Source organism: Paenibacillus sp. TCA20 (assembly GCF_000732325.1).
Taxonomy (GTDB): domain Bacteria; phylum Bacillota; class Bacilli; order Paenibacillales; family Paenibacillaceae; genus Paenibacillus; species Paenibacillus urinalis.
Genome location: NZ_BBIW01000011.1, coordinates 1 through 115,343 on the forward strand (window position 1 = coordinate 1; position 115,343 = coordinate 115,343).

The 115,343-nt window shown below is 46.8% G+C and carries 98 protein-coding genes, 2 pseudogenes and 2 riboswitches (1 of these 102 running past the window's edge); of the genes and pseudogenes, 43 read left to right on the top strand and 57 right to left on the bottom strand.

The genetic code is table 11. The features are described 5' to 3' along the window. Nucleotides 1–172 precede the first annotated feature (172 nt). The gene (sigK, locus tag TCA2_RS18950; RefSeq protein WP_047913196.1) at nt 173–874 is read right to left on the bottom strand and encodes an RNA polymerase sporulation sigma factor SigK; all 702 of its coding nucleotides are present in this window, start codon (nt 872–874) and stop codon (nt 173–175) included. A 257-nt stretch (nt 875–1,131) separates the two neighbouring features. Here sigK and TCA2_RS18955 point away from each other — a divergent pair, with 257 nt between their 5' ends. Beyond that, nucleotides 1,132–2,442, top strand: coding sequence for a Gfo/Idh/MocA family oxidoreductase (locus tag TCA2_RS18955; RefSeq protein WP_047913197.1), 1,311 nt, complete (start codon nt 1,132–1,134; stop codon nt 2,440–2,442). A 309-nt stretch (nt 2,443–2,751) separates the two neighbouring features. Here the strand turns inward: TCA2_RS18955 and TCA2_RS18960 are convergent, their stop codons facing one another. From TCA2_RS18960 to TCA2_RS18970, 3 genes are read right to left on the bottom strand one after another with little or no spacing between them, the layout of a single operon-like run. Continuing rightward, on the bottom strand, nt 2,752–4,110 hold the full coding sequence (locus tag TCA2_RS18960) for an ABC transporter substrate-binding protein (RefSeq protein ID WP_047913198.1): 1,359 nt from the start codon (nt 4,108–4,110) through the stop codon (nt 2,752–2,754). A 43-nt stretch (nt 4,111–4,153) separates the two neighbouring features. Beyond that, entirely contained in the window at nt 4,154–6,394 is a 2,241-nt protein-coding gene (locus TCA2_RS18965) for an Ig-like domain-containing protein (RefSeq protein ID WP_152557806.1), read from the bottom strand. 3 nt (nt 6,395–6,397) lie between these two features. Next, nucleotides 6,398–8,830, bottom strand: coding sequence for a glycoside hydrolase N-terminal domain-containing protein (locus TCA2_RS18970; RefSeq protein WP_238546457.1), 2,433 nt, complete (start codon nt 8,828–8,830; stop codon nt 6,398–6,400). Between the two features lie 294 nt (nt 8,831–9,124). Between TCA2_RS18970 and TCA2_RS18975 the strand changes: the two genes are divergently transcribed. After that, on the top strand, nt 9,125–9,967 hold the full coding sequence (locus TCA2_RS18975) for a helix-turn-helix domain-containing protein (protein ID WP_047913199.1): 843 nt from the start codon (nt 9,125–9,127) through the stop codon (nt 9,965–9,967). Between the two features lie 14 nt (nt 9,968–9,981). Here the strand turns inward: TCA2_RS18975 and TCA2_RS18980 are convergent, their stop codons facing one another. The 19 genes from TCA2_RS18980 to TCA2_RS27310 form a co-directional block, all read right to left on the bottom strand. Further along, nucleotides 9,982–12,336, bottom strand: coding sequence for an AraC family transcriptional regulator (locus TCA2_RS18980; protein WP_047913200.1), 2,355 nt, complete (start codon nt 12,334–12,336; stop codon nt 9,982–9,984). Between the two features lie 206 nt (nt 12,337–12,542). After that, complete coding sequence (locus TCA2_RS18985) at nt 12,543–15,053, bottom strand: glycosylhydrolase-like jelly roll fold domain-containing protein (protein WP_238546455.1); 2,511 nt, start codon at nt 15,051–15,053, stop codon at nt 12,543–12,545. A 48-nt stretch (nt 15,054–15,101) separates the two neighbouring features. Then, nucleotides 15,102–16,061 carry a carbohydrate ABC transporter permease gene (locus tag TCA2_RS18990; protein WP_047913201.1) on the bottom strand — a complete coding sequence of 320 codons (960 nt, stop codon included), beginning with the start codon at nt 16,059–16,061 and terminating at the stop codon, nt 15,102–15,104. A 12-nt stretch (nt 16,062–16,073) separates the two neighbouring features. Then, the gene (locus TCA2_RS18995; protein ID WP_047913202.1) at nt 16,074–16,943 is read right to left on the bottom strand and encodes a carbohydrate ABC transporter permease; all 870 of its coding nucleotides are present in this window, start codon (nt 16,941–16,943) and stop codon (nt 16,074–16,076) included. Further along, nucleotides 16,944–19,190 carry a DUF5696 domain-containing protein gene (locus tag TCA2_RS19000; protein ID WP_047913203.1) on the bottom strand — a complete coding sequence of 749 codons (2,247 nt, stop codon included), beginning with the start codon at nt 19,188–19,190 and terminating at the stop codon, nt 16,944–16,946. After that, nucleotides 19,187–21,352, bottom strand: a complete 2,166-nt coding sequence (locus TCA2_RS19005) for a YIP1 family protein (RefSeq protein WP_047913204.1) — start codon at nt 21,350–21,352, stop codon at nt 19,187–19,189. Before TCA2_RS19005 ends, TCA2_RS19000 begins: the two co-directional genes overlap by 4 nt. Nucleotides 21,353–21,372: 20 nt before the next feature. Then, nucleotides 21,373–22,287, bottom strand: a complete 915-nt coding sequence (locus tag TCA2_RS19010; protein WP_047913205.1) for a carbohydrate ABC transporter permease — start codon at nt 22,285–22,287, stop codon at nt 21,373–21,375. 2 nt (nt 22,288–22,289) lie between these two features. Continuing rightward, on the bottom strand, nt 22,290–23,270 hold the full coding sequence (locus TCA2_RS19015; protein ID WP_047913206.1) for a carbohydrate ABC transporter permease: 981 nt from the start codon (nt 23,268–23,270) through the stop codon (nt 22,290–22,292). Then, a complete protein-coding gene (locus tag TCA2_RS19020) occupies nt 23,257–26,250 on the bottom strand; it encodes an extracellular solute-binding protein (protein ID WP_047913207.1) in 2,994 nt (997 codons plus the stop codon). Before TCA2_RS19020 ends, TCA2_RS19015 begins: the two co-directional genes overlap by 14 nt. A 24-nt stretch (nt 26,251–26,274) precedes the next feature. Further along, nucleotides 26,275–27,390 (bottom strand): ABC transporter ATP-binding protein, encoded by a 1,116-nt coding sequence (locus tag TCA2_RS19025; RefSeq protein WP_047913208.1) that lies wholly within the window; start codon nt 27,388–27,390, stop codon nt 26,275–26,277. 237 nt (nt 27,391–27,627) lie between these two features. Next, complete coding sequence (locus tag TCA2_RS19030) at nt 27,628–28,308, bottom strand: DUF4166 domain-containing protein (RefSeq protein ID WP_047913209.1); 681 nt, start codon at nt 28,306–28,308, stop codon at nt 27,628–27,630. Between the two features lie 16 nt (nt 28,309–28,324). Then, nucleotides 28,325–29,233, bottom strand: coding sequence for a DoxX-like family protein (locus TCA2_RS19035; RefSeq protein ID WP_081872662.1), 909 nt, complete (start codon nt 29,231–29,233; stop codon nt 28,325–28,327). Nucleotides 29,234–29,529: 296 nt separating this feature from the next. Beyond that, nucleotides 29,530–33,402: an S-layer homology domain-containing protein gene (locus tag TCA2_RS26350; protein ID WP_052512220.1), complete on the bottom strand. Its 3,873-nt coding sequence runs from the start codon at nt 33,400–33,402 to the stop codon at nt 29,530–29,532. A 136-nt stretch (nt 33,403–33,538) separates the two neighbouring features. After that, the gene (locus TCA2_RS26355; RefSeq protein ID WP_052512222.1) at nt 33,539–33,793 is read right to left on the bottom strand and encodes a bacterial transcriptional activator domain-containing protein; all 255 of its coding nucleotides are present in this window, start codon (nt 33,791–33,793) and stop codon (nt 33,539–33,541) included. Between the two features lie 16 nt (nt 33,794–33,809). Continuing rightward, nucleotides 33,810–34,673 (bottom strand): response regulator, encoded by an 864-nt coding sequence (locus tag TCA2_RS19050; protein ID WP_052512224.1) that lies wholly within the window; start codon nt 34,671–34,673, stop codon nt 33,810–33,812. Nucleotides 34,674–34,676: 3 nt separating this feature from the next. Beyond that, nucleotides 34,677–37,184, bottom strand: coding sequence for an ATP-binding protein (locus tag TCA2_RS19055; protein ID WP_047913210.1), 2,508 nt, complete (start codon nt 37,182–37,184; stop codon nt 34,677–34,679). Between the two features lie 188 nt (nt 37,185–37,372). Further along, on the bottom strand, nt 37,373–37,783 hold the full coding sequence (locus TCA2_RS19060; RefSeq protein WP_047913211.1) for a hypothetical protein: 411 nt from the start codon (nt 37,781–37,783) through the stop codon (nt 37,373–37,375). Between the two features lie 155 nt (nt 37,784–37,938). Then, nucleotides 37,939–38,229: a DUF6509 family protein gene (locus TCA2_RS19065; RefSeq protein ID WP_047913212.1), complete on the bottom strand. Its 291-nt coding sequence runs from the start codon at nt 38,227–38,229 to the stop codon at nt 37,939–37,941. Between the two features lie 78 nt (nt 38,230–38,307). Next, a complete protein-coding gene (locus TCA2_RS27310; protein ID WP_193746091.1) occupies nt 38,308–38,484 on the bottom strand; it encodes a hypothetical protein in 177 nt (58 codons plus the stop codon). A gap of 192 nt (nt 38,485–38,676) precedes the next feature. Here TCA2_RS27310 and TCA2_RS19070 point away from each other — a divergent pair, with 192 nt between their 5' ends. The 5 genes from TCA2_RS19070 to TCA2_RS19090 all read left to right on the top strand — a co-directional run bounded on the left by TCA2_RS19070 (nt 38,677) and on the right by TCA2_RS19090 (nt 43,596). Next, complete coding sequence (locus tag TCA2_RS19070) at nt 38,677–39,210, top strand: GNAT family N-acetyltransferase (RefSeq protein ID WP_047913213.1); 534 nt, start codon at nt 38,677–38,679, stop codon at nt 39,208–39,210. Beyond that, entirely contained in the window at nt 39,200–40,252 is a 1,053-nt protein-coding gene (locus tag TCA2_RS19075) for a hypothetical protein (RefSeq protein WP_052512226.1), read from the top strand. Before TCA2_RS19070 ends, TCA2_RS19075 begins: the two co-directional genes overlap by 11 nt. Before the next feature lie 129 nt (nt 40,253–40,381). Then, nucleotides 40,382–41,464 (top strand): Gfo/Idh/MocA family protein, encoded by a 1,083-nt coding sequence (locus tag TCA2_RS19080; RefSeq protein WP_047913214.1) that lies wholly within the window; start codon nt 40,382–40,384, stop codon nt 41,462–41,464. Between the two features lie 49 nt (nt 41,465–41,513). Continuing rightward, the gene (locus tag TCA2_RS19085) at nt 41,514–42,521 is read left to right on the top strand and encodes a Gfo/Idh/MocA family protein (protein ID WP_047913343.1); all 1,008 of its coding nucleotides are present in this window, start codon (nt 41,514–41,516) and stop codon (nt 42,519–42,521) included. 25 nt (nt 42,522–42,546) lie between these two features. Further along, nucleotides 42,547–43,596, top strand: a complete 1,050-nt coding sequence (locus tag TCA2_RS19090) for a helix-turn-helix domain-containing protein (protein WP_047913215.1) — start codon at nt 42,547–42,549, stop codon at nt 43,594–43,596. Between the two features lie 141 nt (nt 43,597–43,737). Here the strand turns inward: TCA2_RS19090 and TCA2_RS19095 are convergent, their stop codons facing one another. From TCA2_RS19095 to TCA2_RS19115, 5 genes are all read right to left on the bottom strand, one after another. Next, entirely contained in the window at nt 43,738–44,349 is a 612-nt protein-coding gene (locus TCA2_RS19095) for a flavin reductase family protein (protein WP_047913216.1), read from the bottom strand. 33 nt (nt 44,350–44,382) lie between these two features. After that, the gene (locus TCA2_RS19100) at nt 44,383–44,562 is read right to left on the bottom strand and encodes a hypothetical protein (RefSeq protein WP_047913217.1); all 180 of its coding nucleotides are present in this window, start codon (nt 44,560–44,562) and stop codon (nt 44,383–44,385) included. 135 nt (nt 44,563–44,697) lie between these two features. Further along, the gene (locus tag TCA2_RS19105; protein ID WP_047913218.1) at nt 44,698–44,958 is read right to left on the bottom strand and encodes a hypothetical protein; all 261 of its coding nucleotides are present in this window, start codon (nt 44,956–44,958) and stop codon (nt 44,698–44,700) included. A gap of 56 nt (nt 44,959–45,014) precedes the next feature. Beyond that, complete coding sequence (locus TCA2_RS19110) at nt 45,015–45,575, bottom strand: AAA family ATPase (RefSeq protein ID WP_047913219.1); 561 nt, start codon at nt 45,573–45,575, stop codon at nt 45,015–45,017. 189 nt (nt 45,576–45,764) lie between these two features. After that, nucleotides 45,765–46,205 carry a hypothetical protein gene (locus TCA2_RS19115; protein WP_047913220.1) on the bottom strand — a complete coding sequence of 147 codons (441 nt, stop codon included), beginning with the start codon at nt 46,203–46,205 and terminating at the stop codon, nt 45,765–45,767. 190 nt (nt 46,206–46,395) lie between these two features. Here TCA2_RS19115 and TCA2_RS19120 point away from each other — a divergent pair, with 190 nt between their 5' ends. Both TCA2_RS19120 and TCA2_RS19125 read left to right on the top strand, forming a co-directional pair. Next, complete coding sequence (locus TCA2_RS19120; RefSeq protein WP_047913221.1) at nt 46,396–47,337, top strand: DMT family transporter; 942 nt, start codon at nt 46,396–46,398, stop codon at nt 47,335–47,337. A 191-nt stretch (nt 47,338–47,528) separates the two neighbouring features. After that, a complete protein-coding gene (locus TCA2_RS19125) occupies nt 47,529–48,641 on the top strand; it encodes a VanZ family protein (protein WP_047913222.1) in 1,113 nt (370 codons plus the stop codon). 84 nt (nt 48,642–48,725) lie between these two features. On the opposite strand, the gene TCA2_RS19130 is transcribed toward TCA2_RS19125, so the two are convergent. Both TCA2_RS19130 and TCA2_RS19135 read right to left on the bottom strand, forming a co-directional pair. Beyond that, nucleotides 48,726–49,379, bottom strand: coding sequence for a DUF2625 family protein (locus TCA2_RS19130; RefSeq protein WP_047913223.1), 654 nt, complete (start codon nt 49,377–49,379; stop codon nt 48,726–48,728). Between the two features lie 44 nt (nt 49,380–49,423). Further along, a pseudogene (locus TCA2_RS19135) lies at nt 49,424–50,343 on the bottom strand (suppressor of fused domain protein). Nucleotides 50,344–50,864: 521 nt separating this feature from the next. Between TCA2_RS19135 and TCA2_RS19140 the strand changes: the two are divergent. Together TCA2_RS19140 and TCA2_RS27315 are read left to right on the top strand one after the other, a co-directional pair. Then, nucleotides 50,865–51,728, top strand: coding sequence for a sulfurtransferase (locus tag TCA2_RS19140; RefSeq protein WP_047913224.1), 864 nt, complete (start codon nt 50,865–50,867; stop codon nt 51,726–51,728). A gap of 58 nt (nt 51,729–51,786) precedes the next feature. Then, nucleotides 51,787–51,969, top strand: coding sequence for a putative holin-like toxin (locus TCA2_RS27315; protein ID WP_047913225.1), 183 nt, complete (start codon nt 51,787–51,789; stop codon nt 51,967–51,969). A 212-nt stretch (nt 51,970–52,181) separates the two neighbouring features. Here the strand turns inward: TCA2_RS27315 and TCA2_RS19150 are convergent, their stop codons facing one another. Continuing rightward, entirely contained in the window at nt 52,182–53,798 is a 1,617-nt protein-coding gene (locus tag TCA2_RS19150) for a hypothetical protein (RefSeq protein ID WP_047913226.1), read from the bottom strand. After that, a complete protein-coding gene (locus TCA2_RS19155) occupies nt 53,782–54,516 on the bottom strand; it encodes an ATP-binding cassette domain-containing protein (protein ID WP_047913227.1) in 735 nt (244 codons plus the stop codon). Before TCA2_RS19155 ends, TCA2_RS19150 begins: the two co-directional genes overlap by 17 nt. 176 nt (nt 54,517–54,692) lie before the next feature. On the opposite strand from TCA2_RS19155, the gene TCA2_RS19160 reads away from it, so the two are divergent. Further along, nucleotides 54,693–55,604: an aminoglycoside phosphotransferase family protein gene (locus TCA2_RS19160; RefSeq protein WP_047913228.1), complete on the top strand. Its 912-nt coding sequence runs from the start codon at nt 54,693–54,695 to the stop codon at nt 55,602–55,604. A 40-nt stretch (nt 55,605–55,644) separates the two neighbouring features. Further along, nucleotides 55,645–55,938, top strand: coding sequence for an RNA polymerase alpha subunit C-terminal domain-containing protein (locus TCA2_RS19165; protein WP_047913229.1), 294 nt, complete (start codon nt 55,645–55,647; stop codon nt 55,936–55,938). A 67-nt stretch (nt 55,939–56,005) separates the two neighbouring features. On the opposite strand, the gene TCA2_RS19170 is transcribed toward TCA2_RS19165, so the two are convergent. Then, on the bottom strand, nt 56,006–57,238 hold the full coding sequence (locus TCA2_RS19170) for a molybdopterin-dependent oxidoreductase (RefSeq protein ID WP_047913230.1): 1,233 nt from the start codon (nt 57,236–57,238) through the stop codon (nt 56,006–56,008). A gap of 44 nt (nt 57,239–57,282) precedes the next feature. Further along, nucleotides 57,283–58,185 carry a LysR family transcriptional regulator gene (locus tag TCA2_RS19175; protein WP_047913231.1) on the bottom strand — a complete coding sequence of 301 codons (903 nt, stop codon included), beginning with the start codon at nt 58,183–58,185 and terminating at the stop codon, nt 57,283–57,285. A 107-nt stretch (nt 58,186–58,292) separates the two neighbouring features. Between TCA2_RS19175 and TCA2_RS19180 the strand changes: the two genes are divergently transcribed. After that, nucleotides 58,293–59,576, top strand: a complete 1,284-nt coding sequence (locus TCA2_RS19180; protein WP_047913232.1) for an adenylosuccinate synthase — start codon at nt 58,293–58,295, stop codon at nt 59,574–59,576. A 74-nt stretch (nt 59,577–59,650) separates the two neighbouring features. Here TCA2_RS19180 and dapA read toward each other — a convergent pair whose 3' ends face one another. Beyond that, entirely contained in the window at nt 59,651–60,529 is an 879-nt protein-coding gene (gene dapA, locus TCA2_RS19185; RefSeq protein WP_047913233.1) for a 4-hydroxy-tetrahydrodipicolinate synthase, read from the bottom strand. A gap of 112 nt (nt 60,530–60,641) precedes the next feature. Between dapA and TCA2_RS19190 the strand changes: the two genes are divergently transcribed. The 6 genes from TCA2_RS19190 (at nt 60,642) to TCA2_RS19210 (ending at nt 66,392) form a co-directional block, all read left to right on the top strand. After that, nucleotides 60,642–61,424, top strand: a complete 783-nt coding sequence (locus tag TCA2_RS19190) for a LysR family transcriptional regulator (RefSeq protein ID WP_052512228.1) — start codon at nt 60,642–60,644, stop codon at nt 61,422–61,424. Between the two features lie 150 nt (nt 61,425–61,574). Next, a complete protein-coding gene (locus TCA2_RS27910) occupies nt 61,575–61,706 on the top strand; it encodes a hypothetical protein (protein ID WP_274338430.1) in 132 nt (43 codons plus the stop codon). Further along, nucleotides 61,699–63,690 carry an acyltransferase family protein gene (locus tag TCA2_RS19195; protein ID WP_047913234.1) on the top strand — a complete coding sequence of 664 codons (1,992 nt, stop codon included), beginning with the start codon at nt 61,699–61,701 and terminating at the stop codon, nt 63,688–63,690. The genes TCA2_RS27910 and TCA2_RS19195 overlap by 8 nt, the downstream gene beginning before the upstream one ends. A 260-nt stretch (nt 63,691–63,950) precedes the next feature. Continuing rightward, entirely contained in the window at nt 63,951–64,787 is an 837-nt protein-coding gene (locus tag TCA2_RS19200; RefSeq protein WP_047913235.1) for a YitT family protein, read from the top strand. Between the two features lie 227 nt (nt 64,788–65,014). Further along, nucleotides 65,015–65,359, top strand: coding sequence for a PadR family transcriptional regulator (locus TCA2_RS19205; RefSeq protein WP_047913236.1), 345 nt, complete (start codon nt 65,015–65,017; stop codon nt 65,357–65,359). Nucleotides 65,360–65,363: 4 nt separating this feature from the next. Continuing rightward, nucleotides 65,364–66,392, top strand: a complete 1,029-nt coding sequence (locus TCA2_RS19210; RefSeq protein ID WP_047913237.1) for a hypothetical protein — start codon at nt 65,364–65,366, stop codon at nt 66,390–66,392. A 30-nt stretch (nt 66,393–66,422) separates the two neighbouring features. Here the strand turns inward: TCA2_RS19210 and TCA2_RS19215 are convergent, their stop codons facing one another. Further along, complete coding sequence (locus tag TCA2_RS19215; protein ID WP_047913238.1) at nt 66,423–67,325, bottom strand: LysR family transcriptional regulator; 903 nt, start codon at nt 67,323–67,325, stop codon at nt 66,423–66,425. Between the two features lie 127 nt (nt 67,326–67,452). Between TCA2_RS19215 and TCA2_RS19220 the strand changes: the two genes are divergently transcribed. Continuing rightward, complete coding sequence (locus tag TCA2_RS19220) at nt 67,453–68,121, top strand: O-methyltransferase (RefSeq protein ID WP_047913239.1); 669 nt, start codon at nt 67,453–67,455, stop codon at nt 68,119–68,121. A 121-nt stretch (nt 68,122–68,242) separates the two neighbouring features. After that, the gene (locus tag TCA2_RS26360; protein ID WP_052512230.1) at nt 68,243–69,052 is read left to right on the top strand and encodes a VOC family protein; all 810 of its coding nucleotides are present in this window, start codon (nt 68,243–68,245) and stop codon (nt 69,050–69,052) included. 79 nt (nt 69,053–69,131) lie between these two features. Here the strand turns inward: TCA2_RS26360 and TCA2_RS19230 are convergent, their stop codons facing one another. Further along, nucleotides 69,132–69,899 (bottom strand): SDR family NAD(P)-dependent oxidoreductase, encoded by a 768-nt coding sequence (locus TCA2_RS19230; RefSeq protein WP_047913240.1) that lies wholly within the window; start codon nt 69,897–69,899, stop codon nt 69,132–69,134. Between the two features lie 373 nt (nt 69,900–70,272). On the opposite strand from TCA2_RS19230, the gene TCA2_RS26365 reads away from it, so the two are divergent. The 8 genes from TCA2_RS26365 (at nt 70,273) to TCA2_RS19270 (ending at nt 78,174) form a co-directional block, all read left to right on the top strand. Next, nucleotides 70,273–70,542 (top strand): TetR/AcrR family transcriptional regulator, encoded by a 270-nt coding sequence (locus TCA2_RS26365; protein WP_052512232.1) that lies wholly within the window; start codon nt 70,273–70,275, stop codon nt 70,540–70,542. Then, nucleotides 70,542–70,868 carry a TetR-like C-terminal domain-containing protein gene (locus tag TCA2_RS19240; protein ID WP_274520944.1) on the top strand — a complete coding sequence of 109 codons (327 nt, stop codon included), beginning with the start codon at nt 70,542–70,544 and terminating at the stop codon, nt 70,866–70,868. The genes TCA2_RS26365 and TCA2_RS19240 overlap by 1 nt, the downstream gene beginning before the upstream one ends. Before the next feature lie 104 nt (nt 70,869–70,972). Beyond that, on the top strand, nt 70,973–72,175 hold the full coding sequence (gene fabV / locus TCA2_RS19245) for an enoyl-ACP reductase FabV (protein WP_047913242.1): 1,203 nt from the start codon (nt 70,973–70,975) through the stop codon (nt 72,173–72,175). 319 nt (nt 72,176–72,494) lie between these two features. After that, nucleotides 72,495–73,343, top strand: a complete 849-nt coding sequence (locus tag TCA2_RS19250; protein ID WP_047913243.1) for an ABC transporter permease — start codon at nt 72,495–72,497, stop codon at nt 73,341–73,343. A gap of 20 nt (nt 73,344–73,363) precedes the next feature. Continuing rightward, complete coding sequence (locus TCA2_RS19255) at nt 73,364–74,428, top strand: aliphatic sulfonate ABC transporter substrate-binding protein (RefSeq protein WP_047913244.1); 1,065 nt, start codon at nt 73,364–73,366, stop codon at nt 74,426–74,428. A 128-nt stretch (nt 74,429–74,556) separates the two neighbouring features. Beyond that, entirely contained in the window at nt 74,557–75,441 is an 885-nt protein-coding gene (locus tag TCA2_RS19260; protein WP_047913245.1) for an AraC family transcriptional regulator, read from the top strand. Between the two features lie 132 nt (nt 75,442–75,573). After that, nucleotides 75,574–76,860 carry a glycoside hydrolase family 27 protein gene (locus TCA2_RS19265; protein WP_047913246.1) on the top strand — a complete coding sequence of 429 codons (1,287 nt, stop codon included), beginning with the start codon at nt 75,574–75,576 and terminating at the stop codon, nt 76,858–76,860. Between the two features lie 195 nt (nt 76,861–77,055). After that, nucleotides 77,056–78,174 carry a glycosyltransferase family 4 protein gene (locus tag TCA2_RS19270; protein ID WP_047913247.1) on the top strand — a complete coding sequence of 373 codons (1,119 nt, stop codon included), beginning with the start codon at nt 77,056–77,058 and terminating at the stop codon, nt 78,172–78,174. A gap of 11 nt (nt 78,175–78,185) precedes the next feature. Here the strand turns inward: TCA2_RS19270 and TCA2_RS19275 are convergent, their stop codons facing one another. Further along, nucleotides 78,186–78,548, bottom strand: coding sequence for an HIRAN domain-containing protein (locus TCA2_RS19275; RefSeq protein ID WP_081872670.1), 363 nt, complete (start codon nt 78,546–78,548; stop codon nt 78,186–78,188). Between the two features lie 312 nt (nt 78,549–78,860). Here TCA2_RS19275 and TCA2_RS26740 point away from each other — a divergent pair, with 312 nt between their 5' ends. The 3 genes from TCA2_RS26740 to TCA2_RS19285 are packed head-to-tail and all read left to right on the top strand — an operon-like array spanning nt 78,861 to nt 79,998. Beyond that, entirely contained in the window at nt 78,861–79,079 is a 219-nt protein-coding gene (locus TCA2_RS26740) for a spore coat associated protein CotJA (protein WP_081872672.1), read from the top strand. A 59-nt stretch (nt 79,080–79,138) separates the two neighbouring features. After that, entirely contained in the window at nt 79,139–79,405 is a 267-nt protein-coding gene (locus TCA2_RS19280; RefSeq protein WP_047913248.1) for a spore coat protein CotJB, read from the top strand. A gap of 23 nt (nt 79,406–79,428) precedes the next feature. Continuing rightward, nucleotides 79,429–79,998 (top strand): manganese catalase family protein, encoded by a 570-nt coding sequence (locus tag TCA2_RS19285; RefSeq protein WP_047913249.1) that lies wholly within the window; start codon nt 79,429–79,431, stop codon nt 79,996–79,998. A gap of 174 nt (nt 79,999–80,172) precedes the next feature. On the opposite strand, the gene TCA2_RS19290 is transcribed toward TCA2_RS19285, so the two are convergent. Further along, nucleotides 80,173–81,021, bottom strand: a complete 849-nt coding sequence (locus TCA2_RS19290) for a helix-turn-helix domain-containing protein (protein ID WP_047913250.1) — start codon at nt 81,019–81,021, stop codon at nt 80,173–80,175. A gap of 113 nt (nt 81,022–81,134) precedes the next feature. Between TCA2_RS19290 and TCA2_RS19295 the strand changes: the two genes are divergently transcribed. From TCA2_RS19295 to TCA2_RS19300, 3 genes and pseudogenes are all read left to right on the top strand, one after another. Next, on the top strand, nt 81,135–82,124 hold the full coding sequence (locus tag TCA2_RS19295; RefSeq protein ID WP_047913251.1) for a nitronate monooxygenase family protein: 990 nt from the start codon (nt 81,135–81,137) through the stop codon (nt 82,122–82,124). A gap of 2 nt (nt 82,125–82,126) precedes the next feature. Further along, nucleotides 82,127–82,285: pseudogene (locus tag TCA2_RS27690) on the top strand (NADPH dehydrogenase); the annotation flags it as partial. Between the two features lie 151 nt (nt 82,286–82,436). Further along, nucleotides 82,437–83,345: an arginase family protein gene (locus TCA2_RS19300; protein WP_047913252.1), complete on the top strand. Its 909-nt coding sequence runs from the start codon at nt 82,437–82,439 to the stop codon at nt 83,343–83,345. Nucleotides 83,346–83,447: 102 nt separating this feature from the next. Here the strand turns inward: TCA2_RS19300 and TCA2_RS19305 are convergent, their stop codons facing one another. From TCA2_RS19305 to thiM, 12 genes are all read right to left on the bottom strand, one after another. Continuing rightward, on the bottom strand, nt 83,448–84,074 hold the full coding sequence (locus tag TCA2_RS19305) for a 50S ribosomal protein L25 (RefSeq protein WP_047913253.1): 627 nt from the start codon (nt 84,072–84,074) through the stop codon (nt 83,448–83,450). A 246-nt stretch (nt 84,075–84,320) separates the two neighbouring features. Further along, nucleotides 84,321–87,212 carry a type I pullulanase gene (gene pulA, locus TCA2_RS19310; protein ID WP_047913254.1) on the bottom strand — a complete coding sequence of 964 codons (2,892 nt, stop codon included), beginning with the start codon at nt 87,210–87,212 and terminating at the stop codon, nt 84,321–84,323. A gap of 411 nt (nt 87,213–87,623) precedes the next feature. After that, nucleotides 87,624–88,907: an amidohydrolase family protein gene (locus TCA2_RS19315; protein ID WP_047913255.1), complete on the bottom strand. Its 1,284-nt coding sequence runs from the start codon at nt 88,905–88,907 to the stop codon at nt 87,624–87,626. Next, the gene (locus tag TCA2_RS19320) at nt 88,898–90,280 is read right to left on the bottom strand and encodes an amidohydrolase family protein (protein WP_047913256.1); all 1,383 of its coding nucleotides are present in this window, start codon (nt 90,278–90,280) and stop codon (nt 88,898–88,900) included. Before TCA2_RS19320 ends, TCA2_RS19315 begins: the two co-directional genes overlap by 10 nt. Nucleotides 90,281–90,416: 136 nt before the next feature. Beyond that, nucleotides 90,417–91,454: an ABC transporter substrate-binding protein gene (locus TCA2_RS19325; RefSeq protein WP_047913257.1), complete on the bottom strand. Its 1,038-nt coding sequence runs from the start codon at nt 91,452–91,454 to the stop codon at nt 90,417–90,419. A 42-nt stretch (nt 91,455–91,496) separates the two neighbouring features. After that, complete coding sequence (locus tag TCA2_RS19330) at nt 91,497–92,270, bottom strand: ABC transporter permease (protein WP_370510370.1); 774 nt, start codon at nt 92,268–92,270, stop codon at nt 91,497–91,499. 150 nt (nt 92,271–92,420) lie between these two features. Continuing rightward, the gene (locus tag TCA2_RS19335; RefSeq protein ID WP_370510369.1) at nt 92,421–93,743 is read right to left on the bottom strand and encodes an FAD-binding oxidoreductase; all 1,323 of its coding nucleotides are present in this window, start codon (nt 93,741–93,743) and stop codon (nt 92,421–92,423) included. 37 nt (nt 93,744–93,780) lie between these two features. Continuing rightward, a complete protein-coding gene (locus tag TCA2_RS19340) occupies nt 93,781–94,587 on the bottom strand; it encodes an ABC transporter ATP-binding protein (RefSeq protein WP_047913259.1) in 807 nt (268 codons plus the stop codon). A 16-nt stretch (nt 94,588–94,603) separates the two neighbouring features. Beyond that, on the bottom strand, nt 94,604–95,419 hold the full coding sequence (locus TCA2_RS19345) for a creatininase family protein (RefSeq protein WP_047913260.1): 816 nt from the start codon (nt 95,417–95,419) through the stop codon (nt 94,604–94,606). A 351-nt stretch (nt 95,420–95,770) separates the two neighbouring features. Beyond that, complete coding sequence (thiE, locus tag TCA2_RS19350) at nt 95,771–96,424, bottom strand: thiamine phosphate synthase (RefSeq protein WP_047913261.1); 654 nt, start codon at nt 96,422–96,424, stop codon at nt 95,771–95,773. After that, on the bottom strand, nt 96,421–97,233 hold the full coding sequence (thiD, locus tag TCA2_RS19355) for a bifunctional hydroxymethylpyrimidine kinase/phosphomethylpyrimidine kinase (protein WP_047913262.1): 813 nt from the start codon (nt 97,231–97,233) through the stop codon (nt 96,421–96,423). Before thiD ends, thiE begins: the two co-directional genes overlap by 4 nt. 3 nt (nt 97,234–97,236) lie before the next feature. Next, on the bottom strand, nt 97,237–98,079 hold the full coding sequence (gene thiM / locus TCA2_RS19360; RefSeq protein ID WP_047913263.1) for a hydroxyethylthiazole kinase: 843 nt from the start codon (nt 98,077–98,079) through the stop codon (nt 97,237–97,239). Between the two features lie 96 nt (nt 98,080–98,175). Then, nucleotides 98,176–98,286, bottom strand: a riboswitch (TPP riboswitch). Nucleotides 98,287–98,869: 583 nt separating this feature from the next. On the opposite strand from thiM, the gene TCA2_RS19365 reads away from it, so the two are divergent. From TCA2_RS19365 to TCA2_RS19375, 4 genes are all read left to right on the top strand, one after another. Then, nucleotides 98,870–100,870 carry a DNA mismatch repair protein MutS gene (locus tag TCA2_RS19365; protein WP_047913264.1) on the top strand — a complete coding sequence of 667 codons (2,001 nt, stop codon included), beginning with the start codon at nt 98,870–98,872 and terminating at the stop codon, nt 100,868–100,870. 206 nt (nt 100,871–101,076) lie between these two features. After that, the gene (locus tag TCA2_RS19370; RefSeq protein WP_047913265.1) at nt 101,077–101,691 is read left to right on the top strand and encodes a hypothetical protein; all 615 of its coding nucleotides are present in this window, start codon (nt 101,077–101,079) and stop codon (nt 101,689–101,691) included. 56 nt (nt 101,692–101,747) lie between these two features. After that, on the top strand, nt 101,748–101,972 hold the full coding sequence (locus TCA2_RS26750) for a cysteine-rich CWC family protein (protein ID WP_081872678.1): 225 nt from the start codon (nt 101,748–101,750) through the stop codon (nt 101,970–101,972). Between the two features lie 107 nt (nt 101,973–102,079). Further along, nucleotides 102,080–102,592: a hypothetical protein gene (locus TCA2_RS19375; RefSeq protein ID WP_047913266.1), complete on the top strand. Its 513-nt coding sequence runs from the start codon at nt 102,080–102,082 to the stop codon at nt 102,590–102,592. A 178-nt stretch (nt 102,593–102,770) separates the two neighbouring features. Here TCA2_RS19375 and gcvH read toward each other — a convergent pair whose 3' ends face one another. Then, a complete protein-coding gene (gene gcvH, locus TCA2_RS19380) occupies nt 102,771–103,163 on the bottom strand; it encodes a glycine cleavage system protein GcvH (RefSeq protein ID WP_047913267.1) in 393 nt (130 codons plus the stop codon). Nucleotides 103,164–103,398: 235 nt separating this feature from the next. Continuing rightward, nucleotides 103,399–103,540: riboswitch (glycine riboswitch) on the top strand. A 296-nt stretch (nt 103,541–103,836) separates the two neighbouring features. Between gcvH and gcvT the strand changes: the two genes are divergently transcribed. Genes gcvT through gcvPB form a run of 3 tightly spaced genes read left to right on the top strand, consistent with a single transcriptional unit; the run spans nt 103,837 to nt 107,854 of the window. Next, the gene (gene gcvT, locus TCA2_RS19385) at nt 103,837–104,970 is read left to right on the top strand and encodes a glycine cleavage system aminomethyltransferase GcvT (protein WP_047913268.1); all 1,134 of its coding nucleotides are present in this window, start codon (nt 103,837–103,839) and stop codon (nt 104,968–104,970) included. After that, nucleotides 104,970–106,322, top strand: coding sequence for an aminomethyl-transferring glycine dehydrogenase subunit GcvPA (gene gcvPA, locus TCA2_RS19390; protein WP_047913269.1), 1,353 nt, complete (start codon nt 104,970–104,972; stop codon nt 106,320–106,322). Before gcvT ends, gcvPA begins: the two co-directional genes overlap by 1 nt. A 47-nt stretch (nt 106,323–106,369) precedes the next feature. Beyond that, nucleotides 106,370–107,854 (top strand): aminomethyl-transferring glycine dehydrogenase subunit GcvPB, encoded by a 1,485-nt coding sequence (gene gcvPB / locus TCA2_RS19395; protein ID WP_047913349.1) that lies wholly within the window; start codon nt 106,370–106,372, stop codon nt 107,852–107,854. 135 nt (nt 107,855–107,989) lie between these two features. On the opposite strand, the gene TCA2_RS19400 is transcribed toward gcvPB, so the two are convergent. The 5 genes from TCA2_RS19400 to ptsG form a co-directional block, all read right to left on the bottom strand. After that, complete coding sequence (locus tag TCA2_RS19400) at nt 107,990–110,278, bottom strand: DEAD/DEAH box helicase (RefSeq protein ID WP_047913270.1); 2,289 nt, start codon at nt 110,276–110,278, stop codon at nt 107,990–107,992. Between the two features lie 89 nt (nt 110,279–110,367). Next, the gene (locus TCA2_RS19405) at nt 110,368–110,898 is read right to left on the bottom strand and encodes a GNAT family N-acetyltransferase (protein ID WP_047913271.1); all 531 of its coding nucleotides are present in this window, start codon (nt 110,896–110,898) and stop codon (nt 110,368–110,370) included. Nucleotides 110,899–111,219: 321 nt separating this feature from the next. After that, nucleotides 111,220–112,932, bottom strand: coding sequence for a phosphoenolpyruvate--protein phosphotransferase (gene ptsP, locus TCA2_RS19410; protein ID WP_047913272.1), 1,713 nt, complete (start codon nt 112,930–112,932; stop codon nt 111,220–111,222). Next, nucleotides 112,925–113,200: an HPr family phosphocarrier protein gene (locus TCA2_RS19415; RefSeq protein ID WP_047913273.1), complete on the bottom strand. Its 276-nt coding sequence runs from the start codon at nt 113,198–113,200 to the stop codon at nt 112,925–112,927. Before TCA2_RS19415 ends, ptsP begins: the two co-directional genes overlap by 8 nt. A gap of 219 nt (nt 113,201–113,419) precedes the next feature. Continuing rightward, a protein-coding gene (ptsG, locus tag TCA2_RS19420; protein WP_047913274.1) for a glucose-specific PTS transporter subunit IIBC crosses the window boundary here: on the bottom strand, nt 113,420–115,343 show its 3' portion. 128 nt of this gene lie beyond the right edge of the window; 1,924 of the gene's 2,052 nt are visible here — the last part of the coding sequence; its start codon lies off the right edge, out of view; it ends in the stop codon at nt 113,420–113,422.

Sequence of the window (115,343 nt, forward strand, 5' to 3'; positions counted from 1 at the left end):
AATCTCATTTTCTATACAACGGGCCGCAAGGAGCGATTGTCCCTTTTCCCTGTTGAGTGTTTTCAATCGCTAACAACTGTATATTTAGATACATTTGGAGACAATTGTATCAGTTAGGTCTAGATCTATAAAAAAGACTACTCCTATGAGTAGCCTTAATGGATAAGTTCATTCACTGTTTCGCCTTGTAAAACTCATGATACAGCTTCATCAAAGCCCGCTTCTCAATCCGGGATACATAACTCCGGCTGATGCCGAGCTCCTTCGCAATCTCACGCTGTGTGCGTTCTTCTCCGCCCGCTTCCAGCCCGAAACGCCCGACCACAACTTCCTTCTCCCGTTCATCGAGAATGTCGAGGTTCTGATAGATTTTACTCTTCTCAATCTTGAGCTGGACCTTATCCATGACCTCATCGGCTTCCGTGCCGAGGATATCGATAAGCGTAATTTCGTTACCCTCCTTATCCATTCCGATCGGATCGTGGAGTGATACGTCCTTACGAGTCTTTTTTAATGACCTCAAATGCATCAGTATTTCATTTTCTATACAACGGGCCGCAAATGTTGCGAGCTTTGTCCCTTTTCCCTGCTGAAAGCTTTCGATTGCTTTAATCAGCCCGATCGTCCCGATGGAGATAAGATCCTCCAAATCCTCGCCGGTGTTATCGAACTTCTTCACAATATGGGCAACCAGCCTCAGATTATGTTCGATCAGAAGATTACGCGATCTTGCATCGCCTTCTGCCATCAGCTTCAAATGTTTGGCTTCGTCTGCCTCTGATAACGGCTGAGGAAATGCATTGTTCTTCACATAAGAGACAAGCAGTGTCAATTCCTTAATAAATAGGGCAATGGCCGTAAAAATACCAGGCACGGGTGACACCTCCTACATTCTTCAGAGTCTACATTCTTTGTCGTCTAACTAATGTATGTAGGCATGCACCCATTCGTGCCTGTACGAACGAACCGCATCCATGTTTTTAAACATCGCTTTTTCGTTTGGCAACCGGTATTAACTTCTTATCATCGTCGGACAAATTTGATCAAGAACAGGTCAATTTAGCAACAACTGTGTAGAAAGCTGCTTACCTTTTTTTGTACTATTCTGACAGTAGTTTATAGAGGAGGCTGATGATATTGGCAGTTAAAAAACGTTATGCACACGTGGGTACAGGAGGACGGGCATCCTTCTTCTATGAAGCCATCGTGGGCAGTTATCAGGACAGCGCTGAGCTGGTTGCCTTTTGCGATTCCAATCAGACCCGCATGAATTATGCGAACAACCGGCTCGCTGAGAAGTTCCCGCATTATCGCCCCATTCCTACCTACAAAGCCGCTGATTTTGATGAAATGATTCGCACGGAGAAACCGGATGTGGTCATCGTAACGACCATTGACCGTACTCATCATCATTATATTATTCGGGCAATGGAGCTCGGCTGTGACGTCATTACCGAGAAGCCGATGACCGTGGACGAGGATAAATGCCAGCAGATCATCGACACCGTTGAACGGACCGGACAGAAGGTACGCGTGACCTTTAACTACCGCTATTCCCCGCATGCAACCAAGTTAAGGGAATTGATCCGGGATGGGGTCATCGGCGATGTGCTGCACGTCAATTTTGAGTGGCTGCTGGATACGAGACACGGAGCGGACTATTTCCGGCGCTGGCACCGGGATAAACGCAACAGCGGCGGGCTGCTCGTGCACAAGTCAACCCACCACTTCGATCTGGTTAACTTCTGGTTGAACTCCGAACCGAAGACGGTCTTTGCCATGGGAGATCTATTGTTCTATGGAAAGGAAAATGCCGAAAAGAGAGGCGTAAACTCCTTCTATCAGCGTGCATACGGCAATCCGGCAGCCAAGGAGGATCCTTTTGCGCTGGACCTTGAGAAATCTCCTTCATTAAAAGGACTGTACCTGGACGCTGAGCACGAGGACGGCTACCAACGGGATCAAAGTGTATTTGGGGAGGGTATTTCGATTGAAGACACGATGAACGTGCTTGTCAGATACAAAAATAACGCTATGCTCAATTACTCCCTTCATGCTTATGCCCCATGGGAAGGCCATATGGTATCCTTCAATGGAACCAAAGGACGCATTCAGATGCGGATTGGTGAAAAATCATATGTTAATTCCGGCGGCAAACAGACCGATGAAGGAGCAACAAGGCTCAGACAGATTCTCGTTCAGCCGATGTGGGAGGATGCTTATGAGGTTCAGCTGGAAAATAAAGCCGGTGGTCATGGCGGAGCGGACCCCATTCTGCTGGAAGACTTGTTCGGCACACCACCGGAGGATCCATTCCACCGTTCCGCATCCCATCTGGACGGAGCCATGTCCATTCTCACTGGTATAGCGGGCAACGTTTCGATGAGAACCGGGCAGGCTGTTCAGATTGAGAACTTATTAAAGTTCCCTTCCAGAGCTTAATTGAAAGCGTTCCCTATTAGGTGTCGATGCGTCTGCTTCTATTCCTTTGCATAGCGTCCATAACATAGCAGCACTTGCTTTAGTTATACAAAAGTAAGAGGATAGAGCGTATTCACTAGTTAGTTCACTCCAATTTTAGATATTTCATGCTGCTAGGAGGAACGTCTTCATCCCAAGATTGAAGAAGCCTAGCACGTGTTATGCATACCCACCAATAAAGAAGCCGCATCCTTATCGGATGCGGCGTTTTGAATCAATTTCATAATACCTTTAGCTGCTTCAATCAAGGGTATACATAGTCTTTATAAACTACTCTGCCCCGGCATCTGTCATCTTCTGGTTAGATTCCTCCGCGTATTCTCTGAAGATCGTATTGAAGTCGCCTTCGAGCACCACTCTCGGTGCTGCCTTGGCATATGGTGTATTAATCGTGCGATCGTGATCCGATTTATAAGGAATTTCCGCAAATTCATTGAAGAACGCCGCACCGTAGTTCTTGCCTTGGTATACGCTGTCCGCTCCATACTGCTCGATAATGCTGTCATTATTCAGAACCGGCATTATTCCGTTTCTGGAGAGCTTCGTCTGTACTTCTTCCGAGACGAGATATTTAATGACTTCCATTGCCGCATCTTTATTCTCCGTCATCTTCGTTAAACTGAAGTAGGTAGGGTAGGCCTGTGTACCAATTCCAGGTGCATCCGCAAAAGTCGGCATCGCGACCATATCCCAGTTCATTTTTGAGAACTCGTCAGGAAATACTGATGTGATCGAAGACAGCCAGCCGAACATCGCAAGCTCCTGAGCTTCAAGGAATTCCTTACGATAAGGCAGCTTGTTCTCATGGGCCTGCATATACTCGCGGTAGCCGGGCACATCCGCTGGTTTAACGAATACGGTCTCATAGAAGTTTTTCCAACGCTCATCCTGATCGAGTGTAGACTTTTTCGTTTCCGGGTCGACATAAGGGATGGATAAATGATTCATCAGAAGAAGATGGGTCTCTGAGGAAGATAAGCCGACATAGGACTTATCCCCTTCGGTACGTGTCAGCTTCTTGGACAGCTCCGCTGCTTCGTCCCATGTCATTCCGTCAACCGGATAATCGACTCCAAATTTATCGAACAAGTCCTTGTTGTAGTACAGCACCATCGTGTTGTTAAAGACAGGTACGCCCCATATTTGATCTCCGGAGATCTGCTTAATCGCATCGACAATGGTGGGTTCAAATTGGTTCATATCGATCTCATGCTGTTCAATCAGCTCCGTCATATCGTACTGAAGATCGAAGTCCGTTAGATATGTCGAGAATCCGCCGATGGATTCCCAGTAAATATCAATACGCTGACCCGCTGTAATCAATTCCTTCAGACCAACCTCATTGGTCTTCGGAATGTATTCGATCGTATAATCCGGAAACTTCTCCTTCAGCAGATCTCCAAAGCGCTCGTTCCAGCTCTCTACAGAGTCTCCGCTGTTGGAATACACATACAATGTATCTTTTCCATCTTTGTTATCCACAACAGGAGTTGCCGCCGCTCCTCCAGGCTCTTCCCCTCCGCCTGTATTGCCTGCACTTCCGGTTCCACCCGAGCTGCAAGCACTAAGTATCCATACCAAGCTTAAGCATAGCGTCAACATCACGGAGTAAAATTTGCGACTGTTCATAATGATCCCCCTTCAAATGTTAGAATCAAGAGAAACCTAAATCTTACTGCTGTAACAGCTGCACTTCGGAAAACAGAGAAGTATTATAATTCTCTACCGGATTATTCTCATCTCCCGCGTCAACGACCATACCAATATAAAAGGTATCCAGCCCTGCCATCGTGACAGACGACACTTCCGTCCAGGCTACACCGTCAGCGGAGTGATAGCCGGTGATGGTATTCCCTTCCTTAACCAGCTTGAACCAGTAAGGAGTGCTCAGCGATGGAATCGGTGGGGTCTGTACCATCTGTCCCCCTTCGTCTTGTCTGCTGTAGAACACGGAGCAATACTGGTCGCCTCTAACCGAAAATCCGATCATCGCTTCTTTGGCTGCCGGACTTAGGCTGCTGCGGATCATTAGTCCTGAACGATTATGAGGAGCCGTCTCAGACAACTGATCCAGTCTTGCAATGAACTCTGCATCGCCTTCGAGCTGCTGATATACGTATTGAAAGGACTGATCTTCATTCGTCTTCCCGCTGTTACCGGCGAAGAGCGGATCAATATTCCCTCCTCCTTTCACTGTAAATACACCATTTCTCAAGTCAGCATGACCGGCTATGCCCGGCTCACCGATATCGGCAGAGCTCCAAGCCCCAAGCTCACCGTTAGCATTAATATGGACGACGACTGCAGCAGAGTCCGTCTTTGTACCGCTGTTATCTACCGCTCGAGCTGTAATATAGTAGCTGCCTTCCGGCAGGTCATCCCATTTCCATTGATAAGGAGCGGATGTATCTTCTCCAAGCTTAACACCGCTTGCATAAAACTCGACTTTGGCGATACTTCCATCTGGATCAGATGCCTCGGCGTTAATCATGATCTTCCCTGGCTGGCCCTTCAAGGCATTCATCTCCGGTGAAACGATCTCAACCTCCGGATTGATGGAACCGCTTCCCACTATGTTGTTCAAATAGTTCTCCAGATTGGTATATCCATCATCATTGATGTCGCCATTCCGGTCCGCAGCATCATTCGGATTGAGGCCCTGCTCAAGCTCCCACGTATCCGGCATTCCGTCCAGATCTGTATCATCAGGTGCCGCCTTGCTGGCAAGCTCAGTCCATCCACCCACTTCCTCTGGATGGTTGATTTGTCTTCCTGTCCGGTTACGCACATCATTAACAAGTCTGGCATCGATAGAATCCCGTTTCGGCAGAATTGCCCCGGCCTGATTCAGCACCAGCTCATAAGCCTCTGCTGCAGATTGCAGAGTAACCGGTGTAACTTGAAGAGGTTCATATACCAGCTCCTTGCCCGTATCCGGATTCACGGCAATCCAGTTGTCTTCAGTCGCTGCCGGATCTCCGTCAATCACATTGCCTGATACATGAAGCTTGCCATTCGCCCCGGTCTGACTGAGGATGATGCTCCGTTTGTCCAATAACGTATCCGGTCCATACTTGTAGTAGTTGTTCACTATGTTAATATCTGCTTGATCTCCGCCATAACCGCTCAGGTAATTCCAGTTTTTCACGATGTTGTTGCTGAAATCGAAATTTTGATTGTCTTCCAGCGTTCCTTTTACTCTAGGGTTACGGCTTGAGTTATGGAGCAAAATGTTATGATGATAGCTTGCATTGCCCGCTCCCCACAAACCACCGAAGCCATGTCTTCCCTTCGAATGACTGGACATATGAAGAGCTTCACCTATAATGGACCACTGCACGGTGGTGTTCTGGTTCTCGTAAGGAGACAGCACTTCGTCAACACCCCATGTGACAGAGCAGTGATCAATCATGATATTGCTATACCTTCTGGCCGACATGCCGTCGCCGGTTGATTCGGTGTGATCCCCCATTCTAAAGCGCATATAACGTATGATCACATGATCTGCCTCGATATAAGTCGAATGGTTGTTGACACTGATGCCGTCACCGGGTGCGGTCTGCCCTGCTATAGTGATGTTGTCGCCTCGGATACGAAGCGGAGAGTCAAGCGTTATATTTCCTGACACTTTGAATACAACCGTCCGGTTCCCCTGGCTGACCGCTTCTCTTAACGAACCGGGACCGCTGTCATTCAGATTCGTCACATACACGACATCGCCGCCTCGTCCTCCGGTAGTGTACATGCCTCCTCCTTCAGCTCCCGGAAAAGCCGGGAGAGCTTCGCTGTCTGCCGCTATTTGAACAGCAGACGGAGGTTCATCCTGTGCGTATGCTTGATAGGGGACTGCGATAACTGCCAGCATAGCCGTCAGCAATGTCATTGAAACTTGGCGTTTCCATAGACTAATCATCCATTAGCCCTCCTCATTTGCAATATACAGCACTTGGCCTGGCTCCATCTGAATGTCATAAGTGTGGGAATAGATCGTTGAGGCATGGATATTGAGGTCTACACCGGTTAGTCGATATTTAGATGCGATGTCTGGAAGAACAATCGTAATATCCGTGGCCCGCTCTGCCTTAAGCTCTGCTGCAAAGCTCCTTGTCCTTTTGTTCCAAGTCATTGAAATGCTTCCGGTACAACATCGAAATCCTCGAACAGAGCCAGCTTCCAGCCGGTCAGAAAGTGCCGGCAGCAGCTTCACCATCCGTGGGGATACATACAGCAGCATCTCTTGAATAGCATTCGTAATCCCGAGGCTCGCATCGAGCTGAATCGGCGCCTGAGCTTTATTCATACTGACTCCCATATCTCTCCAGTCATTATGAACCGTAAAGAGATTCGTAAGGAGACAAGAGCGGGTCAAGATATCCAGTGAGTCTATCGCCTTCTCACCGTCTCCCAGCCTGGCATAGATCGCAGACATATGTGCCAGCGACCAGCCGGTCTGTGCTCCAAGAACACGCATATGAACAGCCTGCTCCAATCCTTGAAACAGTTCCGGACTTTCCTCGCGCGCAAATTCCTGACCCGGAAATACAGGATAGATATGGGACAGATGCCGGTGATTGTATCTGTCATGAAATTCGGAATGAATCCATTCCTTCAGGGCTCCATCCTCATTCAGTTTGTAGACAGGAAGACGCTTCAGAATCTGCTCCCAGCGAACAATATCTTCCTCACTGCCTCCCGTTCTTCGGCTGCCTTCGATAAGATTCGTGAACAGCTCTTTAATGATAGCAATGTCCATGGTAGCATTGATTGCCGTCGGCATCGGATGATCCAGTGACTCTCCCGCATCAGGCATGTAATTGCCCGGCGTATTCTCAGGTGAGACCGAAGGATATATATGGAGCAGCCCTTCCTCGTCTTCTGTTAGAAAGTCCTCATAGAATAAGGCAGCCTCCGTCATGAAGGGCAGCGCCTCGTCTCTCAGGAACTGCTCATCTCCTGTGTACAGGTAATATTCATAATAATGCCTCGACAGCCACCCGGCTGCACCGGTCCAATTCAAGATGACCGGAACGATCTGGGTCGGACTTCCGATCCCCGGCGTCGTTCCTGCCGGAATGAAGATACCTCTGGCACCGTATAGCTTACGGGCATTCTCCTTAAAGATCCCGAGCAGAGAATCATAATGACGAAACAACGGCTTCATCAGAGAGGATAGACCTCCAACAGGTGCGTGCCAATTCATCATCTGCACATTCTCATTAGCCATGTAATGACACCACATCAGTCTGTAATCTCCGCCCCATAACCCATATAAAGGCATCGGCATACCATTCTCTTCAGTAGAAGAAATATAGAGATACCTCCCGTAAGCCCACAATTTCTCAAGCAGAGAGACAGAGGCCTTACCGTCATAAGCGGTTAGAAGCAATTCTTCCGTAGATCTGTTCTCGTAATTCTCAGACTCTTCTGAGCTGATCAGCTCAACGGAAGCGGAAGAAAACAGGGCTTTGTGAAGCAATACGTGCGCTTCGAGCAGTTCTGTGTAAGAGGAACTCACTTCTGCCAATTCTTTTCTCAGACGAGACCACGCCTTGCTCCTTGCTTCCTCTGTAAATACCTTCACGAAAATAAGGACCTCATGAGCATTCGTGACCCACAGCCGTCCTCCCTCTTGCCTTACTTCTCCGCCGCTGTCTGTCTGTACCCTCAGAACTGCACCGTAATCCGTTCCATTCTCATGCCTCGCGGCAAAAGATAGAAACTCCCCTTGCGCTGCCAAATCTGTCGTCTCTTTCAAAGCTTGCAGCTGCTCAGCCCTAGAGGGATTATCACTTGGATGGATGTCGAACGTAAGGGACGCATCTATACTGGAAACACTAGATTTGAGCCTGTATACGATCATGTGATCCGCACGCGACACAAACAAGCTCCTATCATATGCCACCTCCCCATCCAGCCAGGATACGGCTACTTCTCCCGTCTCCATATTCAAGCTGCGCCGATAATGCCGAAATGCCTCCTGACCTGTCATGGAAAGTCTTAGATCCGCAAGCGGAAGAGGAGCAGACAGTGTACTGTTATACCCTTTTTCCTTAAGCGCGCGGGTAAGAACCCAGCTGGCCTCTTGGAACCGTCCCTCATCCATCAGTCCTCGTGTATCCTTAAGCGTATGACTGACGTCGGGAAGAAGGCCGATCTGTCCGCCGTGCCATAGACCGAGGTGGTTGATCAGGATCGTTTCATCCTGCACACCTCCATACACGGATGCCCCGATGACCCCGTTTCCGGAAGGCAGGGCTTCCCTCCATTTGCTCTTCCACCACGAAGAAGGATATCTCGTGACCAGCATGCTTTTACTGCTTCTATTACCGTTCTTCATCTCTGCCGTCATCACGTACAAGGTCTCCTTCCTAAGGTAGTTCGCATTGAAGAATGCGTTTACATTTTGCGATTCAGACCATTCGTGTGTGGAGCTTCATCCATCAGTTCACTGTTCTTTCAATTCGTTCTTGATCTTATCTCAGTTTTACCATGGCTCGAGGTACCGTTCTAACCTTTTCTTGCCTTAAGTTTCATCACCTTGATCTTTTTTGCTCTTATTTTATGGATTTATTTCTATCTATCTCGAACAAGGAGCGCTATACTATAACCATCTTCAAAATGCTTACATCTGGAGGTGAGATACGTGAAGGATTTCGCTATTTATCCGGCCAAGCGCAAAGGAAGCTATATGATGCCAAAATATCATTATCATGACTATTACGAAGTGTATTATCTTCTGTCGGGGCATCGCTACTATTACATTGAGAACAAACGTTATTCAATTGATAAAGGAAGTCTTCTATTCATAGGCAAAAATGAAATTCATAAAACCGTTGATTCTGATCATCAGTCACCAGATCATGAACGACTGGTGCTCTATTTCAGCAGCCGGTTCTTACGCCGCTTCTCTAATGATCAGCTGGAAATTCTGCTGTCCCCGTTCGACCGGGATAACCGCAAGGTCCAATTCAGTATCAGGGACCAGAGCTATATTGAACGGCTGATGTTTCAAATGCATCACGAATTTAATCAGCAGGACTCCTTCGGTCAAGAACTGTATTTAGAATCTCTACTCGTTCAGTTCCTGCTCTTCTCCACTCGAAAAACACAAACAGACCAGCCCGCTGTTCCGGAGGATTCCATGAACGCAAGGATGGCCGAAATTATAGCGTATTGCAACAAGCATTTTCGTGAGGAGCTGGGACTTGAGCAGCTTGCAGGGCAATTTCACATCAGCACATTTTATTTGAGCCGGCTGTTTAAGCGAACAACGGGATTCACATTCAAGGAATACATCAATACACTCCGCATTCGTGAAGCCGAGAAGCTGCTGCGCGAGTCCAATCACAAAATTATATATATATCAGAGCAGGTCGGCTTCGCGAGTGTGTCGCATTTCAATCGTAAATTCAAACAAGTCACTCGAATGGCACCCAAGGAATTCAAGAAATTATTTGAAGGCGATCGGCCGTTTCGTGAGTTCTAGCGGGTTCAGCGGGCTCAGCCTGCTCTCCACTCATCCCGGTATTCACTTGGTGTCATCCCTTCATATTTCTTGAAGATGCGATTGAAGTAGCTGTGTTTATAGCCGACACCCTCTGCGATTTCATTAATTTTTAAATCTGTTGTTCGCAGCAGCTCTTTAGCCTGGACAACGCGATAATCGGTTAAATAATCAACAAAATTGACGCCAGTGACCTGCTTAAACAAACGGCTTAGGGTGTAGGGCGTGGTTCCCACGTTATGGGCACAGCTGTCCAGTGATAAATCATGCATATAATGCAGATGAACATATCGGATCGTCTCTTCGACCATGCGTTTCATCTGAATATTGGTTCGTTTCTTGAGGTGCTCCATATACGGATGAATGACGGACTCCTTCAACAACTGCGAGAGCATGCGGGGCTCCCGAATCATGGACAGCTGCTCATACATGTTCTTTCCTTTGAACAATTGGTGAGGCTGGATTCCTGTCTGCAGGATGATGTACTGCATGCTGCCATAGAGCTGAAGAACACATTGCTGTACCCAATATTCCTTCTCATGTCCTGCCGATACTTCTCCCAGAAACTCATCAACCAAGAGCTCCATCTTCTCTTGCTCACCCATACGCATCGCCTCGGTCATTTCACGGTCCAGTGCAAATGGATAATTGGTGCTCTTCCCTGATTCGGTATGTTCATCCCAATGAACATATTCCTGGTTCATGTCAATAATCTGATTCTCATCTCTGAACAGCCGTAAAGAAGCGGCCTGATTCACCTCAATGAATAGATTCGGAAGTGATCGCACAAGCGTTGTCGGTTGACTGATCGTCACAGTAACTGCAAGTCTAAGAGTTCCACTCACTGCAGCTGTCAGCGCTTCGGCAAAGGTTTGAAGGTCATTTTGCTGAACCTCCTCCACAGGCTGAATAACGAGTACACCGATCATCAGGTTATGAAAGCTTAGAATGCTATACTGAGATAATTGATTCCTAGCAGTATCTTCGATAATGTTTGCTGCAGCAAAGGCAGCCAGCCCTTCGTCACCGATATCAAATCGAGAATGGATGCCTGACTGACCGGTCAGCTGCACGATAATGAATGTGAATTTGCGGTCAGACACAATCCATCCGTAATGCTTCATCCGCTCCCGAATATCCTTCTCGGAATAGGCTTGCAAATGCCCTTGTACGAGCTGAAGCAAGAAGCTCTCCTTGATTCTGGGCAGCTCCTCCTCCAGTCGAAGCTGAAGTGCTTTGCTCTCGAGCGAAATTTCCTGCCATTCCTGCTCAAACAGCTTGAATTCATCCATATCATAAGCATGGTGCTCAAGCTGCTTATTACCTCTGAGCAGTGTGACAAATTGTTCGACAGGAGAGTATATATGGCGTGAAGCAATCCAGGAGAGAAACAGAGCTGTGAGCAGCATCAGCAGGCTGATTGTAAAAATAATGGTGGAAATGAGCTCCACTGAAGATGTAATCACTGACATTGGCGCTGCAGCAACATAGGTCCACTGCTCCCCTAGACGATCAAACGTATTATAGGACACTGAATAGGTGACGCCTCTCCACTCCTTTATACTGCTCCCACTCGGCTGTCCTGTCTTTAAAATATCCTCTCGCAGACTGCGTTCGAATACCTCTGCCTCAACTCCCTCATTGCTGGACACCATCGGCTTCATATTCTCATCCAGCAGAAATACGCTGCCCTCATTGTATGGAGTCAGTGCCATCAGTTGATCAAGCAGCTTCTCTGGTACAAGTGACACCATGAGCACGCCAAATGATGCACCGTCTGTCCCACTTATTTTGTGCGACAGCATAATGACCGGCTCCTTCTTGGCAGGCCCCTCCTGAGATGCCCCCCGAAATATGGTAGGCTGTGTGCTCCACACAAATCGCTCAGGGCGGGCTAATAAGTTCTCATATTCTTGCTGCAGTTTAGGCTCATGCAGGTATGTAAGCTGTGGATTAAACAAATAGGGCTCATTCTCTTGCTGAATATATAATTGAACTTGCGAAATTAAAGGATGTGATCCGTGGATGATATGAAGCACCTGACTTATATTCCGCAGCTCATTACTGTTTGCGGGAAGAGAAAAATCCACCTTCTTGAGATCTTCGCCAAAGCTTGATTCCAAGGTCCAATTAGCTACGCTCTGCTCCAAATATCCCAGCAGATCATCCATGCTGGCTGCCCGCTCCTCCATTTGCTTGCGGTGCAGCTCTGTCATGTCGTTCTTGATAGCCCCTACCGCAAACCCGTAAATACCGAGACTCGCGAGGAGACCGGGAATACTTGCAGCGAACAGAATGACAAGCAGCGTTTTACGATAATACTTTCCTTTGGAGCTCGGATATTTTATCATTCCCCTCCCCCTTAATTTGGAAATTAAAGCGAATACATTATTAATTTACATAGATATGCAGTAAAAGGCAACCTATTTCATATGCCCAATGAAGCCCTGCCTGGAAGCATACTTTTCAGCACAAGAAGATAAAAAACCTTAACCCATAAGGTCAAGGCCGATATGTAACCCCTCATTTTCCAGCAAGGATATTTTCGATATGGATTCTAAACTTCCAAACAGATAGTCAACGTTATTGGACCGAGCATTCCAGAAGGTAATGATACCTGATCATAACGATTTGCCAGTGTATTTGTTACCTCGACCTGCAGCACATTTTTGCCTGTCAACAAATAATCGGATAATGAACAGCGGTACGGAGACCACAGCTTCGTATCTATAAGCTGCCCGTTCAGGAACACCTTTGCCATTTCGTGGACTTCCCCTAGATCCAGAATGACATCTGTATAGGAAGCCGATGGCTTCCATTCAAGCTCTCTAGTATACGTCACCGTACCTGAGAAATGCTCTCTTCCTTCCCATTCTGTCCATGAGGTCAGCGAGTTTGCTCCTTCTGCTCCATCGACTTGCCAGCCCTCACTCAAGTCCTGAGCAACAGTCTCTTGCTTGGTGCTAACAGGGTCAATAATTGATGAGGCATCTGGGTCCAGCGCGAGTACCAGGCATTGTCTGCGATCTATGGTTAGGGCGATATCCATTCCGCCATCTCTCGCTTCAGCCTGCACAGGAGTGATGGTACCGCTCCAGGCATCCCACAACTCAGGTTTACCTTCACCGTTAATGAATACAGAACCTTGGATTGCTGTTTCGCCTTCGTTCACAAGCACATACAGATGAATATGGTCCTTTATGACATGACTGATTCTTAGGCCAGGGCTTACGGGCTTGAACTCAGCTCGGTGGGAGAGCAATTGCTCCACTCGATCTGCAACGGATTCAAGGGGGTGAAGAACCTCCCAGCCCGGTTCGGCATCGCTGGCAGGCAGTGCAGTTCCTCGATTGTGCTCCACAACGATTCCTCCATGCCGGACAAATTCCTTAAGCTTCTCCCTTGTGTTCGGTTCAAACTGCTCTACATCCTCCAGCAGAACAATACGGTAGCGCTGATTTGCTATGCTCATCATTCCGTCCTTAAGAACAGCTTCTTCCTGTAGCAGCTCCTCCTCCAAATAATTGAACTCTATTTGACCTTCATACAGCGGTCTAGCCAGCTCCCAGGACAAGTGATCCGCACGGCACAGAACGCACAGCTCCGGCTGATTGATGCTCCCCGTCATAACCCAGCTCATCCGTTTGATATACTGCGAGAAACGGCTATACTCCGGCCACCAGATGTTGTTCGGCCCTGCATCGGGAGCTCGCTCATGAAGCCGCTCTCCTTCGATCGAGTAATAGAAAGCATGTGGACATATCAGATTCACGCCCCGGACAAAGAGCCAGTCCAAATACCATTTCATATCATCTGCTGTTAGAGCCCAGCTGTTACCCTTGCCGCATACACCAAAGCACTCGTTTAAATTCCTTAATTTGTTCCGGTGCCGTGCCGAATCGGCCGAGCATTTCCCCATCGTGCTGTGCTTGCCGGTTATACCGAGATCTCCTTCTGGAGCAAGCCAGCGCCAAACGATATCTTGACCGGGAATGTGAAAATAGCGTAACAGCCCCATATCATCACTCGCCGCAGGGTGCCCCGTCAGCGCAATGCCATGCGCCTCACACCAATCATGAAGCGGCTTATAGAAGCTCTGCTCCATTCTGTGTCTTACCGCCTTGCGGTAGCGTCTCCGAATGTCAGCTGTATAGTCACCGCTCTCAAGCCATAGGAGAATAAGCTCCTCCTCCCGATTCCCGCTGCGGATGAACTCCTCCAGGAATCCTGCCGTCCAGGGCAGCATGCCTTTACGATGCTTTCTCCCGAGCAAATCCGGTTCATCCGTGAACATGGCAATGATGCTGCTGCCAAAATGGCGGCCGATCCGCCCGTAATACCGTTCATGCGTAAGCTCAATGAACATTCGCACAGCTTCCGGATTCAGCAGATCGGCTGCACGGGGTGCCCCCGGCTCTCCATCGTCCTGCCCGTAATGGATACCGCGAATCGTCCCTAAGCTTAATCGGTCGATAAAAGCGACATATGACCATTCCCCTGCATCGGGCGGAGTATAGCTCACGGTGCTGCCAAAATCCTCTGCCATTTCAATGATCTGTGTCTTACTGGCTTCAATTCCTTCCAGATCATTCCCTGTCCGGCGAATCGCCTGCACCGATACAATACGGTCGCCTTCCTCCAGCGGGATGCTCCATTCGGGTGTATTCTTCATTGGCTGTTCTATCATAATAAGCCCGCGGCTTGCGAATTCCGGATTACGACGTACAATCTCACCATTGGCACTGCCTGATGGATACATTCCTTCATCATACAGGATGACACGCATATTCATACTCGCTGCTTCATCTACCACAGCTTCGACGAGCGTCATGAATTCATCGGATAAATAACCAAGGGTATCTGGTATACCGATACGCGGGTGAAGAACAAAGCCTTCGACTCCTTTATCACGAAAATCTCGGAGCTGCCGGAGCAGCTCCTCCCGCTCCAGCCTTCCGTTCCAGAACCAGAAAGGCATGGGGGTGAATACTCCATCGGGTTGCAGAAATTGCGATCTTAAGCCTTGGATCGTTTGCAATCCCTTTATACTCTCCAGATTCTTAATCACGGTATATCGTATCCCCTTCCCCAATTGAAATGGTGAGCCTCATTCTTCTTACTCTACGAGACCTGTGCGGTCAACTCCTTCTACAAACCATCTTTGTGCAAAAATATACAGAATGAGCGGAGGCATAATCATCAGGAACGAAGCGGCCATCTTCATCGGCTCATCATAGATGGACGGCCCGATCTCCTCGGCTCGCATGTTAATCTCATTCGTTATGCTCGCTACACCGACAGATAGAGGCTGATCCTCCATACCGTGCAGGAAAATGCTCGGTGTGTAAAAATCATTCCAGTTCCAAACAAAGGAGAACAGAAAAACGACGACAATGGCAGGCCTTGCCAGCGGCAGCATCACTCGGAAGAACACTTTTAAAGGATTGGCTCCATCCATCATCGCCGCCTCTTCCAGCTCCTTCGGCTGTTTGGCGAAGAACTGCCTATAAATAATGACGAACAGCGCCCCCTTGACTCCTTGCCCAAATAACGCCGGCAGCACGAGCGGAACATAAGACTCAAGCAGCCCCAGCTGTGAAGCTGCAATTAGCTTCGGCAGTACAGTCAGCTGCGGCGGTACAATGAAGGTGAGCAGCAAACAGAAGAACCAAAAGTTCTTCAAAGGGATATCTAGCCTGGCAAACGCATAACCTGCAATTGCGCAGGAGATGGTCTGGAATACGGCAATGCCCGTAGAGAGCGATAAACTGATGGTGAGTGCTTTGGGATACTGCAGCATCTCCCATGCATCCTGAAGCATCCCGAAATAAAGCACCCGAGGCACCCAGGTCACGGCTGGATCCACTAAATCCACAGCATCCTTAATCATGCTCGTGATCATATAGATAATCGGATTCAGATAGATATAAGCCGTATCAATGAGGATGACATACAGGAAGCACTTGAAAATAAGTCCTTTGTCCGCCTCAAGTCCAATAAGCTTGGTCTTCACGAAGCGGCGGGTAATCAGCGGCAGGCTCTTCGTTCGGTTCTTGGCAAAAACCGGTTTAGCCATGGTAAACCTCCTTTAGCGGTAAGCATGGGTCCTGCGTGAAATTCTCGAGAAGAGAAAGAAAATGATACCCAAAAAAACGAGAATGATGCAGAAATAAATCCAGGCAAGAGCACTCGACAGACCATAATCTGCCGTATTGACCATGTCGATCACAGGATTCGTCGGAAAAGTAAATAAATCGACCACCGTGTAAATGGTATTTAGCAGGATGAACGGGACCATCTCTGGCAGCGTTATTTTCCAGAACGTCTCCCAAGGGGTTGCTCCATCCATCCGGGCTGCCTCATAGATCGAGTGCGAGATCGTTTGTCTCCCCGCAAGAAAGATCAAGATTTGAACGCCGGAATACCACAGCACAAGTACAAAGGATCCCAGCACCGAAATGATCGGTGCAGCCCAGCTGCCCGGGAGCAGCTCCGTCACGAAGGAAGAAATATTGTATCTGGATAAGAATTCAATATCTCCCTCGCCCTGTGCCATGAATTCTTCAATGACCTGCCCGGTCGTAAAGATGACAGGAAGAAAGAAGATTACGCGAAACGCGGTGCGCCCCGCAAATTTCTGATTAAGCATGATCGCAATCAGCAGGGCGAAGATGACAATAACCGGAATCATGAGCAGTGCTTCCCGCAAAAATGGAATCAGCCCCTCGTACAAATATCTGCCGTTCTCGAACAATATCGTCTTGTAATGTGCAAGTCCTCTGTACTCCACCTTGAGCCCGCTCGCTAGAATTTCCAAGTGATGAAAACTCATGTACAGCGAATACACAAGCGGAAATGCCATAAAGATCAAGAAACCGAAGACCCAGTTGGATATGAAGATGGAGCCCCACAGCTTTCGATGCGCTCGTGCACTAAGACGCCGCTTCTTGCGTTTCATCTACACTCCATCCCCCTTCAATACCTTGAAATCCTGCCCGGCAACCTTCTCACCGTTATATACAAATGCCGATTCCGTATAATTGACGATGATCATCGTTCCATCTTCATAGGTGGTTGCCTTTACACCTTCAGCCAGCTCGCGATGCTGGACAATAAACTGGTGCTGAACACCTGAGAGCGCGTCATTATACCTCCTATACTCCGAAGCGGCGGAATCCGCCCAGCTTGCATAATGGGAGCTCTTGAGCTGGAGACCGTGAGCTTCACTTAATCTTTCGGCCGGCACTGCTGTGAATAGAAATGAAGGAAGCGCACCGTATTCAATATCCCGCAAAAAATCATGCTTATATTGCTGCCTGTCATTCTCATATCCAGATGTGTAGGTAATCAGTCCATGCAGCGCAATTTGTGCAAAAGGAACGGCCTCTTGGGAGAACAGATCATAGGAGTAATCATCCGGGAGAGCATTGACGTGATCGGCACCGCTCAGCATATAGAAATTCGGACTTTCAATCCATACGTTCCCCAGTGTGTCCTTCACTTGCTGAAGGAGCTGCTGCTGTATAGAAATGGCTTCCGTACGGGAGGCTCCCATCCTCGTGTTGTAGTCACTGTCTAGTCGACTGCCTGTGACGAGAAGAGACAGCCCATCTGCCTCAAGCTCAGCATAGGAGCTCAGCTCCTTATGAAGAACCTTCTGAATAAAAAGGCTGCTGGCCAAATAGACCTCATCACCGCGGATTCGGGCTTCCTGCATCGTCCCTGCCATATTTCTAACCGCATGATACTGCTCACGAAATCCTCCGTTGCCGGTATTATTGAACTCATAATTGACTCCCAGCATGACCGGGATATCCAGCGAGTGGGCGTGCTGGATAAAATCCTTCATCCCCTGCTCTCCGCCCAGTGCCTGTTCGACGCCCAAATATCCGCCATACTGTGCATAACCGCCTTTCTGCCAGCCCAAATAAGTGACGGACATCGGACCCATTCCCCGCTTCCGGAGATCAGACAGAATATGTGCAGCCTGTTCTGTCGTCGTCGCCTGGATATATCGGCTGCCGAGCATCCCATCTTCCGAATCGCCGCCAAGAATTGTAAGATGAAGCGGGATATCAGCGGATGAGGATTCACTCTGTTTCTGAAGCCCTTTCTCTTCCATCAAGTACTTTCGGTATCGCTCTGCCATACCTACATAGTCAGACCTGCCATTGTTCAAGAAATAATAGCGTACAGTCCGATCCGTGCCGAAACGCTCATCCTTGTTGTAGGTCGTAAAGCTCGTTCCTTTACTCCGGTTCGTAATCTGCTCAAACGTGGCTCGATAGGTCTGCTGCGCCGTAATCCAGTTGTAGCTGCTCAGCATGCCGGAAGGTGCGGCAAAAATATCGCTGTACTCGGCTCCATCTTCAATTACTGCAAGCAGTCCCTTGCCTTCCGAATGAATCCCGAATACGGGCATCTGGGCTGGATATCGGGAACTGAAGCCAAGCCGGCTCATAAAGGAAGGATCTTTGCCGTACACACTTTCCTGATAGCCGAGATTGGTATTCAGTCTGTGATCATCATAAGCGATCAGGGTGCCCGATCCATCCGGAACGAACAGATAACCTTCCCGATCGGTGGAGTGCTCAGCAGCCATGAATGGGAACAGCCTCAGCCAGATTAAGCTATACTTGCCTTCCTTCAAGCCTTGATCCACAATCTTGGTCTCCACGTAATCATCCTGTATCCGAATTTGCACAGGCACGCTCAATTCCAGCGCGGGCATATCATAAGTCCACTGAATGCCACCGTCGATCTCCTTGATATCTTCGATCGTGCCGCCTAAGGTCCTGAAATTACTCTCGCGAGGCTGCGTATTATACACGGTGAAATCGGTGTACTGGAACATAAGAGGCGAGACCAGATGTGTCTTCCAGATCCCACCGATCGTCTCATTCTCAAAGTCTTGCGGATCCGGATAAGATCTCCAAATGCTGCCGCTGCGTTTATCCAGAACGATGAAGTGTCCTGTCGTCTCATCCAGCTTCAGAATCAGTGACTCGGTTTCGGCTGCTGCTCTAAAGTCAGCCTCTACCGGGAGTGAAGCCTCTTGCTGCTCCGCTCCTCCAGACGCCCCTTGCTGAGCTGCCGGGACCATGCGATCTCCTCTGAATTTCACTTCGAGCCTGCTGGCTCCCAAGATGATAACGAAGGCGAGAAGAATGAAGAGCACGGCTTTTCTGTATTTGGCTAGCCTCATCTTAACAGCACCTCCTGATAGACTTCGTGGATAAATATGAGCAGCTCGTTCGTAAGACCAATGACAAGAAAGATCAAGACTGCGAGTACGATGAGCGCAAATAGGCTCATTATTATATTCAGTAAGGTTTCCCCTACGGTGTAATTGTGTAAGGACTGTACCATCCAAATGAACAGAAATACGAGCCAGATGTACATTCCGAGCCGAAGATAATCGTAAATTGCACCTTCTGCGTGTGTCATGACATTGGATAAGGCAGCCAGCGGTACACCAATGAGAATAAATGGAGTTAGTGCATAGGCACTGCCGACAAACACATCCTTGAAGCGCCCTTCTCCCCTGTAAATGGAGCTGATCAGATAATTACTTACTACCCAGCCGCACCACAGCCCCAGGAACGGGAGCAGTACCGAAGTTACTGTAATCGAAGAGGGCGGAACCGGATTAAACGCAAAGCTCGTCATCTGTTCAGACAATAGGAGCGCACCGCCCGTCAGTACCAGCAGAATACACGCACTTACATACCCGCCTTTATTCTCAAACCTCAAAGCCGTAAACCCGTCGATGGGATGTCTTAGAATGACAAAAGCCTGTTTTATTTGTGAGAACAACACATACCTGTTATCCATTCGGTCTGAGAAGCCTTCGATCATCCGTGGTGTTCTTCCTCTAGCCAGTCGATTGACAAAGAATATGAGAACCGCTGCAACGACGAGCAGGGTAGCAAAGAAGGAGAATCGGGCCTGGAACCACTGCAGCCGTATCTGCCAGAAGGACTCTGAATACCCTGTGTCGTTCCCCGCAGCTTTGAACAGCCTCGCGGCCTCCTCGTAGTCCCCCTTCTTGTATGCGACCTGAGCCAGACCTAGAATGGCCGGCAAATATTGTTCATTCAAACGCAGGACTTCCTTCCAGGGCTCTTCACTATCCAGATATCTGCCCTCCTGGGTTAAGCGGTTTGCTTCATGCACCATTGCCCCGAACTCCGACAGACGATAGGCTTGCAGCATGCTTTCCTGACTGTCGAGCACATATATTTCACCTTTGGAATTCATATCAATCGCCACAGGTGTCTTAATTAAACCAAGCTGGGATGAAGCAGCGGATGAAGGTCCGCCGAAGTAAAAGAGCAGATTCCCGTTCGCATCATACTGGCTCAAATAGGTGTAATAGGAATCAACGACTGTAAAATTCCCCTCCGGATCGACTGCGACATCGACAAGCTGGGGAGGGGTCGTAATTCCGTCAACATAACGTATGTCATACCAGTTATACTCCCCGAAGCTCTGCTTCGCTGTCCCGAATTTATTGTACTGAGCAAGAATATTCTCACCCTGAAAATTCAGCTTCTTAATCTGCTCGGCTTCAACCGCAGCACCGTTCGTTACGGTATAGATGAATCCTCCGTCATCGATTGCAAGATTGTTCACAGCTGGAGGAATTTTGCTCGTTTCATTTTCATACATTTCCCGTGTGTAAAGAGCTCTTTTTAAGGAATCTATGAAAGAAAAGGGGGCTGAATTGGCTCCATAAAATCTTTGAAATTCCCCATCCGGGTTAAGCTGCACCAGCCCGTAATATCCGCCCATCGTGACAATATACATGTATCCTCGCTTGTCTGCTGCCACCTTGATAGGATCAAATTTCAGCTCCTCCGGTACATTGCCGGACTCAGGACGCTTGTATTCTTTCAGCAGCTGGCCTGAAGATGACAATCGAACCACGCGCTTATTTCCCGTATCCGCGATGAGAAGATCCCCCTGATCATCTACAAATACACCTTGAGGCGCATTCAGCGGATCCTCTGCCAGCTCATAATACCTTTGAAAATTTCCGTCTTTATCAAATTTCACAATCCGATTGTTACCCGTATCTGCCACATAAATTTCATCAGACGCACTGATATAAACATCCGAAGGCTTCTGCATCGGTGAAGCCACGTATTGTCCCGGATGGTCTGGATCGGGTGCCGCGAGATCCTTGCCTATCATTCTGAAAGGGGTGTATGCCGGCTGGGTATCCATCTGATGTCCATAGCTGTCTTTTGTAAACGTGCCGTAGGTTACATCGGCCCATGCTGTATATGGAACCTGCACCGCAGCCAGAATCAGTGCCACAGTAAGGACAGACAGCCATACACGTAATCCACAGTTAAACTTCATACCGATCCTCCTTTCCTTCGCTACTTGATGCCGGAGTGCGACATCGTGGCAATCACCTTGCGCTGGAAGAATAGAAACATAATCAGTGTAGGCAAGAACATGATGAGTGCAGCTGCTGCCGCTGCCGTCTGTCTGGCAACCGAGTTGGCAAGGTTCTGGGTAAGCGTCGACAGAAAGAACGGAAATGTCTTCATCGCATCGTCCTGCATAAATAGTGTTGATGTAGATACATCGCTCCAGATGGACTGGAAGGAGAGGATGGCGACGGTGGCACAGGCTGGTAGCGTAATCGGAATAATAATTCTCGCGAAGATGGTGAACTCTCTGGCACCGTCCATTTTACCTGCTTCAATCAGCTCATTCGGAACCTGATCCATAAACTGCTTCATCAGAAATACACCTACAGTGCTCGCAATATGAGGCAGGATGTGTGCCCAATACGTGTTCATAATACCGAGATTTGCGACAACCACATATCTGGGAATATTAATGGCCTCCTGCACAAACATCAGGGACACAACGATAATCGAGAACAACAGCTTGTGGCCCGGAAATTTGTGCTTCGAGAGCGGATAAGCGCAGAGAGCGCTTACAATAACGACGCTGCCTGTTCCGATGACACCCACAACGATGCTGTTAAACAAATATCGAGAAGCAGGAATAACGGCATCCCGGGTCATCACGAACAGCTCGGTAAAGTTACTCAAGGTCGGCTGCCGGACAAAAATATTCGGAGGGAAAATAAACAGCTCCGAGTACGGCTTCAGCGCATGGTTTATGATGTAAATGATCGGTACCAGCATCAACACAGCGAATATACCGAGCAGAAGCGTCAAGATCAGCTGCGTCCTGTCCATACGCCGAAGCCAGGATTTGCGGTTCATGGCAGGCCGTTTAGCTGACTTCTTCGATCCATCCTTTGCGGCATGGTCCATATTCATTCCCCCTTCGTACCAAACAATCTCCAGCTGAGCCTGTTGAATATACAGATTGTAATGAGCAGAACAACGGACAAGGCTGCTGCGTAGCCCATCTCAAACCGGACCAGCCCATAATCATCAATGTGATTGACGAGGGTATGCCCTGCATATTCAGGCGTCGGCTTGGTCTGGGACAGCTGTTCACCAATGGCCCCTGCCTTGAACGCAGATACAATGGCCATAACGGAAGCAAACAGCATTTGCGGCCGCATGTAAGGAATCGTAATATACCAGATTTCCTGCAATCTGCTCTTGATTCCGTCAAGCCGCCCGGCCTCATAGAGCGTCTCATCAACGTTCAGAATACCGGCCAGCATCGCAAGGAAGCCTACGCCCATACTGGACCACAAGGTGACGATAATCATGGAATTCATCAAGTAGGCCGGATCAAGCACCCATAGCTGCGGTTCATCAATGATGCCAAGTCGAAGTAAGAAGCTGTTCAAGTAGCCGATGCGATCTCCGGACAGCAGCGGCTGCCATATGATCTGCATTACCACGCCTCCGGTTAACGAGGGAGCATAGATCGCCAGCACGAACCACAGTCGAATTTTGTCTGGAATCTGAGCAATCAGCCAGGCGAGAATAAAGGATAGAATCAAGCCGCCTGGACCGACCAGCACCGCAAATTTGATCGTATTCGGAATTGCGTGCTTCAGAAATAAGGTATCCTGTGAAAAAATATATTCATAGTTATCCCAGCCGATAAACTTCGGGAATTGGATGGTGTTGAAATCCGTGAAGCTAAGCCCAAACGCAGCCAGCACAGGCAGCAGAATAAAGAGCATAAAAGCGATGACGAAGGGAGAGATAAACAGGTAAGAAAGCCGGTATTTCCATATCTCCCTAAACAGCCCTGCAATACGATTGCTGCTGGTCTTTTGCTGTTTCGCTGGCGGTGTTACTGACTTAGATAGCTCTGCCTCATGGGTTGACATACCTATCCACTCCCTTCCAAGGCTCTGTCACCTGCGGTGGATCGTAAGTATCGACTATGCTGCCTTGATCATCGATAAAATCAAACTCCCGTGCTTTACGCCAAATCTCACGATCCATGCCAAGAATGCCCTCTTCCAGCGCATCACGGTAATTTTGTCCGCTCAGCACGGTTCGGTTCCAAGCATTCATGACTTCACGCGGGATAAAATAAGAGCCTGGTATGTTCGCCATATCCTTGTACCAACGCCACTGCTCCAGCATGACGGCAAGCTCTTCCTCGTTCCATGGCAGTCCTGTAAAGGCTTCAAGATTCGCCGTATTCCAGCGGAACGCGACTCCATAGAATCCTTCCAGATCATTCCCGAATCGCTGCTGCGTCTCACTCGACAGCCACCACTGTAGAAACTGCCAGGCTTCCTCTTTAAGATCGCTGTTTGAGAAGATCGCTGCCGCGGTCTGATTTCCACCTGTCCAGCGCTCTACTTCTCCACGCTCACTCACTGTTCCCGGCAGCGGCGCCATTCCCCACCAGCCATCCAGCTCCGGTGCCGCTACACGCATCTGCAAATAAAAGTTGAAATCGGCGATCCCGATCGGCATATCTCCATCACGGAAATGCTGGTAGAAGCTTGGGACTTGCTGCTCAATCCCGTACACGGTAAACAGGTCGGTCATGAGCTTGAAGCCGGTAAACGCCTCCGGTGAATCAAGCGCTGTCTTCATTCCATCTGCCGTATAAAACTCAGCACCATACTGATATAGGAAGGTCATATAATCGTTATACGGAATGTGAAAGTTATATCCGTTCTGCTGCAAGGTTGGCAGCATCTCGATGACATCCTCCCATGTATCGGGCACGCCAAGCCCCAGCTTCTGTAGAATATCCTTGCGATAATAGAGCACCTGAAACCGCTGAGTTTCCGGGAGTGCATAATAACCGTCAGCAAAATAGTAGGGCAGTGTAGAGCCCGGTGAATACTGCTCGAATAAGTCATCAAACCCCGGATAATCCGACAAATCCTCTACTGCCCCGCGAATGGCCAATTCAATCGGCCTACCTTCCGTCATTCCCAGCGCAATATCCGGAGATTTACCGGCCGCATTCGCCATTACCAGTAGATTTTCATCTGGAAGAAGATCCACTTGAACTTCAATGCCTGTCTCCGGTGTAAAATATTGATCCGCCATCTCCTGTATCAGATTGACATAGTCACGACCATAGTTGACCCATATATTCAGCACCTCGTCCTCACTGGACGACAGCCTGTTGTCTGAACTAAAGGAATGAAAGAATGAAGAGGTATTTCTTAATGTCTTCTCTCCCCAATTCGCTTCCATTCTCGGAAACGCTGTGCCTGCCGGAGCAATATATAACTTGTCGAGTGCCATAGGTGCAGCCGTAAGGCTCGCTGTGATGGAGGCAACCCGGGAAGATATGAGGCTGAGATCCTCCAGCTTGTATGGTATGTCATTTGGATAACGAAGAATATCCTCTATATCGGTTATTGCTGTAGACAAGGATTGTGAATTTGCATCGGCTTCGCCATTCACTTCAAGCAGCATGGCCGCCATGCGCTCCAGCTTCTGTTTAATCTCCTCTGTCCTTGTAATGAGCTCCGGAAAATTCTCTTTGATCCTCCACGTTCGAGCTGTATCTTCTACTCCTCCGGTAATCGTGTTGATATTTTCAGACAAGTCCCTTATCAATGCGAGTACTTGTTCCTGTTCATTAAGCACCGGATTGTAAGGAGCATAGGTTGCAGCTAGTGTGAGGGTATGCTCCCCTTTCTCAAGGTATATTTCATAAGGCTCTTCCGCCGATGGACCGATGACCACCCCCTGCCAGCTTGTTGAATAATTGATCGGGTAAGCCAGCAGCTCTTCGAAGGGCACCTGTCCGTCAATCATGATCTTGCGATACACCTTTTTGCTCGATTGGTAGCCTTGATAGGCTCTGATCCCGAGGTTATATCGCCCACTGTCCGGTATCGTGAAGCTCCAGGTTATTGCGCCGCCGCCATTCTGCCAGCGTGTTCCGCCAATCGCATTAAAAATCAGCTTATTGTCGGCATCCGGTGACATAAGCGGGTCCTGATCTGTCATCACTTGAATGGCTACATCATTTTTGGCCTGCATATTCTCGGCCTCGATGACGATGACTTCACTTCCGCTCGTATTCCCATTGTTCTCCGGCAGGGTCATCCGGAACTCCTCATAAGGAGGTATGGTTGTCGGCGGGACAAGCTCAATCTGATCGATAACGATAGGCGCAAAGGATTGAAGACGCAGCGTGTGTTTGCCTTCGGTCAGCTTCCACTTCAGCGGCAGAGAACTGGTACCCTCCGCATCCTGAAATGACTGTCTCATCCACTGATTCTGTTCAATCGGCCTTGGTCTGATATGATTTCCCTTCTCATCCGTCTTGAAAGGGAGCTCATCCCTGAATATTCTTGCAAATTCAATCGCCCTTGCCTCATTGAACACATATTCACCGTCAAAGGATACGGCCATCGTTGTCGGCCGGTAGCTCTGATAAACAGCGTCCTCATCAATCAAGGCGTGATAAGTCAGTGCCATTTCATACATTCCCTCGGCAGGAACTTCAATGTCATACTCGATCCATTCTGTCCGGTTATTGTTCCAGATCAGCACATCCTCCTTGCCTGCGTAAGAGCCTGTAGATACACTAGCCCCTTCGGATTGACCTGAGAGTCTTGTGCCGGGTACAAGAATGGACTCACGGGCAGACGGAACTCCTGCTTCCTCCCATGTACGAGAAACGTCCATATAATAGGGTTCGAATGCGCTTTCAATTATGGGATTAACAGGAGTCTCTCCTTCTTCCTCCAAACCTTGCAAGGCATCGGTAGCAGCAGCGGAGGCAGGCCGAGTGACAGAAGAGCTTGCGTACGGAAAGGTGCCCGCAAACAGCATGACTCCAAGCAGAAGAATAAGGGAAATATAGCGGATATGCTTCATATTGCACCTCTCTTTTCCTGTATATCAGCTGAACCTTTCACCCGTCGTTTTATCGAAAAATAATGCCTTGTTCATATCCATCGCCAGCCGTATCTCTGTCAACTCTTCCACATGCTCTCTCGGGTTCACCCTGGCAATCAGATCCTTGTCAGTTCCAATATCGACATATAAGTAGCGATCGGCACCCATGAGTTCACTGAACTGATGGGTACCTTGGAAAACAGCATGGGGAAAGGTCTCGAACATGATCGGTTCTATACTTATATTTTCCGGCCTGATGCCGAGGATCACGTACTTATTGACCCGGTTTCGCTTCCTCAAGGGAACAGCAGTGCTCTCGGGAATTACGAGACGATGCCTTCGCGTCTGAAATTCGAGCTGATTGTCCGCTTCTACAATTTTTCCTTCTATAAAATTCATCTGTGGCGAACCGATAAATCCTGCAACGAACATATTCTGCGGATCATTGTATATCAGCTCCGGAGAATCCACCTGCTGTATAATGCCATCCTTCAGCACAATAATTCGGCTGCCCATCGTCATCGCTTCTGTCTGATCATGGGTTACATATATGGTTGTCACTCCGAGCTGTTTATGAAGCTTGATAATTTCTGTCCGCATATGAACTCTGAGCTTGGCATCCAGATTGGACAGCGGCTCATCCATGAGGAACACCTGCGGATTGCGTACGATTGACCGGCCAAGGGCTACACGCTGGCGCTGCCCGCCGGACAGCTCCTTCGGCTTGCGGTCAAGATACGATTCTATCTCGAGAATTCTCGCTGCCCTCTTCACTGCCAAATCAATATCATGCTTTGGCATTTTGCGAAGCCTCAGTCCAAACGCGATATTCTCATATACAGACATGTTCGGATACAGTGCATAGTTCTGGAACACCATGGAGATGTCTCTGTCTTTTGGCGGCAGCTGATTCACCATTTCGTCATCGATCCAGATCTCGCCCTCTGAGATTTCCTCCAGCCCGGCAAGCATCCGAAGCGTCGTCGATTTGCCGCATCCCGATGGTCCAACAAACACGATGAATTCTCTGTCCGCTACTTCCAGATGAAAATCCTGTACGACGGGCTGCTGATCTTTGCCATATCTTTTGTACACATGGTTAAACAGGATTCGTGCCATCACCCTTCTCCTCTCGTTTCATCCTCCATTTTCACTATGGGCTCCAGGCGAGCTTTCCTGCAATTCCATTATTTTGTATCTGTGAATAAACACTCTAATTTCGCTATTCGGTGTAGTTCGGATTGTTTCTGCTAGCCGATCAACCATTTGTATACATGACTAACCGATTCGGTATGTTTAGGTTCTCCATAAAAAAAAGAATGCGGTGAATACACGCATCCTTTGCTTGGAGATTCGCTATTCCCGCTTTTCCTCACGAACAGGCTTCACATGGGAAGGAATGCGGTCTTCGTGGATTGGGATATAGGCAGTATCGAAGCTTCCACTGTATCCGAATAAGGGACCCCAGGTATCATTTGTAACCTTCACATCAATTCGAAATTTATCCATTGAATCATCGTACCACTCCCTCACATCTGCTATTCCAGAGAACAGCATGGGAAAACGAAATCCGATGATCCCTTCATAAAAACGCTGCTCACCAGAGCGCAGTCTTAAGCCTCCTTCCGCATCGACAGTCAGGTCAATGTCCACTGCCAGATGCTGATGCGTGCCTAAGTAATCTACAATTCGATTACGCTGTCCGCTATATACCATAGTCGCATCAAATCTCCGTCGCTGCTGGCCAAAATCGTAGGTCCGGATCCAAGTCACGGTCTCTCTTCCGAATTGATCAAGATAAGCATAATTCTCAATCGTAAACGGCACATTCGTCCCCTTCTGAGGAAACATAATATTCCGCCAGGTGCCGATATATAGAAAAGGAAGAGTATACATTCGCCCGTACCATACCGAATCCATGACTCCTGTCCCGATTGAAGCGATCCCGCTTGCGCTGTTAAACCCAAATCGCTTCTGAATTCGGGGATGGAGCTTCTCAAAATCAGTTCCTAATGCTGTCCGATAGATGGAATCCATTGGTTGTTCTCCTCTCTCATGGCTGCTTGCGGATGCAGTGCCCTGCGGATGGAAGATGGGCGAGTGTCATACCGCCGATCCAGGCAAGCAAACAAACCGCCATATTTAAAGTGGCTGGATTAAACGGCGCAAGGAAGACGGTTATATCTGAGATTGCTGCGCCGATAGCGAGAAGCAGCATGGCTGCAATGTTGATTATGTAGAGCGCCTTTCGCCTGTGAAATAAGAGGCATAAGATCCCAACAGCAATTTCCAGCAGCCCCGCCACCTGCAGCAAGAGCACCGCATTCGCCTCCGAACCGATGATCCCCTTTAACAGAGCAAGCTCTTGAGCATCCTGCGAGAGCAGCTTCGGGACCAATCCATGATAAATCCAGGTAAACATCAGACCAAAGGTAACGATCGCATGAATAAGCAGCTGCCGATAAGATACTTTCGGAGGGATTCCTTTTTCAAGCCAAATCTTAAGAACATCAAAGCTGAGTGCTGTCGCCCAGCCCATCAATGGTCTGAAGATGATGCGATCAAACCATTTTCCCAGGAAATAAAATCGTGTCTTGTAATCGTATCGGGTTACAAAGCGAATCCCCTGATCCTCTTGTATATACCGCCAATATCCTCCACCAGACTGTATAAGCGAGATTGCCTGATCTGAGGAGAATTGCAGGGTCGACATACGTTCTTGGTCCTGATGCTTCCCTGGCGTAGTTACACCCTCTCCTTCTATTCGAAGCCCGAATCCGATATTTGTGACGTAGCGAAAACGCTGCTTCTCCTCTTCATCCTGTTTCGGAATGTACTCAATCTTGGAAAATCGCAGGTCCCATTCCTCATGCTTTGCCGGGTCTTGTGTGGCTCTCCAAATCGATTCCATCTCTGTATGAATGAACGTTTCAATATAAATCGTCTGATGATCATCAGACACGGTAATGCCTCCTCTTCGAACTTCGTAATATGAAGTATGAGAATTAAATCACAAGTTAATTTATATTATAGACGCTGCAATATAGTGTAAAGTTTTCTTTTTGAATCAATTTCATAATACCATTAGCTGCTTCAATCAAGAGTATATATAGATCAAAATGATATTGGTTGTCTATATATACTTTCAATTCTACCTTTTTAAGGATTTATGAAATTGATTCTTTTATACTAAAAAAAAGAGTTTCTCCGCAGCAGGTCTTACCTGCAAGCAAGAGAAACTCTTGTTCATCCACCTCGTTATATTAGTTCAGAGTTCTGCAGAAGCCGCTCTACAATCGCTGCAACTTCCGCTCTAGTCATATTTGCTTTTGGAGCAAGCTTTGTCTCACTTCTGCCATTAATTACGCCTGCTTGTACACTTTTCGCAATGCTCATACTTGCCCATTTTGACGCGTCTGGTGCATCCACGAAAGTATCAAGCAAAGAAGTATCCGCTGGCAGCGTAGAATTCAGCTCTGTCAGCTCCATTGCCTTCGCAATGATGACCATCGCCTGCTCACGAGTAATTTGTTCATTCGGACGGAAGGTGCCGTCTCCAAAACCTTGTATAAGTCCAAATTCCGCTGCTGTTATTACAGCACTGTTATACCAGTCTGACATAGCTACATCCGTAAAGGATGATGGTAGATTATCACGCCCTAGTCCTAGTCCGCGAACAACAATTGCCGCAAATTCTGCTCGGGTGATGTTCTGATCAGGATTGAACAGGCCGCTTCCTACTCCATCCACTACCATTCTTGATCCCATATTATTTACGGCAGCTTGTGCCCAGTGACCTTCTACATCACTGAATTCGATAGGATTCCAAATTACAGAATAGGAATGACCACTCGTCAAACTATTAATCAGCGCATAATACTTACTGTTAAGCTGTGTGACTTTGGTTGGTACGTGACGTACCGAGCCATCTGCATCAACGATGACGCCCGTCGTGATCTTGCTTACGTCTACTCCATCCGGAATAGCGATCATCCGAGTAACAAATTGATTAAATTCAGAAATTTCAACGTTCTGATTACCATAAGTGGCACTTACGGAAAAATCAACAGCAGGTGTAATCAAAGTGAATTTGCCGTTTACAGCTGCACTTTCGATCACCTTAAGCATTTCACGATTGGTCGCTGCAACCTTCACTTCAATTCGAATATCCTGAAGTGCGACGGCTCCAAACTGTTTCGAAATTTCATCAACTCGGATTGCATCTGCAGGCAGAATATATGCTGCATTTGCTGTCTTGATTTCGAGCTTAGTCTCCATCTTCTCCAGATTTTTGACCGTTTGCCCGGTTAGTTCACCGATCAGTACATCGGATTCCTTATTAGCGGTAATGGATAAGACTGAACTTGAATCTTCACCTGCAAGCTTATCATTTAGTTTCTGATCATCTAAAGCTACTTTGGTTACGCTTTGACCATTTTGCTCACTCGTTGATACCGTTCCAACATCCTCTGCCTTGCCGTTCACCAGGATCTCGGCTTCTTTTTGTGGTGCTGGTGCCGGTACTGGAGTTGGAGCCGGAGCTGGGATGTTTGTTTCGTCTTCGCTTGGCGGTGCAACTGGTACTAACGGTGTCACTGGCTCCGATTCAAGCGAGTGCTCACTGCTTCCTTTGCCATTAATTGCTGTCACCGTAAAGGTGTAGCTCGTCCCGTTATCCAAGCCTGTCACTGTAATAGGGCTAGTTGTTCCATACACCTTATGGTTTCCTGGCATGACGGTAACCTCATAACCCGTAATCGGGCTACCTCCATCATCCACAGGAGGAGTAAAGGTAATGATCGCCTGACGATTGCCTGATGTGGCTGTTATATTTGTCGCTACTCCAGGAACCGTCATCGGTGTTGCAGTAACCGGTAAGGATGGAGCACTATCACTGCCCGTATTCGTTGCCTTCAGTACAAAATAATAGGCTTTACCATTCGTTAATCCTGTAATGGTATGACTGTAGACTGAATCTGTTACTGTAGCTACTTCGTTATGGATCGCATCCGGCGATTCACTCATGAACACTTTATATCCCGTTGCCTCGTCTACTCCGTTCCAAGTCAAGGTCACTTCGCCATTGCCAGCTACAGGCTCAAGCAAGGTTGGTGCTCCTGGAGCAGGCGGTATTGGTGTAACACTTGCAGATGACATCGAAGATAAGGAGTCTCCGGCACGGTTGGTCGCTATTACGGTGAAGGTGTAGGCTGTCCCGTTGTCCAAGCCCGTTACTTTAATCGGACTGCCCGTACCACTCGCCGTAATACCTCCTGGCTGTGCAGTTACCGTGTAATTCGTAATCGGACTTCCTCCATTGTCCGCAGGTGCTGTAAAGTTAACTGTCGCTTCACCATCACCTGGAATGGCCGTTACATTCTCAGGTGTACCTGGCTTGTCCGCTACATTGACTGTCGCTGTATCTGTATGCCAGCCGTTCACTGTCGTTACCGTAATGACGGCTGTCCCCGGACCAACCGGAGTCACAACTCCGTCAGAATCCACAGTAGCAACACTGTGATTATCCGATGTCCACATGATATCTTTATTTGAAGCGTTCTCCGGAGATACAGAAGCCACGAGCGTCTCAGCGTCTCCTCCTACTATAAAGTCAAGACTGTCCTTGTTTAGTACGACATTCGTAACTGTAATCGTATTGTTTATAATAACGTTCAGATCATAACTTCTTTGAACCGTTCCGTCATTAACAGTTATCGTGAGCGTTGTTCTTCCATATTGGTCAGGCAATGGCGTTATGATCATCGTTCTTTCTTCTCCAGTGCCTTCGATCACCACATTTTCATTCGGAACAATGGATGGATTAGACGATGAGACTGTGACTGTAAGTGAATCACCGTCTACATCCGTTACCTTAAACGCTCTTGTAACAGAGCGATTCAGATCTGTCGTTACCGCTCCAACAAAACCCTCCGCTTGCTTGTGTGTTGCGTTCACTATTGTTCCATCTTTTCCTGGAGGCGTACTGATGGCATGAGGACTTCCTTGTTCCAGCTTGTAGTGAGCAACTAAACCCGGCTCCCATCCGGTCAATTTAGCATTCATGCCGCTAATGATTTCTTCCCTGCTCTTGGCCTTGCTCCAGAAGCTTACATCTTTCATTCCGCCATAATAATATCCATCTTGACCCCAACCACTTTTGCCTAGCCAGTGATTATGCCGAAGTCTGCCTCCGATCGAGCTTAAATCTGCAGATCCGGAAGCCTTAAGTTCACCGTCCCAATAGATATACGCTTTCTTCTCGTACTGACTGTATACTAGTGCGACATGAACCCATTGATTTTGCGGGAAAATTGCTGTCGTAGTAATATTGTTTACTGCCCCGATACCAGGCCCATTCGAACCGTTATAAGCAGAGAAGTTCATCTTTCCATTGTCAAACCCTACAAATATATTGTCACTTCCAGGACCATTGGAGGATTCGAAAAATCTCATCCAAGTATTAAACTGGTCTACCTTTAGATATCCTTCGACTGTGAAGGAATCGGCGTAAATCGAATTGATGCTGGATGGAAGCGTAACGTACTTTCCGTTACCGTTTAAATTAAGATATTCCCCTCCATCTGCCTCCGTTAGGTAAGGCTCATCGTTTACCGGAGTGACACTAATGGATGTCGAACCCTGCTCCGCACTGAATGCAGAAGTACCAGAGGTATCGATATTTTTATCGAATGAATTGTAACCTTGCGTTGTATCCCACAGCTTATAGTCAATACTCGCTTTACCATTCCAATTGGGATTTGGCTTAAAACGAATTTGATCCGAGCTCGATAGCAGAATATAAGCCATTCCACCATCTACTTTCTCAATATTGTACCAATAACCCGTATCTGTATTGTAATACTCCCATGTTCCATTAGAGCTGTCCGTACCCATTACAGCAATTCCGGTAGTTTCAGAATTATAGACCTTTCCAGACAAAAGGGATGCGATGGAAAAAGTCTGACTATTAGTATCCTCCACAATCGGGTGAAGCACCGTCTCTCTATCATCCGTACTCCAACCCATGCCTGCTACTTGGGCCAAGGCACTCCCACTGTAACCAGTCCCCGATACCGCGATACCAACAGATAGCGTCGTACTTACGGCGATTTTTACAAATTTTCGGTTCATTTGTTTCTTCCCCTCTATTACTAATTACTCAATTCGACATAATTCTCCTAAATTATACATTTATGCAATAAACAAAAAATAAACAAGTAAAAAGGACCTAGGATAATAGACTTATCACAACAGGTCCTTATTTGCATCAATACACAATGGAGCTGATTAAGTTTTTAATAGACGATACCGGTTCGGTTCCTAGTTCTGTTCTATATAAATCTTCTAGATTCTGATAAAAGCGGAGCGCTTCCTTCTCCCTCCCCAGCTCTAAGTAGACTTTTATTAATTCTCCGCCAATATCCTCACGAAAAGCGTCTATCTTGATAATTTCCTCATAAAAGTATAGAGAACGCTCGCTTTGATCTGTTTGTCTATAGTGTTTGGCGGCGTATTCAAGCATTTTTATATAGTCCTGCTCAAGCTCTAGCCCCCCAGCTGCTTGCCCACTCGTACGTTTTTCCTTTTAGAAATGGTCCGGTATACAGCTTCACGGCTGACTCTGCTTGCTCAATTTCAAAAATGCGATTATTGCTTTGCTGTTTCATTAAACGATCAAACTCATATATATCACAGGACAAATACCTTTCATCAATACGAATCTCATTTCTAGTTGCTTGGATAACGGATGCTCCCTGGTAGCAGCCATTAATGGCTTGACGAATGTAATACAAGGTGGAATTCAGATTTTTCCACGCTTTTTCAGGCTCAAAATTTTTCCACAAGGTATCTATAATTTCTTCTCGGCTGACTGTTCTTTTATGCAGCAAAAAAGCAAATAATTCTTCCGTCTTGGGGCTTCTCATCTTAACCCATTCTTTTTGATGACTACTTTGATATACTTTAAAACCGTCAAACATTTCAACCTTCAAGAATAGCTCTGAGGACTCTGCAGGCAAGGTCTTTTCTCGAACCTTAGTTGAGATGGTTCTCCGGATTTTGTTTAAAGTCACCTCTACTCGCTGTGCCGTGACTGGCTTTAACAAATAATCAAGTGCATTGATTTCGAAGGCTTGCACGGCATAATCATCGTATCCGGTTACGAAAACGACCTCTATAGATTCATGGTGATGCTTCAGATACTTGGATAGCTCCATTCCGTTTAATTCAGGCATTGATATATCCAAGAATACGATGTCCACATGATTTGCTTCTATATATTGAAGGGCATCCTTAGAATTTAAATACGTACGTGAAATCTCTATTTCATCATGATCCGTCAGCAGCCTTTTTAATCGATTAATAGAGAGCTCTTCATCATCCACAATAACAGCTTGCAGCATTAGTTAATTACTCCTTCTCATGTAATCCGGATGGGCCGGAATGTGGAACATAATTTGTGTCCCGACTCCCTCCGCGCTGATAACCTCAAAGTCAATACCGTAGATCAGTTTGATTCTCTGTCCAATATTCCACAGGCCTACACCTTTTGTCTCCGTCTGAGGAGATAGAATCTCCTTAAGCTTCTTCTCACTCATCCCACAGCCATTGTCGGATACGGAAATGAGCATTATATGATCCTCCTGCTTCCTCACCATCACATTCACAATTCCTCCACTCGAGCTCGACATCAGCCCATGTCTGATTGCATTCTCGACTAACGGCTGCAGGATGAGGGGTGGAATTTGAATAAATGGATCCGCGTCAATGTCATACTCTACTTGAATTCGATTGCCAAACCTTGCTCTTTCAATATGGACATAAGCTTCAACCAATGCTAATTCTTTCTCAAGCGTAGTGAACGAATCCAGCTGTTTAAAATCAAAGCTGTTTCTTAAGTAACTGGAAAGATGAAGCACCAAGTCTTCCGCCTGAGAAGGCTCAACGATACATAGCTCAGCAATCGAGTTCAAGGCGTTATATAAGAAGTGAGGCTTAATTTGTGAACGTAAAAAAGCAATTTCTGCTTCCTTCGCATGTTTTACAGCAGCTTTCATTTTGGTAAGGTTGTTGACCCTAGCAAGCAGTTCCTCTGTCTCAAATGGCTTCCCGACGTAATCATTCGCACCGTTATCTACAGCAATTCTCATATCTTCCGCCTTATTTCTTGCTGTTAGCATTAATACTGGCAGCTCAAAGAGCGTATATCTTTCTCGGATTTTTGTTAGTACCTCATAACCGCTCATATCAGCCATCATAATGTCCAAAATAACAAGATAGAAGCCTTGGTTTTTATCCAGCTCCTGCAGCGCCTGATGTCCATTATTGACCGCAACAATCGAATAACCCTTCAGCTTCAAAGCATTGATTATGGATTGCATATTCGCCAAGTCGTCCTCGACGACCAATACGGGTTCTTTAATTTCACCCTCCAGATATAACGGATATTGAACTTGTAGGTTTAATGACTCATGAGCCTCCACATTATGTTCCTTTGATGCTGTATTCCACTCCACTGAATCTATACCCGCCTGCGGTAGAGTAAAGGTAAAAACAAATCCTTCTCCTATCGCAGATTCCACTCGAATTCGGCCCCCGTGCAGTTCAACGAGCTTCTTAGTAATACTCAGACCGATGCCTATACCGCTTCGATCGTATTTGGAGGATGATTCAATCTGCTCGTAAGCTTGAAATACAAACCGCTCCATACCAGGAGCAATGCCAATTCCGGTATCTCTAACATGAATGACGACCGTATTTCGATGCATCTCAGCACTTATTTCAACTTCACCTACGTCTGTATACTTCATCGCATTTCCAATCAGATTGTGTAGAATTTGCAGTAACCGATCAGGATCGGCATAAATATCGGGGAAGGCTTCCGAAATGCTATTTATGAGACGGACGGGCTTGTTCCCGAGTACAAACATCTGCAATTTGATAACCGCATCTACAGAAGCTCTCAGATTCATCTTTTTCTTATGAAGTGTTATATCTCCATTCTTCATCTTGGAGTAATCCAACAAATCGTTAACCAGCATAGTTAATCTTCTACCGCTGTTCTTAACAATGGTTAGATTTTGAATCTGTTGTTCGTTAAGAGGTCCTTCAACACGCTTAATGATAGAATCCGTGATACCCACGATTGCACCGAGCGGTGTTTTTAGCTCATGAGATGTATTGATTAAGAAGTCATCCTTGATTTTATCAAGCTTAACCAGCTTGTTCTTCATCTCTTTCATTTCCTGATATGCTGTGAAAAAACGAAGCACTACAAGAAATATCATAATGATATTAAAAATAACAATGTATAATTGCCCAAGCCATAACTCTTCTTTTAGCGAGAACGCAAACAAGAGCAGGTCTAATGAATACAGATTTATAGTCAGCATCCCCAAGAACAACAACATAGAATTTATCCGCTGATTAGTCGTACTTTTAACGTATAAGGTCCCTGCCCTTACCAGCATCCATAAGAGAAGAAACTCGTAAAATACAATCACATATACTTGAACTAAAGTGTAGCTTTGGATCGGAAGAAGTACGATGAGCAGTGTAAATAGGCTAAGGACAGTGATCGCTATTTTCGCAGCTCTTCGTGAAATGATATTCTGTTGCAGCTGATTGAAGAGGGCAACAAGTACGATAAAGTAGGTCATCGAGCTGATATCCTTTATTTTGTAGATCCATTCAAAGGAAAAGCTTGAACCAAACAGTAATAAGACTCTTTCCCCTACCAGCCCCTGATAGATAGAAAATAGTAAGCATATCAAGGAAAATAGAAGTAATGAATAATCCTTTTTTCCATTCAGCCATGCAGCTATGAAGCATACGGCGTATATGACCGCAAGTGTAACCAGGATCGCAATTAAACTGAACTCACGAACGATTAGCTGCTGTTGATGCTCCATCATATGGTTCAGCTCACCAAAATAAAGGGAAGCAGGAATTCCAGCATTAATATAATCGTAATTTGCTACATGGACTATAATTTCTATATCATCACCAGTGGTTGAAAATCCGCCGATCTGTGGGATATTGCCTGCTGTATAGTCTGTACTGCGCTGAGAGGGCTTCCCATCAGACAGGAGCTTCTCTCCGTTTATATAAATATCACTTGAAAAACGAATATTCGTTTTTTTATTGCAAACACCATATCATCAGGAACATTGCTCAGCACCATCCGATAAGTCGCATACCCATACGCAGGTAGAGGTTTACCGTTAATACGGCTCTCCGTCCAATCGGAAGGTACTTTCATTATCATTCTGGAAACAGCATCTGATGCGCCATGCCTGAAGAAGGAAGGGGGAAGCAACTCCCCCCAATAAAACTCCCATTCACCATCCAATTTAATTCTGCCTTCCTGCTCCGGATCCCATCCTGCCAGGTCCATCACTCCGTTATGCACTTGTATGTCTTGCCGTGTTTCATTGGTGATAAGAATGGATATGGGAATCAAAGAAAGTAGGACAATAGCAATAATAGAAATCGTTAACCATCTTTTATACAAATAGTCCGCTCCTTCGCTGTCATGTCACCTATTTATCGGCAATTAAAGAGCTTTGAATTAATAAAAAAGAGCCCCTTTGATAACAGCACTGCTGCTTATCAAAAGAAACTCTTTATCATCATAAACCTATTCAATTACAGGCTTGCTCTTCTCGACTAGATTTCTGCCAGCTTCTCCTTACAGAACGCATCAAGGGAAGCAAGCTCATCCTCCTCCAGATCAAAATCCAAATATCGATCTGTTACGCTCTCGTACAACTCATATTTAACGATACTGGAATCCGTATCGCTGGTTCTATAGATCACTCGAATGTACACCCCATTCTCGGAGTACAGCTCATCATCTTCTTCCACGTCAAGATCAATATGGAATTCATAACGAGTCCCCGCTAGAATGCCAAACGGATCTTTAATCTCTTCAAATCTGTAGCTACTCATTTCAAGCATTGCTGCTGCTCATCCTCTCTACCTTTGTGACGCTTTATTATATCAGGACACACCTGAAATCGTAAGAGTCAATCCTTCTTATTCATTCTTTTCGCTTTCATGCGATAAATATACGGGCTTAAGTATTTTTTTGCAAGAAGTCTGCTGGTTCTTCTGTTCATCTATGTAATCTATCACTTTCTCATGATTCATTCCTAGCTGCTCCATAATCTTCTCAATATCAACACGAATGGGATAACGATCACGGTTATGCAACTGCCCTCCGCCTCCTCTATTAGATCTTCAAATATCTTCATTGTTCCAAATGATCGACTCTTCACAGTATACGAGCTCAAAGTGACAACAGTGTGTCACTATTTTCTGCTGGAAATTTGAATTAACTACAGTCTTTTTCCTCAATCTCCGATATACTTTAAATATGACAACACGCCAGCAGGAGGAAGAAAGATGTATAGAAAAGTCGGCACTCAGCAAGAACTCGATATTTTTTATCATATTAAAAAAACAAGCTGGGATGAGAAAGGGTTTGAAATGGAATATGCCGAACCCCATTCAGAACAATTTCTTTTTTATATAGATGAGGAACCCGGGGGAACCTTTCAATTTACCCCTTATGCATACTCAAGACCTTTTATTAGAAATAAATTTGACGATATTGTATTAGACGGGATGAATCTCGTGGAGGTCGATAGTTTTGCTGTATTGCCAAGCTATCGCGGCAAGCTCGGAAGAGAAATTGTCAGCTTCCTGATTCACTATGCCAAGGAACATCAGTATACTCATGCCGTTGGAATGGCAGATCCTTACGTATTTGAGTTATTTAACCAAACGTATCGGATCAGAACAACCCAGGTACAAGAAGCAGAGTGGTTTAAAGGAGCTCTTGCTATTCCCGCTCTCTTTCATTTACAGGAAGTGTATGAACAAGCTGAGCATGACTGGTATAGTCCACCCGAGGAATGGAAAGCGGGTGTTCTTTGACGTGGACGAGCATTACTTATTAAGGAAGAGAAACAACTGGGTCGTTGCTGTATTTGCAACGGTCATCACCGTCGTACAAATGCTTAATTTTGCACTCGGCATCCCACTGAGGTTTGTACTTACGGTGGAGGGGATCATATTTCTTGTGCTCGTGCCGATGACGATTATAGCCAGCTATTCTAAATTTGAAGAGCAGCTTACACCTTATATGAAGTATTTTAATATGATCATCATCGGTATATTTATGTTCATGATTAATCATATAGACCCTCATATGATCAACATCATGACGATGTATTTCTATGTCGCAATCATGGGGATTTACCAGGATCGGTTTATTAATCTGATGACGACGCTGATTACGCTAGCGATTCTATGCTACTATTTCTTCACCCAAGGTGAATTCATATTTCATTCGACAAACGTGAACGATCTCCTGTATTACATCGTTACTTTTTGCTTTGTGTCCGTTTCTAATATTATGCAGGCGAAGTTCAACAATAACTTACAGCTTGAGAACCGAAGCAAGACGCAAAAAGTGCTCGAAGCCAAGCAGGCGATGGAGGATATGCTGTCCCGATTGACAGAATCGGTTCAATCGATTCGGGAATATCAGACCAATCTGAATGCCACCGTAGACACGACCAACCAGCGTTCTGTCGAAATCGTCTCCTCCATCGAGAACATTTTATATTCGTATGAAGTGCAGAATGAGAACTCGGTCTCGCACCGTCAACAGATGATTCTTATATGTGAGAAGGTAGAAGCCATGAATGCAGAGCTCGTGAAGCTGCGCACAGCAGGAGAAGACAGTCCTCTGTTAAGCAGCTACGAGCTTCTCATGACAGAATTAAAGGATATGCTGCAGGTCGCCAAAGAAAGGGCTGAGAACACAGCCGATATCACTGAACAAAATAAAAGCAGTCTTAAAGATGTACTGGACCTCGTATCGACCCAGCAGCTGGAAATGACGAACTTATCGGAAGGCTTCAATAAGCTTGAGAAGCAAATGAGCAGGATGAATCGTAAAAATCAGATCTGATGTCGTGATTTTGCACTCTTTTATGTCATAATCTTGGAATATCCCCGCAGATGGCTGTCATGCTAAAATGTTCCCGAAACGAATCTCATATCTTCTCCATCATAGGCAGAATAAGGAGGCCATTTTCTCGTGGACAAACAGATCAGAACAGCCATCATCGGCTGCGGCGGTATTGCATTTGGGAAGCATTTACCAAGCCTAAGCAAGATCAAGGAAACAGGTATTGTCGCATTTTGTGACCTCATACCGGAACGGGCAGAAAAGGCAAGAGCAGAGTATGGATTACCGGAAGCAAAGGTTTATACCGATTACACAGAACTGCTGCAGGATGAGTCGATTGAGGTTGTACATGTATTGACGGCAAACGATACACATGCTGAAATCTCTATTGCTGCACTCAGAGCCGGAAAGCATGTCATGTGTGAGAAGCCGATGGCTAAACTCGCTGATGATGCCAAGCGAATGACGGCCGCGGCCAAGGAGTCGGGCAAGAAACTGACGATCGGCTATAATAACCGCTTCCGTTCGGATAGCTTGACCTTGAAGAAGATTGTACAGGACGGAACACTCGGCGACATTTATTACGCCAAAGCCCATGCCATTAGAAGACGCGGAGTACCTACATGGGGTGTATTTCTTGACGAAGAGAAACAAGGCGGCGGACCACTGATCGATATTGGGACTCATGCGCTTGATCTCACCCTATGGCTGATGGATAACTACGAACCGAGCGTCGTGCTCGGCAGATCCTTCCATAAGCTGTCCTCCAAGGAAAATGCCGCAAATGCGTGGGGGCCATGGGATCCAGCCAAATTCAATGTTGAAGATTCTGCTGTCGGTCTAATTGTGATGAAGAACGGTGCTACCATTTCGCTGGAGGCCAGCTGGGCACTGAATATTATGGATGTTCAGGAAGCCAAGACAACTCTATGTGGAACCGAAGGCGGTGCTGATATGGTAAATGGACTGCGGATCAATGGCGAAACCCATGGCAAGCTGTACCTGAACCAGATCTCACTGGATGCCAAAGGCGCAGACTTCTATGAAGGCCAATCCGATTCTGCACCTGATCTTGAAATGCGCAGCTGGTATGATGCCATTCTGCATGATACAGAGCCCCTGGTTACACCGGAACAAGCCTGTGTTGTATCAGAGATCCTGGAGGCCATATATGAATCGAGCAGAACCGGCAAAGCCATTTATTTTGAATAGTCTTACCTTACAATAATACAATGGAAGCGAGGACGAAACGATGAGTAAAATGCTAAGGCTTGCGATTCTCGGTTACTGGCATGTCCATGCAAACGATTATGCATCGCAGGCAGATGCCCATCCTCTGACTGAAGTTACAGCCATATGGGATGAGGATGTAGAACGCGGACGTGCAGAAGCAGCTAAACGCGGTGTTCCATTCTATGAGAACCTGGACCAACTGCTTGCAAGTCCAGATATCGACGGTGTTATTGTTGTTACGAGCACGGCTATTCATCATGATGTCATAACCCGTGCTGCGAGAGCGAAAAAGCACATATTCACTGAAAAAGTGATCGCGCTTACAACAGAAGAATGTTCGGATATCCTCCAATGTGTGCAGGAGGAGAAGGTGACTCTCACTGCTTCCCTGCCACGACTGTATGAGCCATATACGCTTAAGGCAATGGAGATTATCGAGAGCGGCAGGCTAGGCCAGCTCACTCTTGTTCGTACCCGGCTGTCTCATAACGGAGCGATACCGCAAGGTGCTAACCGTCAAGGCTGGCTGCCGGAACGTTTCTTCAGCTATAAGGAGACAGGCGGCGGTGCGATGACCGATCTCGGATGTCATCCGATGTATTTGGCCAATCTGTTTCTGGGAATGCCAGAGCAGGTTTACGCCAGCTACGGTTATGTGACCGGCAAAGAAGTCGAAGATAATGCCGTAGTCCAACTTCGCTATGCGAACGGAGCTCTTGGCGTTGTCGAAGCCGGGTTTGTCAATCGTCATTCCCCATTCTCCTTTGAGATTCATGGTACAGAAGGCAGTCTTTTCTACTCAGATCATGATCGCAAGCTGTTATACCTGGCAGCCGACGATGAGGGATGGCAAACAGCAGAACTGCCTGATGCAGACCCAAGTGCCTTTGAGCAGTGGGTAAGTCATATCGAGGCTGGCACGGTGTTTGAAGCGAATTTGGTTATGGGCTCTCAGCTGACGCAGCTGATGGAAGCCGCCAATCGTTCTGCCCGAAGCGGAGTGCCAGAGAAGCTGACCACCAAGCTTCCAATCTAAACCCTAACGCAAGGAGGCATGCAAGATGGAACGGAATGAATCCAGCCTGTCTTACCCCTATGAACTTATGAATGAACAACGCCATGCACTGGAGCAGCTGAATGTAGACTTTTGCTGGGGAAATTACGGGATCCGGGTCGTTCAGTTCCATCTGATCACCTTTCCGGCGGGTAAGATCATTGAGTTTCATAAGCATTCAAACGAGTATGAATTTCATTTTATCCCAAGAGGTAAGGGCAAGGTTATTCTCGAGGAGCAGGAATACAAGCTGTCGGAAGGAATGATGTATCTAACGGGCCCTCACGTAATGCATTATCAGGAAGCCGCTCCTGATGAGGCCATGGAGGAGCTGTGTCTTCGAATTGAAATTGTTCCGCTTCGGCCAGCTGCTACATACAAGGATTCCTCTATGGAACAAGGCTATTGGAGTACGGGAATTCAGGAAGAATACAAAGAGGCCGAAGCTTGTATAAGTCAGCTAAGCTCGCTTCCCAAGATCCCGACGACGGATCGGTTTAAAGCGATGGAATGCTTTCTTACCGCCTATACTGCTTGGTATCGGAATGAACCCGGATTATTTACGCTCATGAAGCAAGCCGTTATTAATATTATGCTTCGTACCGCCAGAGCCTATTTTCCTCAGCCTGGACGTTCACTCCCCTCCAGAGATATGGGACGCCATCGGTACCTGCTAGCCGAACAATTTATGAAGGATAACTACATGGAGCCGCTCACCGTGGAAGTCGTTGCAGATCGGATACATCTTAGCGCCCGTCAGCTGCAGCGAATATTGAAGGAATACGGTGGAGGCACCTTTACCGAGATGCTGGAATCCATTCGGTTGTCTCATATCTGCAAGCGGCTGACCACAAGCGACAGTACGATGGATGAGATTGCAGAGGAAACCGGTTATTCCAGTGCTAATTATCTCCACGCTGTATTTAAGCGAGTTTACAGTATGACACCCATGGAATACCGTAAAACCATGAGAATCAGGAAGCTGCATGCCAATACGGAGATAACTTCTGCTCCAGCAGCTTACACATATTCCGAGCGGGAAAGCTCGCTCCTATAAGTATTGAACGAAATTGAGGCCGATTGAGGCTTAGGCTTTCCAGGTGAATCTCCCCTTTTATATGACAAGACGCTGAAGAGCCTCCCTAAACTGGGGACTCTTCAGCGTTTGTGTTATGACGAAGTCAACCTTTGGATGATGTTATTCAGGCCGCTGCAATGAGAAGAACTCTCCCAATTTGCTGTAATCATTGCCTGCTAATCTTGATACCGGGCGCAAATCCTTCATCCGAATCTTACCCTCATAATAGAGCTCATCATCTACATGAAAATGTACGACTCGTCCAATCAACAGATCGCATCCGGGCAGATTCTTCTCCCCACCGAGAGATATGGAATGCTCCAGCACGCACTCCATCCGTATTCTGGACTCCGCAATGCCAGGAACTTCGATCTGAACGCTATCTGCGAGGGTCAAATTCGTCAGAGCGATCTCACTCTCATTCTCAGGCAGATTAGCCGCTGTCTTGTTAATTTCCTCGATGTATGTCTCATCTGAAATATGTACAACAAATTCTCCACGTTCATTGGCATTACGGGCCGTATCCTTCATCTGACCGTCCTTGCGCTGCACGGAGATGGATATCATGGGTGGATTGGATGTGACGATATTAAAATAGCTGTACGGAGCAGCATTCAGCACACCATCCTTGGATAATGTCGTAACAAAAGCAACCGGCCGCGGAATAATGCTGCCTGTCAGTAATTTATAATTCTCACGTTCACTCTGCTCACTAGGATTAATGGATACCATTCGCTTCCTCTCCTATCGATTTATACAAATCCTTTACACGTGATAGCTGCCGCTTGGCTGATCGATGACCCATTCCAGCATCATGATCATATCCTCCAAACGAAGTACCTGTACATTAGCCGCCACTTCTTCAGCGGACAATCGGCTCTTCATCATATCCAGTTGACGTTTCAGTTCATTTAATTTGCGTTTGACTTGGTCTTCTGATCTCATGTTGGTTTCTCCCTTTTAATAGCATTAATCTCTCCCCATTAGAGTACCATTCATAGGTGTCCATTTCCAAGAGTGCCCTTCTTACACTTCTTACAACAGAATCAGCTTCTCTTCATCCATTCTGCTGCACAGTTATCAGCTGGAAGGAGTAAAGAGCTTAATGATTTGTTTATCAAAACACTCCCAAAGAACAAGTGCGACTCCTGCTATCATCAGTGCAACTGACAAATTTCTAGGTAAAACTGCCCCTGATTCTACAAGTGCAGTGCCAAATTTACCCGGCGGAGTCGACCATCCACCTAAGCTCTCGGCATAAAACACTGTTGAAATACGAATTCCTGTATATAATACCGTTCCACTAATGAGCAGAATTCCTCCGCTGATTATTCTTTTCAAACTATCCACATCCTTCACGGTTTACCTGAGACATATTCATTTTGCATTTCGGTATTCTATAATTGAAACGCTTCTTTAATCCGCTGCGCGGTTTCCTCCGGGTTCAGCTCAGTATTGTTAATTCTTATGTAATGCTCCTTCTTGATTTCCCCTTCCAAGGAATTCAGCCGATGGCGTTCCATCGTTCGAAGCAAATCCCGTTCAGAGAATTCAATATCGCGTTTGGTCGGTTTATGCTCAAGTCGATTGGGTGTTTTGTTGCGTTCCAGCCTTTCCTCTACACCGGCTTCCAATTCTACGTAGTATACAGTTCCCCCTCTGGACTCAAAAACCTGGCTGATCTCCTCAATATAAGCCCAATCCTCCGGATGGTCAAAAGCCCACACATACGTGAACATGAGACCTGGCAGATCGCTTTTGGACACCTCTTCAAATATCTCTCTGCGAAACAGCCCCACCAGCCGCTTCCCTAAAGGGGTTCCATAGCTAAAAAAGCGGGATACCAGATCAATCGTCATATGATTATGAAACAGCTTCAGATCTGTAATCTTCTCCAGCTCCTGCCCTACCGTCATTTTACCGACAGCCTGGGGCCCAAAGATAATGACAAACTTCATACCACAGCTCACCTTCAATCCCCCGAATATTCAATCCATATTATTCCATATTACTCAAAGAGGCAAGAGTTATTTCTACATCAAAAAACGCCAGGCATAAGCCTGACGTTCTTTGATGGGTTTACTACAGGTGTATGTAAACGCATTCATAAATAAATCCTTCCCTGCACAATACACAAGCTTTTCCTCTTAGTCCACCTTCTTCTTGTCTGTCATCTCCACCTCATGAAGTACGAGCTGCCTTACATCCGGCAAATTATCGAATGTTTTAACGGTATACTTCAGCTCCATTTGTGTTCCACTGCGTAAATTCTCCAATTGCTCCATCAAGCCTTCTTCCAGCTGAAAAGCTGCAGCCTCACCATCAATTTTAAACTCAGCCGTATGGGGGTCAGCGAGACCTGTATAGATCGCCGTTTCTTCTATTATATTCTCTTCAGCTTGTTCCTTTTGTGTTTCCGCTTGCGTCTCGACGATGGTTCCGCGGACGATTGGCTCTGCAGTGCTCGTCGCTTCCAGGCTTGCCGTCGCTTCAGCCGCTGCAGTCTGTTCTGCCGAAGTAATCGCTGCAGTCAGCAGCAAGATCGTTACACTTAAGGTGGCTGTTGTTTGTCGGTTTCTTTTTTTCATCCGAGTTACCTCCAATTGAAATCGCCTTACTGTTTATTACACGAATCCCATTCTTGTTAATCAGCTGAGCATTCGGTACAGGGTCTCTTCTGCCAATGAAATGCTATTCCTAATTACCTGCTGCTCCGGTATAATGTGTATGTTTGAGTTAAGCTTAAGCAAAATACATACACCACAGGAGTATACGATCATGTCTAGCACTAAAAGTTCCTTCAGTAAGTATGAAATGCTGTATATTATCGGTATCATTGCCATCTCATTCTCTTCCATCTTTGTTCGCTGGTCGGATGCAGAAGTATCTGTTATTGCGATGTACCGTCTGTTTCTCACCAATTTGCTCATGGCCCCTCTGCTGTATAAATACCGTCATGATATCGTTCGGCTGACTAAAAAAGAATGGCTGTACCTGGCCGCATCAGGCCTGATGCTGGGTCTCCACTTTCTATTATGGATGGGCTCGCTCCGGCTCACCACTGTGGCCAGTTCAACCGTTATTCTCACACTGGAGCCGATCCTTGTAATGCTCGGGTCCATGTGGCTGTTCGGGATCCGTCCCAATAAAGTCATGCTCATGGGGATGGGTATGGCGGTCATCGGCTCTGTCGTCATTGGTGCAGGGGATTTTCGAATATCTGGTGATGCACTGTTCGGAGATTTTCTATCTTTTCTGGGAACCATTGCGGTAGCCGTACACATGCTGTTTGGACAGCATCTTAGAAAAAACATCAGTGCTTATGTATATAACTTCTGGGTATTTTTATTCGCTGGTTCTGCTCTTGCCGCCTATAATGGGGTCAATCAAATTCCCTTTACCGGGTATGATGCAAGAGAATGGGGCATATTCCTCCTGCTGGCGATCGTCCCTACCCTTTTCGGACACTATCTGTTCAACTGGCTGCTCAAGGTGATGAATGCCACAACCGTATCCATGTCTGTGCTCGGGGAGCCCGTGTTCGCGTCCATTCTTGCCTGGATGCTGCTCGGTGAGGCACTGACCGGCATCCAGCTCATTGCAGGATTTATCATTCTGCTTGGTGTTTGGATCTTCCTTAGATATGGTAAACACAACATCCACGGAGAAGATGACCTGCTGCCTCCTGTTCAGCAGAAACCAAGCACATCGGAAGTGTAATAGTTCAACTACAATGGGAATAGTTTCTTGTTTAAAAAAATGAGCCAGAGTCTCCAAGCTGAGACTCTGGCTCATTTTTTATCAGTATCCAGTGATATGAATAAAATGTAACAATTACATACCGACTTTTAGGGTAAAATATCATGATCCGTCCATTTATTATGACTTAATTTACATAGGTAGGTGTATTCATGTTTCAATCGTATCTGTTTCCGATCTCCTACGCCTTCATGACCTTTCCTATAGCCGCCTTGTTTTTTACACTTCCGTTTCTTATTGTGCAGTATCGAAAACATGGCTACATTAATAAGGTTAGGGCGATAATGCTGTATCTGTTGCTGCTTTATTTAATGACCGCTTATTTCCTTGTTCTTCTGCCGCTGCCGGCGGCGAGGCATAATGAACCCTTATCTGGTATTCCATATCAGCTCATCCCGTTTAATTTCATACATGACATCCTCAAAGAAACGAATGTTTCAGCCCAGGATGTCAGCACTTACTGGAAATTGCTTACGGAAAGAGCCTTTCTTCAGGTTGTCTTTAATATCGTTCTGACCGTACCTTTTGGCCTCTTTCTGCGTTATTATTTCCGAACACGCTGGGTCCGTGGGATCCTGTTGTGCTTCCTCCTCTCGTTATCCTTCGAGATAACACAGCTGACAGGCATATTCGGTTTCTATGATCATCCCTACCGCGTGTTCGATGTAGATGATCTGATTATGAACACGCTTGGCGGTATGATTGGATTCCTGCTTGCCGAGTGGTTCACAGGATTACTGCCTAGAATTGAGCACCTTGATAAAGAAGTCGATATTGCTGGAAAACGAGTGTCCTATACCAGACGTGCAGTAGCGCTCTTATTTGATGGGTTCATCTGCTTGATCTTGTTCAATATCGCTAGCATTCTAGATGTACCTGCTGCCTTTTGGATCGTTACCGGCTTATATTTCATGGTGTTTCCTTTTCTAAATAAGGGAAGAACCTTTGGTAAATGGCTTGTCCGCATTCATTTGACTGGAGAGGCGGGAAGGCTGAAGCTTACCGGTCTTACGATCAGATATGGGCTGCTGTACTGGATATTTTTCGGCTTAAACCTGATGATTGTAACGGCGAGTCTTCCTTCCTATGGAAGTACGCTGTTTGCTTTTGTCATCTTCGTCATGGACGGCTGGTTTGCCCTTCATGTGCTGCGCCGGTTCTTTAGCAAAAAAACGCTCCTGTTCTACGAGCAGCTCAGCGGTACGAAGCATCAGATTACTTGGCAGAGACCGACACCTGAGCTTGCACAGAAGCCTGCTGAATAATGTAAAACATATTCGAAGCCGCCATGTGGCGGCTTTTTGTTAATGAAGCAATCCAGCTTCTATGTGGATGTTTCCTCAGATCATCTAGATACCCAAAACGGTATTCCATGCTTCAATAACCGAGGTCTTCACTTTACTGCTGTCTGCTCCGCTCCCTTCCTCCGTCCAAAGGGGTGGATAATAGGTAAACACCTCACCTGGCTGAAGCCCATTCGACTCCTCCTGCCACCCTTTCCAGCGAAACGTCTCATAATACTGGGCTAGATCACCATCAGCGAGCCAGCTAACAAAACCAGAATAAGCAAGCTCCGTCGATTCCCACTCCAATGTATCCGGCGCATAGTAATAGATGTGTCCGTCATTTCCGAAACGACCGATATTCAAACTGAAAAAACCGCCCGCCGCATCGTATGCGACAAGCAGCATTCCTTCGAGAGCCGGAACGCCTTCGCGATCGAGAAGTCCATTCCAGAACGGAAGACTGCCATATATACCGTCACCGCCTGCACCGAGCAAGGTAATCCAGCCATGGTCAAACAGGATACCTGCCGTTTCGTAAGCAACTGCGCCCAGGTAGGATTTGGTGCTGACCTGCAAACGATATAGCGTGTCTGCTCCTGTGTCATGCTCTGCGGGAATGATCACACTCTTGTTTTTACCCTGGCTCAGCATATTCTCAAGCTCTTCCCAAGCGTGGTCTTCCGTGTGAAGCAATTCCCCAATCGTTAAATATCCCATCATTCTCCCCTCCTTTGAATCTATAACCATCTAAGCTCTTTTCATTAACCGATGGTTTCTACGATGCTGCCTTCACGATCCCGGATTAAAGTCTTTATAATATTTAGAACAATATTTACGGATAAAATTGGGACCGAGCCTTCTTTAGGTACAAGCTTATGTGTAAACTCAGCTGCTGCCTGCTCATTCAGAGTAATGGTGATGTTACTCTCTTCTTCTTTACAACCCGCTATATCCCCTGGCTCGAACACAACCTGAATATTTTGGCTTAACAGTCTCAGCGTCCTGCCTTTTAATATCCGGCCTTGAAGCAGCTTGCCAACGATATCAGCCTGCTTCGCTCCGATGGTTAATTTGGCCGGAGTCTTTCTAAACATCTTCCTCTCTGACGGCATCCAGTCCAGTGTATCTACGAACAGGAAGCCGGTGCTCGAGCCCCCGTTATACCTGCCATTTGAATAAACTCCACTCTTCCATTAGGCGTCTCGATGGGTGAAAGCTCCGGATCATGAGTAAACGCGAGGGCCGTGAGCAAGGTATCCGCCCCCAGGCAAATAGGTCCATTCGCATCCATATAATCTCCTGCTTTAAAAATGTTCCCGCTCCCGAACACATATCTGCCCATATTTTGCAGCAGGTTAAGCGCCCAGGCCGGCGGCTCCTCCTCTGATTCGCTCCGCGCGACTCTGAAGGTCAGCTCGAATCCAAAGCCGCTGTCCTCCATATTTTCAGATTCCTTTGTATATAGCTCGGAAAATCCATAAGTGACAATATGCCAATGCGGGCCCCCTTGCTCGGATTTATATGCACTGATCCCATCAAGCGGATCCTGACCTCCAAGAGAATATGGAAGCAAAGTTCCGTAATGCTTAGGCTCCTGGTCTCCATAAATAGGCTTTAATGCTTCATCTATAGCATCCCAGCCAGGAGCTTGATCCAGCTGTTCATTTTGCTCTTCGTTCATTTCCTCACTCATCTTATCATTGACCTCCTGTATGTTCTGCTAAAATTCAACCACTGTCTAAACATCTATTATAAATGGATTTGGACTGCCTATTGCTGTATATGGCAAATTTGAGCATTATTTACTACATGAAATACTAAGACAAAGACAACGATTGAATATGAAACTCATGTCAAACGTCAAGTAGGATTTTTTTTCATTGGAGTAAAGGTCTGATCGCATCGATATTTATCGTCCTAAGCAGGCTTCAATGATTAGGAATATCCTTAACTCAGATCCATTCAACTTTTTCATAAAATGCATGAATACGAAATACTTCTGCTTACTTCTTCCTGGTCCACCTCCTACTCATAGGCTTTTGAGGGATAAATAATATTGGCTTCGAGGCACTTATTTAAGGAGATTCTTACTCCACATTCGGATTGGCGATGAGCTCTATATAAAGTAAAATACAGCTAGACCCGATGTATTTGCATATATCATGTATTAACCAACATTCCAATAAAGAGCGGTGATGAGCTATGAAATTTATCGTATCCATGAAATGGGTGCTAGCCCGTATGTATGAACCGGACATCGCGATTGTCGATTGCCGTTTTGCTCTGGGTCAACCAGAGACGGGTAGACAAGCCTTTAATGAAAGCCATATACCAGGGGCCGTATATTTTGATCTGGAGCAGGATTTGTCTTCACCCTTGCATGAACAAGGACATGGCGGACGGCATCCACTGCCTGATGTAGATCAGCTGGTTGACCGAATTCGCAAGGCGGGCATTAGTAACGAGACCCGAATTATTGCTTACGATGATCAAGGCGGTGCAATGGCGTCAAGATTCTGGTGGCTGATGCGCTATCTCGGTCATGAGCAGGTATATATTATGGATGAGGGATTTGCGGCATGGCAGGCTGCGAGCTTTCCGGTCACTGCCGATGTACCGATTCGGATTCCGGCATCCTACACCCCGCATCTCCAGTCTCACCTACTGGCTGATCTAGAAGAAGTGCGGAAGGCTTCCACCACTGGATCTGCTATGTTAATCGACTCACGTGAATACCCGAGATACCTGGGAGAGGTAGAGCCGCTGGATAAAAAAGCAGGTCATATACCAGGCGCTGCCTCATATTTCTGGAAGGATAACCTTCAGGAAGGATCAACTAAATTCAAGTCAGCTGAGGAGTTAAGCAAACGGTTTGAAGCAGTGTCCAAAGATCAAGATGTTATTGTATATTGCGGCTCCGGCGTAACGGCTTGTCCCAATGTACTGGCGTTAACAGAAGCAGGATATGAGAATGTGAAGCTGTATGCAGGGAGCTGGAGCGACTGGATCAGCTATGAGGAGAACCCGGTGGGCATCGGGAACGGGGAGAAACCCAAACATATATAACAGTAATTAAAAATTATGAATACATTTGCAATTTGTAACTATAACTCCTAGAGGATGTGTGTCTACGCCCATCATCAACTTTGTCAGCATCCAACGGCTAAAAGTACTTACTTGGTGGATCCAACAAACTACGACTCACGTTAAGGATGCTTTGATGCTTATGATCAGTTTTGGCGCACTTATTGTTGCACTATTAACGCTGGTCGTCGCCATCATCGCTATGATTAACCACAAGAAATAGACCGCCCCATAGCAAGGTTACGGTCTAAATCTGATCTTATTTCAGAAGCCAACCGCCTTTGAAGCGGTCTACTGTGCTCGGAGTCGTGTTGGCGCACGGCTCCTTCTTTAGTTTTATTATAACGGTATCCGATTATACCTGCAATAAGGCAGTTGTCACAGCTCACAATCGGCAAGTGGTCACTGTATAGATGTATCGCATATGCCGAACATTCACTTCACCCGAAACGTACGAGGAGCATACTTGCGAACCAAGGGCAGAGCAGCCACAAGATAGAGCAGGGCTATAACAGCCGTACATATTGAAAAAACAACCGGATCTGGTCTTAAGCTGATCGATAGGACAAAGACGCCTGACACAATCCAGCTGAAGAGATAAAAGAACGGATTTTTCGTATTCAGCTCTGTCGTGTACGGCTGGAATATATAATACAAAAACAAGTGATGCACGGAGAAAAATACAGCCAGCGATAATGTGCTTACCCACAAAAATACATAGTCGATTGCTGTTGTTAACCCTCCTGCAGCGACAGCCGCCAGCGTCAGCACCAAGGCAAGTACGGCTGCGAGGAGCAGGTTCATGCCCAGAATCCTACTAAGGCGGATCCGAAAGTGCTTCGGCGCATCCTGTCGGTAGAAGCTTTGCCGCAGCAGCTTCAGATCACAATGGAAAAACAGCACTTTGCACAATTGTTCCCCGACGGTCAAATAGGCCATGATGAGGATCAGCCCCGGAAAGAATGTCCCTATGCTAGAAGCCGCGGCAGCCATCGGCTCTCGGTATAGAAATCCCGCAAGAATCAAGGCCGTCCCGAGGGCAGCAACGATGGCCAAACGCTTATACAGCGGCCGCCGGATCAAGCTTTTGTGTCTCGAGAAGAAGATGGCATTAATATAATCGTACCCCTCTTTTTTCTCGAATGTCCTCCTGCTATCGTTCGTCCCCTCTAGATCGTAATCACTGTCCTTCGCCTTGACGGCTGTTTGCTGCGCATCCGCCATCATCCGGCCCAGGTCCAGCAGCGGGTCATCCCGCTTCGTCGCCGCGTCTACCGCATCCGTATAGTCCAGTCGCCAGAAGAGAACAACACTCGCAATGCCTCCCAGTAAAATGCAAATGACGTATAAAGGCACAGCCGAAGTTAACATTGCCCCCCAAGCCAGAGCCCATTCAAACAGTAATGGCGCATATGCTGCGATGTATCCAATGAAAATGACGGTCCAAACGATGACGTTGTTCTTGATCAATATACTGCCGCTTCGCCGAAACAACCAATAATGAAAATATTCCCATACGATCCGCCACATTACAGCAGCAGCCGTGAGGAGAATGCCTTGCAGCATCGGTGCACCAAGCAGCGAGGAAAAAAGGAGCACCGCTGTCAGTAAATAAACAAATAAGGTAACGTATTTATAGCTGAGCGTCGCCCGCATATATCGTGTTGCCGGAAGCCGCAACAGCTTAACCGAGATGTATTTGCTCCGCTTCGGTTCAAGTATTCTGGCATTGGATACTCCAGCAATAATAAATGTGATAATGAAGAAAATATGCCAAAAGATGTCCAGCTGACGCTCTATAGGCAGCTCTTGGCCCAAGGTGACCACCGGAAAATAAACGACAAGGCCGACATACAGCATACTGGTCAGGAATCCCCACACAATAGACAGCAGCAGTGCAGCAATGGCCACTGCCTTCTTCACACCCACTCTGGAATAGACATTGTCACTAACCAGACCACCGATGAGCGGAAGCCGCCGAACATAATAGATTAATCGGTTTGCAATAGAGGATACTTGAAGATGAAGAATCGTATTAAGTGTTCGGAGCATCCGGTCTCTCCTCCCCATCCGCATCATCCTGCAGCAGGTCGATAACGCTCTGTTCGAAGCCAGGACTGCCAAGCAGCTCTTTCGGTACCGAAGACAATTGCCCTTTGTTCAAGATGACTAGTTCATCACACAGATCGGAGGCCAGCTGCAAAATATGCGTAGAGAAGATCAGAATATGATCCTTCTTCATCGACCGCAGTAAATTTTTCATCTCCAGTGCGACAATCACGTCAAACGAGGTCAACGGTTCGTCCAGCAGGATCACCGGCGGCTTCGTAATGAGAAATAGCAGCATCTGAATTTTATTCTTCATCCCGTGTGAATAGTTCTTAATAAGACGATGCCGATCCTCCATTGTAATTCTCATCATCTCGAAGTATTCGTCGATCTGGGTATCCGTCTGCAGCTTATCCCTGTTAATGTCCAAGAAGAACTTTACGAATTCGTATCCCGTCAGGAATTCAGGCAATATAGGCAAGGAGTAGACATATCCGATATCATCCTCTTTCAGCTCACGGCGGATACCATTATCCAGCAGCCATGCATTACCGCCATCAAGCTTGGTTTCCCCGCTCAAGCCATTAAAAAGAGTCGTTTTTCCTGCGCCATTCCGTCCGAGAAGACCGTAAATCTTGCCTTGTTCAAACGTAAATCCGGTGTTTTGCAGTACGTTCTTCTTTCCAAAGCTTTTGACAATATTCTCTAAGACTAATTCCACGTGTGAGATCTCCTCCTTATTTCCATCTATTTTTGTTAATACGAGCCTAAGAGCGTGAGGTGTCGCAATATTTTGAATTAAGCTGCTGTTTGTCGGATTGGAGAAGCTTGCTATCCTATTTCCTGCTGAACTAATATATGTAAAAGTAAGATCGAGAATAGGGGGAGCGATTCAAAATGAACTATAACTTTAAGTCAGAGGAAGCCGCAAAGATTAAAGACCACTTTGGTGAACAAGTTTATGTGAAAGTCCAACAATATCTCGGCATCTACGCAGATCAGTGGTCCCTGTCTTCATTTGAGTTCATTCCTTCCTACTCGGCCAACCTGGTGTTCAAATGCGAGTCCGCCCTCTACGGCAGCTCCATATTAAAGTTTGGCAACCCTGCTGCTACAGAAACGTTAACCGAATTCAGCACCCTTGAGCAGTATAACGGAAGGCCTTTCTGCAAGGTTTACGATATAGATCGTGAGCACTGCATTATTTTGGCGGAGCGAATTGAGCCAGGATATACGCTGAGAAAAGAGAGCTCACTTGAGCAAAGACTTACCGTCTTCTCTTCCCTGTATACAGACCTGCATGTCGAACCGGCTGACCCGGAGATCTACCCAACCTATCTTACGTGGGTGAACCGAATTACGAGTTACATGAGTCAACGGCAGGATGCTCAGGAGCTTTACTTGCATATGAAAAAAGCCCAGGAGATTTGTACCTCCCTCTCTTCGCTTTATTGTAAAGAACGTCTTCTGCATGGAGATTTTCATCATGATAATATTCTACTGGGCCCGCATGGGGAGTATACGGTGATCGATCCGAAGGGCGTCATTGGCGATCCGATTTGGGACACCCCCCGCTTTATCTTGAATGAATTTGAGGAAGAGATTACGCCTAAGCTGTACGACAAGATTAACAGTATCATCCTCACCCTGGAGAAGAAGCTTCATATTCCTGGTGAAATACTGCGGCAATGTCTCTATGTAGAAACCGCGATGGGAAACTGCTGGTGTGTACAAGACGGCTCTCCTCCGGAGGAGCTTCCGAAGCTGCTGGCGTATGTTGATTTTGCCGAAAAAATAATGAACGCGTAATTCTGATAAACAGATCATTTCATAGGAGGACATTGTATTCATGGAAACTTCCAATCAGAGCCTGAGAACCTGCAGCAAGGGTCACCAATATTATAAAAGCAGTGATTGTCCAACATGCCCCACCTGTGAGAAGGAGAGAAAACCTGACAGCGGGTTCCTGGCCCTGCTATCTGCACCGGCAAGACGGGCATTGGAGCATCATGGAATTACTACCTTGGAGCAGCTGTCCACCTACAGTGAAAAAGAGATTTTAAAATTTCACGGTATGGGGCCCGCATCACTGCCCAAGCTTAGAGCTGCTCTGGAGGAGACTGGCTTAGCTTTTAGACGATAAAAGATAAAGACTATAGATAGGTAATCGATAGATTGTTTCATGGCTTCCATAGGCTTCAGCTCATTTTTTAGCTGTTCTTCACCCAAGCATCATTCGAATAGCCCCGCTCTTCCCAGTAGCCGACATGCTCACCCTCAATTAACTCGATCCGGGTCAGCCATTTAACCGATTTATAGGCATACATCTTCGGTACAATGAGTCTGACCGGACCACCGAGGTCGCTGGGGATCGGGTTTCCGTCATGCAGGACAGCGACCATCACATCATCCAGATCTGCCTGCTCCAGTGTCAGTGTATCTGTATACACGCCGTCTCCCGAATAGAACTTTACCGTCTGGGCTGTTTGCTGCACTCCGGCCTGCTTCAGCAGATCTTTTAGCCGTATGCCCTCCCAGGTATTGTTGTAGACTGACCAGCCTGTTACGCAGTGAAAGTCACTCACCTGCACCGTACGCTTCACCTGAACAAACTCCTCCCAGCTCCAGCTTAGGCGGTTATCCACCTTACCATCAATGGTGAAGGACCAGTTCTCGTTGGTGAAGACAGGTATTTTCGTTACGGTATATACCCGGAAATTCCCCTCCGCTCCCCCACCCATGGGATGCTGAGACGCTGAGTGCGGTACTGGTGTAGGAATAAGTTTGTTCTCGTTCTGTTTAAGCAGATTTTCCATCGAATTGCTCCCGCCAAAGCTGCCAAGCCATTTTAAAAAAGATGGAGCCAGCGTTACGGTTAACCCGATGCCAATCACTCCACCGATAAAAGCTCTTCTCGTGTATATAGGCTGTGGGGCCGCAGGATGAAGCGGGTTATCCTTACGTCCCTGTTGGATCGTACGGCGCGCAGGCTCCTTGAACCATTTCAATCTAGTAATGGAGTGATAAATAATGTAGGGTAGACCAATCCATGTCAACACATCATGAACAACCAACGCTGCATTGGCTGCAGCAGGTCCTACCTGCTTGAACTGCCATAGCAGCACACCTGAGATAAACCAGCCTGTAAGAAGCACCAATACGATAACGACGTTTAACCGCTGCCAAGGCTTATGCTTCAGCTGTTTCCAGTGCTTCCCGGCAAGCAGAAGGTAATAGAGCACCGGAAGAATCGATGCCACACCGACAATAATATGGAGCGTTTTAATCCATACCCGTCCTTCTCCCAGTAAACTCCGCCAAAAACCGCCGATAAGGATCAAACCGGTCACAGCTAGTACAACTACGATCCAGCCATTCCAGGTATGTAATGAAACCAGCTTTTTGCCATAACCTTTGCGAAGCTGCTTAAGCCAAGTCCTCATTGTTTACCCCCTCTGCATGATCCTCTCATCTGTCTTGTCAATGATCATGTAATTCCATTATAACGCTGATCAGGCAGCAGGGAGAGAAAAGAACTGGAAGCAGCAGACAACGGTACACCTCGCAGTGTAGCAACACCAACATGCCTTTTGGGAATAGGAGCAGCTAACGGAATCTCCACCAGCGATCCCTCTCTAAGTTCATTCATTACATAATCCCGTATAACAAAGGCAAGACCAAAATCCCTTAGCGCGAATTGAACGAGGAGGTCAATACTGCCAAGCTCAATCTCCGGGATAATCTGCATATCGTGCGCAACCGCATAATCATCGATGTATTTTCGTGTACTCGCTCCTTTTTCCAGCATGAGAATCGGATATTGTCCCAGTTCTTCGCCAGTAAAGATGGTGTTTCCCAAATGAGAATAGCCCTTCCCGCCAACGAGACAATCTTGAATAGCGGAGCTTTCTTTCACTTCAACCTGTCTATCGGTTACGGGGAGACTAACGATGCCAAAGTCGATTCGCCCGTCCTTCAGCAGCTGGATCGTCTCGGGTGTGGTCCGATTCGTCACATGAATGCGAATGTTAGGGTACTCGGCCCTGTAACGGTCAAGGTATGGGAGCAAAAAATATTTGCATAACGTATCGCTGGCCCCGATATGGATTTCACCTTTGTCCAGATTGTGCATTTCTGCGATCGCTTTTTCACCCATGTTTACATTAATAAATGCCTGTTCGATATAGCCTAGCAGCACTTTTCCTTCGGTCGTAAGCTGAACTCCCCTTGAGGTTCTGAAGAACAGCGATCCTCCAAGCTGCTCCTCCATTTGTTTGAGGGTATGACTGACTGCCGGCTGAGTAATGTGCAGTAGCGCCGCAGCTCGGGTCAGGCTTCCTGTCTTCGCTACCTGGTAAAAAACACGATACCATTCTAAATTAACATTCATGGTATTACCTCTCTTTATATTAACTATTAGTAATATTACTTTTTCTTATATAACGAATGAAATTATAATAGTCTCTGGATGTAATTACAAATGGGGAGGCAATTCAATTGACAGTTACAGCAATCGTGGGTGCGAATTGGGGAGATGAGGGCAAAGGGAAGATGACGGATGTATTATCCGCAGCCTCTTCGTATGTCGTTCGCTTTCAAGGCGGGAGTAATGCAGGACATACTATTATTAATCACTACGGAAAATTCGCTCTGCACATGCTGCCTTCAGGGGTGTTCTACCCGAATGTAACGAATATCATCGGTCCGGGAACGGCCCTGGACACCGGCATGTTACAGAAGGAATTGCAATTGCTCGAGGATAAAGGGGTACCCGCACCCGTCCTATACGTTTCCGAACGGGCACAGGTCGTGCTGAGTATTCACCGTCTGTTCGATGAGCTGGAAGAGGAGCGTCTGGGTTCACGCGGATTCGGCTCGACGAAGAGAGGAATTGCTCCCTTCTATGCAGACAAGTATGCCAAGCTTGGCATTCAGGTCTCCGATCTGTTCGATGAAGCACGTCTTAGAGAACGGGTGGAGAGACTACTCGAGCCCAAGAACATCATGCTTCAGCATTATTATAACCGTGAACCTATCCATCCAGAGGTCCTTATGGAGCAGCTTAAAGCGGAGGCAGATTTTCTAGCTCCATACGTAAAGAACACAACTGAGGTTCTGCAAAAAGCTAACCTGAATGGAGAATCCATTTTACTGGAAGGACAGCTCGGAGCACTGCGTGATCCGGATCATGGGATATATCCATACTCCACTTCTTCTTCAACCCTGTCCGGTTATGCTCCTGTCGGTGCCGGACTTCCGGCATCCTCCATCAGCAGAGTCATTGCCGTAGTCAAGGCTTATTCCAGCTGTGTAGGTGCTGGTCCCTTCGTATCGGAGATTCAAGGTGAAGAAGCAGATGAACTGCGCGGACTTGGCGGTGACGCCGGCGAGTTTGGTGCGACGACCGGAAGACCAAGACGGATGGGCTGGTTTGATGTGGTTGCAACGAAGTACGGCTGTTCCATCCAGAATGCAACGGAGGTATGCCTCACCAATCTTGATGTACTCGGTTATCTGGACGAGATCCCAATATGCACCGCATATGAGCTGGAAGATGGCAGTACAACACAGGCCTTTCCGGTGACTAGCAAGCTGAATGGGGCAAAACCAGTCATCTCTACTCTACCAGGCTGGAAAAGCGATATTACTCAAATTCGCAAATTTGATGATTTGCCGAAGGAAGCCATTGCATATGTGGAGTTTATTGAGGCAAGTATTGGTGTAAGCATTAGGACCATTTCTGTAGGGCCAAGACGTGAACAGGTTATTGAACGAAGATAACGGCTCTTTTATTGTTCTCAAAAAAAGGGGTGCAGCCTCTCCAAGGCTGCACCCCTTTTACGCGTTTAAATGCTTTAAATATGCTTCTTGATCTTTTCCTTCAAGGGATCAGAGATCGGAAGCAGAGGCAGACGAACCGAGTCGGATTCAATCCAGCCGAGCTCAGTCAAGATCCATTTGAGCGGTGCCGGGTTCGGCTCTTCCTGGAACAACAGACGGATCAGCGGAACCAGTTCATCGAATTGCTTCTTCGATTCGGAGACCTCACCGCTAATATACCGATTATATACGTCAATAAATTTCGCCGTATTCAGGTTGGCTGATGCCAGCATCCCTCCACTTGCCCCTTGGCTCAGAGAAGCGTGGAACAGAAGATCCTCGCCGCAGAGCACCGGCTTCGAGCCATACCGAGACAGCTCTGAGACCAGCTCTACACCGCCTGAGCTGTCTTTCAATCCGATGACCTGCGGGATATCAAGGATTTCTCTTATTGTATCCACGGATAACCGGATTCCCGTTCGGCCTGGAATTTCATAAGCAATGACAGGGACGCCAGCTTCCGCTATTTTACTAAAATGTGCTACAACTCCCTTGCCGGTCGGCTTGTTGTAGTATGGAGTTACTACAAGGACTGCATCTGCGCCCAGCTCTCCTGCACGCTCTGTCCGCTTAAGCGATGAGAGTGTGTCATTGGTTCCGGTGCCAATGACAATGGGAACCGTTTTATTCAGCTGTTTCATTACAATCTTCGCTATTTCGACTTGGCTCGTGACCTCTTCCCAGCTGGTCGTTGGACACTCTCCAGTCGTTCCGTTGATGACAAGGCCATTAATATCATGGACCAAAAGGTGCTTTAAGTAGGATTCAAATGAGGCTAGATCAAGAGTATGATTAGTTTGGAATGGAGTAACGACAGGTACGTAGATGCCTTTCAAGTTTTGCTCGCTTAACATGTTACAGCTGCCTCCAATACGTTGTATTTATTTTAATTTATCATAGCGTGCAGCATCACTGTTATCTATAATAGTTGATATGTATTATCAATATTATTGATGAGGTGGGCTCATGGATTTTATATATCTCAAAACATTTCGGCAGGTCGCCCTGCGTCAAAGCTTCACCCGAGCGGCAGAAGAGCTCGGCTATGCCCAATCCAGCGTCACGACCCAGATTCAGAAGCTGGAGAAGGAATACAATGTCAAATTGTTTGAACGCCACGGCAAAACGCTTCGTCTCACTTCGTCCGGTGAAGAGCTGCTAAAGATTGCTGTCCAGATTATCGAGCTGTACGATCAGTCCAAAGAAAAGCTGGCCATGCAAGGCGGCGGGACTTTATCTATCGGTACAATTGATTCCATCGCCTCCTATTTCCTTCCACAGGTCATTCAGGCGATACGGGAGTCTTACCCCGAGATGAATATAAGGCTGCAAGCCGATCGGGAGGATTATATCCTAGATCAGGTTAAGGAAGGGGAATTCGATATCGGGCTGATTCTTGGAAATACACTGCCCGAGCCAACCCTGAATACGATTGTGATCAGAGAAGAGCCGCTTGTACTCGTCTCAAGCCCGAAGAACCCGCTCTTACAGCTGAACCAGCTTGAAATTAACGATTTAAAGCATACGGACTGGTTTATGGCGGAAGCCAGCTGCAATTATCGGATTATGCTGGAAAAGGTGCTGCGAGCACATGGCATCCCGTTCAATGTCCGCTTGGAGCTGGGTAATCCAGAAGCCATTAAACGCTGTGTCATGGCAGGTGACGGGATTGCGCTGCTGCCCGAGATGGTTGTACGGGATGAGATACAGAGACAGGAGCTGAGTGTCCTTCCTTTTGCTCCCTCTTGAAGCCAGATCAGGAGCTGATATCATTATAATTCTGGTCTCATTTTTGACTTCAACAATGTGACCTGTACTTTACCTTTTTGTCATTTCCTTATTTTGCTGCAGTGTTAGTATTAACCTATTGAAATTGTTTGTGAAAGGAAAGGTTTTCGCATGTTCCAAATGACCACTTACTTGACTCCACACACCCAGACGTTTGTGAATATGAGCTATGCGGAGATGACTCCGTTTTCAGACCAGAATCTGCAGCATGTGTGCAAGGCTGAGGTGAAATCTCATGCCTAAACCAATGAAAACAGGCTCCCGCTATATGCCGGGGCTGGATGGACTCAGAGCCTTGGCGCTGATTGGCGTTATGTGCTACCACTGGGGACTTGATGAAGCTCCCGGTGGATTTCTAGGTGTCAGCATTTTCTTTGTATTATCCGGCTATTTAATTACAAACATCCTCGCCATAGAGTGGCATCATCATGGAAGAATTGATCTGAAGCAATTCTGGTATCGAAGGTTCAGGCGACTTCTGCCCGCGATGCTGATCATGCTCCTCATGACCGTGGTGTGGATGACTTTATTTGATACTTCTCGGCTCGCTTCCTTGCGCTATGACGTTGCTGCTGCCGTTACATACATAAGCAATTGGCAATTTATTTTCCAGGATATATCCTACTTCGAATCGTTTGGTCCACCCTCGCCGCTTGGACATATGTGGTCCCTGGCCGTAGAAGAGCAGTTCTACCTCCTATGGCCGCTTCTTATGCTGATTGGACTCAAATTGTTCCCAAAACGAGGCCAGATGTTTGTATTTATTTGTACGCTGGCAGCATTATCGGCGCTTCTCATGGCTCTGCTTCATGAGCCGGGTTCGGATCCAAGCCGAGTCTATTTCGGAACAGATACCCGTGCATTCGGGCTGTTGACCGGTGCTGCCCTTGCCATTGTGTGGCCCAGCTACAAGTTATCTGGTAGAGTCCAGAGGATGGCACAGCTGGGGCTGGATGTAACAGGGATATGCGCGCTGCTGCTCGTTCTATATATGATGTGGAGCACTGACCGCTACGCGTCATGGCTGTACAACGGCGGCATGCTCCTCTTCTCGATTGCAGCAGCTGTACTAGTAGCCGTTCTGGCGCACCCGGCTTCCCTGCTTGCCAAAGTGCTTGGAGCAAGACCCCTTCGCTGGATCGGGATCCGGTCATATGGCATCTATTTGTGGCATTATCCTGTACTGATTCTGACGAGTCCCGGAGGAAATCCGGAAGGAATCGGAGCTTTTTATACCCTGCTGCAGGTCGCTGCAAGCGTCATTCTGGCTTCTCTGTCCTGGAAGTACATTGAACAACCGATACGTGAAGGCGCTCTTCGTATATGGTGGCAGGATGTACGGCATCCGAAGCGTAGAAGCTGTGTATTTACACCAAGACGTCTTGCCGTCTATTGCAGCTCACTTCTGTTCATCGGCATCTTCTGTATCGGAATGACGATAAATATATCGGATGCGAAGAAACAAGAGGCAAACGGAGTCTTCTCTGAGTTTCCTTCTCCGGGAAATGCAGGAGAGCCGCCCCCTGACCAACAACACGAGAAGGAACCTGTTCCGGATGAAGAGCAGACAGATGGAGAGCAGCCAAGTGTTGAAGAACCCAGTGGTGGAGAGCCCAGTGCAGAGGAACCGGACGCTGGAGAATCCAATGGCGAAGGTGCAACAGACTCAGATCCAGAGAAGAACTCGGACAATGATGCTGAAAAGGATACAGCCCCGGAAGACATAAAGGATACACCGGCAGATCATCAAGTGAAGCCGATGTCCGGCGCTTCCATTACGGCCATTGGTGATTCTGTAATGGTCGGAGTGACTCCCTGCCTGGAGAAGCTGCTCCCGGGTATAACTGTTGATGCAGAGATCGGAAGACAGATGAGCCATGCAGCCGATTTGCTTCCGGCACTTGAAGCGAAGGATCGTCTATCCGGAACCGTCATTATTGGACTTGGCACGAATGGTGCTTTTTCGGAGAAGAGCCTGACCTCCCTGCTGGACTCTCTTCAATCCGCCGAACAGGTCCTTCTCGTGAACACGAGAGTACCCAAGGATTGGGAGGAGAACGTAAACAAGATGCTGTCTGAGATCGGAAGCAAATATCCGAATACGACAATTATCGATTGGCACGAAGCCAGCAAGGAACATCCCGAATATTTTAGAGAGGATGGCGTTCACCTGGAGCCTGCGGGTGCTGAAGCTTATACTCGTCTAATTATGAGTGCACTACAATGAATGAAGATATCTTGAATTCATCCTTACCCTACAAATTGTGTTTACAAATCAGGGGTCTACGTCCTATAATAGGATAGTAATTGACCCACAGCACGTGAGCTGTCTGATTTATTTCTTAAAAGAGCTGCGCAATCTTACAGATTTGCATCAAGCGATTAAAGGATTTTTTCTCCTTTAATCGCTTTTTTTGTGTGATTGAATTCATTTCGAAGTGTTCTAGTGCATTATCTTGCATCATTTAGATTCATGGAGGTTTTGTTATGAAAAAAAGAATGTATGATATGGTCATGCTGCTTGCAGGAGCATTTATCTTCGCGCTAGCAGTCAATTTGTTTGTCATTCCCAATGATTTTGGAGAAGGCGGCGTTACGGGGATTTCGATCGTTCTCTATTATTTGTTTCAGTGGTCGCCTGCTCTGGTCGGCTTCGTCATCAACGGCATTCTGCTGGTTATCGGCTACAGGCTGCTCGACAAGCAGACAACCTATTACACCATTATTGTCGTCGCGTTTAATTCCTTATTTCTGCACTGGACTGAGGATTGGTCAATCCCGGCTGACGAGCCGGTACTGAATGCCATATTTGCCGGACTGCTCGCTGGCCTCGGTATCGGATTAATTATACGAGTTGGCGGGACTACGGCCGGGACAACGATCCTGGCACGTCTAGCTAACAAATATCTGGATTGGAACATTAGTTACGCCCTGCTCTTTTTCGATATTATTGTGGCCATACTCTCTATCTTTGTCATCGGTATTGAGAATTTCATGTTCACCATCCTGATTCTGTATATCGGTACAAAAGCAATGGAATTTATTATTGAAGGTCTCAATCCGAAAAAAGCCGTTACCATCGTGTCAGCCAAGCATAATGCAATTGCTTCGAAGGTGACCGATATTATGGACCGTGGTGTATCCGTGCTTCGAGGCTACGGCTACTACACCGGTCAAGAGAAGGAAATTCTGTATATCGTGATCAGCAAGCAGGAAGTATCGATGCTGAAGAAAATTGTAAAATCTGAGGATCCCTCCGCTTTTGTAACGATTCATGATGTCCGTGACGTGTTCGGAGAAGGATTTATTGATATTTCCAAATAATAATAGACAGTCTGACAGCCGCGCTGAATAAGCGCGGTTTTTTTATTTCCTATGGATACAGCATCTATACGCGGGTTATATGTCTAACTCTCCGCTTCTGACGAAACATTTTTAGAGGAAATATGATTATAAGACTAGCTATCAGCCAATAATTTAAAATAAATATCATTTTGTCATGTACAATAGTGTGCGTCATACAGTATAATGTGATCAGGAGTTGATGATATATGAATGATGTAACAGAAACGATACAGAATTTACTAAGCGAACTTAGACGAGGAAGCATCATTATCGCGGTGCTTAGTCAGTTGTCAGAACCACAGTACGGTTATTCGCTCGTCACTGTGCTTGAAGACAAAGGACTGTCCGTTGATCCCGGCACACTTTATCCCTTGCTTCGCAGACTAGAGAAACAAGAGCTTCTAATGAGCAGCTGGGACACGAATGAAGCCCGTCCCCGGAAGTACTATACCATTACTCCATTTGGTCAGGACGTCTATGATGGAGTATGCCGGGAATGGATGTCACTAACTGAAAGTATGAAGAACATTATCGGAACTAGAGGAGGATAAGGAAATGGAACTTATTGAGCGTTATGTGTACGCAGTCACACAGAGACTGCCCGAGAAACAAAGAGCGGACATATCGAAGGAGCTGCACGGTCTCATTGAAGATATGCTGGAGGAACACGCATCATCAGATGAAATTACTGACCAACAGGTAGAGAATGTGCTGAGAGAACTGGGTCATCCGGAGGTGATGGCTGCAAGATACGCGGGCGAACGCTATCTTATTGGTCCAGCGATGTATTCCAGTTACATGACCGTCATGAAAGTTGTCCTTGCTTCTTTGTTGATCGCACTCAGTATATTCACCATAGTTGAAGCCATCATGACGCCTGGCCATATTTTGGACCATTTCACCCACCTCCTCGTTGATATTTTCATCTCTATTTCTCAAGCCATCGCATGGGTTACGGTCATATTTGCACTCATTGAATACAGACAGCGGAGAAGATCGACTTCGTCAAACAATGAAAATTCGATAAAAGAATGGAATCCAAAAGATTTGCAAGCTTTGCCTGATCACGGTACAGAGATCAAAAAGTCAGAGCCGATTGCCAGTATCATTTTTATTACTTTGTTTACGGCACTGTTTGCCTTAAATGTGGAGTTACTTGCTGTGTACCGAATTAGTGATCAGGGCTCCTTCTCCATTCCGTTCATCAGCTCAGCCGGAATTGAGAAGTATATACCTTTCATCTGGCTGTTAGGAGCCGTAGGCATTTTGGGGGAAATATTTAAACTGATTCTGCGCAAAAAGACGACTTCTCTTCTCGCCTACCATATATTGTTCAGCGTGCTCTCATTTGTCCTCGCCTGGATTATGCTTCAGGATACTTCGTTCTGGAATGCATCATTCATTAGTCAACTGGAAGCCGCGGGCCTTATTATTCCTGGCGAAGAAAGCCACGAGAACGTCTCCAGCATGTGGTCAGGACTGAGTCAAAACTTGATCTATATTATTGCCATCATCAGCCTAGTCGACTTGGGAAGCGAAATCTACAAATGGAGCCGCAGTAAAAAGTTTACAGGCCGTGCATAAGCACGGTTTTTTTACGTTCTATAAGCTAGCTCAGTACCTCTCTTCATATGGATTCTGCCTGATCAATTGAATGAAATGGCTCACGGTTGCAGGCAAGATTTCATTCTTCCGAGTACAGACTGCAATCGTATTCGTGAGCTGGACTCCGGTTACCATAACGCGAGCTAATTCACCCCGCGCCACCTGTCCCTTAACGACAAGAGAGGATACAAAGTTTGCTCCATATCCAGACACCACAGCGAATATAGCCTCATGTAATCCGTTGAACGTAAGAGAGATGGAAGGAGCGGGTACATTGTACGTTCGACAGAGTGATAAGAGTCGTTCTCTCGTCGAGCTCCCCTCCTCCCTCATAACAAACGGAATCTTCGCCATCTCCTCAAGTGTAACTTCCTGATTCGCATAAGGATGACTTGGAGCAACCACAAACCAAAGCTCATCCTGAAAAAGCTCCTCCGCATAGATGGAATCCGGGTGCTCTTCTAGCAGGCCTCCATAGATGGCGAGATCCACTTCCACCCCCAAGAGTTGCTTGAGAGCCTCACTTGAATTGGTCGTATTAATCTTCACCTCTACTCTCTCATAGTGCTGCTTATATTTTGCAATCCAGGATGGAATGAGAAAATTGGCAGGTAGATATGTGGCTGCAAGCCGAAGCCTTCCCCTTCCGCCATCCCGGTATTCCGCTGCATACTGCTCAATCTGCTGCTCTACCGCGAACAATCTTGCGGCCAATACCGCCAGATGCTCACCTGCATCCGTAAGGGCAATACCTCTTCCTTCCGGCTTTAATAAAGGCAAAGACAACTCCTGCTCAAATTTCTTAATCTGCGAGGTAATTGCTGGCTGGCTGATACTCAGTATTTCAGCAGCACGTGTAACACTCCTCGTCTCGGCAACAACATAAAACAATCGCAAGGCATGCAAATTCATGAGTACCGTTCTCTCCTATTTATATATTTAATTTATGAGTAGATCAGAAAGATATATTATATTTATCATTATAATCAACTTACAATAGGATTAGATACAAAATTGATGAAAAGGGGAAGTGATACGTATGAATCAGATGAACACTTGGAGCCAGGTCGATCGTTATGTAGAGGATAAGCTTATCCCTCGTGACCCCTTGCTAGAAGCCGTTCTGACCAACAATCAGCAGTCAAATCTGCCTCCCATTGATGTTGCTCCAAATCAGGGGAAGCTGCTTCAGCTGCTTCTACAGATACAAAAAGGAAAAAGGGTGCTCGAGATTGGTACACTTGGGGCTTATAGTACGATCTGGATGGCTCGTGCACTCCCTGATGATGGCAGGCTGATCACCCTGGAGCTTGATCCTCATCATGCCGACATCGCTCATCGCAATCTGGAGCTCGCAGGTTTAGATCATTTAGTTGAGATTCGTGTCGGGGATGCTCTTTTACAGCTGGAGAAGATGAAAAACGAAGAGGAGGAGCCTTTTGATTTTATCTTTATCGATGCAGACAAACCTAATAATCCAGCGTATATAAAGTATGCTCTGGAACTCTCTCATACGGGTACCGTCATTATTGGCGATAATGTGATTAGGGAAGGCGAAATTACCAATCACCACAGCACAGATCCACGGATTCAGGGTGTTAGGCAGTTTTACGATATTCTGTCCAACGAAACACAGATTTCGGCAACCGCTATTCAAACTGTAGGAAGCAAAGGTTACGACGGATTCGTTATCGGCATTGTTAATTGATTTTTTTATCATTTCAAGTGGTTCTAGGCAGGAATTAATATCCAAAAGGCGAATGTATATTCCCTATCAGATTCTCCAAGCATACGGCATCTCCAATATTCGATAAGGAGTTGATTTCAACTTGAGCAATCATCTCACGGCACACACGCAGAATGTCATTAAACCGATAGAGAACCGAATAACCAGCCTGTTTGTTCATGTTACCGATGTACGAAGAGCAGCGGAATGGTACAGTCAATTGCTTGGCCTACCCGTCAGAGAAGAACGTCTGACCTCAGGACCTGTATATTGGTTGGATCTGCCGGACGCTCATCTTATTCTGGATTCCAACACCGAGAATCGAAAAAATCCGGAATGGCGTGAAGAGATGAAGCCCCGCTTCATGCTCGCCTGCAGCAATATCGATGCAGCTTACGAACATGCCGAGCAGCAGGCAACGACATACTCCAAGCCTTATCATCATGGCCCTATGGCTTATTTCAACTTCAGTGACTCCGATGGAAATACACTCATGGTAAGCCATAATACGGCTTCCACTGAGACAGACGCATGGAACCCCGCTGATGGTGTCAGTCCAATCCTTCCCCGAATTGGTGGTGTCTTTGTCGATGTCACCGATATGAAGTCCGCTGTCCGCTGGTATACAGCGCTGTTCAGTCTGCCTTATGACGACAAGAACACGGATGGACCCATTTACAGCGTTCCTATGACAAGCGGGCCGGTACTGCTTCTGGATCAGCATCGCTCTTTGCGCAAGAAAGATTTTACAGAGCTCTTCTACTTCGAAACAAACGACATAGAGGCCTCCTATCAATACGTCCTGGCTCAAGGCTTTCAAGTCGCAGGTGAACCGAATCACTTCGATGATTTATCTGAATTTGCTGTTATTGATCCAGATGGAAACCGCATCGTCATTGCATGTATGAAATAATGGAATAAAGTTTTTTTCGTGAACAGCAAAAAAGAGCCTGAAACCATAATGGTTCAGGCTCTTGAATGTTCTGCCCTTATTATTGACCGACCATACCGCCGTCAACAGTGTATAGAGATGCTGTAACGAAGGAAGCTTCATCAGACAGCAGGAAGTTCATAACCGCCGCCACTTCTTCCGGCTTGCCGTAACGGCCCATCGGAGTTGCAGCCTCGTTCGCTTTTTTGTACTCTTCAGCTGCACCGGAGTTTGCTTCGATCTGCTCCATCATACGTGTTGCAATCGTACCTGGAAGAACCGCATTGACACGGATTCCGAATGAAGCCAGCTCATTAGCTGCTACACGAGTAAGACCAATGACAGCATGCTTGGACATAATGTAAGGAGACATACCTGGAGCTCCCATGAGGCCTGCTAGAGATGAAGTATTCAGGATTGCGCCTGAATTTTGTTCTTTCATCACTGGAATGACATATTTCAGACCAAGGAATACCCCGCGAACATTGACGTTATATACGAGGTCAAGAGCTTGTACACTCATCTCATCAATCGTAGCTGTAGGACCCTCAATACCCGCATTGTTTGCAAAATAGTCAATTGTGCCAAACTTCTCAACGGCTTTGTTCACATAGTTTTGCACATCTTCTTCTTTGGATACGTCTGCCGCAACAGCCAGTGAATTGGAGTCGTTAAGACCCAGATCTTTAATCGTTGCGTTAATTGCTTCTTCTTTCAGGTCAACGAGGACCACGTTCACATTGCGTTCTGCCAAACGACGTACCAATTCTTTACCAATACCGCCTGCTGCTCCCGTAACAATTGCTGTTTTTGCTTGTGTTTGACTCATTGTATATTCGCTTCCTTTTCCTCGAGATAAGTATGACACCTGCAGCGATCAACTACGGATGCCATACAGTTGTAAAGCTTGAATCTTTTAGTTAGTAACTCACTTCCTGTTTATCGTACACCTCTCCAAAAAGAAGGACAATAATCAGTATTCACAAAATTGTCATCTAATCGACACATAAAATTTAATTGTTAAATTTACAATTAGAAGTTGGACACATACGTTCCACATGTTCAAATTTCGATCCCTGTAATTTGGGAACCACGAGGACTTACGATATAATAATTAGCAGCGCAATCCATCTCACACTACCTTTTAATATGTTATGAAATGGATTCAACTATGTACGAATAGGACAGGAGTCTACAGGCAAATGGAAGATACGAACGACAGAAGAAGCAAACGAACACGGCTTGCCCTCAAAGTCGCTTTTATCGAGCTGGTGCTTGAAAAAGGATATGAGGCCACCACAATTATGGACATTGCCAGCCGTGCAGACTACAATCGCGGAACATTTTATAACCACTATATAGATAAAGAGGATTTGCTTAGAGATATCAAAGGGGAGTTTTTGCAAGGGGTTTCAATCGCACTCCTCGCCCCTTATGAAGGTATGGACCGGGTTGATGCGGACAAGATCTGATCTACCCCTCTACTCTACGTCTCTTGGAGCATATTGAGCATCACAAGGATCAGTTCAAGGCTCTTCTCTCTGTCAGCAACGATCTTTCATACGATATCTACAATCTGCTGAAAGACGCGATGAGGAATGATATGCATATTGTGATGGACGATTCCGCCAGAACGATAGACTATGAGATCATGCTCAGCTACCGCATGTCCGCTTTTGTAGGTGTCATTATGTACTGGGCCGACACCGACTTTAAATACTCAGCCAGCTATATGGCAGAGCAGGTGATGATTCAAACGAATCAAAATCTGAATTACATTGAGTTCAAGAATCGATGAATATGGTTTTACTTTCTCGAAAAATTGTTACAATAGGGTGTGGCTGTATCTAGATCATGGCCATGAAATGTCTAACGAAAGTGAAAGTGAGGAATATTACAAATATGATTATAAAACCTAGAACACGCGGCTTTATATGTACAACCGCACATCCAGTCGGATGCGCGCGCCAGGTGGAGGAGCAAATTAAATACGTACAGGCTCAGCCGCAAATCAATGGCGGACCGAAGAACGTGCTAATACTTGGCGCTTCTACAGGCTACGGCCTGTCCTCCCGCATCGTTGCTGCCTTTGGTGCAGGTGCCAACACGATCGGAGTATACCGTCCAAGTGCAGGAAGTGAAAAAAGAACTGCGTCGGCGGGCTGGTATAACTCCGCTGCATTCGAGCAGGCCGCTAACGCCGCTGGACTTAAGTCTTATAGTGTGAACGGAGATGCCTTCACGGACGAAACAAAACAAAAAACAGTAGAGGTCATTCGTGAGCAGCTGGGACAGGTCGATCTTGTCGTCTATAGTGTAGCTGCGCCAAGACGTTTGGATCCTGCTACAGGAGAAATGGTGAACTCTGTACTGAAACCGATCGGAGATGCCTTCACGAACAAAACGGTTAACTTCCATACCGGTGAAGTTACCGAAGTAACGATTGAGCCCGCAACCGAGGAAGAAGTGCGCAATACCGTAACCGTAATGGGCGGTGACGATTGGAAGCTGTGGATTAAGGCGCTGAAGGACGGAGGCGTGCTGGCAGACCATGCGACGACAATTGCCTATTCCTATATCGGCTCTGAGATTACCCGTGCTATTTACCGTGAAGGATCCATCGGTCAGGCGAAGGATCATCTGGAGGCGACAGCACATCAGCTGAACGAGGAGCTGTCCAGTACGGGCGGACGTGCTTATGTTGCTGTAAGCAAAGCGCTGGTGACCCAGTCCAGCTCGGCAATTCCGATCGTTCCTCTATATGTATCTGCCTTGTACAAGGTGATGAAGGAAAAAGGATTGCATGAAGGTACCATTGAACAGATGTACCGCTTATTTGCAGATCGTCTGTATCATAACGAGCCAGCTCTGGTTGATGAAGCAGGACGTATTCGTATCGATGATTGGGAGCTGCAAGAAGATGTACAGGAAGAGGTTCTTTGCATCTGGTCTGAGGTCAACAGTGACAACATCTATGACATCTCGGACCTGAAGGGATATAACCAGGAGTTCTTCCAGCTGTTTGGATTCGAGACGGATGGTGTCGACTATGAGAGCGATGTAAATCCAGACGTCCAAATACCGGGTGCCTACAAAGTAGAATAGGCCAGCAAGCTGCTGTGCGACCCGTAATCGCCCCTCTGGATCATAATCCAGGGGGCTTTTTTTTGCATGCCGATTCAATATCTATGATAAGCAAGTGATGAATTTCATATGAAAATAAGGATTGACATGCTCCATATCCGTTGGTATGATTTACCTCAATAACATATCAATTCGATGGGAATTATAAGATTTGACATTGTTCTCACCGTCTACCGTACAAACGGAGGCATTTTCGATTCATGAAGATGCCTCTTTTTTGTACCCATTTTTCCTCACACACCGTATGTCCCATCATCCACCCCATTAAGGAGGTCAGCTTATGATTGAGCAAGGAAAATCTTTAGGCACCAAAATAAAGCCTGCAGCTACAAGTAATAAACACCGTAAGGCTAAACCTTCAAGAACAAGTCAACTCAGCTCCATTCTGTTAGGCGTTCTCGTTCCAGGCTCCATTCTGATTCTATGGCAGATCGCAGGAGGCTTCGGATGGATCTCAAGCACCATGCTCCCTACCCCGCTGCAAATTGCATTATCCTTCAGAGACCTGATCATCTCGGGCGAACTGTTTGGTCACATGCAAATCAGTATCGCTAGAGCAGCAAGCGGTTTTCTGTTGGGTGCTGGGTTAGGTCTCGTATTCGGGACCCTTGTCGGCTTCCTGCGCAGGTTCGAGCAGACCTTAGATCCCACCTTTCAAATGCTGCGTATGATCCCCCACCTGGCACTCACTCCGTTATTTATTCTGTGGTTTGGCTTTGGTGAGACCTCCAAAATATTGCTCATTGCCAAAGGCGCCTTTTTCCCGATGTATGTAAATACCTTTCTAGGTATTCGTGGTGTTGACCTTAAGCTGTTTGAGGTTGCCAAGGTGCTCGAGTTCAGTCGTTTCAAGCAGTTGATCCGGCTCGTATTACCCGCTGCACTGCCTAACATCCTGCTTGGACTTCGTTTATCTCTCGGCGTTGCCTGGCTGGGACTTGTTGTAGCTGAGCTGATGGGCTCCAGTGAGGGAATCGGGTACATGATACAGGATGCACGTCAATTCACGCAGACGTCTGTGGTGTTTGTCGGTATTATCATCTTTGCCGCAGTAGGAAAAATCACGGACTCCTTCGTCCGGTACTTAGAAAGAAGGCTGCTTCGCTGGCGGGACAGCTTCAATGGATAAATGAGAGGAGCTTGATAACGATGTCTGATCAAATAAAGAAAAAACGACACAATATCACCATTTTACTGGCAGCGCTCATGGTCCTGCTCATGTTAAGTGGTTGTGCCAATCAAGGCGGCAGCACTGCCGATGTGGCAGGAGCCGTCAGCCCCGGAGATAAGGTTGTCATCAATATTGGAGTTCAAGGAGCCACCGGCATTTTCTCCTATGCAAGAGACACGAAGGCTTTTGAAAAAGCATTTGAACAGGTGGGTGCCGAGGTGAAATGGCATGAGTTCGCGAGCGGTCCACCCCATTTTGAAGCACTCGCATCCGGCAGACTGGATTTTGGCAGTACGGGCGGTACACCCGTCATTGCAGGTCAGACCGGAGGGATCGACTTCAAAGCGATTGCTGTCACCGGTGACGGTAAGAAAGGAAATGCCATTCTCGTACCTGAGGGCAGTGATATCCAGCGCATCGAGGATTTGAAAGGAAAGAAAATTGCCGTAGCCAAAGGCAGCAGTGCCTACAATTTTCTGTTCCAGGTCATTAATACCGTGGGACTCACTGGAGATGACATCGAGCTGATCCAGCTTCAGCCGGATGAAGCGAGGCCTGCCCTCGACTCCAAAGCAGTGGACGCATGGTCTGTCTGGGAGCCTTATGTGACTACAGCTACCACGCAGACAGGCGCGCAGGTTCTTGTTGACGGTGAACAATTAAACCTATTGGCACCCGGTTTTCTCATCGCACGCACCGGCTTTATCGAGACTCATCCGGAGCTGACCGTGACTTTCCTCAAGACCTACGAACAGCTAAGGCAGTATTATGAGAGTCATGTCGAGGAGGTTGCAGCCCATTTTGGACAAACAAAAAACGTAGATGCGGACATGCTCGTGAAAATTATGAATAACAACACCTCTCTCCTGTCCCCAATTACACCTGAATTTGCAGCCGCACATCAGGAGCAGGCAGACTTCCTCTATTCCATTAATGCGATCGACAAACAGCTCGACACCTCCTTAGTCCTTGAGAACAAATATATTGAACAGGCACTTAAGGAGCTTGAAGAGGAAGGAAAGCTAGAAACAGATACAAATTAAAGAGTTAAAGAGCAATTCGCTTCAGTCCCATTTGTTTTCTTCTTCCATTCCCTTAAAATAGGATCATGTATGTTCACCCCTGCATATTAAAGACAGCAGGGGTATTTCCATGACAATGGAGGCACCTGATGAAAACAGATAAACCTTATGGCATCTATGGGTTCCGCTTCACAGAAGCTCTACAGCATCCTTTTTGCTACCTCTATGCGGTTGGCTACGACAAGATCAACCATGCCGATTACTACTGGAATGGGCTGGAGCGTACGGACGGCCCGTTATTTCTAATCCAATACACCACCGAAGGCCAAGGCGTATTCAGATCAAATGAACAAGCCTTCGAAATGACTTCTGGCAGTGCTTTTCTGGCGGAAATTCCAAGTGCTCACGAGTATTATTGGAGTGAAGGGAGTGAACCGTGGGAATTTTATTTCTTGCTCATCCGTCCTGCCCTGATTGCACCTTTCTGGGAAGAAATAAAGCAAAAGCTCGGCAGCGTCCCCTCTCTTCCTCCAGTAAGCCGTCCGGTAAAGCTGCTGCGTGAAATATATACCGAAGCAAGAGCTGGACGAATTACAGATCCTTACCATGCATCCTCAATGGTCTATCAATTTATACTAGAGCTCAGCAGGTATGCGAGTCATGAGCACAAGCATCGTGACGGCTGGCCGGACAGCATCCGGCTTACTGTAGATTATCTCGAGATCAATTACGACCAGATGATCAGCCTGGATCAGCTTGCAAGTGAGCTCCACATCTCCAAATATCACTTGCTCAGACTCTTCTCTCGTACGGTGGGTATGACTCCAAATGAATATCTAAACAAAGTCAGACTCGAAAGGGCCGTGGAACTGCTCAGAAGACCTGATTTGAGTGTTGCACAGGTCGCTGAAGCAGTCGGTTTTTCGAGCAGCAGCTATTTCATTCGAGTCTTTCATCACAAAACAGGACAAACCCCAGGATCGTTCCGTGAACGAGACCACCGGTTAAATTATGACCGCCTCTTCTTTGATTAGAGCAATATTTTACTATTAAACACGTTTTATTATTATAGATTTCTGTACTCCCTGCCTTCTACAATATTGAATAAGAGCTATTTTTTATTATTTAGATTTCAATACATGAAAGAGGCAAAGGAGAAGATCAATATGTCACATCGAGATTATGCCAAGACACCGCCTATGGGCTGGAACAGCTGGGATTGTTACGGAGCAGCAGTCACAGAAGCCGAGATCAGAGGCAATGCGGAATATATGGCCAAGCACTTAAAGCCTTATGGCTGGGAATACGTTGTTGTCGATATACAGTGGTATGAGCCGCATGCCAATTCATCCATCTACCGGAAATTTGTCCCGCTTGAAATGGATGAATATTCACGTCTGATGCCGGCCGTCAATCGCTTCCCTTCTGCACAGGGCGGGGCTGGCTTCAAACCGCTCGCAGACTATGTGCACAGCCTTGGACTCAAATTCGGAATTCATATCATGCGGGGAATTCCCAGACAAGCTGCTCACGCGGCAACGAAGATCAAGGGCTCCGAGCAGAATGCAAGAGATATCGCCCATCCGAACTCCATCTGTCCCTGGAATACGGATATGTACGGTGTCGATGCTTCACAGGAAGGAGCAGCTGCCTACTATCGCTCACTGTTTGAATTGTATGCCGAATGGGGCGTTGATTTCGTTAAAGTCGATGATATTGCGGCTTCCCGACTGTACGACCCTCACCTGCCGGAGATCCAGCTAATTCATGATGCCATTGAACATTGTGGGCGTGAAATGGTACTCAGTCTCTCCCCAGGTCCTGCCAAAGTGGAGCATGCCAATTATCTGGAACAGTACGCCAACATGTGGCGAATGACAGATGATTTCTGGGATCATTGGAGCCTGCTGCTGGATATGTTCGACCGCTGTAAGGCCTGGGAAGGACGCCCTGCTCCCGGCAACTGGCCGGATTGTGATATGCTGCCGCTTGGACACATTGGAATTCGTTCAGTGGATGGCGGAGGAAGTGATCGATGGACCCGATTTACCAAAGACGAGCAGATTACAATGATGACCTTATGGTCTATCTTCCGCTCACCGCTTATGTTCGGCGGGGAACTGCGCGACAACGATGACTGGACATTATCCCTCATTACGAATCAAGAAGTACTGCATATGCATCAGCACAGTCATGATGCCAGACAGATTAGCCGTACAGAGCAGAGCATCGTATGGTCCGCTCAGGAAGGTGACAGCACCCTATATGCTGCATTGTTTAACATCGGGGAAACCGCAAATGAAATCGTCGTTAACCTTGACGAGCTGGGTCTTCAGCGTCAGGATGTAGAGCTTGTGGATCTGTGGAATGGAAGCCGGACACGGACTGGGAATGGAGTTATAAAAGCAGAAGTTCCCGCCCATGGTGCGGTATTATACCGAATCTCCTTTTAAATGAGATAACTCAAATAAACCGTACTCTCTGTTAGCTCCTGGGGTACGGTTTTCTTATGCCATTATTAGCGCTCACTCTAATGTCTGCCCGATTTGCTAACTCCTCATTGTTCAGCAGCATATATATAACTGAAGATGATACACACTTCTCAAATGAGTGGTCTAATGGATGACAAACGGAAAGGAGCAATATACATGCATATCGTGATGGTTAGCCCTGAGCAATTCCCCCTGCCGGGTAGCGGTTCTGTAGAAATCTGCATGCTCGCCATCGCCAGGGAGCTCTCTGTACACCATCAAATTACGATTATCAGCAAATTAACACCGCAGCTTCCTCCTGAGACATCTATTAATGATCATCTCGTTATCAAAAGAGTACCTGCTCTCAGCAGAAAGGATTATGCAGTAGAAGTAATTAAGTGCATCCAAACGCTGGATCATGTGGATCTCATTCAAGTAGATAACCGTCCCCGCTGCATGGCAAAGATTAAACAGGCTTATCCGGATAAGCTCGTAGCTCTCTTTCTGCATTCCCTCACCTTTGTTCCTAAATCTACTTCAATCTCTTCCATGCTTCAAAGAGCTGATCTTATTATCGCAAACAGCCGCTCCTTAAAAAGACGGATTATAAGCCGATTCTCCCTGCCTTCCGATCGCATCATAACAATACCTTTGGGCGTCGATGTTCTTCGCTTCAGACCTCTAACTATGGAAGAAAAACAAATTCATATGGAGCGCTACGGTATATCCCGTGATCGATTTAACGTACTGTTTGTTGGCAGAGTCATCCCTCAAAAAGGAATTCCGGTTATCCTGCGGGCCCTCCATCGAATACAGCCTTCCATCAAGACCCGGCTCATCATTGCCGGCAAGAGCAAGAACGCAGCTTATCCCGCCCGGCTTAAACAGCTTGCCAAAACACTCCGAATTGAGCTCCTTTTTCTAGGTGAAATTCAGCATGAACAAATCCACCAGCTGTATTCGCTTGCGGACTGCATCGTATGCCCTTCTCAGAAGCATGAGGCATTTGGACTGGTTAATGTAGAGGCGCTAGCTTCGGGCATCCCCGTCATTGCTTCCAAAAATGGAGGGATCCGTGAAATCATCGAAGATGGTCATGACGGATTTTTAGTTACACATTATAAGAATCCGCTTGGCTTTGCTAATCGGCTTGCTAGGCTTGCTAAGCACCCTGAGCTGGCTCAGTCCATGGGAGCAAACGGGAGAGAGAAAGCACTGCTCCATTATACCTGGCAAGCAACGGCTTCGCGGCTGGAAGCCACCTACCAGCACTTAACGGGCAACGAAGGATAAGGCTTCAATCTCTAGATCCTTTCGGATGTTCGATACATAATGAAGACTTCCTTCTCTTCCGCCCCTGGCATAGAGGTCACTTCTCTAAGCTCGATAATCGCCATATCTTGAAAAATAAATTGTACTATACCCAGTGTTTGCTGCTTGAAGGTATCGTATATTCTTCCTGCGCTGCAGCAGCCTCTGGGTACGATTTCCGGACTATTTGCTATGTAACCGATTTGTCCATGAGGAGGCAGAACAACGCGAATCGCTTCAGAGTCGGACAAGTTATCTGGATCTTTAATTAGAAAAACAGGCTCTCCTACTCGTAATTTAGAGGAGTACCGATGGTTCTTCATATCTGTTATTGCGGCATAAACTTTTTTATGCACGTAAATACCTCCTTTGCTCGTAGTAGTCAATGATAAGTTTATCGGTAACCGTTTTAGGTTTTTTACAGAAAAACAAAACTTTTGAACTATTTTATAAAAATATAAATCGAAAATACGGACCTTAAGACCTGATCTTATATAAAAGATACGGAGTTTGTATTTCATATTTTATCGTATTACCATGTTAAACTTTCGCAAATACGCAAATAGTTCAATCCTTTTTATTATACGTATGTGGACAAAACTGACTGGCATATACATCTTACAGATTCCATTGCTCTCTACTTTAGAGAAAGGTGTTGATCAAGCTTCATGAATTCTTCCCACACACAGTTTAAATCGTATGAGCCCTTTGTTGGTCCGTTTGATCCGTGCCCTCCGATTCGTGTGAAATACTACAGCACACCGCCCAATCTATATCTAGGATTTCAGCCGCCTAACCTACCTCAGTTCAGTGCATTTGACGCATTGAAATACGGTACCTTGTGGAAAGCACTATATAGCCCGTATGATCCGCCAAAGAGCAAGTAACTAGAGCAACTCTTGCACTGGACCCGAGTAACAACCTGATAAGAAAGGGGCGAGTAGATTTGAACCATACGGTTGACGAGAACTATTACAAATTGCTGCACGAGCTGCAGGCGCTGGATTTTGTGCTTGTCGAGTTGACTTTGTATTTGGATACGCACCCCGATGACCCTGCTGCACTTGAGCAGTTCAATCTGTATGCCAAAACGAGAAGAGAACTGGCCGATCAGTTTGAGGCTCTGTACGGTCCCCTGCTTCAATACGGTCAAAGCGGAGCACAGCAGTCTTCCTGGCAATGGGCCAAATCCCCTTGGCCATGGCAAGTCTAACGTAAAGGAGGCAAATTCATACCATGTGGGTATACGATAAAAAACTGCAATATCCCGTTCGCGTAAGCAAATGCGATCCCATGATGGCCAAATTTCTGCTTGAGCAATACGGAGGTGCTGACGGAGAGCTGGCTGCAGCGCTGCGTTATTTGAATCAGCGGTACACCATTCCCGACAAAGTCATCGGACTGCTCACGGATATCGGAACTGAAGAATTTGCTCACCTGGAAATGATTGCCACCATGGTGTACAAACTAACGAAGGATGCGACACCAGAACAGATGAAGGCGGCGGGACTTGGAGATCACTTTGTCAATCACGATCATGCCTTGTTCTACCAGAATGCATCTGGTGTGCCATGGACGGCTACCTATATTCAGGCCAAAGGTGATCCGATTGCTGATCTGTATGAGGATATTGCTGCTGAGGAGAAGGCGCGGGCGACCTATCAGTGGCTCATTGACATGACCGATGATGTGGACCTGCAGGACGGTCTCAAGTACCTCAGAGAGCGGGAGGTCGTACATTCCCAGCGCTTCCGTGAAGCGGTCGAGATCATTAAAGATGATCGGAGTCATCGCAAGTTTTTTTAACATTAAGATATGGAGAAATTCCAGTAAATGAACACTCATCAAAAAGACAATCAATTATAAGCAAAATTAAAACAACCTGAGTCCGTGTTTCATATGGACTTAGGTTGTTTAGTTTCGAACTCAAGAAGTAGTGAACTTGTATGCTTATCTGGCTGCTAAGCAATTCCTGCTTATTTAGATCGTTAATACACGTAATTCTGTAAGAAACTGTTCTTCTCTGGAGGAGTTATAGTTGATTGGAAGTGAGACTTGATATACTTTTCCATCTGTTTGAATATCTTTATTTTTGATGTGTTCGAATAGTAAATAATAATTGTCATAAAAATTTTCTTTAGACCAATCAAATGAGATACATACATACTCTCCACTCGGAATGGTATCTAGAATAATGTCTGGTTCTGATAATACAAGTTTTTCTCCTTCACAGATCGTCGTAAAGACATTGCTGCATCTGATATGTTCAGATTCTCTATAGGGGCATAGATCATAAATGAATCCAAAGTAGTTATTGATGATGTCTCCTCTTTCTTCTAAAACATCGGCCAATCTCCTAAAATTAAAATCCGATTGCTCAAAGAGATCCATTTCACAGCTATTCACTACTTTTATAATGTTTTTTTCTTCAGTATATCGATTATATATTATCCCTTCTTCATTTCTTTCGCAGATCTCTAGCTGCTCTTTCAGCTGTTCCTTTCTTCTTAATAGTAATCGTCTCGATCGCTGAAGCTTCTCAATTTCGTGATCAATAACCTTCTCCTGTTCATCAAGGAAGGCTTGCATTACTTCAGGTGTACAAGAAGTTGAGACGATACTTTTTATATCATCCAGTGGAGTTTGAATCTGTTTAAGGTACTTTATAATGTCCAAATAAAAAAATTGCCGAATGTGATAGTAACGATACCCATTATCTGGATCGATATGATGCGGCTTAAAAATGCCTATCTTATCATAATAACGCAATGTTTGAACGGATATATTATTCAATTGAGCAGTTTCACCTACAGAATACAATTGTTTCATAATTATTTCCTCTCATATAAAATAATCCAGGTCTTGACCCTATTGTTACTATAGGGTTTATTCTTTTCAATGTAAATTATGCTTAAAAAAAGCTAAGAAGGGTGATTATTTTCATGAATAACTACAATAGAGTTACAAACATACTTGGAATCAAATATCCTATCGTACAAGCAGCCATGTCTTGGATTACAGATGCTAAAATGGTTGCGGCAGTATCCAATGCAGGAGGTTTAGGGATCTTGGGTCCTCATGCAGGTTACAACACAGCTCCTACTGGTGGTACAACCGAAGTTCGTGAACGACTTCGCAAGGAGATCCGAAAAACAAAATCATTAACGGATAAACCTTTTGGGGTAAACCTATATATGCCTAAGGTAGGTTGGGAAAAATACGCTAGAGCCACTTTCGAAGTTGCTCTTGAGGAAGGTGTTAAATATTTTGTTTCTGTCGGTGAAGTGAACAAAGAAATGATTGAGGAAATTAAGCAAAGGGAAGGAATTCTCCTATTACGGGAATTGACGCCCACTGTTGAAGGGGCAAAATTAGCAGAGGACTATGGAGCTGATATTATCATAGCTACCGGCTATGATGAAGGCGGATGGATTCCTCAAAACAAAATCGGTACGTTCTCCATCGTTCCAACCATTGCAGACGCTGTTACTATTCCAGTCATGGCCACTGGCGGTATCAATGATATTCGCGGCGTAAGAGCGTCTTTTGCTCTAGGGGCTGAAGGGGTTTATGTAGGAACACGATTCATCGTTTCCGGAGAATGTCCTGCAGCGGACAGTGCTAAGCAAGACATTATTAATTCTAAGGGATCAGATTTACTTTTAGTGTCGAATATGCAACGTTCCACCCCGCATCGATTTGCACGTGAGCTGGGGGAAAACTTTAAAAGTGCTGAAGATTCCACTATTAATGAACAGAAAATCAGTGAAATAGGTGGCCTTCTTCCCGGGATGCTCCTTGGAGACCTTGATAAAGGTATCAATTCAGTAAATACAGCCATCGACCTTATCAAGGAAGTGAAAAGCTGCAAAGAAATCATTCATGAATTAATGGCTGACTTCATCAATAAAGAACAAGAAAGTGACCATTAATCATGGCAGTCAAACTTTTTTCACCCTACACCATAAAAGGTGTAACATTAAAAAATCGAATAGTAATGACTCCGATGGGAACCAACTCAAGCTTCACAAGAGACGGCGTTGTGTCCGATTGGCATTTGATACATTACGGTAGCAGAGCAGTTGGACAAGTCCCATGTTTATTATGCCACGAAGATGAAAAGTCAGGGAGTATAAACCACAATCGATGCTCCGGCTCAATATCAAACAAACTATGGAGCTGCTTGGTTTCCAATTAAGTAAAAACAAAAATTCATTAAACTCGCAATAGAGGAGCTGAGAAACATGATTGAAGTAAATAAAAAACAAACATTACGTTTGCTTTTTCCTCAATGGCAAGGTGGAAATAATCCTCCCTATGTATTAGGTGCTAAGCTCTTAAATTGGCTTGCTCCCGTGTCGAGTGGGCCATATGAAGAAGTTCCGGTGAATCTGAATACTTCCATTGAAAAAGAAGATGGTATTGTTGCACGAACAGCTGTACTACAACAAGCCCGTTCAGCAAAGAATCTCATCCAAAAACATACACCTGAGCGCATCGTTGTTTTAGGAGGAGATTGCAGCGTAGAACTCGCTCCGTTTGCCTATTTGAATGAAAAATATGATGGGGATACGGCTTTATTATGGGTCGATCTACATCCGGATGTCTCACTTCCCGAAGATTTAGCTCATCATCACGCACATGTTCTTGCTAATCTGCTCGGTGTGGGAGATAAGGAATTTGTATCAGAAGTCCCTCTTCTATTCAATCCTGAACAGATACTCTTTGTCGGTCTAAATGACATGTTGGAGGCCCTTGATTCCGAACCCATGCGTCAGATGAAATTAGATCGTGTTACACCTGAAGAAATAGTGCACGACAGCTCTAAGGTTCTTCATTGGCTAGCTGAGCGAAAACCATCCAAAATCATTATTCACTTTGACCTTGATGTATTGGATCTGAAGGAGTTTCGATCTCAATTGGCTGCTTATCCCGGAACCTACGAAGATTATTCGAAACGGCTCGCATCTGGGTCAAGTATGGAAACAATCATTCGAATTCTACAGGATGTTGCTCGTTCTTATGATGTAGTCGGGCTAGGAATTACTGAGCATTTTCCTTGGGATGCTTATTTTCTTCAAAATATGCTAGCACGTCTACCACTGATTGGTGATATCAATAATCAAAAACGCCCGCCATTCAACACACTGTAACAAAAAGTAGTTTCTGATTTGAAATTAGATTCCAAAAAAGACCCTGCGCATTCAAATGCGCAGAGTCCTCTAGCTTACTCTATATTTTATTCAACTTATAATTTATTCCTCTTCGGATGCCGCTACCTCTTCGTCAGCGCTAGATTCCGCTGCCTCGCCTGTATCCGTATCCGCTGCACGCAATACCCCTACAGAAGCAACGAGAGTATCTTCAGGCGTAACGAGTGACACACCCTTCGGCAACTGAATTTCGGATGCAGCCAGCTTGTCCCCTACCTCCAGCTTAGAGATATCCACTTCAATGACAGCTGGAAGATCATTTGGCAATCCTTCGACTTCGAGTTCTGTCAACAGCGTCTGGAATACGCCGCCTGCCTTGGAGCCCACCGCTGTACCTTGGAAATCGATTGAGATCGAGACCTGAATCGGTTTGTTTTTGGCAATTTTTATAAAGTCAACATGAAGCAGTCGATCGTTTTGTTTCTGCATATCCTTGATCAACACCGGCACTGTTTTGCCGTCCAATTTCAGCTCGAACAGCTCGGAGCGTCCCGTATGGGATACGCGGGAGAATTCCTTCGCATCCACATGAATCGGAATGCTGTCAAATTGCTGTCCGTATACAACAGCCGGAACGCGCCCGCTCTGTCTTAGATTTCGTAAACCTGAACCTTTTTTCTGTGTCCTTTGCTCGGCAATTAGTTGGACCGTTTCTCCGTTGGATTTCATATCTAAACATCCTCCTTACAAGTCCATGGTTCGAATTTGCCCCCAATAACAAATAACAAAATAGAATCAGGGCCATATGTATAACTACCCCCTATGAACGGGATTGAATCTCGATTTGCTCATAAAAAGAAATAAAAATAGCTGCCGAGTCTCTCTCGACAGCCTGAACTTCACGTGTCATTACATAAACGCCACTATTTTTCCCACAATAACGACTTATTAAATCCAGCATTTCCAGTCCCCTCATCATGCACTGCTAAGTCCATGCAAGCGTATCTTCTGACCACCGACGGCAACGACCACTTCTCTTGTCCCGCTGTGTACATGAACCTTGATTCGTTCGTTCGCAGGAGAAGGCGGGATATCTATGAAGTAATCACGATCTCCTTCTCGCTTCTCCCACTCATTCAACCGAATGATATACCCGATCCGTTTAATGCCGGGTGCCACTCTGATCCTTGCCTTCACAGAATGACCACCCTCAGCATGTAAAGGGATTTTGCCGTCGTGGATACCCGTGCCCCATACCCAGACGTTCCAGCCTTCGTAATGTCCATCTGGCCGGGAATATTCTATTTCCACCGTGCGCACATAATACGGCTGAACTTGAAAATGATGCTCTGCCCTGACCTCACCTGCAGTTGCAGCCACCACTGCTGTGCCGGGTCGTATGGCTTTGACTTTGCCATTATCCAGCGCAATCACTCGGGGTGTCGTTGTCTCCAGCGTATAAGGAGCACCTGCCATCACTTCTTCATATTGGTTCCAGACCGTTACATGAGGACGATACGTCTGAGTGGCATAGATGGATTTATCGACAGCAAATTCAATGCGGGCAGGATATAGATCATCGACCCACATCTGTACCGTCCCGGATATTTCTCCATGAGCTGCAGTGATGAAGCAATGTCCATTCATGAGACTGCTCGCTTTGCCCGTCTGTCTTACCCGGATTACTCGATCATCCGAGGAGCGCCAGACCGCTGTCATTCCGTCCATTCGCTTGCCGTGCTGATCTCGATAAACCGCTTCGAATTGAAAATGTTCTCCTGCTGCCACCGCTCTTCTCTTGGTCATAATTTCAATGGAAGACAGCACAGGCACTTCGATCCCGCTCATTCGATCATAGAGCACCATCATGGACAGTCTAGGGACGACAACCTGCGAAGTCACTTGCGCCTGCACCTTCTCACCGGCTGCACGATCACTGACAACGATGTTCCAGGAAGTATCCTGCGGTACCGCTACAATCTCATCCTGCTCTTTCCCATTATAAATAACAATGATCCGGTTCCATGCATCGCCTGCACGATAGCCTTCCAGCATATAGGCCAGAACCCCGTTACCGCACTCAAGCACTTTCAAATACTGCTCGACCTGATCGCGATGTTCCAAACGAAAGGCAGCATGCTGTTTCCGAAGCGCAATGAGCCCCTTGTAATAATCAAATACGGCACGAAACCTCGCCTTATTACTCCACCTGAGCGCATTCACTGCATCTCCACTCCGATAGCTGTTATGGTCTCCGTATTTGGAGCGGAGCAGTTCATCCCCTGCATGAATAAAAGGAATCCCTTGTGAAGTGAGAATTACACCATTCGCAAGCAGGGAACGTCTTACCGTATCGTTGTCTAACAAGTTCATTGGATCTACATGACGATAAGGATCCGCATGCTTGACAGCCTCTGCAGCACTGATTCCGCTCGTTGGACGGCCATCCCTCCATTCAGGAAAGGCTAGCAGATCTCTGATGCCTTGGGATGTAACAATTTTGTCCCAGAGATTCAGGTTATCGTGGGCTGTCACATAATTGATCGTCTCTGCCGGTGAATACGCAAAGTCATGTATCGCTCCCTGCACTCCAGCCAGCACTGCACCTTCCACTCCCCACCAGCCTGTCGCAAATCCGCTTCCAGACCCATCGCTGTCACCCTTGACCGCTGCACGATAATGGTCGTTAAATACCGCAAATCCTTTGCCTCGCTGTGCACCCTTAAGCGTTTTGTCCGGAAGCGGTGAATCGCCTCCAGTCCAAGGCTCGCCGTATACCAGGATGGAAGAATCCAGCTCCTGTCTGAGCATCTCCGTAATTTCGGTCATCGTCTGTGTATCGATTAGCCCCATGAGATCAAAACGGAAGCCATCGATGTGATACTCCTCCGTCCAATATCGAACGGAATCCTTAATATACTTTCGAACCATCGGTCTTTCTGTTGCCAGCTCATTCCCTACACCTGAACCATTGGACAGAAATCCGTGACCATTTCTACGGTAATAATACCCCGGTACAATGCCGTCAAAAGGTCCATCGTCCACGCCATAGGTGTGGTTGTATACGACGTCCATAATGACCCGAATGCCGCAGCGATGCAGGGCACGAATCATTTCCTTGAACTCTCGAATTCTTGTATGTGGATTGGAAGGATCACTCGAATAGGAGCCCTCGGGTACATTGAAGTTCTGCGGATCATAGCCCCAGTTGTATTTGTTATCTGCTGCCTCTGCATCATGAACTGTTAATTCGTTAACCGTCTTGAAGTCAAACACCGGAAGCAGGTGGACATGGGTTACCCCAAGCTCCTTCAAATGGTCTATTCCAATACGATGTCCCTCTCGATCGGTTAAGCCCTCTTCCGAAAAAGCACTGTAAAGCCCTTTCTTCTGAAAAGGTGATTCCTCGTCCATCGAGAAATCTCGGACATGAAGCTCATAAATGATGGAATCCGTTGACTTGATCAGCGGGGGACGCACATCATCCTCCCAATCGTCCGGATCGGTCTTACTCATATCGATGATTGCTGTGCGCGCGCCTCCAGCAGCAACTGCTTTTGCATAAGGGTCTACTGCATAATGTACCTGTCCGTCTGAGAAACTGACCTTGTACATATAGAATTTCCCTTCCCAATCTCCCTGAAGTGTAAGCCCCCATGTACCTGCCTGCATCTGATTCATGACATAGGCCGTTCCGTCCTCATGATTCATAACCAAGCCGTTAGCATCATACTGACCCGCATCTTCATAGAGAACCACTTCAACCTTGCACGCTGTAGGAGCCCAAATCTTAAAAGCACTGCTCTCACGTGTATAAATCAACCCGAGATCATGTTTGTCATAATAAACGTTATTCAAATCCTGCATCAAGCTCACCGCCCGTGATTGTAATAATGTACGGACCCTGCAGTCTTACCCGTTTGTGCGTTATGACTCTTAGACTCGCCTGCTTCTCCCTGCACACGGTGATCGATTCAAAGTTGTTGAGGATTTAATAAACCAAATCCTCAAATATATAAACTACAGAGTAATGACTCTATCGTCATTACTATCATTTATGCCACTTTCATAGAGAAACTATAACCGCCCAAACGAGAAAGAAATGAGCAGAGCTGATATTGTAAAATCAGAAAACGCTTACACAATAGTATATGACACCATCCTACAAAGGTTGTCGGCTAATGATACCTGCTCTACAAAAAAAGGCTTATGCACACTACAAAAAAAGACGTCCCAGCAAATATGCATCAGGACGCCGCTTGCCATAATATCGAAGTTCTAGTAGACCTGCAAACAGGAGGGAGGGAAGGAGAATTCGGTCTCCATAGGAGGGGTATGAGCAATAACTCTGCCTTGGCGAATAACATACAGCGGCTTCGGACGAAGCCGAATGGCGTCTGCGGCCTGCTGGGCGGGAAGAACAACCAGATTAGCCGGATACCCAGGATCGATTCCGTAATGGTCCTCCAGACCGAGAACACCGGCTCCATGCTTCGTGACCATATCTAGCAGCAAGCCAGTATCATCTCTTCCGGTCATATGCTCCAAATGTGCCGCCATATGAACCGCCTGCAGCAGATTGCCGTCTCCGTAGGGATAGAAGGGTGTCAGCATGTCATCGTGGGCAATGGCAACCGGAATGCCGGCTCTCGACATATCCCGGATTCGCGCGATCCCTCTGCCTCTTGGATATGCATCGAATCGTCCCTGCATCGAGCTGTTAATCAGCGGGCAGGCAATAATATGGATGCGCGAGGCTTTGACAAGTCCGAGCAGCTTCTGGAAATACGGCTCATTATAATAAGCGGTAGCACTGCAATGACTGGCAGTTACTTTGCTATACAACTCATGCTTAATGGCAAGCGCTGCTGTGCACTCCAGGAAGCGGGACTGCTCGTCGTCTGTTTCATCACAGAAGACGTGAACGAATGCATCATACTTCTTCGCTAGCTCGAAGCAAATCTCAAGTGACTCTACCCCATCCTCCCGGGTCCGTTCTCCATGCGGGATCGCCCCTACACCGTCAGCACCGAGCCGCAGCGCCTCCTCCATCCGCTCTGCATTCCCCGGACATGCGACGATGCCGTCCTGAGGAAAAGCGATCACCTGAAGCTGAACAACAGATGCCCACTCCTCCTTCAATGCAAGAAGTGTCTTTAACGCTGTCATCCGGGGATCGGAAATATCTGCGTGGGTCCGAATAAAGAGTACTCCATGTCCGACCAGAAGACGTATGACTTCGTTCGCCCGCTGCCGCACATCTTCCGGGGTGAGCCGCTTCTTGCGTTCACCCCACAGCTGAATCCCTTCCAGCAAGGTGCCGCTTCGGTTCCAGTCCGGTTCACCTGCGGTGAGCACGGTATCCAAATGAATATGAGATTCTACAAACGCAGGGAGCAAAAGTCCCCCTTGCCCGTCAATAATATGTTCTACTTCCTGATCACTTTTCCAGGCGTCGCTGCTGTTAGATGGCTCAATGGAATGAATGCGCCCGGACGCAAGGAATACATCCACATGACGGCCTTCCTGTGTCATTACATTTTTTAATATCGTCATTTCCATACGGCTCTCCCTCCCATTCCTTCGGTTTCTAACACCGACTCCTCCCACAGCCTTTGAATTCGTTCCTCCCCAAAACGGCTTGCTGCCCTGGTCACACTGACCCATGCTCCTGATTTCGCGACCCAGCGGCCGGCCGGCAGATGTGTGAACACTTCCTCCGGATTCCTCGCATCCACAATAACGAAGTCGGCTGCTCCACCTTTATGAATACCGTAATTCTCCAAGCCGGCTATGATAGCAGGCTTCACCGTTACCATATCGAGAAGCTTCACCATGTCCTCAGGACTGCCATAATGGGCGGCATAGCCTGTAAGCTGCGCAATCTGCAGCAGATCTCCTCTCCCGAAGGGATGGAATGGATCGTGGATATTGTCCGATGCCGCGGCGAGAGCAACTCCCCCCTCCATCAGCTCACGGACCCGGGTCACTCCGCGTCTTACAGGACCCAGGTCTGCTCTGCCTTGAAGATACAGATTGGCCGCCGGAAGAGTAACCGCATGAACTCCAGCGAGTGACATCATCGCGATCAGCTCTTCAGCCTCAGCTGGGGGCATGGAAGACAGAGAGCATAAATGTCCGGCAGTGACCTTTCCATGATAATCATATTTCAGTGATTCCTGAGCTACTTTAAGTACTGTCTTCATCTCGGGATTGTCCGTCTCATCGCAGTGCAGATCAATAGGCACTCCAAGACGTAACGCCAGCTCAAATATGCCTTCTATATCTGTATCGGGGTTATGGGATAAATGCGGCGCACCGCCGATGCCGTCAAGGCCCATTCTGAGCGACTCCTCAATCAGCTCCATGCCTCTTCTTCCAAGATCGCGATAAGGAACCATGGGATACAGCTCCAGATCCACCACACCGCTCAGTAACGATCTAGCTTCCAGTGCAGCTTCCACTGTACGAATTGCAACATCTTCCCCTGCACTCACATTAAAATCGAGATGGGATCTCAGCCTGGTCGATCCATAAGAGACCGCCTGCAGAGCAGTCCTCACGATCCGTGCACGAATCGTCTCCTTCGAGAAGGATGCAGCTGCACGGCTGTAATTTTGAATGGCTTCAAGCAGTGTCCCCGTTTGATTACCTACCTGGGACAGGCTGAAGGCTTTATCTAGATGCATATGTATATCCACCAGGCCAGGAAGCATCATTCGTCCCTTCAGATCAAACACCTTCTGCTCATTGCTCATATCCCTCCCCATGGGAAGCGCAAATGACGCAATGTCCGCAGCTTGGACCCTTTCCTCGCCTGAGGTCTGCTCCTGAACAGATTCATATTTCCCATCACGAATCCGAATATCATAGAGCTTGCCCCGGCTCTTAAGATCGTGCAGTGAGGCATTGATTAAACGCAATGTTCCTGTCATACTTCGCTCCTCCTATTCAGGACAGACCTATATTTCACTCTCATCAAAAAACCCCCTGCAGCTTATGCGTCAGCTGCCCAATAGGCCGGCGTCCGATAAGCCAGGAGGCTGCAGCTCTTAATAAGCTGTCAATCCATTATTCGCTGGGACCGGGAAGAAATTCGGTCGTGAAGACATTTCCTATATCCTCTTTGGATTTCAGTAATCCAAGACTGTACATATCCTCCTGAAGCTTCGTCCAACGTTCTTCTGTCATGCTGAGCAGCCCGTTTGATTCCGTCTCGTCTGTAAAAATCAGCTCAAATTCCTGCTCCGCTCCATACTTCATCCCTTCCAGCGTGAGATCGGGATTTCTTTCCTTCAGAAACTCGTTCATCTCTTCGTAATGGTCCTTGTAATAATTCCAGCCTTTGATGGAGGCGGCAAGGAACGATTTTACAACCTCAGGATTCTTCTCAAGGAACTCTTCTGTAGTAAACAGCACATTGGAATAAGGCTGAAATCCTGCATCATACGTCAGTAAATGACGGGTCTCAATCCCTTGCTGCTCGAGTGTATAGGGCTCTGATGTGACATAGGACTGTGTGACCGCATCCTTATCCTCAATGAAGTTAACGAATTGCCCTGTATAGGTCTGATCCTTCACTTCTGTCAGATCATATTTCTTCTTGATAAAATCCCAATAGCCAGACCCTGGTGCAATATATACGTTCCGTCCGTCTAAATCCTCAAAATCCTGAATATCCGCATCTGCATGGAACAGCATCGCCTGCGGGCTCTTTTGGAAGATAGCTGCAATCGCTACAACCGGAATCCCGTTGTCTCTGGCGGTGAGCACTTCATCCGCTTGCCCCATACCGAACTGGGCTTTGCCGGAAGCAACGATCTGCATAGAGGATACCTGAGGTCCACCAGGCTCGATGGTCATATCGATACCGGCTTCCTCGTAGTAGCCTTGCGCTAGAGCGGTATACTGCCCTCCATGCTCAGGCTGTGCAAACCAATTCGTCACCTGGGTGATTTTTACCGGCTCCTTGTCGCCTTCTTCACTCGCGCTGGCGCTTCCTTCGGTTGTACTGCTGCCAGAGCCTGAGCTGCTGCATGCTGAAAATATAAGGGCGAGTGCCATCGTTACTGTGAGACCTGACATTTTCTTCTTCCATGAATTGTTCATTCTCTTGAATCCCCCTTATATTTTGATTTCAGGAATCTTATCTTAGTTCTCGGATTTCATTTCAGACTCATGCCAGGAGCTGAGTGCCCATTTGGAGAAGGCACTTACGAGCAGATAGAAGGTAATCCCAAGAATCGAGGCGCACAGTCCACAGGCGAACAAATAAGGGGTCTGGAGTCTCGAAGAAGCGACTGTAATGGCATAACCAAGACCGCCTTCGCCGCCGCCAATGCCTGCGATATATTCACCGACAATAGCTCCTACGACAGACAGGGTACAGGATATTTTCAGTCCTGCAATAATATACGGCATTGCGGCAGGCAGACGCAGTCTCCACATGATCTGCCAGCGTGAAGCATTGTAGAGCTTAAACAGGTTCTGCATGTTGCCATCGGTAGAATTAAGACCAATTAAGGTGTTGGATATCATCGGGAAGAAGCCAATCAGGAAGGCAATGATGACAATCGAATTTACGCCGGCACCAAACCAGATGACGATAATCGGGGCGATCGCGACAACCGGAATCGTTTGCAGCACGATTGCATAAGGATAGACTGCTTTCTCGATGATTTTGGAACTGGCAAGCAGTATGGCGCCGGATACCCCAATCACGATACTGAGCAAGAATCCAAACACCGATTCATACACCGTCGTCATGACCGATGTCATCAGGTTGCTCCAATTCTCTACGGCCGATAATACGATGTCCGATGGCTTAGGAAGCAAATAGGGAGCGTATCCGAGCAATCTCGTTACGATCTCCCATAGACCGACAACAACGATGAAGGCGATGGCGGGAGGAAGAAATTTTTGCATGAAATTGTTGCTCTTCGCTGCTTTCGGGGTTTGGACAGCTGAGGCAGAAGGCGCATTACTGTCCTCTTTCTGACCCTTTTTTTCATATGCAAGCTTCGGCTGATTCATTGCCATTGTCTAAGCACGTCCTTTCTATCAAGAGAGCCTATTCTAATCGATCTTGCCAGGGTTAAGCAGTCTTAACGGATCATTCTCCTGTTTCTTCTGTTTCATAAGCGGCAATATCCCTCGTCCGCCGGAGTCCAGTGAATACGTATGCGGGTTGGCCACATAAATTCCGTTAGCGTTAAAGAAATCAATGATTTCGTTCAAGCGCTCCTCGGTCGTATAACGCACGACGGGTAGTGAAGACGGAGTGACTGCGCCACGGCTTCTCATCCATTCAAAATGAAGCAATACTTCATCTCCAAATGTTTCTTTAACTAGCCTTACTTGTTCTCTGAAATGCGCTAAGGAGAATCCGGCCTGCAAATAGGTAATATTGTTCTCGCATTTAAGCGCCCATAATGTGGTGTGATTCCAGCCAAAGTCAGACAAGCCAATGCCTGATCTGTACTTCTCAGCCGGAATGTAATGGCCGACTGTTCCGCCATGCAGCTCCGCAAGACGTGCAAGGGCAGGCTGGCTTCCCTCCTCTGTCTCTAACAGAACCGCCGCTTTCTCGGGGACGACTACCTTTTTTAATGGTCTGAAATAGGAAGGTATGGGCCACTCGTGGGGAGAGATCAGTCTCTTGCGAATGGAATCATCATGAGACAGGTCATGGGAGAATTCCATAGCCTGCATAAAATCATCAAAGAATACGATAGACTGCTCCCATTCGGTCTTGGGTGCAAGTGGAATAACAAGCTCGGTCAGAATTCCGGTTGTGCCATAGTTATGAATATAGGCCGGAAGATCTTCGCCGGACACGACCAGTCTTCTCGGCTCCTCTTCCAGGGTATAGACGACGACCTCCGATACATTGCCGTCCCACAGGTCCCCCCAGGTGATGGAGCCGATCCCTCCTGAACCACCGCATACATAACCTCCGACGGTCGCCTTCATGAACGTGCTCGGATAAATTCGCAGTTCAAGCTCTCGTTCCCGGGCTGCCCGTTCCAGAGCTCCAAGTCTGACTCCACATTGCACGCGAACTGAATTCTCTCCCCATTCAAGGATTTGATCCAGCTTGCTTAGATCGAGTACAATACCGCCTTCGAGCGGGATCGCCTGACCGTAGTTTCCAGTGCCTGCCCCTCTAACCGTAACAGGAACTTTATGGTGATACGCAATCTTGAGCAATGTCTCGACCTCAGCATCCGACTCGGGTCGAACAATGCTGTCCGCAATCTTATCCTTCAGCCGTTTTTCAAGGACAGGAGAATACCAGTAGTAATCTTTCGAGAGCTTCTCCCTCGAATCAAGATCAAGCAGCACCTTATCTATTCCAAGCCCGTCAATACACACCTTCTCGATCTCAACAGCCATCATCTTCATCCTCCTTGAACACGGATTTTTTTGACTTATGCTAGTGATGCAGCACCTCTGACACTTGACCGACCAGCTTGCTGAACTCCGGCGCGGTGCGGAACGTTTCATCTCTCGGGAACGGTACAGGTACCGGGATCGTACTCGCGATTTTACCGGGTCTTGCTGTCATGACAACGATAGAGGTCGAGTGGTATACCGCTTCAAAAACGTTATGTGTAACGAATAATACCGTCATTTTCTTATCCTTCTGCCATATGCCAAGCAGCTCATCCTGAAGCGTCTGTCTGGTCATTTCATCGAGCGCTCCAAAAGGCTCATCCATGAGAAGCAGCTTCGGATCGGATGCCAGTGCTCTCGCGATCGATACCCGCATCTTCATCCCGCCTGAGAGCTGGCGCGGAAGGGCGTTCGCATAATCCTGCAGCCCAACCATCTCAAGCACATGCATTGCCTTCTCCACTCTTTCCTTCTTCGGGATCTTGCGCAGCTCCATCGGCAGCGTTACGTTGTCAATCACTTTGCACCAGGGAAGCAGTGTTGCATCCTGAAATACGAAGGAAATGTCACTCTGTTTTCTCGCTTCGGCAGGCTCCATACCCATCAGCCGCATTCTGCCGGCTGTCGGGTCTCCAAGTCCGGCGATCATACGGAATATCGTAGATTTACCGCAGCCGGATGGACCTACAAAGCTGACAAACTCGCCTTCCGGTATGCTGAGATTGACGTCCTGCAGCGCGATAGTGCCGGTCTGATAGATCTTGCTGATGCCTTCCATCTCCACTAGCGGTGTCGTTCCTGGGTTAAGATTTGCCTTATTTCCCTGTGCTGTAATCAAGCTGCTCATCGTTTCATCTCTCCCTTTAAACGGATTCCATTTTTACTTTCTTGTCGAACTGGAACTCAAGCATCAGTCTAAACAGCTCCGCTGCATTCCTGCCTGCGGATGACAGCAGTGTGCTGCCCTTCTCGGCAGCAGCCAGCTGTGCATTTCCACAAACACCGGATTCCGATAAATCCTTCATCACCCATGCAAACCGTTTGTTGCTGAATTGAAGCTTCATTTCTGGAGTAACAGGCGGGTATTCATTTGGAAGCAAATCGCGATGCACCCAATCGTTATGGAGGTGCATGATCATCGATGTTTCCGAATCACCTGCGTGAATTCCGTATATGCGCTCCTCAGGTGTGAGGAGCTCCTTGTCATTATCGAGTCCGCCTCCATCAAGCCTGAATACCATCATCCCTGTCTTCTCTCTAATATCTCTGGCAGCCAGGTTAAGCAGATCTGCATTTCCACCGTGTGTATTAAATAATACGAGTCTGTCAAAGCCGGATCTGGCAAGGCTGTCCGCGATGTCCATCAGCACAGCAAGCAGAGTTGTCGCTGATAAAGTCACCGTTCCGCTCCACCCTGCATGCTCATTACTTTTTCCATAAGGGAGATGCGGCAATAGCCATATATTATCCTCTGGAGTCAGATGCCTGAATGCCTCCGTTAACATCCCTTCTCCAATCAGCGTGTCGGTATAAACAGGAAGATGCGGCCCGTGCTGTTCCATTGCACCGATGGGCAGGATCAGCATAGCTCCCGTCTTGGCAAGTTCACCGATCTCCGGCCCGGACAGTCTGGGGAGGAACAACTCGTTGTAAGCCATTCCTTGATAACGTGCGGTCATTCATATCCACCCCTCAGTTATGTATTGTTGTTAGAAACAATGTAATGGGAGGAGGAGATGATGTAAACAAAATTTACGTCGTTTTGGTTTTTTATATAAAATGACAACTTTATTTTGTGCTTCGAGCACTTGATGATGTTACTTCAATGTTAGGTTAAAGAGAAGATATACGAAAAATCAAAAGGAAAACACTAAATATTGTTCGTTATTAAGGAGGGATTAGCAATAAAAGAGGTTTGAATTTGTTATGTAAAGTATGAATGTAATATATCTTCCATTTTCATGCTTTGTAAATAAAAAAAGAGAAGGATGACTGTTTCATGTCAGATATCCTTCTCTTTTTTTACATTATTAACCTTTAAAGTTATGTTGGAGCTGTCTCACACGGCCTGCAATATCCTCTGCATAGCTGATCGCAGAAATGACGGCTATTCCATCTGCTCCTGAAGCAAACACATCCTTGGCATTGTCGGCTGTAATTCCTCCGATGCCAACGATGGGAAGTGTAACATTCGCGTTCCGCATAACCTTAATGATCTCTGGACCTTGCACGGCCTGTGCATCATCCTTTGATTTTGTTGGATAAATCGGGCCTACTCCGATATAATCGGCCCCTTGCGCATAAGCCCTCGCCGCTTGTTGAATAGTATGAGCCGATATGCCGAGGATTCGATCTCCAATTCTTTGTCTCACCAAGCCCGCTTCCTCATCCTCCTGACCGACATGGACACCGTCCGCATCCACTTCCAGTGCCAAGTCAACATCATCGTTCACAATAAAAGGTACTTTATGCTCTCTGCACAGCTTCTGCAAACTCCGGGCGAGTTCGATCCGCTCAGCGCCTTCAAGGCAGCCGGGACCTTTCTCTCTGAACTGAAATAATGTCACCCCGCCGGTGAGTGCAGCCTCCAGTGTATCCTCCGGTGCTTGAACACAATTTCTACTACCCATTACAAAATAGACCCGAAGCAGCTCCTTCATACGGACACTCGAAATCCGGCTCATACGCTCACTCCTTTTTGCCTGCGATAAGCCCAGTGATTCGTCGGACCCTGTCCTCCTCCGATGCCCAGTGCATCGGTAAGTGCAGCTTGGACAAAATCTCTGGCCGTCCTCGCCGCTGACAGGACGTCCTTTCCTTTTGCCAATTCTGCGGTAAGCGCCGCGGAGAAGGTACAGCCTGTTCCATGGGAATGAACCGTGTCTACTCTTGGCCCTGCAAGCTCCGTAAAGCCTGTCCCATCGTATAACAGGTCCGTAACCGTATCGCTGCCTGCATCATGACCTCCTTTTACAATGACGTAGGCAGGACCATAATCATGTATTCGTTTAGCCGCCTCCTTGCGGTCTGCCAGCGAATGAATTGTGCACCCTGTCATCACCTCCGCCTCGGGAATGTTCGGTGTAACGACAAGTGCAAGCGGAAGAAGCTGCTGAACTAGCGCCGTCACTGCTTCCGACTGAAGCAAGGACGCACCGCCTTTTGCAATCATTACTGGATCAATAACCAGCTTATCTATCTGATAGCGCGCAGCCTGCCTTGCAACCTCTGCAATAATTTCGCTGCTGAATAACATCCCTGTCTTCACGGCATTTGGTCTCAGATCCGCAAAGACGGACTCGATCTGCTGGGCTACAAATGGAACCGGCAAAGAATGCACGCCTTGTACGCCAAGGGTATTTTGGGCAGTAATTGAGGTGAGTGCCGACATACCGTAGACATTCAGCTCCTGAAAGGTTTTGATATCGGCTTGAATTCCAGCACCGCCTCCGCTGTCTGAGCCTGCAATGGTAAGCGCCTTAGGTATATTCATCGACTATGCCTCCTCCTGAATAAACAGCTCGTTCATGTCGGTAAGTTCAACATACTTCTCAAATACAGACGGCTCAAGCTTGGACAGCTCATCCAAGAATGCAATCTGGAAGCTGCCGGCCCCCTTCTGCTCGGTCTTCTGCCCCGCGAGGCTTGCCGCCGCTCCATAAAACCCAAGACCTGCGGTCCCCGCTTCCAATACCGAGTCATGAACGGCAAGAAAAGCACCGATGACAGAGGTTAAGAGACAGCCAGCCCCTGTTACACGTGTAAGTAAAGGATGGCCGGATTTAATAATAAATCCTGTATCTCCATTCGTAATGACGTCTTCCGGACCAGATACGACGACGGTTGTTCCGAGTGTTCGGGCTGCACGCACCGCCATTTGTGCTCGATCTATGACCTCAGATTGACCCGCGTCTACACCTTTTACGGTCATCCCTTCCCCAATTAAATGGCTGATTTCTCCTGCATTGCCTCTAATGAGCGCGATCTCTACTTCCCGAAGAAGCCGAAGTGCCGCATCTGTCCGATAAGGTGTAGCTCCCGCTCCGACCGGATCCAAGAGAACAGGTACACCGTATACATTTGCCGCCTTGCCTGCTGTAATCATCGTATGGACTAGGTCCGTGGTAAGTGTTCCGATATTGAGCACCAGCGCACGGGCATGCTGAACCATATCAGCCACTTCCTCCTCCGCATAGGCCATGACAGGGGAAGCGCCTAGAGCTAGCAAGCCGTTCGCCGTGAAATTCGTAACGACCGTATTCGTTATGTTATGGATCAAAGGTTGTTCTTCGTGGATACGAGTAATAAGAGATGATAGTTCAAGTTCAATATTAGACATTGGGATCAGACCTTTCTTTTTGGAAGGTACACAGGAGCCGATCTTGGAACTGAGAGGGGTGTCGCAAAACTAAAAAAACGCATGCGAAAGCATGCGTCATCATCATGTTCGCTCCCTACGCTGGCATTATCCATGGCAGGTTCAACCGGTCAACAACAGATTAGTTGTACTCTCAGCTTGCTTCCGCAGGCTCCCGTATCTATATAATTATTTAAAATTTCTCTTACCTCTTCATTGTATAGTACATCTTCCCAACATTCAATTTGTTGACTTTCGCTGCCCTGTAGCATATGATACGAAGTAACTCATCCAAAAAGGAGAGATTTTTGATGTCGGTGATCGTTCTTAACTAATCAAATTTCATACAGAGGCTCGTCTATGGTTTCATCGCCTGAAATTGCGATGTTTATTTTTTAATGCACATTTACATGTGTAGACTTTAGATGCCTCATGAAATCAGTTAAGAACAGCGGATAATCAAGCTCTCTATGAACATGAGTGATGTACCAATTGACTTGTGAACTCATCCGCGCTGTTTTTGCAGCGCGGTTTTTTTGTACCCGTTTAACCATCGATTTACAGAGATCTATGCTTTGTAGTGGACAATTTATTGATGGCCGGGACGATTCACAGGTTATATTGTATGGCTTGGCAGCATCCTTTGCCGATCCATAAATTAACTCATGCATACAGACGTAAGAACGAACCCTACTGTTCGCTTCTTGCGTCTTTTTTTGTTTTATCCGCATCAACGTCATTCATAATTACAAAAAAAACGGAGTAATAACCCATGAATCATCAAAGCATGCAAAGACTCGAATACAGTACTGTCAAAGAACAACTGCGATCTTACGCGGTATCCTACCTTGGAGAACGGCAGATCGATTCACTGACTCCCATGACCCGTCTAACCCAGATTCGTCAGGCACTCGCTGAAACAGAGGAAGCACTAGGACTGATCCGGCACGGAGCAAGCGTCCCACTTCCTTCATTGTCAGGAATCGAAAATATTATGAATCTGCTGGGCACCGGCTATCTGTTTACGGAACAGGATTTCATGCATCTCCTGCAATTTCTGCGGAGCTGCACCCAGCTTATGAAGTACATGCAGTCCAAACGGGAGATCGCCCCCAATATAAGCGCTTATGCTGGCTCCATGTACACCCTGGATTCCCTACGTGAGGAGGTGGAACGCTGTATTTACTTAGGACGGATTACCGATCATGCCAGCAAAGAACTGCTCAAGACGAGAAAACAGGCTCAGGTCATCGAGGAACGGCTGAAAAAGAAGCTGGATACCCTTCTGTCCAAGCACCGTTCTATTCTGCAGGACCAGCTCATAACAAAACGCGGGGACCGCTACTGCCTGCCTGTCCAGAAGGAATTCCGCAAGCAGATCAGAGGAACGGTTCACGGCGAATCCGCCAGTGGCCAAACCGTATTTATCGAGCCAGACGAGATCGCCAGTCTTCAGATGGAGCTCAGCCTGCATCGTGCAGCGGAACAGCGAGAGGAGATGAAGATACTCAGTGAATTGACGCGTTTGGCAGACCAAGCTGAATATGAGCTGCGTGTGAATACGGATACCGTAGGTATATATGACTTTTTGTTCGCCAAGGCACGCTATGCCCTCTCCTATCAGGGACGGTCCGTTCACCTCGTTGATCATGGGGTCATTCGATTAAGGTCCGCACGGCATCCGCTCGTGAACAATATGGTTCCGCTCGATTTCCACATTGGTGATGCATTCAAGTCCTTGATTATTACAGGTCCCAATACCGGCGGCAAAACCTTATGTCTTAAGACTATTGGGCTGCTAACACTCATGGCCCAGTCCGGACTTCTCGTTCCTGTCGGAGAAGACAGTCAGCTGAGCGTATTTGAACAAGTCGCCGTCGATATCGGGGATGGTCAGAGCATTGAGCATCAGCTGAGTACGTTCTCTGCCCACATCAAGAACATTATCGAGATTCTGAAGATGGCGGACCCTTCCACACTTATTCTTATTGATGAGATGGCGTCAGGTACGGATCCTGGAGAAGGAACCGGATTGTCTATCGCTCTGCTCGAAGAGATGCATAGAAGGCAGGCGACGGTCGTAGCAACGACACATTTTTCGGAGATCAAAAATTTCGCAGCGTCGGCTGACGGATTTGAGAATGCCCGCATGGAATTTGATACAGAATCTTTTAAGCCGTTATATCGCCTGACAATCGGGGAAGCAGGAAACAGCTATGCATATGCCATTGCTCTGAAGCTCGGAATTCCGCCATATATTATTGAGCGCTCCAAACAGATCTCTGCCACATCGTTGACGGTGGCTGATTTGTCAGGACAACGGGGCGTCGGCAGTAACACAGAGAAGAGTAGCATCGTGCATCACCATACAAATTCTCAAGAACCAATACCTGACCATCCAATTCGGGAAGATAACGATCGCCGAGAGTCGAGAGCTGCCCCTGCCAAAAAAACTCAACCAAGCGAAGTGGAAACACAGCCGGCCCGGCCGCTGCAGATTGGGGACAGGGTACACATCCCTTATATGCAGGAAGGAGGAATTATTGTCGAAGCAGAGGATCCAAAAGGCAAGCTTACCGTACTTGTTCGAGGAAAAAAACTGAAAATTGCCAAGCAGCGAGTGAAGCTGCACATTGCAGGCGAAGAGCTGTATCCGGACGACTATGATTTTGACGTTGTATCCCAGACCAAGGAGAATCGAAAAAAACGAAAGCAAATGTCCAAGAAGCATGTTCCGGGACTCACCATAGAAATGCCAAGAGATGAGTCTTAAGTGTGCCATTGAATACGTGATATGATGCAAATGAATGTACAAAGATGGACGGGGAATGTCTCTTCCTCGTCCATCTTTAATATTTCCATAAAAAAATACTTTACTTCACAGTTAAGCACATATTATTATGGTCAAGCTGCTTTGTTCGGGTATTGCATATATTTACATATTACTGGGGGAAGAATATTCTGGAATTTCTAGCATTCATGCTTTTTTCATCACTTGAGACATTTGCACTATTTATCTTTATTATTACGTTATTTAAGATTAATCCTGCCCGTTATACTAAGCGCGCCCTTCTTGTCCTTATGCTTGTTAATTTACAGAGCTATTTTCTACAGAACGAGCTGAATGTCGCTAATTTGGTACCAGCTATTACCATTATTATCCTAGCCTTATTCTTTACTATTGTGGTTAAGATTCCTTTGCTGCCTTCGGCCTTTCGAACCATACTAGCTACCGTCCTGTACGGTGCGATTCAAACTCTCTTAATCATCATCATTTACGGGGATTTAGATGTACTGGAACAGAGCATACGCAGCCTTTTTCTGTTACAAACCTTCAGCAGTGCTGTGCTGATGATCATATCCTGGCTTATGTACAAATACAACTTCGGATTCAGCTATCCATATGATAAACTTAAGCTTAAATTTGAATATGCTATTGTTACTGCTCTAATGCTCATATTCTTGATTCTGATCTCTTTCATCCTCTATATGAATCAGATCTGGCTTAACATTTTGTTTTTTGCCTTAAACCTGGCTTGCTTCTTGTTCTTTGAAATTCAAGAGCGCAATTCAAGCAAGTCGAACTCAACATAGAATCCGACATTTTACATGCATGATCAACAATGACTCTATCCTAAAGCAGGTGAAATATGCCTTCATCCTCTATTGAAATTAATCCGCTCCTCTGCCCTTTATGCCATAAGCCTAATGGGTGTGCCTATGCAGCCGGGAAGCCTCACACGGAATGCTGGTGTATGAGCCTGTCTATACCCAAGGAACTACTGGCACGCATTCCAGACGAGCAGAGACGCAAGGCATGTGTGTGTGAAGCCTGTGTGAATGCATTTAATGCCAGGGGAGCAGAAAAAGTCTAATGCCCTTGGCCTATATGTGATTGCATCCAATAGATTAGATTTCGTTACAACCTTTGCAGCAGTGAACGTTATATTGAATATATACTTAAACTTTCTGGGAGGTTATCATGATAAAGACGCAAGTAATGAGAACCCACTCACCATCTAAAGTCAAAAGTACTTATGTTACTGCCTCATCCATCCTTCTTGCCTCTGCGTTTATTCTGTGGCCCAATGTACCTTCTGCTATATCTCCCTCTGCATGCATTTCGACAGAGTCCGATCAATACAGCTCGCTTCAAATTACATTTCCGCTTGATAAATATGCTATGGTGATGAGCAGTGTTCCTGGATTCCCCATCGAAATAACAGAAGAAAACACCACATTTCCGCTAACCGTTACAGCTTCCTCAGGAAAACTTCTGGTTATGGAAGGTTTGACGGGCAATCAGGTGAGGTCATCGGGTACATCCCTTGAGGTGAAACAGCCCAGCACCATTTATTGGTCCCCTCTTGCATCTCCACCCGTAAGCGAAGCGACCATCACGGTAACGAGCCAAGCTCTTTACTCGAATTCAGCTGCGGGGTCTGCTTCTGTTCACATCGTACAAGATCACGATGGCTTCTACAAAATTAATTAACCCCATGAGATTCGTTCCACGAGAAACATTTTTTTCCACAACAGACACTACAGCGATGATGCGTTATGACTATTGATTATATGCAATATCATATAAAAAGAGCTGACCTCCCCTTCAGACAGGAAGATCAGCTCAAACAATTTAAATCATTACGTCATATATTAAATAATATATCTTGTTACTCTTCAGTATGTGCACGATAAGCATCGGCATCCAGCAGTTTAGCAAGAGCTGCCTTGTAATCTCCACTCAGCTTCACTTCAATCATCCAGCCATCGCCATAGGGTGAAGCATTCACAAGCTCCGGTTCGTCTTGAAGCTTCTCGTTCACACTAACGATCGTACCGCTTACCGGTGCAAACAAATCAGATACCGTCTTAACTGATTCAATCGTACCAATACTATCATCACTATTAATGTCCGTTCCTACTTCAGGCAGCTCCACAAACACAATATCACCCAGCTGATGCTGAGCAAATTCAGTAATTCCGATACGAACCGTATCTCCTTCTAACGTTTGAACCCATTCATGCTCTTCACTATACAACAAACCGTTAATTACTTCGCTCATGATCTCGTCAGCCTCGCTTTTTCAAAAGTTAGAATTGTGTTTCTTCTCTGGTTCCTGCCCTTTTTCCACCCATAGCGTAAAACAATCCTCATCACAATGTCAAGAATGCTAACAAAAAATATGTTTTATGGATATACTCCTTGACTTTTCGGATTTAATCACGTATTAATGTAGTATAAGCGTTAGATTGAGCGGAAGAGTTCGCTATTTCCGAACATTCTAGCTCATTAAGCGGTTGAACGTAAAGGGAGAGATTACCGCAGGATTCTTGTTCTGAGCTTCTGAGCAGAGACATTATCCGCATGGTAACGCCGAAGGAGTAAGCCCATTGATAAGCAAAGGGTGAATCTCTCAGGCAAAAGGACTTTTACCGGACGCGACTCTGGAGAGCATCCATAACCGTTCGCCTGCTACTAGAAGCGAACGTTGTTAATAAAAGGATCACCCAAGGGGAAACTCGTGAGCAGCATACGGGGTAACTCTCAGGTACCAAGGACAGAGCCTAAGAAGAACACATGCTTTATTTGCGTGTATTTTTCTTTGGCCTGTCCTTTTCTTTTTCCATTTTCCAATAGCCCTTTTTCCCTTTTCCTAAATTTTTTATTCTAATTATTCTTCTTCATTCCTTCTATCTAACTACAGCCGGAAGCCGGCTTTTGACGAGGTGAAAATTATGTCCCAATTATTGAGAACACCGCTTTTCCCTCTTTATGAACAATATCCAAATGTACGCTGTATTGATTTTGGAGGCTGGGAGCTCCCGGTTTCCTTCAGCGGAATCCAGAAAGAACATGAGGCTGTTAGACAGCAGGCTGGATTGTTCGATGTATCCCATATGGGTGAATTTCGAGTAGAAGGCGAGAATGCAGCCGACTTCCTGCAAGGAATGCTGAGCAATGACATATCCCTGCTCGAAATTGGTCAGGCACAATACACACTTATGTGCTACCCAACCGGTGGTGTTGTGGACGATTTACTTGTCTACAAGCGCAGCGATCAGTTGTTCATGCTCGTTGTGAATGCATCCAATATTGATAAGGATTGGGCATGGCTGCAAGAGCATCTGCCGGAGAACGTACAGATGGTCAATGAATCGGATGCGACCGCTCTGCTCGCACTGCAAGGTCCAAAGGCTGAAGCTATATTATCCAAAGTAACCGATGTGAATCTTGCTGAGCTGGGGTCTTTCCGTTTTGTCGACGGTGCAGAAGTGAGCGGCAGCAGCGTTATTCTATCGCGCACGGGATATACCGGTGAGGATGGATTCGAAATTTATGTCAGTGCTGATGACGCACAGCAAGTATGGCTTGCACTTATGGCCGCAGGGGAAGATGAAGGGTTGCTTCCTATCGGGCTTGGTGCGAGAGATACACTTCGATTTGAAGCTAAGCTTCCGTTATATGGACAGGAGCTCTCAGCAACGATTACACCGCTTGAAGCCGGTCTCGGGATGTTCGTGAAGCTGGCAGCTGGTGACTTTATCGGTCGGGATGCACTGCTGAAGCAAAAAGAGGAAGGCCTGACCCGCAAGCTCGTCGGGATTGAGATTACAGACCGCGGTATTCCGCGATCTCATTATCCGGTCTTTGCAGACGAAGAACAAATCGGTGAGGTAACCACAGGTACCCAGTCACCTACCCTCAAACGCAATCTGGGTCTTGCACTGCTGGATATCCGGTTTACAGAACCAGGTACCACTGTTGAAGTCGAAATCCGGGGGAAACGCCTCCAGGCAGAAGTGATCAAAACCCCATTTTATAGAAGACCAAAACCTACAGCCCAAGCGGCAAAAGGAGCGAATTCGTAATGACAAATCGTTATCTTCCGATGACGGAACAAGATCAGGCGGAAATGCTGGCAGCAATCGGAGCTGAAACGATAGAGGATCTTTTCTCCGACATTCCTGAAGAAATCCGCTTTAAAGGCGAACTCCCTGTTTCATCTAAGCTGGACGAATATGCACTCACACGTCATATGTCCCGTCTTGCCGGACGCAATGTGAACGCAGATACACATCCAAGCTTTCTCGGTGCAGGTATCTATGACCATCATGTACCTTCTGTCATTAACCATGTCATTTCCCGCTCCGAATTCTATACCGCTTATACACCCTATCAGCCCGAGATCAGCCAAGGCGAGCTGCAGGCCATTTTTGAATTCCAATCCTATATCTGCGAGCTTACCGGAATGGCTGTAGCCAATGCCAGTATGTATGATGGTGCAACCGCTTTTGCAGAGGCCGGCAATCTGGCCGCAAGTGCGACTCGTCGTAAGAAGCTGGTCGTATCGAGTACCGTGCATCCGGAATCCCGTCAGGTGCTTGCCAGTTACGCACATGGTCTGAATCTTGAAATCGTAGAGATTGGCTATAAGAATGGTGTCACTGATATGGAAGCACTCGCAGCTGCAATCAGTGAGGATACAGCCGCAGTGATGATTCAAAGCCCGAACTTCTTCGGCAGTGTAGAAGATATTCAGGCGGCAGCTGATCTGATCCATCCCAATAAAGGACTTCTTATCGTCAGTGCGAATCCAATTTCACTCGGACTTCTGGAAGCTCCGGGTAAGCTTGGTGCAGATATCGTTGTTGGTGATGCTCAGCCGTTAGGAATTGCAGGCTCCTATGGCGGCCCTACTTGTGGATACTTTGCTGTATCCCAGGCCCACATGCGCAGAATTCCTGGACGAATTGTCGGTCAAACGACGGATCGTTATGGCAGACGAGGCTTTGTGCTTACTCTGCAGGCTCGTGAACAGCATATCCGCCGCGAAAAAGCGACCTCCAATATTTGTTCCAACCAGGCTCTGCTTGCACTAAGTGCATCGGTCTATATGTCGCTGCTCGGCAAACAAGGCATGCTTGATGTATCGGAGCTTAATTTGCAGAAGAGTCATTATGCCAAGCAGACATTAGCTTCTATTGAGGGGGTAAGCACTCCTTTCACTTCACCGACATTTAACGAATTTGTGATTAAGCTGCCGGACCATACGAGCATGGAAGATGTACAGAGCAAGCTGCTCGCTGCAGGATTTATCGGTGGATATGATTTGGGACGTGAATACCCGGAACTAAGCGGTCATATGCTGATTGCCGTTACAGAACGCCGGAGCAAAGAAGAAATCGATGAATTCAAAGCGGTATTGGAGGGATTGCTGTGAGTAAGATTGAAGCAGAGAAACCACAGGTTCAGAACGAGACAGCAGAACTGGATTTTGCAAGAACAGCTGGATCAGAGGCTCCTGAGCAGAAGCTGATTTTTGAACTGAGCAAACCAGGTCGCGTCGCATACTCCTTGCCCGAGCTTGATGTACCTCAGGTCAGTCAGGCTGAGCTCATTCCTTCTGGATTTTTGCGTAAGGAAGCAGCTGCATTGCCAGAAGTATATGAAGTGGATGTCGTTCGCCACTATACAAGCTTGTCCCGCCGTAACTTTGGTGTAGATAACGGCTTCTATCCGCTGGGTTCTTGTACGATGAAATACAATCCGAAGATAAACGAGGATGTCGCCCGTTATACCGGATTTGCCAAGATTCACCCTTATCAGCCGGAAGAAAGTGTACAGGGAGCACTTGAGCTGCTGTATCAGCTCCAATCCGACCTCGCAGGTCTTACTGGAATGGACGAAGTGACGCTTCAGCCGGCAGCCGGTGCGCATGGTGAGTGGACAGGACTGATGATGATTCGTGCTTATCATGAGAGCCGCGGTGAAGTTCGTACCAAGGTCATCGTACCTGACTCTTCCCATGGTACGAACCCGGCCAGTGCGACAGTGGCAGGCTTTGAGACGGTGACGATTCCTTCAACTGCTGAGGGACTGGTCGATCTGGATGAGCTGCGTGCAGCTGTAGGTAATGATACAGCCGCACTCATGCTGACGAACCCGAATACACTCGGTCTGTTCGAGAAACAAATTGTGGAAATTGCCAAGATCGTGCATGATGCCGGCGGTCTTCTGTATTACGATGGAGCTAACTCCAACGCGATTATGGGTATTGCTCGTCCCGGCGATATGGGCTTTGACGTGGTCCACTTGAATCTGCATAAAACGATGAGTACTCCTCATGGCGGCGGCGGTCCGGGTGCTGGTCCGGTCGGCGTGAAGAAGCTGCTCGTGCCGTTCCTTCCGAAACCACACGTGAAACGTACAGAAGAAGGAACATTCTACTTGGATCGTGAAGTAGGGCAATCCATCGGCCGTGTTAAAGCTTATTATGGTAACTTCGGCATTCTTGTCCGTGCGTATGCCTATATCCGTACCTATGGTCCGGTTGGACTGCGTCAAGTTTCCGAGTATGCAGTGCTTAATGCCAACTACATGATGAAACGTCTTGAGCCCTATTACGAAGTTCCATATCCTGGTGTATGTAAACATGAATTCGTTATGTCGGGCAAAGGCTTGAAGCAGTATGGTGTACGTACACTTGATGTGGCCAAACGCCTGCTAGATTTCGGCTATCATCCGCCAACGATCTACTTCCCACTGAACGTGGAAGAATGCATCATGATTGAACCGACAGAAACCGAAAGCAAAGAAACACTCGACGGCTTCATCGACACGATGATCCGCATTGCCAAGGAAGCCGAGGAGAATCCTGAGCTCGTGCTTAATGCTCCATACGGTACACCGGTGACTCGTTTGGATGAAACGACAGCTGCACGTAAGCCTGTCCTTAACTGCGCTTGCAGCTAATTCGATATGTAGTTAGCATCGGCTTGATATATTGGAACGTAAATTAAAATAAACAAGAGGTGTCCGAAGCGTCATATTGACTTAGGGGCACCTCTTTATTTTGTATAAAAAGAATTTAGCTTTAAGAAAGCTGCATCACAATTTTGGCAGCTTATGTACCGGCCACAATATCCGCCTCATGATTTTACGGATATAATAAGCCATTATCGTCGTGGTGCTCCATGAGCTGCGCTTATTCTGACTGTATTGATCGTTAATAATATAAGTCCGAGTGGAAGTAGGACTCATTAGTCCGAACCTCTCCCATTCTGCCGGATCATTTGAACCTTCAAGTTTTATAAGCATATTCTCAGTCTCGCGATTTACTTTAGCCGGAATTTGTTCATATGCTTCGGAGATTTGGGCATGAAACTCGTCAATCGGATTGCGGCTAGCAATGCTCTCTAGGTGGATGCCTTCTCGAATGTACGAAACGTATGACAGATGTTCAGCCCAAAACTGATCGATATAAAAAAGCCGAACTCGCTGTTCCGAAGGACTCATTGACTTCTCCCCTTTTAAAATTCGGAGCCGCTCCTCGAACAGAATTCGCCGCTGATCCTCCACCATATCCGAATATGAATTCAGTTCCTTTTGGATATCAAAGTTTTGCCCCATAATAACACGCTGGATATGTGTAATTTTGTTACGAAGCACAGGATCATCGAGAGCCTCATCCTGCTTTGGAACACGAATTGCTTTATCAATGCCGAACCGCAGCATCAACTCATCCTCCAAGCTTACGAAGAATACCGAACCTCCGGGGTCCCCTTGGCGGCCGGAACGTCCGCGCAGTTGGTCGTCGATCCGCACACTTTCGTGCACATGCGTACCAATCACGTACAATCCGCCTAGTTTAGCAACTTCTTCTGCTTGCGTGGGGTTACCCCCGCCGAGCCGAATATCGACGCCGCGTCCCGCCATATTCGTAGACACGGTCACCGCACCAATCTCTCCCGCTTTGGCGATAACATCAGCTTCCTCAGCGTCATTCTTCGCAATCAAAACATGACAAGGTACGTTTGCAGCAGCCAGCGCCTTCGCCAGCATGTCAGACTCCTCGACGCTTGACGTACCAATTAGAATTGGGCGTCCCTCCCTATGGACGGACGATATTTCATATACAAGTGCCTTAAGCTTGGCTTCTTTATGAGTATAAATTCGATGCGGCTGATCAATTCGAATGTTCGGACGGTTTGGCGGGATTTGTACAACCTGCAATGCATAAATATCTTCGAACTCCATGGCTGATGCATGCGCGGTAGCCGTCATTCCACAAATCTTAGGATAAAGGCTAAGGAAGTGTTGGAGAGTGATCGTCCCAAGAATTTTCCCGCCGCCTAAGAGTTCGAGCTCTTCTTTGGCCCCAAGCGCCGCTTGCAGCCCGTCCGGCAGATGCCGGTTCTCCGCCACGCGGCCGGTATATTCGTCGATCTGTTCAATTACACCGTCCCGGACGATGTAATCGACGTCTTTTACTAATAAATATTCTGCATGCAGCGCACAATTTAACGAAGATAAAATATGACTATTATGGCTCTCATATAAATTGCCGCATCCGAGCAGCTCTTCCGCTTTCGCAGCGCCTGCTTCATTCAAATATACATTCCGCTTGAACTCATCGAAGTCATAATGCTCATCTTGCTCGAGCTGCCTGGCTACTTCTGTGAAACGAGTAACGTCTCTACTTAAAAAATCCGATTCTCCGGCAATGACTAGCGGTACCCTTGCTTCATCGAGAAGAAGCGAATCCGCTTCGTCAACGATGACATAGTGGAAAGAACGGTGCACAGTATTCGCCTCATCCAGTGCGATTGTGTCCCGCAAATAGTCAAATCCTGCCTCTTTAGCCGTAACGTAGGTAATATCCTGTGCGTATGCTTCCCGTTTCTCGGAGAAGCTCATACCCGCTTGAACTGAGCTTACCGTTAACCCTAGAAGACGATAGATCGGTCCCATCCACACTGCATCCCGATTTGCCAAATAATCATTGAATGTCAGCACATGAACGCCTTTACCGGTTAATGCATTTAGATAAGCAGGCATAACAGCTGAAAGCGTCTTTCCTTCGCCGGTATGCTGCTCTATCAAATAGCCCTCATGCAGAGCGATTGCACCTATTATCTGGACATCGTAGGGCTGTAATCCAAGCGTTCTCTTCGCCGTCTCGCAGACTAGCGCATAAGCATCCACAAGCAGCTCGTCCAAAGGTATACCCAATTTTGCTTTCGTTCTCAACCTGAGTGATTCTACTTGAAGCTGCTGATCGTCCCATGTTTCCAAATTCCATTTCCTTATGAGTTCCACTTTATCCTGATAGCTTTTCAGCTTATTTTGGGTATCGCGGTTTTTGAATTCTCGCATCATCTTAATGGCTAAATTCATTGGGATTGGATCCTCCTCATAGGATTAGCTATTCTATCGATAAGTATAATCATGCCCGCTAAAAATAGCAATTTTTGGAATTTACGAACTCATATCTCCCACTCTTCGCGCAGCATTCCCATCCGGATGGAATCATAGTGCTTTCCATTATAGAATCTAACCTTACGGATACGGCCTTCAATCTGCATCCCCAGCTTCTCAGCGACCCGAATCATTCGGGTGTTCCCTGACCAAGTCGTTAGTCCCACTCTAGCAAGAGGCAAATGATTAAACAAATGATCGATCCATAAGCTTAAGGCTCTGGTTCCCACCAACTTGTTCCAGCTGTTCGGCTGATGCAGCACAATCCCCATCTCCAGCCAATTCTTCTGCTCATCCTCATAATAGTAGGAAACCAAGCCGCATATCTCTTCATGCGTCGTGATGACCCAGCGATGATCGCATGCAATCCAGCTATCCTGCATCTCAGCAAACTCTTCCCAGCTCTTTGTATGATGAGCAAAGTAAGGTGCATCCCACTGCTTCCACTCCGGATTCTCTTCCTTGTAGATCAGCTCCCATAAACGTGGCAAATCTCCCTGTTCTATCGGTCGGATCGTAATTTCCTTATCTTTGTACATGGAATCTCCTTTATTATCATGATATCTATGTATTTCACAATTTCTGTAACCACTCCATTTCATTCTATTTTAGAGACGGAGCAGGCACCAGGTATAGATTGATTTAAACCAAATAAGAGGATGCATGATAAACAGAGTGGATGGGATGGTGGTATAGGGGATATTAGATAAAAAAAACGGTATCCGCATGGAGCGAATACCGTGAAAGTGTTGGAAAAGATAAAGAATTAATTAGAAATCAATCTCATAATACCTGTAACTTAATGATCTATGAAATTGATTTAGAAAATAGAGATTTCAAAAATTTCCGAAAATCAAAAATTACTGTTCGATGCTTTGAACAAGCTCTACTACCTGTTCAGCCGTCTGCATATCCAGCGCTTTTGCAGCAAGCTCTTTCATGTCTGCTTGAGACAGCTTCGTCAGCTGGCTGCGTGCAGGCAGAATTGAAGTTGCGCTCATGCTGAATTCATCCAGGCCAAGACCCAGAAGCAGCGGAATTGCGGTAGCATCCCCTGCCATCTCTCCGCACATACCAACCCAACGGCCTTCGCGATGCGCTGCATCAATGACCATTTTAATCAAACGAAGAATGGATGGGTTATAAGGCTGGTACAGATAAGATACGCGTTCATTCATCCGGTCAGCGGCCATTGTGTACTGGATCAGATCGTTTGTACCGATGCTGAAGAAGTCCACTTCCTTGGCAAATTGATCAGCAAGCACCGCAGTTGAAGGAATTTCAACCATGATTCCAAGCTGAATGCTGTCGGATACTTGAGTACCTTCAGCTACAAGCTTTTCCTTCTCTTCGAGAAGAATCGCTTTTGCTTCACGGAATTCTCCAAGCGTAGCAATCATCGGGAACATAATACGCAGGTTGCCATGTACACTCGCACGAAGCAAGGCACGAAGCTGTGTACGGAAAATGTCTTGACGATCCAGGCATAGACGAACCGCACGGAAGCCCAGGAACGGATTCATTTCTTTTGGAAGATCAAGGTAAGGAAGCTCCTTGTCTCCACCAATGTCGAGCGTACGAACGACAACGGGTTTTCCTTCCATTTTCTCAAGAACGGTTTTGTAGGCGTTGTACTGCACATCTTCAGATGGCAGCTTGTCGCGTCCCATGTACAGGAATTCTGTACGATAGAGACCTACGCCCTCTCCGCCGTTCTCAAGCACTCCCGCCACATCATTAGGAGTACCAATGTTTGCAGCAAGCTCAACATGCACGCCGTCTACCGTAACTGTAGGCTCGTCGCGCAGTTTTCTCCATTCCGCAACTTGTGCAGCATAAGCAGCCTGCTTGGATTTGTATTCTTCCACAACGGAATCCTCAGGATTAATCAGTACATGTCCGTCCAAGCCGTCAACGATGATTAGATCACCATTCTTCGCTTGAGTCAGTACTTCCTTCGTTCCTACGACTGCAGGAATCTCAAGAGATCTGGCCATAATTGCGGAGTGAGAAGTACGACCACCGATATTGGTAGCAAAGCCAAGCACGTATTTACGGTTCAGTTGTGCTGTATCGGATGGAGTCAAATCCTCAGCAAGTACGATCACTTCTTCACTGATCTCTGCCGGATTGACCACTTGTAATCCAAGCAAGTGACCAAGCACACGTTTTGTAACGTCGCGCATGTCAGCTGCACGTTCTTGAAGATATGCACTCTTCATATTTTCAAACATTTGAATGAATGTAGCAGCTGTCTCTTCAAGAGCGAATTCAGCGTTTACTTTTTCATCCGAAATTTTCGATTTAACAGGATCAATAAGTTCTGGGTCATTCAATATCAGCAAGTGAGATTCAAAAATTTCTGCTTTTTTCTCACCCAATTCTTGCAAGGTACGTGCTTTGATTGCCTGGAGCTCGGCTTCGGATTTCTCCAAAGCCGCTTCCAGTTTAGCAATCTCCGCATCAACGTCGGTGATCGAGCGTTTTTCTACAGAGTAATCAGGGTGCTCCAAGATAAACGCCCGGGCAATGGCAATACCCGCCGAGGCAGCAATCCCGGAAACATTAGGCATGAACTTCGCCCAGCCCTTCGTTAACCATCACGTCTGTCAGGGCTTGAATCGCTTGTGCTTCTCCTTCGCCTTCAACGATGATGCTGATTGTGTCGCCTTTTTCAAGACCAAGGGAGAGAACACCCAGAATGGATTTCAATGTTACTTTTTTGCCTTTCGCTTCTGCAAAAGACTCAGCACCTTTAAATTTATTAGCTGTGTTTACAAGTGCTGTTGCAGGGCGTGCATGGATTCCATCTTCGTCAGTAATTCTGAATGTTTGTTGCATAGTTTTCATCCCACTTTCGTCATTTTTTTAGTTGGTTGTGATTACGTCATATACGTATATTACCTGTTACACAGGAGTATCGAACCACAATAGACTGATTTTTCACATCGAATCATGCAGCTGGTAAATGAGTGCAAGATCTAGCCAAACCTTAAGTTTGAACTAGACCTTGCATGAGCTCTTTTACGGCGCTATACATTCAAACGTAAAAATCTCGTCTTATTTGATTGTTATAATTCCCTCTTCGCCTGCTTTCAGTACACCGGATTTATTCAGTGTAACTGTGGATCCTTCCGGCAGGTTAGAGAAAATAATTGGTGAAATAATGGAAGGAGCATGCTCCTTAACATAATTCACGTCAACTTCCATGATCGGTTGACCTGCAGAGACAAGATCTCCCTCAGCAACCAGAACATTAAAGCCTTGGCCTTTCAGCTTCACCGTGTTAACTCCAATGTGAACAAGTACTTCCTTGCCGCCGTCAGACATGATGCCGACCGCATGCTTGCTTGGGAATACATTGAACACTTTACCGTTCACTGGTGATACAATCGTTCCATCATGCGGCAGAATCGCGAATCCATCACCTGTCATTTTCTCCGAAAATACAGGGTCTGGAACTGTCGTAATATCGAGAAGCTCACCGTTGACCGGCATCACGATCTGCTCGTTGATGATCGCTTCACCTGCTTCACCTTGTGCCTGCTCTTCTTCAGGTTTAGGCTCTTCAGCTGCTGGAGCTGGTGCCGGTGTACGCCCCTCCATGATGTCCTTCATTTGGGACTTGATCGTATCGGAACGTGTCCCGAAGATCGCCTGTACGTTGTTACCAACTTCCAATACTCCAGAAGCACCAAGGTCTTTCAAACGCCCTTTATTGACGTTGCCTTTATCTTTAACCTCGATACGAAGTCTTGTGATACATGCATCCAAATGCTTGATGTTATCTGAACCACCAAAGGCTTTTAGAATTTGATGCGGGAGCTCGTCCTTCGATCCTGTATTGTTCGATCCCGTCTCTACTACTTTGTCCTCGCGTCCCGGTGTTTTCAGATTGAATTTCTGAATGACGAAACGGAAACCGAAGTAGTAGATTACCGCAAATACAAGACCTACGACAATAACCAGCCACCAAGGCGTACGGTTTGGCAATACGCCGAACAGCATGAAGTCAATGAATCCGCCGGAGAAGGTCATCCCGATCTTAACGCCGAGAATGTGCATCACCATAAAGGACAAACCTGCAAACACAGCATGAACTGCGAACAAGATTGGTGCTACGAACAGGAATGAGAACTCAAGCGGCTCTGTAATACCTGTCAGGAAGGCTGTCAGTGCACCGGAAACCATCAGGGAACCGACAACTTTCTTGTTCTCTGGCTTCGCTGTGTGGTAGATCGCAAGTGCTGCAGCCGGAAGACCGAACATCATGAACGGATATTTACCTGTCGTAAATGTACCTGCTGTAAATTCTACACCATCACGAAGCTGAGCCATGAATATCTTCTGGTCACCACGAACGAGTTCTCCAGCCTTGTTTACATATTCACCAAACTCAAACCAGAATGGAGAGTAGAAGATGTGATGTAAACCAAACGGAATGAGCGAGCGTTCGATCACACCGAAAATAAAGGCAGCCAGTGTTTTGTTCGTATCAATCATACTTGTAGAAATAAAGTTCATCGCATTTTGAATTGGCGGCCAGATCAATGTTAGAGCCAAACCAATCAGTAGCGCCATCACTGCAGTGATAATTGGAACAAAACGTTTACCTGCAAAGAAGCCAAGGTAGGACGGAAGCTCGATTTTGAAAAACCGATTGTACATCGAGGCAGCCAAGACCCCGATTATGATACCACCGAACACGCCTGTCTGCAAAGTCGGGATACCGAGTACGCTTGCGTAAGCAAAGTCCCCTTGAGTAAGTACGTAATCATTTACACCCATTACGGTGCCCATTGTTACGTTCATAACAAGGTAACCGATAATCGCAGCGAGACCCGCAACGCCGTCTCCACCGGCAAGACCAATTGCTACGCCGACCGCGAACAGCAAGGACAGGTTATCAAAGACAATTTGTCCCGAGTTCATCATGACATTAGCAATGACTTGAATCCAGTGCGCTTCTAGAAAAGGCACATAC

Bases quoted from the DNA above. Each gene is read 5' to 3' on its own strand.
- TCA2_RS18955 (WP_047913197.1), top strand. From the start codon at position 1,132: ATGATATTGGCAGTTAAAAAACGTTATGCACACGTGGGTACAGGAGGA.
- TCA2_RS18960 (WP_047913198.1), bottom strand. From the start codon at position 4,110: ATGAACAGTCGCAAATTTTACTCCGTGATGTTGACGCTATGCTTAAGC.
- TCA2_RS18965 (WP_152557806.1), bottom strand. From the start codon at position 6,394: ATGATTAGTCTATGGAAACGCCAAGTTTCAATGACATTGCTGACGGCT.
- TCA2_RS18970 (WP_238546457.1), bottom strand. From the start codon at position 8,830: ATGACGGCAGAGATGAAGAACGGTAATAGAAGCAGTAAAAGCATGCTG.
- TCA2_RS18980 (WP_047913200.1), bottom strand. From the start codon at position 12,336: ATGATAAAATATCCGAGCTCCAAAGGAAAGTATTATCGTAAAACGCTG.
- TCA2_RS18990 (WP_047913201.1), bottom strand. From the start codon at position 16,061: ATGGCTAAACCGGTTTTTGCCAAGAACCGAACGAAGAGCCTGCCGCTG.
- TCA2_RS18995 (WP_047913202.1), bottom strand. From the start codon at position 16,943: ATGAAACGCAAGAAGCGGCGTCTTAGTGCACGAGCGCATCGAAAGCTG.
- TCA2_RS19000 (WP_047913203.1), bottom strand. From the start codon at position 19,190: ATGAGGCTAGCCAAATACAGAAAAGCCGTGCTCTTCATTCTTCTCGCC.
- TCA2_RS19005 (WP_047913204.1), bottom strand. From the start codon at position 21,352: ATGAAGTTTAACTGTGGATTACGTGTATGGCTGTCTGTCCTTACTGTG.
- TCA2_RS19010 (WP_047913205.1), bottom strand. From the start codon at position 22,287: ATGGACCATGCCGCAAAGGATGGATCGAAGAAGTCAGCTAAACGGCCT.
- TCA2_RS19015 (WP_047913206.1), bottom strand. From the start codon at position 23,270: ATGTCAACCCATGAGGCAGAGCTATCTAAGTCAGTAACACCGCCAGCG.
- TCA2_RS19020 (WP_047913207.1), bottom strand. From the start codon at position 26,250: ATGAAGCATATCCGCTATATTTCCCTTATTCTTCTGCTTGGAGTCATG.
- TCA2_RS19025 (WP_047913208.1), bottom strand. From the start codon at position 27,390: ATGGCACGAATCCTGTTTAACCATGTGTACAAAAGATATGGCAAAGAT.
- TCA2_RS19030 (WP_047913209.1), bottom strand. From the start codon at position 28,308: ATGGATTCCATCTATCGGACAGCATTAGGAACTGATTTTGAGAAGCTC.
- TCA2_RS26350 (WP_052512220.1), bottom strand. From the start codon at position 33,402: ATGAACCGAAAATTTGTAAAAATCGCCGTAAGTACGACGCTATCTGTT.
- TCA2_RS26355 (WP_052512222.1), bottom strand. From the start codon at position 33,793: ATGCTTGAATACGCCGCCAAACACTATAGACAAACAGATCAAAGCGAG.
- TCA2_RS19050 (WP_052512224.1), bottom strand. From the start codon at position 34,673: ATGCTGCAAGCTGTTATTGTGGATGATGAAGAGCTCTCTATTAATCGA.
- TCA2_RS19055 (WP_047913210.1), bottom strand. From the start codon at position 37,184: ATGATGGAGCATCAACAGCAGCTAATCGTTCGTGAGTTCAGTTTAATT.
- TCA2_RS19065 (WP_047913212.1), bottom strand. From the start codon at position 38,229: ATGCTTGAAATGAGTAGCTACAGATTTGAAGAGATTAAAGATCCGTTT.
- TCA2_RS19070 (WP_047913213.1), top strand. From the start codon at position 38,677: ATGTATAGAAAAGTCGGCACTCAGCAAGAACTCGATATTTTTTATCAT.
- TCA2_RS19085 (WP_047913343.1), top strand. From the start codon at position 41,514: ATGCTAAGGCTTGCGATTCTCGGTTACTGGCATGTCCATGCAAACGAT.
- TCA2_RS19090 (WP_047913215.1), top strand. From the start codon at position 42,547: ATGGAACGGAATGAATCCAGCCTGTCTTACCCCTATGAACTTATGAAT.
- TCA2_RS19095 (WP_047913216.1), bottom strand. From the start codon at position 44,349: ATGGTATCCATTAATCCTAGTGAGCAGAGTGAACGTGAGAATTATAAA.
- TCA2_RS19100 (WP_047913217.1), bottom strand. From the start codon at position 44,562: ATGAGATCAGAAGACCAAGTCAAACGCAAATTAAATGAACTGAAACGT.
- TCA2_RS19110 (WP_047913219.1), bottom strand. From the start codon at position 45,575: ATGAAGTTTGTCATTATCTTTGGGCCCCAGGCTGTCGGTAAAATGACG.
- TCA2_RS19115 (WP_047913220.1), bottom strand. From the start codon at position 46,205: ATGAAAAAAAGAAACCGACAAACAACAGCCACCTTAAGTGTAACGATC.
- TCA2_RS19120 (WP_047913221.1), top strand. From the start codon at position 46,396: ATGTCTAGCACTAAAAGTTCCTTCAGTAAGTATGAAATGCTGTATATT.
- TCA2_RS19125 (WP_047913222.1), top strand. From the start codon at position 47,529: ATGTTTCAATCGTATCTGTTTCCGATCTCCTACGCCTTCATGACCTTT.
- TCA2_RS19130 (WP_047913223.1), bottom strand. From the start codon at position 49,379: ATGGGATATTTAACGATTGGGGAATTGCTTCACACGGAAGACCACGCT.
- TCA2_RS19140 (WP_047913224.1), top strand. From the start codon at position 50,865: ATGAAATTTATCGTATCCATGAAATGGGTGCTAGCCCGTATGTATGAA.
- TCA2_RS19150 (WP_047913226.1), bottom strand. From the start codon at position 53,798: ATGCTCCGAACACTTAATACGATTCTTCATCTTCAAGTATCCTCTATT.
- TCA2_RS19160 (WP_047913228.1), top strand. From the start codon at position 54,693: ATGAACTATAACTTTAAGTCAGAGGAAGCCGCAAAGATTAAAGACCAC.
- TCA2_RS19165 (WP_047913229.1), top strand. From the start codon at position 55,645: ATGGAAACTTCCAATCAGAGCCTGAGAACCTGCAGCAAGGGTCACCAA.
- TCA2_RS19170 (WP_047913230.1), bottom strand. From the start codon at position 57,238: ATGAGGACTTGGCTTAAGCAGCTTCGCAAAGGTTATGGCAAAAAGCTG.
- TCA2_RS19175 (WP_047913231.1), bottom strand. From the start codon at position 58,185: ATGAATGTTAATTTAGAATGGTATCGTGTTTTTTACCAGGTAGCGAAG.
- dapA (WP_047913233.1), bottom strand. From the start codon at position 60,529: ATGTTAAGCGAGCAAAACTTGAAAGGCATCTACGTACCTGTCGTTACT.
- TCA2_RS19190 (WP_052512228.1), top strand. From the start codon at position 60,642: ATGGATTTTATATATCTCAAAACATTTCGGCAGGTCGCCCTGCGTCAA.
- TCA2_RS27910 (WP_274338430.1), top strand. From the start codon at position 61,575: ATGTTCCAAATGACCACTTACTTGACTCCACACACCCAGACGTTTGTG.
- TCA2_RS19195 (WP_047913234.1), top strand. From the start codon at position 61,699: ATGCCTAAACCAATGAAAACAGGCTCCCGCTATATGCCGGGGCTGGAT.
- TCA2_RS19200 (WP_047913235.1), top strand. From the start codon at position 63,951: ATGAAAAAAAGAATGTATGATATGGTCATGCTGCTTGCAGGAGCATTT.
- TCA2_RS19205 (WP_047913236.1), top strand. From the start codon at position 65,015: ATGAATGATGTAACAGAAACGATACAGAATTTACTAAGCGAACTTAGA.
- TCA2_RS19210 (WP_047913237.1), top strand. From the start codon at position 65,364: ATGGAACTTATTGAGCGTTATGTGTACGCAGTCACACAGAGACTGCCC.
- TCA2_RS19215 (WP_047913238.1), bottom strand. From the start codon at position 67,325: ATGAATTTGCATGCCTTGCGATTGTTTTATGTTGTTGCCGAGACGAGG.
- TCA2_RS19220 (WP_047913239.1), top strand. From the start codon at position 67,453: ATGAATCAGATGAACACTTGGAGCCAGGTCGATCGTTATGTAGAGGAT.
- TCA2_RS19230 (WP_047913240.1), bottom strand. From the start codon at position 69,899: ATGAGTCAAACACAAGCAAAAACAGCAATTGTTACGGGAGCAGCAGGC.
- TCA2_RS26365 (WP_052512232.1), top strand. From the start codon at position 70,273: ATGGAAGATACGAACGACAGAAGAAGCAAACGAACACGGCTTGCCCTC.
- fabV (WP_047913242.1), top strand. From the start codon at position 70,973: ATGATTATAAAACCTAGAACACGCGGCTTTATATGTACAACCGCACAT.
- TCA2_RS19250 (WP_047913243.1), top strand. From the start codon at position 72,495: ATGATTGAGCAAGGAAAATCTTTAGGCACCAAAATAAAGCCTGCAGCT.
- TCA2_RS19255 (WP_047913244.1), top strand. From the start codon at position 73,364: ATGTCTGATCAAATAAAGAAAAAACGACACAATATCACCATTTTACTG.
- TCA2_RS19260 (WP_047913245.1), top strand. From the start codon at position 74,557: ATGAAAACAGATAAACCTTATGGCATCTATGGGTTCCGCTTCACAGAA.
- TCA2_RS19265 (WP_047913246.1), top strand. From the start codon at position 75,574: ATGTCACATCGAGATTATGCCAAGACACCGCCTATGGGCTGGAACAGC.
- TCA2_RS19270 (WP_047913247.1), top strand. From the start codon at position 77,056: ATGCATATCGTGATGGTTAGCCCTGAGCAATTCCCCCTGCCGGGTAGC.
- TCA2_RS26740 (WP_081872672.1), top strand. From the start codon at position 78,861: ATGAATTCTTCCCACACACAGTTTAAATCGTATGAGCCCTTTGTTGGT.
- TCA2_RS19285 (WP_047913249.1), top strand. From the start codon at position 79,429: ATGTGGGTATACGATAAAAAACTGCAATATCCCGTTCGCGTAAGCAAA.
- TCA2_RS19290 (WP_047913250.1), bottom strand. From the start codon at position 81,021: ATGAAACAATTGTATTCTGTAGGTGAAACTGCTCAATTGAATAATATA.
- TCA2_RS19295 (WP_047913251.1), top strand. From the start codon at position 81,135: ATGAATAACTACAATAGAGTTACAAACATACTTGGAATCAAATATCCT.
- TCA2_RS19300 (WP_047913252.1), top strand. From the start codon at position 82,437: ATGATTGAAGTAAATAAAAAACAAACATTACGTTTGCTTTTTCCTCAA.
- TCA2_RS19305 (WP_047913253.1), bottom strand. From the start codon at position 84,074: ATGAAATCCAACGGAGAAACGGTCCAACTAATTGCCGAGCAAAGGACA.
- pulA (WP_047913254.1), bottom strand. From the start codon at position 87,212: ATGCAGGATTTGAATAACGTTTATTATGACAAACATGATCTCGGGTTG.
- TCA2_RS19315 (WP_047913255.1), bottom strand. From the start codon at position 88,907: ATGGAAATGACGATATTAAAAAATGTAATGACACAGGAAGGCCGTCAT.
- TCA2_RS19320 (WP_047913256.1), bottom strand. From the start codon at position 90,280: ATGACAGGAACATTGCGTTTAATCAATGCCTCACTGCACGATCTTAAG.
- TCA2_RS19325 (WP_047913257.1), bottom strand. From the start codon at position 91,454: ATGAACAATTCATGGAAGAAGAAAATGTCAGGTCTCACAGTAACGATG.
- TCA2_RS19330 (WP_370510370.1), bottom strand. From the start codon at position 92,270: ATGCAAAAATTTCTTCCTCCCGCCATCGCCTTCATCGTTGTTGTCGGT.
- TCA2_RS19335 (WP_370510369.1), bottom strand. From the start codon at position 93,743: ATGATGGCTGTTGAGATCGAGAAGGTGTGTATTGACGGGCTTGGAATA.
- TCA2_RS19340 (WP_047913259.1), bottom strand. From the start codon at position 94,587: ATGAGCAGCTTGATTACAGCACAGGGAAATAAGGCAAATCTTAACCCA.
- TCA2_RS19345 (WP_047913260.1), bottom strand. From the start codon at position 95,419: ATGACCGCACGTTATCAAGGAATGGCTTACAACGAGTTGTTCCTCCCC.
- thiE (WP_047913261.1), bottom strand. From the start codon at position 96,424: ATGAGCCGGATTTCGAGTGTCCGTATGAAGGAGCTGCTTCGGGTCTAT.
- thiD (WP_047913262.1), bottom strand. From the start codon at position 97,233: ATGAATATACCTAAGGCGCTTACCATTGCAGGCTCAGACAGCGGAGGC.
- thiM (WP_047913263.1), bottom strand. From the start codon at position 98,079: ATGTCTAATATTGAACTTGAACTATCATCTCTTATTACTCGTATCCAC.
- TCA2_RS19365 (WP_047913264.1), top strand. From the start codon at position 98,870: ATGAATCATCAAAGCATGCAAAGACTCGAATACAGTACTGTCAAAGAA.
- TCA2_RS19370 (WP_047913265.1), top strand. From the start codon at position 101,077: ATGCTTTTTTCATCACTTGAGACATTTGCACTATTTATCTTTATTATT.
- TCA2_RS26750 (WP_081872678.1), top strand. From the start codon at position 101,748: ATGCCTTCATCCTCTATTGAAATTAATCCGCTCCTCTGCCCTTTATGC.
- TCA2_RS19375 (WP_047913266.1), top strand. From the start codon at position 102,080: ATGATAAAGACGCAAGTAATGAGAACCCACTCACCATCTAAAGTCAAA.
- gcvH (WP_047913267.1), bottom strand. From the start codon at position 103,163: ATGAGCGAAGTAATTAACGGTTTGTTGTATAGTGAAGAGCATGAATGG.
- gcvT (WP_047913268.1), top strand. From the start codon at position 103,837: ATGTCCCAATTATTGAGAACACCGCTTTTCCCTCTTTATGAACAATAT.
- gcvPA (WP_047913269.1), top strand. From the start codon at position 104,970: ATGACAAATCGTTATCTTCCGATGACGGAACAAGATCAGGCGGAAATG.
- TCA2_RS19400 (WP_047913270.1), bottom strand. From the start codon at position 110,278: ATGAATTTAGCCATTAAGATGATGCGAGAATTCAAAAACCGCGATACC.
- TCA2_RS19405 (WP_047913271.1), bottom strand. From the start codon at position 110,898: ATGTACAAAGATAAGGAAATTACGATCCGACCGATAGAACAGGGAGAT.
- ptsP (WP_047913272.1), bottom strand. From the start codon at position 112,932: ATGCCTAATGTTTCCGGGATTGCTGCCTCGGCGGGTATTGCCATTGCC.
- TCA2_RS19415 (WP_047913273.1), bottom strand. From the start codon at position 113,200: ATGCAACAAACATTCAGAATTACTGACGAAGATGGAATCCATGCACGC.